Source organism: Psychrobacter sp. PAMC 21119 (genome assembly GCF_000247495.1).
GTDB lineage: Bacteria > Pseudomonadota > Gammaproteobacteria > Pseudomonadales > Moraxellaceae > Psychrobacter > Psychrobacter glaciei.
Genome location: NZ_AHVZ01000007.1, coordinates 1 through 115,343, shown reverse-complemented (window position 1 = coordinate 115,343; position 115,343 = coordinate 1). Strand labels below are relative to the sequence as shown.

Annotated in this window: 109 protein-coding genes, 2 tRNA genes and 1 pseudogene (1 of these 112 running past the window's edge); 26 read left to right on the top strand and 86 right to left on the bottom strand. The window is 42.8% G+C overall.

The genetic code is table 11. The annotated features are described in order from the left end of the window. Window positions 1–1,142, top strand: the 3' portion of a protein-coding gene (queG, locus tag RH96_RS02160) for a tRNA epoxyqueuosine(34) reductase QueG (protein ID WP_010196756.1). The gene continues 97 nt to the left of window position 1, outside the view; the window shows 1,142 of its 1,239 coding nt (coding positions 98–1,239); its start codon lies off the left edge, out of view; the stop codon is at window positions 1,140–1,142. A gap of 95 nt (window positions 1,143–1,237) precedes the next feature. Here queG and lysM read toward each other — a convergent pair whose 3' ends face one another. From lysM to RH96_RS02130, 6 genes are all read right to left on the bottom strand, one after another. Further along, window positions 1,238–1,747 (bottom strand): peptidoglycan-binding protein LysM, encoded by a 510-nt coding sequence (gene lysM / locus RH96_RS02155; RefSeq protein WP_010196747.1) that lies wholly within the window; start codon window positions 1,745–1,747, stop codon window positions 1,238–1,240. A 473-nt stretch (window positions 1,748–2,220) separates the two neighbouring features. Further along, a complete protein-coding gene (gene acpP / locus RH96_RS02150) occupies window positions 2,221–2,457 on the bottom strand; it encodes an acyl carrier protein (protein ID WP_010196746.1) in 237 nt (78 codons plus the stop codon). 269 nt (window positions 2,458–2,726) lie between these two features. After that, window positions 2,727–3,455 (bottom strand): 3-oxoacyl-ACP reductase FabG, encoded by a 729-nt coding sequence (gene fabG, locus RH96_RS02145; RefSeq protein ID WP_010196745.1) that lies wholly within the window; start codon window positions 3,453–3,455, stop codon window positions 2,727–2,729. Next, on the bottom strand, window positions 3,452–4,420 hold the full coding sequence (gene fabD, locus RH96_RS02140; RefSeq protein ID WP_010196744.1) for an ACP S-malonyltransferase: 969 nt from the start codon (window positions 4,418–4,420) through the stop codon (window positions 3,452–3,454). Before fabD ends, fabG begins: the two co-directional genes overlap by 4 nt. Window positions 4,421–4,848: 428 nt before the next feature. Continuing rightward, complete coding sequence (rpmF, locus tag RH96_RS02135) at window positions 4,849–5,031, bottom strand: 50S ribosomal protein L32 (RefSeq protein ID WP_010196743.1); 183 nt, start codon at window positions 5,029–5,031, stop codon at window positions 4,849–4,851. Between the two features lie 319 nt (window positions 5,032–5,350). Next, window positions 5,351–5,944 carry a YceD family protein gene (locus RH96_RS02130; protein ID WP_010196742.1) on the bottom strand — a complete coding sequence of 198 codons (594 nt, stop codon included), beginning with the start codon at window positions 5,942–5,944 and terminating at the stop codon, window positions 5,351–5,353. A 296-nt stretch (window positions 5,945–6,240) separates the two neighbouring features. Here RH96_RS02130 and RH96_RS02125 point away from each other — a divergent pair, with 296 nt between their 5' ends. Continuing rightward, a complete protein-coding gene (locus tag RH96_RS02125; protein ID WP_227500930.1) occupies window positions 6,241–6,864 on the top strand; it encodes an elongation factor P hydroxylase in 624 nt (207 codons plus the stop codon). 285 nt (window positions 6,865–7,149) lie between these two features. Then, window positions 7,150–7,770 (top strand): L-threonylcarbamoyladenylate synthase, encoded by a 621-nt coding sequence (locus RH96_RS02120; RefSeq protein WP_010196739.1) that lies wholly within the window; start codon window positions 7,150–7,152, stop codon window positions 7,768–7,770. A gap of 74 nt (window positions 7,771–7,844) precedes the next feature. Here the strand turns inward: RH96_RS02120 and rplQ are convergent, their stop codons facing one another. From rplQ to RH96_RS01955, 33 genes are all read right to left on the bottom strand, one after another. Then, the gene (gene rplQ, locus RH96_RS02115; RefSeq protein ID WP_010196736.1) at window positions 7,845–8,204 is read right to left on the bottom strand and encodes a 50S ribosomal protein L17; all 360 of its coding nucleotides are present in this window, start codon (window positions 8,202–8,204) and stop codon (window positions 7,845–7,847) included. Window positions 8,205–8,223: 19 nt separating this feature from the next. Next, window positions 8,224–9,231, bottom strand: coding sequence for a DNA-directed RNA polymerase subunit alpha (locus RH96_RS02110; RefSeq protein ID WP_021813386.1), 1,008 nt, complete (start codon window positions 9,229–9,231; stop codon window positions 8,224–8,226). Between the two features lie 81 nt (window positions 9,232–9,312). After that, window positions 9,313–9,954 carry a 30S ribosomal protein S4 gene (gene rpsD, locus RH96_RS02105; RefSeq protein WP_010196731.1) on the bottom strand — a complete coding sequence of 214 codons (642 nt, stop codon included), beginning with the start codon at window positions 9,952–9,954 and terminating at the stop codon, window positions 9,313–9,315. Between the two features lie 48 nt (window positions 9,955–10,002). Next, window positions 10,003–10,392 (bottom strand): 30S ribosomal protein S11, encoded by a 390-nt coding sequence (gene rpsK / locus RH96_RS02100; RefSeq protein ID WP_010196728.1) that lies wholly within the window; start codon window positions 10,390–10,392, stop codon window positions 10,003–10,005. A gap of 20 nt (window positions 10,393–10,412) precedes the next feature. Further along, window positions 10,413–10,769 (bottom strand): 30S ribosomal protein S13, encoded by a 357-nt coding sequence (gene rpsM, locus RH96_RS02095; protein ID WP_010196723.1) that lies wholly within the window; start codon window positions 10,767–10,769, stop codon window positions 10,413–10,415. A gap of 252 nt (window positions 10,770–11,021) precedes the next feature. Beyond that, complete coding sequence (gene rpmJ, locus RH96_RS02090) at window positions 11,022–11,138, bottom strand: 50S ribosomal protein L36 (RefSeq protein ID WP_010196721.1); 117 nt, start codon at window positions 11,136–11,138, stop codon at window positions 11,022–11,024. 31 nt (window positions 11,139–11,169) lie between these two features. Then, window positions 11,170–12,501 carry a preprotein translocase subunit SecY gene (secY, locus tag RH96_RS02085; protein WP_173240232.1) on the bottom strand — a complete coding sequence of 444 codons (1,332 nt, stop codon included), beginning with the start codon at window positions 12,499–12,501 and terminating at the stop codon, window positions 11,170–11,172. Window positions 12,502–12,520: 19 nt separating this feature from the next. Beyond that, the gene (rplO, locus tag RH96_RS02080) at window positions 12,521–12,961 is read right to left on the bottom strand and encodes a 50S ribosomal protein L15 (protein WP_010196716.1); all 441 of its coding nucleotides are present in this window, start codon (window positions 12,959–12,961) and stop codon (window positions 12,521–12,523) included. Beyond that, window positions 12,961–13,140: a 50S ribosomal protein L30 gene (gene rpmD / locus RH96_RS02075; protein ID WP_010196714.1), complete on the bottom strand. Its 180-nt coding sequence runs from the start codon at window positions 13,138–13,140 to the stop codon at window positions 12,961–12,963. The genes rplO and rpmD overlap by 1 nt, the downstream gene beginning before the upstream one ends. A 20-nt stretch (window positions 13,141–13,160) precedes the next feature. After that, window positions 13,161–13,676, bottom strand: coding sequence for a 30S ribosomal protein S5 (gene rpsE / locus RH96_RS02070; RefSeq protein WP_010196711.1), 516 nt, complete (start codon window positions 13,674–13,676; stop codon window positions 13,161–13,163). Between the two features lie 2 nt (window positions 13,677–13,678). Further along, window positions 13,679–14,029 carry a 50S ribosomal protein L18 gene (gene rplR / locus RH96_RS02065; RefSeq protein WP_010196708.1) on the bottom strand — a complete coding sequence of 117 codons (351 nt, stop codon included), beginning with the start codon at window positions 14,027–14,029 and terminating at the stop codon, window positions 13,679–13,681. A gap of 11 nt (window positions 14,030–14,040) precedes the next feature. Further along, window positions 14,041–14,574, bottom strand: coding sequence for a 50S ribosomal protein L6 (gene rplF, locus RH96_RS02060; protein ID WP_010196707.1), 534 nt, complete (start codon window positions 14,572–14,574; stop codon window positions 14,041–14,043). Window positions 14,575–14,797: 223 nt separating this feature from the next. Continuing rightward, entirely contained in the window at window positions 14,798–15,196 is a 399-nt protein-coding gene (rpsH, locus tag RH96_RS02055; RefSeq protein ID WP_010196706.1) for a 30S ribosomal protein S8, read from the bottom strand. A gap of 11 nt (window positions 15,197–15,207) precedes the next feature. Further along, complete coding sequence (rpsN, locus tag RH96_RS02050) at window positions 15,208–15,513, bottom strand: 30S ribosomal protein S14 (RefSeq protein ID WP_010196705.1); 306 nt, start codon at window positions 15,511–15,513, stop codon at window positions 15,208–15,210. 12 nt (window positions 15,514–15,525) lie between these two features. Further along, on the bottom strand, window positions 15,526–16,062 hold the full coding sequence (rplE, locus tag RH96_RS02045; RefSeq protein WP_010196704.1) for a 50S ribosomal protein L5: 537 nt from the start codon (window positions 16,060–16,062) through the stop codon (window positions 15,526–15,528). Window positions 16,063–16,083: 21 nt separating this feature from the next. Then, entirely contained in the window at window positions 16,084–16,401 is a 318-nt protein-coding gene (gene rplX / locus RH96_RS02040; RefSeq protein ID WP_010196703.1) for a 50S ribosomal protein L24, read from the bottom strand. An 8-nt stretch (window positions 16,402–16,409) separates the two neighbouring features. Then, window positions 16,410–16,778: a 50S ribosomal protein L14 gene (gene rplN, locus RH96_RS02035; RefSeq protein ID WP_010196702.1), complete on the bottom strand. Its 369-nt coding sequence runs from the start codon at window positions 16,776–16,778 to the stop codon at window positions 16,410–16,412. Window positions 16,779–16,959: 181 nt separating this feature from the next. Next, window positions 16,960–17,232 carry a 30S ribosomal protein S17 gene (gene rpsQ / locus RH96_RS02030; protein WP_010196699.1) on the bottom strand — a complete coding sequence of 91 codons (273 nt, stop codon included), beginning with the start codon at window positions 17,230–17,232 and terminating at the stop codon, window positions 16,960–16,962. Then, window positions 17,229–17,426, bottom strand: a complete 198-nt coding sequence (gene rpmC, locus RH96_RS02025; RefSeq protein WP_010196696.1) for a 50S ribosomal protein L29 — start codon at window positions 17,424–17,426, stop codon at window positions 17,229–17,231. The genes rpsQ and rpmC overlap by 4 nt, the downstream gene beginning before the upstream one ends. Then, window positions 17,426–17,839, bottom strand: a complete 414-nt coding sequence (rplP, locus tag RH96_RS02020) for a 50S ribosomal protein L16 (protein ID WP_010196693.1) — start codon at window positions 17,837–17,839, stop codon at window positions 17,426–17,428. The genes rpmC and rplP overlap by 1 nt, the downstream gene beginning before the upstream one ends. 3 nt (window positions 17,840–17,842) lie before the next feature. Next, window positions 17,843–18,571 carry a 30S ribosomal protein S3 gene (rpsC, locus tag RH96_RS02015; protein WP_010196691.1) on the bottom strand — a complete coding sequence of 243 codons (729 nt, stop codon included), beginning with the start codon at window positions 18,569–18,571 and terminating at the stop codon, window positions 17,843–17,845. Between the two features lie 3 nt (window positions 18,572–18,574). Then, entirely contained in the window at window positions 18,575–18,904 is a 330-nt protein-coding gene (gene rplV, locus RH96_RS02010; RefSeq protein ID WP_010196689.1) for a 50S ribosomal protein L22, read from the bottom strand. Between the two features lie 10 nt (window positions 18,905–18,914). Beyond that, the gene (gene rpsS, locus RH96_RS02005) at window positions 18,915–19,190 is read right to left on the bottom strand and encodes a 30S ribosomal protein S19 (protein WP_010196682.1); all 276 of its coding nucleotides are present in this window, start codon (window positions 19,188–19,190) and stop codon (window positions 18,915–18,917) included. A 12-nt stretch (window positions 19,191–19,202) separates the two neighbouring features. Next, complete coding sequence (rplB, locus tag RH96_RS02000; RefSeq protein ID WP_010196679.1) at window positions 19,203–20,030, bottom strand: 50S ribosomal protein L2; 828 nt, start codon at window positions 20,028–20,030, stop codon at window positions 19,203–19,205. 11 nt (window positions 20,031–20,041) lie between these two features. Next, window positions 20,042–20,392: a 50S ribosomal protein L23 gene (gene rplW / locus RH96_RS01995; RefSeq protein WP_010196677.1), complete on the bottom strand. Its 351-nt coding sequence runs from the start codon at window positions 20,390–20,392 to the stop codon at window positions 20,042–20,044. Then, window positions 20,389–20,991: a 50S ribosomal protein L4 gene (rplD, locus tag RH96_RS01990; protein WP_010196673.1), complete on the bottom strand. Its 603-nt coding sequence runs from the start codon at window positions 20,989–20,991 to the stop codon at window positions 20,389–20,391. Before rplD ends, rplW begins: the two co-directional genes overlap by 4 nt. Window positions 20,992–21,005: 14 nt before the next feature. Then, entirely contained in the window at window positions 21,006–21,644 is a 639-nt protein-coding gene (gene rplC, locus RH96_RS01985; protein ID WP_010196672.1) for a 50S ribosomal protein L3, read from the bottom strand. A gap of 48 nt (window positions 21,645–21,692) precedes the next feature. Then, window positions 21,693–22,004 carry a 30S ribosomal protein S10 gene (gene rpsJ / locus RH96_RS01980; protein ID WP_010196670.1) on the bottom strand — a complete coding sequence of 104 codons (312 nt, stop codon included), beginning with the start codon at window positions 22,002–22,004 and terminating at the stop codon, window positions 21,693–21,695. A gap of 407 nt (window positions 22,005–22,411) precedes the next feature. Next, window positions 22,412–24,022 carry an Rne/Rng family ribonuclease gene (locus RH96_RS01975; protein ID WP_010196666.1) on the bottom strand — a complete coding sequence of 537 codons (1,611 nt, stop codon included), beginning with the start codon at window positions 24,020–24,022 and terminating at the stop codon, window positions 22,412–22,414. A gap of 171 nt (window positions 24,023–24,193) precedes the next feature. Beyond that, a complete protein-coding gene (locus RH96_RS01970; RefSeq protein ID WP_010196663.1) occupies window positions 24,194–24,862 on the bottom strand; it encodes a Maf family protein in 669 nt (222 codons plus the stop codon). A gap of 161 nt (window positions 24,863–25,023) precedes the next feature. Continuing rightward, the gene (gene mreD / locus RH96_RS01965; protein WP_010196661.1) at window positions 25,024–25,509 is read right to left on the bottom strand and encodes a rod shape-determining protein MreD; all 486 of its coding nucleotides are present in this window, start codon (window positions 25,507–25,509) and stop codon (window positions 25,024–25,026) included. A gap of 136 nt (window positions 25,510–25,645) precedes the next feature. Beyond that, window positions 25,646–26,512, bottom strand: coding sequence for a rod shape-determining protein MreC (gene mreC / locus RH96_RS01960; protein ID WP_010196660.1), 867 nt, complete (start codon window positions 26,510–26,512; stop codon window positions 25,646–25,648). A 284-nt stretch (window positions 26,513–26,796) separates the two neighbouring features. Then, window positions 26,797–27,825 carry a rod shape-determining protein gene (locus RH96_RS01955; protein ID WP_010196659.1) on the bottom strand — a complete coding sequence of 343 codons (1,029 nt, stop codon included), beginning with the start codon at window positions 27,823–27,825 and terminating at the stop codon, window positions 26,797–26,799. Between the two features lie 671 nt (window positions 27,826–28,496). Here RH96_RS01955 and gatC point away from each other — a divergent pair. The 7 genes from gatC to RH96_RS01920 all read left to right on the top strand — a co-directional run bounded on the left by gatC (window position 28,497) and on the right by RH96_RS01920 (window position 34,459). Then, window positions 28,497–28,811, top strand: coding sequence for an Asp-tRNA(Asn)/Glu-tRNA(Gln) amidotransferase subunit GatC (gatC, locus tag RH96_RS01950; RefSeq protein WP_010196657.1), 315 nt, complete (start codon window positions 28,497–28,499; stop codon window positions 28,809–28,811). A gap of 70 nt (window positions 28,812–28,881) precedes the next feature. Next, window positions 28,882–30,378 carry an Asp-tRNA(Asn)/Glu-tRNA(Gln) amidotransferase subunit GatA gene (gene gatA, locus RH96_RS01945; protein WP_010196655.1) on the top strand — a complete coding sequence of 499 codons (1,497 nt, stop codon included), beginning with the start codon at window positions 28,882–28,884 and terminating at the stop codon, window positions 30,376–30,378. Beyond that, window positions 30,378–31,904, top strand: coding sequence for an Asp-tRNA(Asn)/Glu-tRNA(Gln) amidotransferase subunit GatB (gene gatB / locus RH96_RS01940; RefSeq protein ID WP_010196653.1), 1,527 nt, complete (start codon window positions 30,378–30,380; stop codon window positions 31,902–31,904). The genes gatA and gatB overlap by 1 nt, the downstream gene beginning before the upstream one ends. Window positions 31,905–32,018: 114 nt before the next feature. Next, a tRNA-Pro gene (locus RH96_RS01935) sits at window positions 32,019–32,095 on the top strand. 212 nt (window positions 32,096–32,307) lie between these two features. Continuing rightward, window positions 32,308–33,123 carry a hypothetical protein gene (locus tag RH96_RS01930; protein WP_010196651.1) on the top strand — a complete coding sequence of 272 codons (816 nt, stop codon included), beginning with the start codon at window positions 32,308–32,310 and terminating at the stop codon, window positions 33,121–33,123. 103 nt (window positions 33,124–33,226) lie between these two features. Then, a complete protein-coding gene (locus RH96_RS01925) occupies window positions 33,227–33,406 on the top strand; it encodes a hypothetical protein (protein ID WP_026037075.1) in 180 nt (59 codons plus the stop codon). Between the two features lie 102 nt (window positions 33,407–33,508). After that, complete coding sequence (locus RH96_RS01920; RefSeq protein WP_010196648.1) at window positions 33,509–34,459, top strand: DUF1853 family protein; 951 nt, start codon at window positions 33,509–33,511, stop codon at window positions 34,457–34,459. 75 nt (window positions 34,460–34,534) lie between these two features. Here the strand turns inward: RH96_RS01920 and RH96_RS01915 are convergent, their stop codons facing one another. The 10 genes from RH96_RS01915 to RH96_RS01870 form a co-directional block, all read right to left on the bottom strand. After that, the gene (locus RH96_RS01915; RefSeq protein ID WP_010196646.1) at window positions 34,535–35,788 is read right to left on the bottom strand and encodes a hypothetical protein; all 1,254 of its coding nucleotides are present in this window, start codon (window positions 35,786–35,788) and stop codon (window positions 34,535–34,537) included. A gap of 118 nt (window positions 35,789–35,906) precedes the next feature. Further along, a complete protein-coding gene (locus RH96_RS01910; RefSeq protein WP_010196643.1) occupies window positions 35,907–37,367 on the bottom strand; it encodes a hypothetical protein in 1,461 nt (486 codons plus the stop codon). 422 nt (window positions 37,368–37,789) lie between these two features. Further along, window positions 37,790–38,320, bottom strand: a complete 531-nt coding sequence (locus RH96_RS01905; protein ID WP_010196641.1) for a DUF2726 domain-containing protein — start codon at window positions 38,318–38,320, stop codon at window positions 37,790–37,792. Window positions 38,321–38,615: 295 nt separating this feature from the next. Then, on the bottom strand, window positions 38,616–39,818 hold the full coding sequence (locus RH96_RS01900; RefSeq protein WP_010196639.1) for an SPOR and LysM peptidoglycan-binding domain-containing protein: 1,203 nt from the start codon (window positions 39,816–39,818) through the stop codon (window positions 38,616–38,618). Between the two features lie 336 nt (window positions 39,819–40,154). Beyond that, window positions 40,155–41,510: a bifunctional tetrahydrofolate synthase/dihydrofolate synthase gene (folC, locus tag RH96_RS01895; RefSeq protein ID WP_010196638.1), complete on the bottom strand. Its 1,356-nt coding sequence runs from the start codon at window positions 41,508–41,510 to the stop codon at window positions 40,155–40,157. Window positions 41,511–41,692: 182 nt separating this feature from the next. Continuing rightward, complete coding sequence (gene accD, locus RH96_RS01890; protein ID WP_413540219.1) at window positions 41,693–42,610, bottom strand: acetyl-CoA carboxylase, carboxyltransferase subunit beta; 918 nt, start codon at window positions 42,608–42,610, stop codon at window positions 41,693–41,695. Between the two features lie 522 nt (window positions 42,611–43,132). After that, a complete protein-coding gene (gene trpA / locus RH96_RS01885) occupies window positions 43,133–43,957 on the bottom strand; it encodes a tryptophan synthase subunit alpha (RefSeq protein ID WP_010196631.1) in 825 nt (274 codons plus the stop codon). Then, window positions 43,954–45,303: a DUF4062 domain-containing protein gene (locus tag RH96_RS01880; RefSeq protein WP_010196629.1), complete on the bottom strand. Its 1,350-nt coding sequence runs from the start codon at window positions 45,301–45,303 to the stop codon at window positions 43,954–43,956. Before RH96_RS01880 ends, trpA begins: the two co-directional genes overlap by 4 nt. After that, window positions 45,304–46,578, bottom strand: coding sequence for a tryptophan synthase subunit beta (gene trpB / locus RH96_RS01875; RefSeq protein ID WP_010196626.1), 1,275 nt, complete (start codon window positions 46,576–46,578; stop codon window positions 45,304–45,306). 120 nt (window positions 46,579–46,698) lie between these two features. Then, window positions 46,699–47,370: a phosphoribosylanthranilate isomerase gene (locus tag RH96_RS01870; RefSeq protein WP_010196616.1), complete on the bottom strand. Its 672-nt coding sequence runs from the start codon at window positions 47,368–47,370 to the stop codon at window positions 46,699–46,701. A 171-nt stretch (window positions 47,371–47,541) separates the two neighbouring features. Here RH96_RS01870 and RH96_RS01865 point away from each other — a divergent pair, with 171 nt between their 5' ends. Beyond that, window positions 47,542–49,176, top strand: coding sequence for a cryptochrome/photolyase family protein (locus tag RH96_RS01865; protein ID WP_010196614.1), 1,635 nt, complete (start codon window positions 47,542–47,544; stop codon window positions 49,174–49,176). A gap of 82 nt (window positions 49,177–49,258) precedes the next feature. Here RH96_RS01865 and RH96_RS01860 read toward each other — a convergent pair whose 3' ends face one another. Both RH96_RS01860 and RH96_RS01855 read right to left on the bottom strand, forming a co-directional pair. Next, window positions 49,259–49,483, bottom strand: a complete 225-nt coding sequence (locus RH96_RS01860) for a hypothetical protein (protein WP_010196611.1) — start codon at window positions 49,481–49,483, stop codon at window positions 49,259–49,261. Window positions 49,484–49,778: 295 nt separating this feature from the next. Continuing rightward, a complete protein-coding gene (locus RH96_RS01855) occupies window positions 49,779–50,546 on the bottom strand; it encodes a DUF4230 domain-containing protein (protein ID WP_010196608.1) in 768 nt (255 codons plus the stop codon). 614 nt (window positions 50,547–51,160) lie between these two features. Between RH96_RS01855 and RH96_RS01850 the strand changes: the two genes are divergently transcribed. Further along, window positions 51,161–52,879, top strand: coding sequence for a proline--tRNA ligase (locus RH96_RS01850; RefSeq protein WP_010196605.1), 1,719 nt, complete (start codon window positions 51,161–51,163; stop codon window positions 52,877–52,879). An 87-nt stretch (window positions 52,880–52,966) separates the two neighbouring features. On the opposite strand, the gene RH96_RS01845 is transcribed toward RH96_RS01850, so the two are convergent. The 8 genes from RH96_RS01845 to RH96_RS01810 form a co-directional block, all read right to left on the bottom strand. Continuing rightward, on the bottom strand, window positions 52,967–53,368 hold the full coding sequence (locus RH96_RS01845; protein WP_010196602.1) for a lysozyme inhibitor LprI family protein: 402 nt from the start codon (window positions 53,366–53,368) through the stop codon (window positions 52,967–52,969). An 84-nt stretch (window positions 53,369–53,452) separates the two neighbouring features. Beyond that, a complete protein-coding gene (queF, locus tag RH96_RS01840; protein ID WP_010196600.1) occupies window positions 53,453–54,328 on the bottom strand; it encodes an NADPH-dependent 7-cyano-7-deazaguanine reductase QueF in 876 nt (291 codons plus the stop codon). A gap of 63 nt (window positions 54,329–54,391) precedes the next feature. Continuing rightward, complete coding sequence (locus RH96_RS01835; RefSeq protein ID WP_010196598.1) at window positions 54,392–55,231, bottom strand: hypothetical protein; 840 nt, start codon at window positions 55,229–55,231, stop codon at window positions 54,392–54,394. 27 nt (window positions 55,232–55,258) lie between these two features. Further along, the gene (locus tag RH96_RS01830) at window positions 55,259–56,203 is read right to left on the bottom strand and encodes a hypothetical protein (RefSeq protein WP_141629678.1); all 945 of its coding nucleotides are present in this window, start codon (window positions 56,201–56,203) and stop codon (window positions 55,259–55,261) included. Next, a complete protein-coding gene (locus RH96_RS01825) occupies window positions 56,203–57,081 on the bottom strand; it encodes a hypothetical protein (protein WP_141629677.1) in 879 nt (292 codons plus the stop codon). Before RH96_RS01825 ends, RH96_RS01830 begins: the two co-directional genes overlap by 1 nt. A gap of 119 nt (window positions 57,082–57,200) precedes the next feature. Beyond that, on the bottom strand, window positions 57,201–57,974 hold the full coding sequence (locus tag RH96_RS01820; RefSeq protein WP_010196589.1) for an ABC transporter permease: 774 nt from the start codon (window positions 57,972–57,974) through the stop codon (window positions 57,201–57,203). A 29-nt stretch (window positions 57,975–58,003) separates the two neighbouring features. After that, window positions 58,004–58,966 (bottom strand): ABC transporter ATP-binding protein, encoded by a 963-nt coding sequence (locus tag RH96_RS01815; protein ID WP_010196588.1) that lies wholly within the window; start codon window positions 58,964–58,966, stop codon window positions 58,004–58,006. 231 nt (window positions 58,967–59,197) lie between these two features. After that, window positions 59,198–59,878 carry a c-type cytochrome gene (locus RH96_RS01810; RefSeq protein WP_026037071.1) on the bottom strand — a complete coding sequence of 227 codons (681 nt, stop codon included), beginning with the start codon at window positions 59,876–59,878 and terminating at the stop codon, window positions 59,198–59,200. Window positions 59,879–60,241: 363 nt separating this feature from the next. Here RH96_RS01810 and RH96_RS01805 point away from each other — a divergent pair. Further along, window positions 60,242–60,318 (top strand) — tRNA-Arg (locus RH96_RS01805). Between the two features lie 243 nt (window positions 60,319–60,561). On the opposite strand, the gene RH96_RS01800 is transcribed toward RH96_RS01805, so the two are convergent. Continuing rightward, complete coding sequence (locus RH96_RS01800) at window positions 60,562–60,924, bottom strand: hypothetical protein (RefSeq protein ID WP_010196586.1); 363 nt, start codon at window positions 60,922–60,924, stop codon at window positions 60,562–60,564. A gap of 35 nt (window positions 60,925–60,959) precedes the next feature. On the opposite strand from RH96_RS01800, the gene RH96_RS01795 reads away from it, so the two are divergent. Further along, complete coding sequence (locus RH96_RS01795; RefSeq protein ID WP_010196585.1) at window positions 60,960–61,760, top strand: NAD-dependent deacylase; 801 nt, start codon at window positions 60,960–60,962, stop codon at window positions 61,758–61,760. Window positions 61,761–61,848: 88 nt separating this feature from the next. Here the strand turns inward: RH96_RS01795 and RH96_RS01790 are convergent, their stop codons facing one another. The 4 genes from RH96_RS01790 to RH96_RS01775 form a co-directional block, all read right to left on the bottom strand. Further along, complete coding sequence (locus tag RH96_RS01790) at window positions 61,849–62,847, bottom strand: adenosine deaminase (protein WP_010196583.1); 999 nt, start codon at window positions 62,845–62,847, stop codon at window positions 61,849–61,851. A gap of 214 nt (window positions 62,848–63,061) precedes the next feature. Beyond that, complete coding sequence (locus RH96_RS01785; protein ID WP_010196580.1) at window positions 63,062–63,586, bottom strand: TPM domain-containing protein; 525 nt, start codon at window positions 63,584–63,586, stop codon at window positions 63,062–63,064. A 119-nt stretch (window positions 63,587–63,705) separates the two neighbouring features. Further along, window positions 63,706–64,905, bottom strand: a complete 1,200-nt coding sequence (locus RH96_RS01780) for a TPM domain-containing protein (protein WP_010196578.1) — start codon at window positions 64,903–64,905, stop codon at window positions 63,706–63,708. Between the two features lie 142 nt (window positions 64,906–65,047). Beyond that, entirely contained in the window at window positions 65,048–65,680 is a 633-nt protein-coding gene (locus RH96_RS01775; RefSeq protein ID WP_010196576.1) for a LemA family protein, read from the bottom strand. A gap of 1,014 nt (window positions 65,681–66,694) precedes the next feature. Between RH96_RS01775 and RH96_RS01770 the strand changes: the two genes are divergently transcribed. Beyond that, on the top strand, window positions 66,695–68,242 hold the full coding sequence (locus RH96_RS01770; RefSeq protein WP_010196574.1) for an alanine/glycine:cation symporter family protein: 1,548 nt from the start codon (window positions 66,695–66,697) through the stop codon (window positions 68,240–68,242). Window positions 68,243–68,458: 216 nt separating this feature from the next. Here RH96_RS01770 and RH96_RS01765 read toward each other — a convergent pair whose 3' ends face one another. Further along, complete coding sequence (locus tag RH96_RS01765) at window positions 68,459–69,070, bottom strand: fasciclin domain-containing protein (RefSeq protein ID WP_010196572.1); 612 nt, start codon at window positions 69,068–69,070, stop codon at window positions 68,459–68,461. A gap of 425 nt (window positions 69,071–69,495) precedes the next feature. After that, entirely contained in the window at window positions 69,496–70,050 is a 555-nt protein-coding gene (locus tag RH96_RS01760; protein ID WP_010196569.1) for a fasciclin domain-containing protein, read from the bottom strand. A 581-nt stretch (window positions 70,051–70,631) separates the two neighbouring features. Here RH96_RS01760 and metH point away from each other — a divergent pair. Continuing rightward, the gene (gene metH, locus RH96_RS01755) at window positions 70,632–74,426 is read left to right on the top strand and encodes a methionine synthase (protein WP_010196566.1); all 3,795 of its coding nucleotides are present in this window, start codon (window positions 70,632–70,634) and stop codon (window positions 74,424–74,426) included. Window positions 74,427–74,542: 116 nt separating this feature from the next. Here metH and RH96_RS01750 read toward each other — a convergent pair whose 3' ends face one another. From RH96_RS01750 to RH96_RS01695, 16 genes and pseudogenes are all read right to left on the bottom strand, one after another. Next, entirely contained in the window at window positions 74,543–76,318 is a 1,776-nt protein-coding gene (locus RH96_RS01750; RefSeq protein WP_010196563.1) for a UvrD-helicase domain-containing protein, read from the bottom strand. Next, a complete protein-coding gene (locus RH96_RS01745) occupies window positions 76,308–78,473 on the bottom strand; it encodes an ATP-dependent nuclease (protein WP_010196556.1) in 2,166 nt (721 codons plus the stop codon). The genes RH96_RS01750 and RH96_RS01745 overlap by 11 nt, the downstream gene beginning before the upstream one ends. Window positions 78,474–78,553: 80 nt before the next feature. Next, window positions 78,554–78,655: pseudogene (locus tag RH96_RS14710) on the bottom strand (hypothetical protein); the annotation flags it as partial. Between the two features lie 19 nt (window positions 78,656–78,674). Beyond that, window positions 78,675–79,865, bottom strand: a complete 1,191-nt coding sequence (locus RH96_RS01740; protein ID WP_010196554.1) for a M48 family metallopeptidase — start codon at window positions 79,863–79,865, stop codon at window positions 78,675–78,677. A gap of 32 nt (window positions 79,866–79,897) precedes the next feature. Next, on the bottom strand, window positions 79,898–81,082 hold the full coding sequence (locus tag RH96_RS01735) for a YjgN family protein (protein ID WP_010196552.1): 1,185 nt from the start codon (window positions 81,080–81,082) through the stop codon (window positions 79,898–79,900). A gap of 355 nt (window positions 81,083–81,437) precedes the next feature. Continuing rightward, on the bottom strand, window positions 81,438–81,590 hold the full coding sequence (locus RH96_RS14705) for a DUF2256 domain-containing protein (protein WP_010196549.1): 153 nt from the start codon (window positions 81,588–81,590) through the stop codon (window positions 81,438–81,440). Window positions 81,591–81,635: 45 nt separating this feature from the next. Beyond that, window positions 81,636–81,806: a DUF2256 domain-containing protein gene (locus RH96_RS14700; protein WP_010196547.1), complete on the bottom strand. Its 171-nt coding sequence runs from the start codon at window positions 81,804–81,806 to the stop codon at window positions 81,636–81,638. A gap of 271 nt (window positions 81,807–82,077) precedes the next feature. Next, a complete protein-coding gene (locus RH96_RS15160; protein ID WP_010196545.1) occupies window positions 82,078–88,218 on the bottom strand; it encodes a DNA repair ATPase in 6,141 nt (2,046 codons plus the stop codon). A gap of 237 nt (window positions 88,219–88,455) precedes the next feature. Continuing rightward, window positions 88,456–88,947, bottom strand: a complete 492-nt coding sequence (locus RH96_RS01725) for a hypothetical protein (RefSeq protein WP_010196542.1) — start codon at window positions 88,945–88,947, stop codon at window positions 88,456–88,458. Between the two features lie 300 nt (window positions 88,948–89,247). After that, complete coding sequence (locus RH96_RS01720; protein ID WP_010196539.1) at window positions 89,248–91,326, bottom strand: flotillin family protein; 2,079 nt, start codon at window positions 91,324–91,326, stop codon at window positions 89,248–89,250. Window positions 91,327–91,662: 336 nt separating this feature from the next. Beyond that, window positions 91,663–92,313 carry a hypothetical protein gene (locus RH96_RS01715; RefSeq protein ID WP_010196537.1) on the bottom strand — a complete coding sequence of 217 codons (651 nt, stop codon included), beginning with the start codon at window positions 92,311–92,313 and terminating at the stop codon, window positions 91,663–91,665. Between the two features lie 197 nt (window positions 92,314–92,510). After that, window positions 92,511–93,512, bottom strand: coding sequence for a PD40 domain-containing protein (locus RH96_RS01710; RefSeq protein ID WP_010196535.1), 1,002 nt, complete (start codon window positions 93,510–93,512; stop codon window positions 92,511–92,513). 159 nt (window positions 93,513–93,671) lie between these two features. Continuing rightward, entirely contained in the window at window positions 93,672–94,160 is a 489-nt protein-coding gene (locus RH96_RS01705; RefSeq protein ID WP_010196533.1) for an META domain-containing protein, read from the bottom strand. A gap of 613 nt (window positions 94,161–94,773) precedes the next feature. Beyond that, window positions 94,774–94,905 (bottom strand): hypothetical protein, encoded by a 132-nt coding sequence (locus RH96_RS15290; protein WP_264623034.1) that lies wholly within the window; start codon window positions 94,903–94,905, stop codon window positions 94,774–94,776. A gap of 173 nt (window positions 94,906–95,078) precedes the next feature. Beyond that, window positions 95,079–96,182 (bottom strand): lipase secretion chaperone, encoded by a 1,104-nt coding sequence (locus RH96_RS01700; protein WP_010196530.1) that lies wholly within the window; start codon window positions 96,180–96,182, stop codon window positions 95,079–95,081. Window positions 96,183–96,211: 29 nt separating this feature from the next. Next, on the bottom strand, window positions 96,212–97,288 hold the full coding sequence (locus tag RH96_RS01695; RefSeq protein ID WP_010196527.1) for an esterase/lipase family protein: 1,077 nt from the start codon (window positions 97,286–97,288) through the stop codon (window positions 96,212–96,214). 296 nt (window positions 97,289–97,584) lie between these two features. On the opposite strand from RH96_RS01695, the gene map reads away from it, so the two are divergent. Next, the gene (gene map, locus RH96_RS01690; protein WP_026037070.1) at window positions 97,585–98,379 is read left to right on the top strand and encodes a type I methionyl aminopeptidase; all 795 of its coding nucleotides are present in this window, start codon (window positions 97,585–97,587) and stop codon (window positions 98,377–98,379) included. A gap of 228 nt (window positions 98,380–98,607) precedes the next feature. Further along, a complete protein-coding gene (glnD, locus tag RH96_RS01685) occupies window positions 98,608–101,355 on the top strand; it encodes a [protein-PII] uridylyltransferase (RefSeq protein WP_010196523.1) in 2,748 nt (915 codons plus the stop codon). A 168-nt stretch (window positions 101,356–101,523) separates the two neighbouring features. Here glnD and RH96_RS01680 read toward each other — a convergent pair whose 3' ends face one another. After that, window positions 101,524–102,195 (bottom strand): hypothetical protein, encoded by a 672-nt coding sequence (locus RH96_RS01680; protein ID WP_010196520.1) that lies wholly within the window; start codon window positions 102,193–102,195, stop codon window positions 101,524–101,526. A 256-nt stretch (window positions 102,196–102,451) separates the two neighbouring features. Here RH96_RS01680 and dapC point away from each other — a divergent pair, with 256 nt between their 5' ends. The 6 genes from dapC to RH96_RS01650 all read left to right on the top strand — a co-directional run bounded on the left by dapC (window position 102,452) and on the right by RH96_RS01650 (window position 110,135). Then, window positions 102,452–103,663, top strand: coding sequence for a succinyldiaminopimelate transaminase (gene dapC / locus RH96_RS01675; RefSeq protein WP_010196517.1), 1,212 nt, complete (start codon window positions 102,452–102,454; stop codon window positions 103,661–103,663). Between the two features lie 135 nt (window positions 103,664–103,798). Beyond that, window positions 103,799–105,739: a DUF294 nucleotidyltransferase-like domain-containing protein gene (locus RH96_RS01670; protein ID WP_010196514.1), complete on the top strand. Its 1,941-nt coding sequence runs from the start codon at window positions 103,799–103,801 to the stop codon at window positions 105,737–105,739. Window positions 105,740–105,824: 85 nt separating this feature from the next. Continuing rightward, a complete protein-coding gene (locus RH96_RS01665) occupies window positions 105,825–106,430 on the top strand; it encodes a 3'-5' exonuclease (protein WP_010196511.1) in 606 nt (201 codons plus the stop codon). Window positions 106,431–106,549: 119 nt separating this feature from the next. Beyond that, window positions 106,550–108,721: a D-alanyl-D-alanine carboxypeptidase/D-alanyl-D-alanine-endopeptidase gene (locus RH96_RS01660; protein ID WP_227500929.1), complete on the top strand. Its 2,172-nt coding sequence runs from the start codon at window positions 106,550–106,552 to the stop codon at window positions 108,719–108,721. Window positions 108,722–108,764: 43 nt separating this feature from the next. After that, window positions 108,765–109,280, top strand: coding sequence for an ABZJ_00895 family protein (locus tag RH96_RS01655; RefSeq protein ID WP_010196501.1), 516 nt, complete (start codon window positions 108,765–108,767; stop codon window positions 109,278–109,280). Window positions 109,281–109,595: 315 nt separating this feature from the next. After that, entirely contained in the window at window positions 109,596–110,135 is a 540-nt protein-coding gene (locus RH96_RS01650) for a DUF421 domain-containing protein (protein ID WP_010196498.1), read from the top strand. 211 nt (window positions 110,136–110,346) lie between these two features. Here RH96_RS01650 and RH96_RS01645 read toward each other — a convergent pair whose 3' ends face one another. Beyond that, window positions 110,347–110,793, bottom strand: coding sequence for a DUF2147 domain-containing protein (locus tag RH96_RS01645; RefSeq protein ID WP_010196496.1), 447 nt, complete (start codon window positions 110,791–110,793; stop codon window positions 110,347–110,349). A 249-nt stretch (window positions 110,794–111,042) separates the two neighbouring features. Between RH96_RS01645 and rlmH the strand changes: the two genes are divergently transcribed. Continuing rightward, entirely contained in the window at window positions 111,043–111,531 is a 489-nt protein-coding gene (gene rlmH, locus RH96_RS01640; protein WP_010196493.1) for a 23S rRNA (pseudouridine(1915)-N(3))-methyltransferase RlmH, read from the top strand. Window positions 111,532–111,823: 292 nt separating this feature from the next. Beyond that, window positions 111,824–112,726 carry a DODA-type extradiol aromatic ring-opening family dioxygenase gene (locus tag RH96_RS01635; RefSeq protein WP_010196490.1) on the top strand — a complete coding sequence of 301 codons (903 nt, stop codon included), beginning with the start codon at window positions 111,824–111,826 and terminating at the stop codon, window positions 112,724–112,726. 33 nt (window positions 112,727–112,759) lie between these two features. On the opposite strand, the gene RH96_RS01630 is transcribed toward RH96_RS01635, so the two are convergent. Continuing rightward, window positions 112,760–114,253, bottom strand: coding sequence for an amidase (locus RH96_RS01630; protein WP_010196488.1), 1,494 nt, complete (start codon window positions 114,251–114,253; stop codon window positions 112,760–112,762). Between the two features lie 155 nt (window positions 114,254–114,408). Then, the gene (locus RH96_RS01625) at window positions 114,409–114,918 is read right to left on the bottom strand and encodes a hypothetical protein (RefSeq protein ID WP_010196484.1); all 510 of its coding nucleotides are present in this window, start codon (window positions 114,916–114,918) and stop codon (window positions 114,409–114,411) included. Window positions 114,919–115,343 lie beyond the last annotated feature (425 nt).

The following is a 115,343-nucleotide window of genomic DNA, read 5'->3' as shown; positions in this document are numbered from 1 at the left end:
AGATTACTGTGAGTAATAGCCCAACGTTTGCTACCACCACAGAGGTAAAGCAATGGATTAAAGCCCAAGCACAGTCTTTAGGGTTTGCCGACTGTGGTTTCTTATCCGTACATCATCCTTTGTTTACCCAACAAATTGAACAATTGCAACGGTGGCTGGATAAAGGCTATGAAGGCCAATTGCAGTTTATGCATAACAATCATCACCTACGTGCGCATCCTGCCCAACTGGTAGAAGGAGCAAAAACCATCATCAGCGTGCGTATGGACTACCTCACTCAGACACCTACCCCGCGTGCGGTCACTGATGATAATCATCCCAATCAGGGTATCATTGCGCGTTATGCCAGAGGCCGTGATTATCATAAGACGATGCGCAGCCGCTTAAAACAATTAGCCTTAAAGATAGAAGCGATGCTTGCCGAATGGCAGCATCTGGATATTGGGGCTGAGGCAGAATTTATTTTTAGACCTTTTAGTGACTCTGCCCCTATCTTTGAGCGTCCTATTGCAGATGCAGCAGGACTTGGCTGGACGGGAAAGCATACGCTATTGCTAAACAAACAAGCGGGCTCATTCTTTGTGCTGGGTGAGTTGTTTATGAGTCTTGAGTTACCGGATGATGAACCAGTAAAAGAGCACTGCGGCAGTTGCAGCGCCTGTATTGATATCTGCCCAACCCAAGCGATTGTCGCACCCTATGAGCTCAATGCTTCTGCCTGTATTTCTTATTTAACGATTGAGCATGATGGCATCATTGATACCAAATATCGTCGCGCAATTGGCAATCGCGTCTTCGGTTGTGACGACTGTCAACTTATTTGTCCGTGGAATCGCTACGCCAACCTTACAACCGTAGAAGATTTCACGCCACGGCATCAGCTTGATAACAGCAGTTTGCTTGAGCTGTGGCAATGGCAAGAAGCAGAGTTTATGAAAAAAACTGAAGGCAGTCCGCTCAGGCGCACAGGCTATGTGAACTTTTTGCGCAATGTAGCCATTGGACTTGGCAACGCTAATCCCAGTATAGAAATCGTCACTCATCTACGATCTAAGTTAGGCTTGCATAACGACATGCTGGACGAACATATTAATTGGGCGCTTACCGAACAAACTGAGAAATTAAATATCAATAATCGGTAAACCTATGCCTTTCAGACACAAAAACGCCTCTTATTAAAGAGGCATTTTTTATTCTATTAGACATGCTAGTGCTGATTAAGCTCAGGAATTAGAAATTAAGGCTTAGGAATGCGCAATACTTGACCAGGATAAATTTTGTCTGGATCAGACAGCATAGGCTTGTTGGCTTCAAAGATTTTTGTATAATCGCCAGATGAACCATAAACATCTTTAGCAATCTTAGATAGGCTGTCACCAGATTTTACGGTATACATCGTAGATTCAGGCGCATCTTCTTCGATATCAATGTTATCAATGACTTTAGCGACGTTTTGGACATTACCAATAGCGATAATGGCTTTTTCACGGTCAGCCTGTGTTTTGGCGTTACCACTGATCTCAGCGGTATCCGTCGAACCATTATATTTGATTTTTAGGTTACTGATATTGAGGTTCTGCTGCTGAATGCGACGTAGCAAAATGTTAGCAACCGATTGTGCTGAAGGCTCACCGCTGGCGACAGGTGTACTAGCATCTGCTTTGGTTTCTGATTTAGCATCATGCTTTTCGTCGTCACGGTTGAAAATCTTATCACCGATGTCTTTTGCGAAACTAAACATACCCATATAACTGCTCCTTGAAATACTATTATTTATTATCAATCGTTATTCTTTTAATGGTAATTATATCTAGGGCGTGTCCTCATTTTAAAAATGGTGATAAAAGTGAGGTAAATTGTAGTCAAACAAGGAAAAGAGCGCAGATAATATCGAGATATTACCTAGCTATTTGACGATGATTGGCAAGATTTAACCATTTTTAGCCCATTTAGATCGCTATCACTTGAATTGAGGACACGCCCTAGTAATTACTATTATTTCTTGTTTACCATTATTAGTATAGGCAAAGACATATATGATGAATAGTAATAGTATGTTGAGTAATGTTGATTTGGCGTAGCTTATGTTAATGAAATGAATCACTAGGTGAGCATAAATGACTGGAATATACTCTTAGAATAAATAACGAACATAAAAAAACCGCTTATCTATTCTGTATAGATAAGCGGCATTGTAAGACTTGCTAAGCAAATAGCGAGTTATAGCTGGGCTTGTACGTAGTCAATTGCTTTTTGAACAGTCGTTAGTTCTGCTGAATCTTCATCAGGAATAGTGATGCCAAAATCGCTTTCGAATGACATAACTAACTCAACTAGATCCAATGAATCTGCACCTAGGTCTTCCATAAATGAAGCATCGTTACTGATTTCTTCAACGTTCATACCCAATTGCTCAGCTACTGCAGCTTTAACTCTTAGCTCGGTATCGTTACTCATGTAGATTTCTCCTTTTTGATCTATTATTTTGACAAACCACTATAGTTCTATTATTAGATTCTATAGCATTGTATATAAATGAGATTTTCAGATTAGTATAGCTATCTGAATGCTTTATAACGGATTATACGTTTTGACTAATGTCTGGTAAAGCTCTGCTATCATACAGTGCTTTGGCCTAAAAGTGTCCGTCATTATAGCACCCTTTATTATAGTTTACACTCGTTCACACAGTTTTTTATTATCACTATGTAACACTTGTGCGTCACCTACATATACATGCCGCCGTTGACAGGAATAACAGCGCCTGTGATATAGCTGGCCTCATCGCTGGCTAAGAAATGCACTGCTGCTGCGATGTCTTCTGGCTGACCTAAACGACTAATAGGCACGGCATCTAGCATCGAATTTAGTAGGCGCTCGTCAAGCTCATCCGTCATATCCGTCTCAATTAAACCGGGTGCCACACAGTTAATCGTAACTTGGCGTGAGCCGATTTCACGTGCGAGTGTACGGCTGAAACCTTCTACGCCCGCTTTAGTCGCTGCGTAATTAGACTGACCGGCATTACCCATTTGAGCAACGACAGAGGTAATATTAATGATACGACCACGACGCGCCTTCATCATACCACGTACCGCACGTTTGCTCATGCGATAAACCGATGTCAAATTGGTATCAACCACGTTCTCCCAATCTTCATCTTTCATGCGCATCAATAGACCGTCTTGGGTAATACCAGCATTATTGACCAGCACTTGCACCGCGCCATAGACGCTCTCAATTTCTTCAAATAACTTATCGATTTGTGCCGTATCGCGTACGTCTAATACACGGCCAATACCACCACTATCATGTAAATAACCATCAACAAGTTCAGCACCTTTTTCTGTGGTGGCTGTCCCGATCACGAAATGTCCTTCTTTTGCAAAACGTTTGGCGACTGCCTTGCCAATACCGCGACTGGCACCAGTCACTAGGGTAATCGTACGGCTCATGATAATACCTCCATTAATTTATCAAGACGGGTGGGCTTGTCAGTAGGATAACTGGCAATTGGTTGCGCTTGACGCTTGGCCAAATTACTCAATACATTGCCACTGCCACACTCGATTAAAATATTAATTTGCTTATCAGCCAGCTCTTGCATGGTCTTTGACCATAGTACTGGCTCACTTAGCTGCTCGGTTAATGCTTGCTTAATACCTGCCGCACTACTCTCAACACGCGCATGACGGTTTTGAATAACCGGAATGGTTGCTTGATCAAACTTAATAGCTGCTAAGGCTTCCGCTAAAGCACTACTTGCTGGCGCCATAAGCGCACAATGTGATGGCACGCTCACCTTTAGTGGGATGGCTTTTTTGCCAGTATTTTTTACTTTATCGATGACAGCTGTGACGCCTGCCGCATTTCCTGAGACCACAACTTGTCCTGGACTATTGAAATTTGCTGCTCCGACAATTGCGCCATCAACATGCTCGGTTGCCTGCTCGCACAAGTTTTCCACACGATGATCTTCGAGCCCTAGCACTGCTGCCATCGCTGTATCGATACCTACTACCGCTTCCTGCATCAACTGACCGCGCGTATGTACCAATCTCACCGCATCAGCAAGCGATATCACTCCAGCGGCACAAAGGGCGCTGTACTCACCTAGAGAATGACCCGCTAAATAGCACGGCGCTTTTTTGAATTTTGGTTGTAGAATACGCCAAATGGCGATACTAGCCGTCAATAAAGCTGGTTGAGTATATTGCGTTTGATTGAGCTTTTCTTCATCCTGACAAATTGCCCATAAGTCTTCACCCAGTGCTTCGCTTGCTTCAGAAAAAGTATCACGAATCTCTGGATAAACTTCAGCGAGCTCGCTGGTCATACCGACAATTTGTGAGCCTTGACCAGGGAAAAGTACCGCAATGCGGGTTGGCTGTTTTTTTATCATATCGGGTACAGAGGCCATAACCAATATTCCTTATGTAATTGAAAACATCCCTAAAGATAATCGGGAGTATTGTAAAATTAGGGGCGGTCTAGAGTTATATTTTTAACTGATCACTCAGACAGCTGATTATAAGTAAACTATACACTGACAGATACTATTATCATAGCTGATGAAAAAATGAGGCGTTAAGGTAAGATAATATTTAGCTTTTGACAGTTTTTTAGGCACAGCATTTGATAAAAAATTACGTGATAAAAACCAATGATAGGAAACTACGTCATAAAAAAATTATAGCAAAAAGCCAAGTTATCCCACCACATAATATATGGTAGCGAAATAACTTGGCTTTCTTTAGCTCAAAACTTATTGCCTAATAATAGCGGTACAAAAAGCCGTAAAGTGCCATCAGCACCATCGTATTGTTGCATCACTGATTAAATAGTCAATTAAGCGTCTTGACTGACCTTGAACAACTGACGACCACGATAAAAACCATCTTTAGTCATGTGATGACGACGATGTTTTTCACCAGTGGTAGCATCTACGCTTAGCTCAGCCACTTCCATACGATGGTGTGAACGGCGCATGTCACGACGAGAACGGCTTTTACGACTTTTTTGAACAGCCATGATATAGCTCCTATACTTAAAAGGGATAAGCTTAAAATTCAGCTTTAGTCGATACTGACAGAGGCTATATAATCACAACAACCTAAGTCTTACGCATCATTAGTTAAATAGATTGCCACGTGCATTAAAATGCTAACTACGTCTAAAATCTATAGTCAATTTGCCTAGTCAGTTTTTATCTGCAAGTAACCTGTTGCTAGAATGCAATAAACGGGACATTATACGCATGTTTCATCGATTAATAAAGCCCTGCGTACGACTCTTCTGCACAAAGCCGATAAAAGGCATTCTAAATCAATTGAATACAGCATTTTTTCTTTTATAACTTGCCTTTCAACGATGCTAAAGCGGCAAAAGGATTTTCATTTTCTTCTTCTTCAGGTATCTCACCAAATTGCTCAACCGTCATTTCACAGTCATCGTGCTTCGGTGCCATCGGTGTTTTAAGCAATATTTCATCTTCAACCAATTTTTTCAAAGGCAATAAGCGCTCTGGTGACTGCTCAGTAATGATTTCATCAAGCAATAAATAGTCCTGCTCTTCATTAACTAGGCGTGCTTGGCTCTCGTCATCGAGTAATGCAATATCATAATCATCAGTTAAGTCAGTGGCTACGGGTTGCAAGCAGCGCTGGCAAGTTAGCCATACATCACCCGCCAATTTAAATGACAGATGTAAGACATTATTACGACGATAAAGATTGGCAGTGAGCTGGATTTTTTCTTGTTCATGCTCTGTCGTCAGTATAGCGGAAAGACGCTCAAAAGAAGTAGGTTCTATCTCTCCTGCCCACTCAAAGCCAGTATCCTCCCATTTATTTAAGGAAAGGTGTTCGGGCATATTACTCGATATAGGATTCTGCATATTATCAGCTTGAGCCGCTGAAGGCTTGCTTACTGGAGTGCTTGACATACGCGGCCTCATTCATCAAAAACGGTGTATAATATTGCCTGCCATACTAGCGGAAAGCGCTGAGTAGCGCTAGCGCTAGTATGTTAAGATTTTCTGACCTTTGGGTTGCCTCACATTTTTATTTACTCATTTCATGTATAGAGTACTAACAGTCTCTTATTTTTCATTCGGTCAATCTTCTATCTATGATATCGCCTACCGCCAACCCTGATTTTTCTGCATTGTGGTCTTCTATTGATACGACTCTTTTGCTTCAACATCTCACTGACTTAGAAGATACAGCTTTAGAATGCCCTATGAGCACTCTAAAGACTTGCGCACTCAATTCTAAAATAAATACAAACCTAAAAGATTTAGCAGATCAATGGCAAAAACTGTCTAAGGAAAGTGCTTCTATAGAAGATACTGAAAAAGCAGCAACCAATTGGCTTATTTGTTTATTTAATACCGTGTTTGCCAAGCATCAAGTGATATTAGCATTTGGTGATGGTGAGCCAGAATATTTCCCTGCTCAGAACAATCAGCCAGCACGAATCGAGTTTGCTAACGGATTTTTTGCCAGTGCGCTGCATGAGCTAAGCCATTGGTGCGTCTCTGGCAAAGAACGTAGAGGCCTACCCGACTTTGGCTACTGGTATGCACCAGATGGGCGTTCAGCCTCTCAGCAGCAAGCATTTGAGCGCGTAGAGATTAAACCGCAGGCGCTTGAGTGTTTATTTACTCTTGCCTGTGGATATCACTTTCGAGTCTCACAGGACAATCTGTTTGCCGACTTCGATACCAGTGGTAGCACTTTTGCTCATGACGTTTATTTACAAGTTAAAGCTTATATTACCAAGCCAGTAACGCTGCCACGTGATGCCAAAACTTTGCTACGGGTATTATTAAGTGTTTGTAACGATAACTTAACCAACAGCTAGCCACTATAAATCTCTATAAGGTTAATGATAGCGATGCTTGTAAGATGTTAACGATTTCCTACCAACCGTAACGCCTTGCCAATAAACTTATATTTGCTTTAAGCTATACTGATAGATAAGTAGATTTTGTGGTGCAGCTAAGATAAAGCGAAGCTAGCAAAGGATTGACTCATTATTACTCTTGTTTCTTTCTTGCGTTATTTCTTTCTTGCGTTATTTATTTGATAACAACTCATCCACCATCTCAAAAGTATATAACCTATAATTATAAAACAAGGAACTATTATGCAAGTACTCTATATTCATCCCGAAAATCCGCAGCCACGTCTTATTGAGCAAGCCGCTGATTTATTACGCAAGGATCAATTAATCATTTATCCTACTGATACCAGCTATGCTTTTGGATGTCGTTTAGGCGCAAAAGACGCCCTCGAAAAATTAAAGCAAATCCGTGAGCTTGATGATAAGCATCAATTTACATTATTGTGCCGAGATTTAAGTGAAATTGCTAATTATGCAGCAGTAGATAATGTGCAGTTTAAGCAGCTTAAAGCTCATACGCCAGCTCCTATTACCTTTATTCTTAATGCCACAAAAGACGTACCAAAGAAACTGGCACATGCGAAGAAAAAAACCATTGGTATTCGTGTGCCAAGTAATCCTATCGCCCAAGCACTCTTAGCAGCCATGGACGAGCCTATCTTAACCAGCTCATTAATATTACCAAATCGCGATGATATACTTGATGATCCATTTGAAATAGAAGACCTGTTAAGCAACCAAATAGACGGTCTCATCAACGCAGGTATAAAAACCACTAAGCTAACCACTATTGTTGATATGACCAGTAGCCAGCCTGAAATCATCAGACAAGGTGCTGCTGACGTTAGTTCTTTGTTATTATAACTACTTATTTAAACGCATAAAAAAAAGCTCCAATCGATTGGAGCTTTTTTATGAATCATATATTCAGTATAAAATTAGTCACGATCAACTAATTCTACATATGCCATTGGCGCATTGTCACCATCACGATGACCGCATTTTACGATACGCAAATAACCACCTGGACGCGTCTGGTAACGAGGACCTAACGTGCCAAATAATTTGCCTACCATAGCTTTGCTACGCATACGGCTGAATGCTAAACGACGGTTAGCAACGCTGTCTTCTTTAGCCATGGTGATCAATGGCTCGGCAACGCGACGTAGTTCTTTAGCTTTTGGTAAAGTTGTTTTGATCAGTTCATGCTCAAATAATGAGTTAGTCATGTTCTGAAACATTGCCTTACGATGACTGCCGGTACGACCCAGCTTGACTCCACTCTTACGATGGCGCATAGTCAAAAATCCTTAAAGTTTAACGGCTACGATAAGAAAAGCGATCATCAACACGTAAATCAGCTGGTGGCCAGTTATCTAGGCGCATACCGAGCTCTAAATCTTTAGACGCTAACACGTCTTTGATTTCCGTTAATGATTTCTTACCAAGATTTGGGGTTTTTAGAAGTTCAGTCTCTGAACGTTGTACCAAATCACCGATATAGTAAATGTTTTCAGCTTTCAAGCAGTTGGCTGAGCGAACCGTTAGTTCAAGATCGTCCACAGGGCGTAATAGCACCGGATCAACCTCTTCTTTCTCTTTCACAGGCTCAGGCGCTTCTTCAGCTTCTAGGTCAACAAAGATAGAAATCTGTTGTTGTAAAATAGTGGCTGCTTTACGAATTGCTTCTTCTGGATCTATAGTGCCATTAGTTTCAAGCTCAATGATAAGACGATCAAGATCAGTACGCTGCTCTACACGAGCGTTCTCAACCTGATAGGCAACACGAAGCACAGGACTAAAACTTGCATCAAGCTTTAAGCGTCCAATTGCCTTAGTATCACCATCTTCACGGCGCTGGTTTGCTGGCTCATATCCACGACCCATTACTACGCGCAAACGCATCTTAAGATGACCACGATCACTCAATGTACCCAATACCAATTCTGGATTGATGATGTCAACATTGTGTGGTAACGCGATATCTGCAGCAGTAATAGTGCCTGGACCTTGTTTATCCAAGGTCAAAAATACTTCATTTTGGTCATGAAGTGTAATTGCCAAGCCTTTTAAGTTCAAAAGCAAGTCAAGTACATCTTCTTGTAGCCCTTCAAGCGTAGAGTATTCATGGTCAACGCCATCAATCTCAGCTTCAATGACTGCAGCACCAGGTAATGAAGATAACAAGATACGACGTAAGGCATTACCTAGGGTATGCCCAAAGCCGCGTTCTAACGGTTCGAGCGTGACTTTCGCAATCGTTTCATTAACCGTATCCACGTTAATGGCATTCGGCGTTAGAAACTCAGTTGCATTTAGCATCATGATGTCACCTCGATTTATTAAACTGGTTTAATTAACGTTAATTGCTCAATGCCATTTTCATGACATCGAGCAGTACGTCATTTACTTAGAGTATAGCTCAACGATCAAGCTTTCGTTGATTTCAGCAGGTAGATCAATACGATCAGGCGCTTGTTTAAACGTGCCTTGTAGTTTGCTGTGATCAACATCTAGCCATTCTGGAATACCACGTTGTGTCGCTAATTCGATAGCGTTTTTAATACGTAGTTGTTCGCGAGACTTCTCTTGGATAGCGATGACATCACCATCTTGAAGCTGAATTGATGGAATGTTCACACGAACAAACTCATCACGGCCAGCTTTTTTTACCATAACAGTACGATGACTGACTAGCTGACGTGCTTCTGCGCGAGTTGAGCCAAAGCCCATGCGATATACAACGTTATCTAGACGGCTCTCAAGCATGGCTAGTAGGTTTTCACCAGTAGCACCGCGCTTACGAGCAGCTTCTTTATAGTAGTTAGCGAATTGACGCTCTAGTACACCATAAATACGCTTAACTTTCTGCTTTTCACGCAGCTGTAGAGCATATTCTGAGGTCTTGTTACGGCTTACACCGTGTTGACCTGGTGGACGACCAGCTTTTTTCGTTTTAACATCGTATGGTTTAACACCAGACTTAAGGCCTAAGTCTGTACCTTCACGACGTGATAATTTGAGTTTTGGTCCAATATAGCGGGCCATTGTTATGTCTCCTATAAGCTTTTGGGATAAAAAGCTTCGTCTTTAATATTAGACGCGGCGCTTTTTCGGCGCACGGCAACCATTGTGTGGGATTGGGGTTACATCAGAGATGCTGTTAACTTTATAACCCAATGCACCTAGTGCTCTTACCGCAGACTCACGACCCGGTCCTGGTCCTTTGACCAAAACGTCGATATTCTTAACACCATATTCTTGAGCCGCTTTACCAGCGACTTCAGCTGCAACCTGAGCTGCAAATGGTGTAGATTTACGTGAACCACGGAAGCCTTGTCCACCTGAAGTGGCCCAAGCCAATGCATTACCCTGACGATCGGTAATCGTAACAATGGTGTTATTAAAAGACGCATGGATATGGGCTATGCCCTCCGATACTGAACGACGAGCCACCTTTTTGCGACTGCGAGTGTCTTTTGCCATCTTTTAGCTTCCTAAGTTAATTATCTTTTGAGAGGGCGTGTCGGACCCTTACGAGTACGAGCGTTGTTCTTGGTGTTCTGACCTCTAACTGGTAGGTTACGACGATGGCGTATGCCACGGTAACAACCAAGATCAACTAAACGCTTGATATTCATTGAAACTTCACGACGAAGATCACCTTCAGTCATGTAATTTGCAATTTGTGCACGGATAGCATCTAACTGTGTATCATCTAACTGACTAACTTTAGTAGTAGGGGCAATGCCAACTGCTTCTAATATTTTCTGAGCAGTGGTACGACCTACACCAAAGATGTAAGTTAGTGAAATAACAGCATGCTTATTATCCGGAATGTTTACGCCGGCAATACGAGCCATTGATTTCTCTCCATTAAAGAAAAATAAGCGTTATTTATCAATAAGGCATTATTCTTCAGAATTGTTGCTGTTAATACTAAATATATTATGGTCACTATCGCTGTTTTGGCTTAGTTAAAAGCCTAACCATTGACAGCATTACAAAATATTCTGCATAAACACGGCAAGTGGCGGATGATATCCCATCCGCCGTCATTTTTCAAGTATTAATTTAGATAGTAACAAAAGTTTAAAACTTTATGATACTAAATATTAACCTTGACGTTGCTTGTGGCGCGGTTCTGCTGTACAGATAATATGTACACGGCCTTTACGACGCACAACTTTACAGCTACCACAAATCTTCTTAACTGATGCTTGAACTTTCATAGCATACTCCTTGAAATATCGTACCGCTCATTTAAGGTTGAGTGGGCGATTGAATTAACGTCTGATCATGATATTGATGGGTCATCAAATGCGCTTGAATCTGCGAGATGAAGTCCATTACCACAACCACCATAATCAGTAAAGATGTACCACCGAGTTGAAAGGGCACACCAAACGATGACTGGACGACCATCGGCATTAAACAAATAACCGTCATATACATCGCGCCAATAAAGGTCAGTCGGTTTAATACATGATCGAGGTAACGCTGAGTTTGTTGTCCAGGGCGAATACCAGGGATATACGCACCACTACGCTTAAGGTTTTCTGCTACTTCACGCGGGCTAAATACCAATGCCGTATAAAAATAACAGAAGAAAATAATCATCGCGCCAAATAGTACTAAATATAGCGGTTGCCCTGGGGACAACACCAATGCCATATTTTGCAATATTTTTTGTACAAAAGTAGGATCAGTTGATTGACCAACCCACTGCCCTAAACTTGCAGGGAATAACAACAAAGAACTTGCAAAAATAGCTGGGATAACCCCTGCCATGTTCAGCTTCAACGGCAAATGTGATTGCTGTTGAGCGTATATCTTGCGACCTTGTTGCTGTTTTTGTGCATAGTTGACGGGGACGCGGCGCTGAGCACGTTCAATATAAACGATACCTGCAGTAACCGCGATGCCTAATAGTACAAAAATGAATAGTACAATCAGGTTCATCTGACCTTGATTGACCTGTTCGATAGACTGCGAAATCATACCTGGCGTACCAGCCACAATGCTCGCAAAAATAAGCATTGAGATACCATTACCAACGCCGCGCTCTGTAATCTGCTCACCAAGCCACATTAAGAACATCGCGCCCGCTACTAACGAAGTAACGGCTGGAATATAAAAAGTCAGACCAGAGGATAAGGTAAGATTTTGGCTGATTAAGCCAGCACACATTCCTAATGACTGTACTAGAGCTAAAGCAAGTGTCCCTTGACGGGTGTATTTGTTTAGCTTGCGTCGTCCCGCTTCACCTTCTTTTTTGAGGGCTTCAAGCGATGGCAGTACTGCAGACATCATCTGTACAATAATCGATGCTGAAATATATGGCATAATGCCAAGCGCCATAATAGACATACGCTCTAGCGCACCACCTGAGAACATATTAAACATGCTCAGAATGGTGTTTTCGTTGCGCGAAAACAGATCAGCCAAGTTAACTGGGTTGATACCCGGAACTGGAATATGTGACCCTAAACGATAAACAATCAATGCGCCGATTAAGAATAATAAACGCGTCCATAGCTCGTCATACTTGCGTATGAAGGCAAATGGATTAAGCGGTATACCAGCCGATGACATTGATTGTTTTGACACGTTACTACTCCTCGATGCTACCACCAGCAGCTTCGATTGCTTGCTTAGCGCCTTTAGTCACTTTAATACCTTTAAAGGTATAAGCTTTAGTCACTTCGCCTGACAACATTACACGAGCACGCTTCATATCATGACGGATAAGGTTAGCAGCTTTAAGTGTCTCAATGCTGACCACATCGCCTTCAATTTTATTCAATTCAGACAGACGGACTTCAGCAGTCGTCATTGCCATTCTACTGGTAAAACCAAATTTTGGTAGACGGCGATATAAAGGCATTTGACCACCTTCAAATCCTGAGCGTATGCTAGAACCTGAACGAGATTTCTGACCTTTTACACCACGACCACCAGTCTTACCAAGACCTGAACCGATACCACGACCACGACGTTGGGCAGTTTTCTTTGCGCCAACACCTGGTGATAATTCATTTAATCTAAGACCCATTACGCTTCCTCCACTTTTACCATGTAGTTGACGCGATTGACCATACCACGGGTTGAAGGAGTATCTTCTACTTCAACAGTATGATTAATACGGCGTAAACCCAATCCTTTCAAGCTCGCTTTGTGGCTCTTTAGGCGATGGGCACCCGATTTAAATTGAGTGACTTTCATTTTTTTCATCGTAACTCACCTAGTCTAAGTTAACCCAAGATTTCGTCTACAGATTTACCACGTTTTGCTGCCATCTTCTCTGGAGTTGACATATCACGTAAACCGTTAAACGTAGCGCGAACCACGTTAGCAGTATTGGTAGAACCATAACATTTAGTCAAAACATCTTTGACACCAGCAACTTCTAATACAGCACGCATTGCGCCACCAGCGATTACGCCAGTACCTTCAGATGCAGGCTGCATGTAGACTTTACTAGCACCATGACGTGCTTTGATCGGATGATACAAAGTTGCATCGTTTAGCTCAACAGTAATCATATTGCGCTTGGCAGCTTCTAGCGCTTTTTGAATAGCAGCTGGCACTTCACGTGCTTTACCGCGACCAAAACCAACACGACCATTGCCATCACCAACAACAGTTAATGCGGTGAAAGAGAAAATACGACCACCTTTAACTACTTTTGCGACGCGGTCAACGGTAACTAAGCGTTCTACTAAACCGTCTGTTTGCTCATTTTTATCATTTTTATCATTTCTAGCCATGATTAAAACTCCAATCCGTTTTCGCGAGCTGCTTCAGCTAAAGCTTTAACTCGACCATGATATTTAAAACCACTACGGTCAAAGGCAACTTTAGTAACCCCAGCTGCTTTTGCGCGTTCTGCGATCATTTGGCCTACAGACGTCGCTGCATCAGCGTTGCCAGTCGCGCCTGAGCGCAAGCTGCCGTCTAAGGTAGATGCCTGAGCAATCACTTCACCACCGTTCGGAGAGATAATCTGGGCATAGATGTGCTTTGGCGTGCGATTAACCGTTAAGCGATGTACGCCTAAATGACGGATATGCGCGCGGGTTTTCTTAGCTCGACGCAGACGAGCTGCTTTTTTATCAAACATTTCAACTCACCTTATTTTTTCTTAGCTTCTTTGCGAACCACATGTTCGTCGCTATAACGAATACCTTTACCTTTATAAGGCTCTGGTGGGCGGAAACCACGGATATTAGCCGCTGCTTGACCAAGCTGCTGCTTATTGTTTGATTTCAAAACAATTTCAGTTTGCGTTGGGGTTTCAGCTGACACACCTTCAGGTAGCGTATATTCTACTGGATGAGAGTAACCAACGTTTAGCGTTACTTTATTACCAGTAGCTTGCGCGCGATAACCAACACCAATTAATTGAAGACGTCTTTCAAAGCCTTCATTCACGCCAGTAACATAATTGTTAAGCAGGGCGCGCATAGTGCCAGTGTGCATCATGGCTTCTTTTGAATCGACTGTAGGTGAGAAAATGATCGCATCATCTTCCTGTTTCAGCTCGACCAATTCATGCAGGCGTAAAGACAAATTGCCGTTCTTGCCTTTCACTTCGACCTGCCGATCGTTCAAAGTAACGCTTACGCCGTTTGGCAGCGTCACTGGGGCTTTAGCCACACGAGACATAGGAATATTCCTTAAAAAATTAACTTCTTTATATTAGCGAAAAAACTAACAGGCTAAAAAGCCTGCTAGTTTAGCATAGTTGTTCCCATTAAGCACCATTCAATTTTATCAACTTCAAATGCTTAGCTTTCTTTAAGCTCATTGCAAATCATTATGGACTTACAACAACTCAAAGGGGTTCAAGTAGACTTTATCGTCTCATCACCAATAGCATAAATGCTAATTAGGCAACGAATGCAACGATTTCACCACCGATACCAGCAGCGCGTGCAGCACGATCGCTCATGATACCTTGGCTAGTCGATACGATAGCAACACCCATACCTTGCTTAACAGTAGGGATAGCGTCTTTACCGCGATGCTGGCGTAAACCAGGACGGCTAAAACGTTGGATAGTTTCGATGACAGCTTTGCCTTCGAAGTATTTCAGTTCAATAGTCAATGTGGCTTTATTGTTGTCTTGTTCAGTAACAACAGCGTTCGCTACATAACCTTCGCTAACCAGTAAATCAGCAATTGATTTACGTAATTTAGAGCTCGGCATTGCTACCGATACTTTGTTAGCCATTTGTGCGTTACGAATACGGGTTAGCATATCCCCAACGGTATCTTGCATACTCATATAGTTACTCCTTACCAGCTTGCTTTACGAACACCAGGCACATCGCCTTGCATGACACGCTCACGCAGCATATTGCGTGATAAGCCAAACTTGCGGAAGTAACCGTGAGGACGACCGGTGATAGCACAACGATTGCGCAGACGTACTGGTGATGAATTACGTGGAAGAGCTTGTAGCTCTAGCATCGCTTCCATACGAGTTTCGTCACTTGCAGTCATATCACTGATAGTTTCTTTTAGCTTGATACGCTTTTCAGCATATTTAGCAACCATTTTTTCGCGCTTTAATTCGCGGTTAATCATGCTCTTCTTTGCCATAACGTCTTTACCTTATTTAAATGGGAAGCCGAATGCTTTGAGTAACGCACGACCTTCTTCATCATTACCAGCTGACGTGGTGATTGTCACATCCATACCGCGAATACGATCAATTTTGTCAAAATCTACTTCTGGGAATACGATTTGTTCTTTGATACCCAATGAGTAGTTACCACGTCCGTCGAAGGCTTTAGGTGAAAAACCGCGGAAATCACGAATACGAGGAATTGCAATGGCAATGAGACGATCTAAAAATTCGTACATTTGCTCACCGCGTAGCGTTACTTTACAGCCAATTGGCCATTCTTCACGAATCTTAAAGCCAGCAACTGATTTACGCGCTTTAGTGACCACAGGTTTTTGACCAGCAATCGCGGTCATATCAGCTACAGCACCTTCAAGCAATTTCTTGTCTTGAGACGCGCCGCCTACACCCATGTTAAGTGTGATTTTAGTGATTTTAGGCACTTGCATCACATTCGCTAAACCAAGGTCTTCTTTGATTTGCTGCTTTAGTTCATCGTTATATAAAGATTTTAATCTTGCCATTACCATTACACCCTTAGTGTCTTACGCAGTCGCCACTACTTCACCGTTCGAACGATAGACGCGTTGTTTGTTGCCGTCTTCGCCGAACTGATAAGTAATACGATCAGCTTTTTGGGTTTGCGCATTTAATATTGCGACATTTGAGATATGCAGAAAAGCTTCTTGCTTAAGAATGCCACCCTCAACGCCAGTTGCCTGATTTGGCTTCTGATGTTTAGTAACAATATTAATGCCTTCAACTTTAATACGATCGTTTTTTACAGCTTGTACAGTACCTTGTTTGCCTTTATCTTTACCAGCAATCACGATAACTGTATCGCCTTTACGTAATTTTGACATGGATTACCTCACAATACTTCTGGTGCTAGGGATACAATTTTCATAAACTGATCACCACGTAGTTCACGAGTTACCGGTCCAAAAATACGAGTTGCAATCGGTGCTTTGTTTTGGTTCAACAATACCGCAGCATTGTCATCAAAACGCAGAACAGAACCATCAGGACGACGAACGCCTTTTTTGGTACGTACAACTACCGCATTCATCACGTCGCCTTTTTTAACACGACCGCGAGGAATGGCTTCTTTAACCGTTACTTTAATAATGTCGCCAACTGATGCATAACGACGATGAGAGCCACCCAGTACTTTAATGCACTGAACTCGCCTTGCACCGCTATTGTCTGCAACTTCCAGCATTGACTCAACCTGAATCATAGCGTTACTCCACACGTATGAGCAATAAAAACCAGTTGCTGCCGCTAGCACAGTATGAGTAGTCGGCATTTTAATATAAATAACCGCTGCTACTCTTAATGTGAGTGATATACGCTCGGCGCAATCAGCATCCTTAAAAAGGCGGCTATTTTAACAGCTTCTGGCTTTTAATGCAATTTACTTAGATTTTTTCTACTTTTTCAACCACATCAACCAAAGTCCAAGACTTGGTTTTTGAGATTGGACGCGTTTCTTTGATGCGGACAAGGTCGCCTTGTTGGCAAACGTTATTCTCATCATGAGCTTTGATTTTTGTAGAACGACGAAGCTGCTTGCCATACAAAGGATGACGTACAAGACGTTCAATCAAAACTGTGATGGACTTGTCCATCTTGTCGCTGACAACTCTTCCTGTCAATACGCTAGCATTAGCTGTTTGATTGTTATCGCTCATGAGTCGCCTCGTTGTTTCTCGTTAATCAAAGTCTGAATCTGAGCAATCGTGCGACGATTGCCTCTGACTTCATGGGTATTACCCAACTGACCAGTTGCTTTAGCCATACGAATACGGAAAGCATCAAGTTGCTTTTCATCAAGTAACTGGGTCAGTTCTTCTAATGATTTATCACGTAATTCACTGATCTTCATTACATTATCGTCCGCTTAACAATGGTAGTTTTAAAGGGCAGTTTTGCTGCAGCAAGCGTGAAAGCTTCACGTGCAAGCTCTTCTGGTACCCCTTCAATTTCATATAGCACTTTACCAGGTTTGATTTCGCATACCCAATATTCAACAGGACCTTTACCTTTACCCATACGTACTTCTAATGGCTTGTTGGTAATAGGCTTGTCTGGGAATACACGAATCCAAATCTTACCGCCACGCTTAATTTTACGAGTGATGGTACGACGTGCTGCTTCGATTTGACGGGCTGTCATACGACCGCGCGTCAATGATTTTAGACCAATTTGTCCGAATGCAACGGTGCTTCCACGATGAGCTAGCCCAGTGTTACGACCTTTATGCATTTTACGAAACTTGGTACGTTTTGGCTGTAACATAGTTTAACCTCTGTCTGAGTTTCGACGGTTTCCGTTTCCGCGACCACGGCGTTTTGGCGCACGAGTCTGCTCTTCTTTGACGGGATTGTAAACACTGTTCATACCGTCAAGGATCTCTCCGCGGAAGATCCAAACTTTTACACCGATGGTGCCGTAAGTTGTCTCTGCACGTACTGACGCGTAGTCAATATCAGCGCGAAGTGTATGTAATGGCACACGGCCTTCACGATACCACTCACTACGAGCAATCTCAGCACCGCCAAGACGACCAGACAGCTCAACTTTAATACCTTTAGCACCAGAACGCATGCTGTTCTGTACCGCGCGTTTCATCGCACGACGGAACATAACACGACGCTCAAGCTGGCTTCCGATACCGTCTGCTACCAAACGTGCATCAAGATCAGGTGACGTGATTTCTTCAATGTTGACCTGAGCAGGTACGCCCATGATTTTGGTCAATTCTTTTTGAAGTCTTTCGATATCTTCGCCTTTCTTACCGATAACAATACCAGGACGCGCAGTGGCGATGGTAATTTTAGCGGCACCAGTAGGACGCTCAATCATGATGTTGCTGATCATAGCGTTATCTAGCTTTTTGCGTAGATACTCACGAACTTGAATGTCGTTAATGAGGTATTCTGAGTATTGTTTAGGGTTAGCATACCAATTTGCATTATGCTTTTTTACAACACCAAGACGAATTCCGATTGGATGTACTTTTTGACCCATAACTTATTCTCCTACCTTTATAGTGATGTGACAGGTACGCTTACTGATACGATCAGCGCGACCTTTGGCACGTGGTAGGATACGTTTTAGCGTAATGCCTTCATCAACGTAGATGGTTGATACTTTAAGCGTATCAATATCTAAACCGTTGTTGTTTTCGGCATTGGCGATGGCTGAGTTAAGACATTTCTTAACAAACACAGCGCCTTTTTTATTACTATACGTTAGGATATCCAAAGCACGCTCGATAGATTTGCCACGAACTTCATCAGCAACGAGTCTAACTTTTTGTGCCGATATGGCGGCACCGCGTAATTTTGCAGTTACTTCCATGGTAAGCACCTTATCTCTTAGCTTTTTTGTCAATGCCGTGACCACGATACGTACGAGTCGGGGCAAATTCACCTAGTTTATGACCAACCATCTGCTCACTCACAATAACCGGTACGTGAGTACGGCCGTTGTGAACAGATAAAGTTAGGCCAACCATTTGTGGCAGAATCATCGAGCGGCGCGACCAAGTCTTAATTGGTTTGCGTGAGTTGGTGTCTAATGCATTTTCAACTTTAGCAAATAAGTGCGCGTCTATGAATGGACCTTTTTTCAATGAACGAGGCATGAAATTCTTCCTTTATTTCTTCTTGGCGCGGCGGCGGATGATCATGTTGTCAGTACGCTTATTGTGACGCGTTTTAAGTCCTTTAGACTTCTGACCCCAAGGGCTAGTTGGATGGCGACCTTTATTACGACCTTCACCACCACCGTGTGGGTGATCAACCGGGTTCATAGCGACACCACGAACAGAAGGACGAACACCACGCCAACGTGAAGCACCAGCTTTACCAAGTGATTTCAAGTTGTTTTCAGTGTTAGAAACTTCACCAATAACAGCACGGCAATTCACGTGTACACGGCGTGTTTCGCCAGAGCGCATACGTAGAATAGCATAAATACCGTCACGACCTAGCAACTGAACACTAGCACCCGCAGAACGAGCCATCTGTGCACCTTTACCGATTTTAAGTTCGATATTATGGATTACAGTACCTAGTGGTATGTTTTTTAGCGGTAAACAGTTACCTGGACGAATTGGTGATAATTCACCTGACATTACAGTATCGCCAACTACTTGCTTCTTAGCAGCGATAATATAACGACGTTCGCCGTCAGCGTACTTAAGTAAAGCAATATGCGCAGTACGGTTAGGATCGTATTCAATACGCTCTACTGTAGCTGGGATATTGTCTTTAGTACGTTTAAAATCAATAATACGATAATGTTGCTTATGACCACCGCCGATGTGACGAGTAGTGATACGGCCATTATTGTTACGACCACCGGTCTTGCTTTTTGATTCTAGAAGCGCTGCAAACGGACGACCTTTATAAAGGTGTGGATGCACTACTTTTTCAACAAAACGACGGCCTGGTGATGTTGGCTTTGCTCTTACGATAGGCATGAGTGTAATCCTTATTCGTTATTCGCTGTTTCACTAGTAGAAGCAGTCGTATTTGCGACCTCTTCACCAGCATCAGCCATTTGTACATCTTGACCAGCTTTTAAGGTAACATAGGCTTTTTTATAGTCATTACGACGGCCGATACTTTTACCAAAACGCTTTGTCTTACCTTTAACGTTCAATGTGTTTACTTTTAAAACTTCAACACCTTCAAACATCATCTCAACTGCTTTTTTAACTTCTAACTTAGTAGCGTTAGAGTCAATTTTAAATACCTGCACACCAAGTGAGTCGCCAAGCATTTGAGATTTCTCTGAGAATACAGGTCCTCTTAGGATCTGATAAAGTCTTGCGTTATTCATGCTAGTGCTTCCTCAAATTGTTTCGCAGCTTCGACTGTCATGATCACTTTATCAAAAGCGATCAAGCTCACTGGATCCACTTCACTTGTATCAAGTACATTGACATGTGGGATGTTTCGAGCAGCTAAGTATAAGTTTTCGTCAACTTCTTTGGTGACGATTAATGCACGTGATGCATTTAACTCACCTAACTTTGCGATAAGCTCTTTAGTCTTAGGTCCAGAAACGCTCAACTCTTCAACCAAGATCAAACGCTCTTGGCGAATCAATTCGGCTAGGATACACTGCATAGCACCGCGATACATTTTACGGTTGACTTTCTGTGACCAATCTTGTGGTTTGGCCGCAAATGTGCGTCCGCCCCCACGCCAGATAGGGCTACGAATAGAGCCTGCACGAGCGCGACCAGTACCTTTTTGGCGCCATGGCTTAATGCCACCGCCAGAAACTTCGGCACGGGTCTTTTGAGCGCGTGTACCTTGGCGAGCACCAGCAAGATATGCGGTGACGACTTGATGCACTAGTGCTTCGTTGAATTCACGACCGAAAGCCGTATCAGAAAGCTCAACTGCCGCCCCTGTAACTGTTTTTAAATCCACGTTAATCCCCTTGCTTAGGCTTTGACTGACGGACGTACGATGACATCGCCACCGGTGGCACCTGGGATAGCACCCTTGATGACAAGTAACCCATTTTCAACATCAACCGATATCACTTCTAGGCCTTGAACGGTAACGCGTTTGTTACCCATCTGACCTGGCATTTTTTTGCCTTTGAAGACTTTACCTGGTGACTGGTTTTGACCAGTTGAACCAATGGCACGGTGAGATACTGAGTTACCATGAGTGGCATCTTGCATGCTGAAGTTGTGACGCTTCACGCCGCCTTGAAAGCCTTTACCTTTACTGTTTCCTGTGACATCAACCATCTGACCTTGTTCAAACAAGTCAGCTAGGATCTCACCACCAATCTCACGACCTTCAAGATCGCTGTCATTGGCACGAAATTCCCAAACACCACGACCAGCGGCAACGCCGGCTTTAGCGAAGTGACCTTTTTGAGCTGCTGTTACGCGGCTGTCACGACGGGTGCCTGTGGTAATTTGGATGGCTTGATAGCCATCTACATCAGTATTTTTTACTTGAGTAATGCGGTTAGCACTGATCTCAACCACTGTTACAGGGATAGATGCGCCTGCCTCAGTGAAGACACGGGTCATGCCGCATTTTTTACCGACTAAACCGATCGCCATTTTAGACCTCTTTATATCTTATATTAATGGGTTGGGTGTTTATGTGCATTAACCCAAAGCAATTTGAACGTCAACACCCGCCGCTAAGTCAAGCTTCATTAGCGCATCCACAGTTTTATCGGTAGGTTGAACAATGTCAACCATACGCTTATGAGTACGGATTTCGTACTGATCACGAGCGTCTTTGTTAACGTGTGGTGAGGTTAGAACGTTGAAGCGCTCAATGCGAGTCGGCAACGGTACAGGACCACAAACTTGCGCACCGGTGCGCTTTGCAGTATCAACAATCTCTTGTGCAGATTGATCAATCAGACGATGATCAAAAGACTTAAGACGGATACGGATTCTCTGGTTAGCCATGCCAGCAAGCTCCTAATATGTGCTTTCGTCATTCTTGCTTTGCAAAGATATGACCAAAAGCCGTTTGGTTAAATATTTACTTAAAGCTGCCTTCTGTTCTTAACCAGAATGAGTTCTTTATCCGAACTTGTAGCGTGCCAAAAGCAAAATAGTTTAAAGCCCCGCCGACCCTTCCATAATAGGATGTCAGCAAAGGCATAATGAAATAGTGCTAGAAACGATGCTCTAGCTGTCATAGCGCCAGCTGTTTGATTGGCTGCGCATATATAATTCAGTGGTATATATTATACATAGTATTTCAGGCATTGCAAGAGCAATATCTATGGCATTTCAAGATATTAGGCTTTATAAACAACCTCACTTATAGCCAATAATTTGCGCCAAATATTTTAGTGATGGGCAAACCATTAGTCTAGAACGATATCGTACTGCTCTTGGGTATAGAGATTTTCGACATCAAAAGTAATCACTCTACCCAACAGATACTCTAAATCTGCTACCGTATCCGACTCTGAGGTGAGTAATAAATCAATGACTGCGGCATGGGCAACCACCGTAAACTTCTTAGGAGAATTATAGGTACGAGCACAGCGCATGATTTCACGGAATATCTCAAAGCAAACGGTTTCAGCGGTTTTGACAAAGCCACGGCCTTGACAAGTCGAGCACGGCTCACACAACTGCTGCCCTAGCGATTCACGAGTACGTTTACGGGTCATCTCTACCAAACCAAGTTCACTGACTTGGGTGATCTTCGTCTTGGCATAGTCTTGTGCCAGTTGCGACTGTAAACTCTCCAGCACGTCATCTTTATGCTGCTGCTCCAGCATATCAATAAAGTCTAGAATAATGATACCACCAAGATTGCGTAAACGTAGCTGTCTAGCGATGGCATGAGTGGCTTCTAAGTTGGTTTTGTAAACCGTATCTTCTAATGAACGTCCACCAACAAAAGAGCCTGTGTTGACATCAATCGTGGTCATCGCTTCGGTCTGGTCAATAATTAAGTAGCCACCTGACTTTAAGTCAACGCGACGTTTTAAAGCATCACGTAAATCGTCTTCAACCCGATGAACGTCAAATAAAGATTGCTCCGCGGTATAATGCACAATTCGATCATAGACGAAAGGCACGAACTCTTTAGCGAAATGCCTGACTTGCTCGTAGATTTGTGCATTATCAATGACGACTTTTGCGGTATCGGTATGTACTAGGTCACGAATCGAGCGTAGTGGTAGAGCCAACTCTTGGTAAATAAGCTCTGAGCTTTGATGATGATTGATTTCCTGACGACGCGCGCAGATAGTCCGCCAAAGCTGTAACAAATAATAAATGTCTTCTTCTAGTTTATCGACAGGCACGCGCTCGGCAGCTGTACGGGCAATCAATCCACCTTTTAGGTTGACGGTTTGCATCAAACTATTTAGCTCAGTCTTGAGACGGTTACGCTCTTCTTCGCCATCGATACGCTGTGATATGCCGATATGATCACTCGATGGCAAATATACCAGATAGCGCGACGGCAGAGAGACGTTGGTGGTCAGGCGAGCGCCTTTGCTGCCCAATTGGTCTTTTGTCACTTGGACAAGAATACGTTGGCTTTCGTGCAAGCGGTTCTGGATAAGGGTTTTAGAAACAGGAACGACATCGGTACTTTGCGCACTGACCACTGGCGGTCTGACGTCTAGACTATCAACACCGTTTTCCACCACAGTGTTGTCTGTATTCGTATCTGCCTCCTTCTTACCCTCCTCAGGTGCTTTATTTTTTCTTTCTACTACTGGGCGAGGCTCGCGCTGCATATCATTGACATGTAAAAACGCTGTCCGTGACTGACCGATATCAACAAAGGCCGCTTGCATACCCGGCAGGACACGCACAACAGTACCCAGATAGATATTACCGACCAAACCCAGTTTGTGATGTCGCTCAATATAGATCTCGCCCAAGATGCCGTTGTCTAGCACGGCGACACGCGACTCCATTGGACTAATATTAATCAGCAGCTCTTCGGACATAATGTTTTCTCTTATCTTTCAACTTTCTTGTTAGACAGTCATCGTCTATTAGATTTACAGTGTAACAAATGCAACTTGCTCTTGCCCATTACCCTAGCGTGTCGTTATGTGCAGACAATGAACGGCGGGCTTTTAGCGCATTGACAAGGGCTGCTCTACCATTGTGGCTTTTTAATGAGTGCCAGTATTTAGAATATCTTTAAGCAATGCCAGCGTTTGCGAAAGCGGCAAGCCGACGACATTGGTATAGCTACCATTGATACGGCTAACCCATGCAGCACCCAAACCTTGAATACCGTAGCCACCTGCTTTATCAGCAGGTTCGCCACTCTCCCAATAACAGCTCATCATCTCCGTCGTCAGAGGTATAAAGGTGACTGCCGTACGTTCGGTGAGTTGTTGTTGCTTGACGACTTGGAATACTGGCTCATGGCTTTCTGTATGAGTGTGCGTAGAAACTAAGGATACATGGGTAGCTTGTACTGCCGTCCATACTTCATGGGTATTATCTGACATTTGCTGCCACATGCGATAAGCGTGCTCGCGATCGGCTGGTTTTACCAGTACCGTCTGACCATCTGGTAGTATACCAATGGTATCAGAGGTCAAAATAATAAGCTGCTCAGCGAGGTTATCTTTGTTTGTTTCAACGGTGTTGTCATTTAGCTGTTGTACTGCGGCAGCCGCTTTGGCAGCGACCATGCGCTCAATATAGTTTTTTGGTAGCTCATTATCTTGTGGCGTTTCATCGATATCAACGCTCATGACCGTAAAATCCAGCTGCGCTCTAGCGAGCAACTCCCGACGACGCGGTGAACCAGAGGCTAAAATAATATCCATCGCTATTCTCTTATTTTATGATCATACCAATTATCAAAGGCACAGAGACTTTCAGGATTGGCAGCTCTCATGCTAAGCATAAATTCTACTGCCAATCATATTAACACTACTAATAACAGAGAGGCTCTCAAAAGCAATTATTGAGGTAGTAACTGAATTGATTAACGCGCAAATTTTCGTAACACTAAGAGCACTAGAGGCCAGCTGATTATACTCATCAATAAAGAAAAGGCAGACTGCGCGACAAAAATATTTTGGATAAACATCTGTAGCATCCACAAACTCAGTTGAAACAGCAGCAAGCCTAATGAGGCGATAAGCCAAGCATTGACAGTGTTTAACTTTCTGACATAAATGCTACTGATCTTGATAACAAGTGCCACCATCACAGCAGCAAAGGCTTGCTGACCTAAGTGGGTGTCCATCAAAAGGTCTGCCGCTAAACCAATGGTAAACGCGGTAAAGATACCAACGTAACGTGGCTGAAACAGCAGCCAAAAAATCAGCACCATGATCATAATCATGGGACGCAAGGTAGCCATACTAGGACTTAATGGATAGACATTGAGCGATGAGGCAACGACAAAGCTGGTAACAATCGCAATGAGCAAAATCCCGATTGGGTGCCTAGAGTCAGAATACGTCATGAATACCTACCTTAGCGAGTGTTTGGCGGCGGCCATTTGAACGTCTATTTAGCTGAAAAAACATCACTAAAAAGGTATGGGTGAAGACACTATAGAGCGAGCCCGGCAAAGTGGTTAGCGATGTATAAATTGAATATCAACCACCATTACTATCGAAACCCACATTACTTTTATCTATCAGCTTGTCTTGAAGCACTAATACGTAGGCATTATCGATAAAATTTGCCGCTGGCGTGACTTCAATACTTCTGAAGTTATCTGCTTGCGTGTCTTTGACATGAGCGATCCGACCGACTCGATAGCCTGCTGGAATGCGACCACCTAAACCTGAAGAAACCAGCTCGTCACCCACGCGCACGTCTGAGGTTTTGAAGACATAATTGAGGCTTAAAGAAGTGGGTATTCCCTGACCCGTCACAATCGCCCGCTGACCCGTACGTTTAACCGTTACTGCTACCGACTGCTGCTCATCAGTAATGAGTAGTAAGCGGCTAGTATTGGGATAAACATTGATAATCTGACCCAATATGCCGTCTTCGTCGATGACCGTTTGACCGACTTGCACCCCATCTTGAGCGCCTTTATTAAGCACGACGATTTGGCGAAGTAGATTGGTGTCTGTACCGATAACCTGTGCCAAATTTAGCTCAAACTGTTCAGGTTTGGTAGTCGACAAGATGCCTTGCAAGCGCGCATTTTGTGCCAAAATATAATCTTGCTGCTGGAGCTTGGCCTGCGCGTGAATCAACTGCGATTTTAATTGCATGTTTTCGCGGCGTAGCGCTTCTTTTGATTGTAAGCTGCCACTTGCCCAATGCTTAGCATAGCTTGGCAATAGTGACAATTCATAGATAGGCTGCATAGCGGCATGGCTGGTATTGCGTACAGGACTGAACCATTCCGGATTTTTGCTATCGAACCACATCATTATCAACGCTACTATCAATACAATAGCAGCCTTACGAAGTGCTAATGGCTGGCGTGCAAAAATACTTGGCGTCATAAGTCATCTAATTAAGGTTTTCTAATGTGAGCAATACCTAGCGCTAATTATAACAATGTTTAACGATCTCATCGTTATCAGCATTTAGTGGCGATGCTTGTAGCTGGCAATTAGTAATATGATTAAAGGCAGCGCAACTGGCTACCTTTATCGTTATTTACTTTTATCGTTAAATCGAATGTTTGACAATCGTGTTAACCGTCACTGAAGCATGCTTGTAAAAAATCACGGTTAACAACAACTGATGTTCATTTAAATAAAAAGCTACTTAAACAAATGGTCACTTAAACAAAAATCATGTTTAAGCTTTTATTATTGATGAAGTCGAGGGCGATACCGCCACCACGACTGACACAAGTCAATGGATCGTCAGCGACTGTCACTGGCAAACCCGTCTCTCTTGAAATCAGCTTGTCTAAATCACGCAACAATGCACCGCCACCGGTCAAGACAATACCACGCTCGGCAATATCTGATGACAGCTCAGGTGGAGTTTGCTCAAGTGCTGCTTTTACCGCACTGACAATACCGCTTAGTGGGTCGCTTAACGCTTTTTGCACTTCTTCTGAATTGACCGTAAAGGTTTTTGGCACGCCTTCTGCCATGCTACGACCACGAACTTCGACTTCTAATTGGCTGTCTTCATTCAGGGCCGAGCCTACTTCTTTTTTGATACGCTCAGCAGTGGTTTCACCAATCACACAACCGTGGGTACGGCGTACATGAGTGATGATGGCTTCATCAAATATGTCGCCACCGATACGAATCGACTCGGCATACACGCAACCTGATAGAGCAATAACCGCAATCTCAGTTGTACCACCACCGATATCAACCACCATTGAGCCACTCGCTTCATGCACTGGCATGCCAGCACCAATAGCAGCGGCCATCGGCTCTTCTAGCAATAGCACTTTGCTTGCGCCCGCTGATGATACGGCTTCACGGATGGCTTTGCGTTCAACGAGAGTTGATTTGCATGGCACACAAACAACCACGTTGGGCTGTGCCATAAAACGCTTCGCCTTTACCTTGCCGATAAAGTGCTTGAGCATTTTTTGGGTCACTTCAAAGTCAGCAATCACGCCGTCTTTTAGGGGACGAATCGCCGTGATATTGGCAGGCGTACGACCAAGCATCTGCTTGGCATCGATGCCAACCGCAGCAACGGTAGGGTTATGGGTACGATTGCTTCGTAGCGCGACCACCGTAGGCTCATCGAGCACCACGCCTTTATTAGGAATAAAAATTAAAGTGTTCGCAGTACCAAGGTCGATAGCGATATTATTTGATAAAAATCCAAACAGGTTCATGACTAATATATCCAGCGTCTTACGAATGAGGCGAATGAGAGTGACTGAGAGGGTTACTCGTCAGTGTTGAGCAGGTCGTCGTTAGACATCAACTGTGGCGAAATTGGTGCATCGCAACAAGTCAAACCTAAGCAATAATGATGAAATGACAAAACTGAGCTAAATTATACCGATTTAGCTCAAAAAAAACACAGGTATTTGCATCAGTAAGGCAGGATTTTGGTCTTAAACGCTAAAAGTTGTTACAAAGTTTGAAATGGCAGTGAATACCATTCAACCTAATGAAACATCATTTAATTCAATAACTAACAAGGCTCTACAGGCAAATGATAGTTTTGCCTAGCATCACAGGTGCATACTGTAACGTATTTCAGAACGTAATGGGTAAGCAATTGAGAATCATGCGGTCAATTTTGCAAATCTTTGTGAATCATGGTGGCTTAGTTGAGATTGTGCAGCAATCAAGCGTCAGGCTCTGTAAACTTGGGTCAGATGCTTTATAATAAGCCTATGCTATCTCACTTTTATTTTAGTAGCCAATTATAGTGGTTGCTTTTAACAGCGATTTAATTTTAATAACTGGTTTTAACAGCGGCTTTTTAAGTATTTGTTTTAAGCGCTATTTTTAAACCTACTTACTCTAACAAAAACTGTCCTTCACTGGAGAAACTATGTCACAGCAACCAGCAACGTCTGACAGCAACGTCAGCCGTGAAGAAATCCTAGAAGTTGCCAGCCTTGCGCGCTTGGGTGTCGATGAAACGACCGCCAACAGCTATGCCAACGAAATCAGCAAAGTATTAAAACTGATGCATACGCTTGGTAATGTGGACACGACTGATGTTAAACCACTATCAAATATCCATGAGGCTTGCCAAGACTTGCGTGCCGACGTCGCCAAACACGATATCAACCGCGCGCGCAACCAATCGGTCGCGCCAGCAGTTGAAGAAGGCTTGTACCTAGTGCCTCAAGTGATTGAATAATTGGTCGGCTCTATTTCTGCCTTTATCTCATTTTATTTTATGCTATTAACATTTTGACGGACGACACCCTATGTCTGAACTTCATTTATTAAGTACCCAGCAGCTTATTACGGGCTTACAAGACAAACAATTTAGTAGCCTTGAGCTGACAGAACACTATATCAAACGTATCGATGCGCTAGACAGCAAGATTAATAGCTTTATCACTCATACGTCTGAGACAGCACGCGCACAAGCGCAAGCAGCGGACGAGATGCGGGCGCAAGGCGATCAGCGCCCACTACTTGGCGTACCGATGGCGCACAAAGACATCTTTTGTACCCAAGGGGTGCTCACCACTTGTGGCTCTAAAATGCTGCATAACTTTGTCTCACCTTATAATGCCACTATCGTGTCAAACATCGACAAAGCAGGCATGATTAGCTTGGGCAAGCTCAATATGGATGAGTTTGCGATGGGCTCAGACAATAGCAGCTCATACTATGGTACGGTGCAAAACCCTTGGAATCTAGAGCGCGTCCCTGGTGGTTCATCAGGTGGTAGTGCTGCCGCGGTTGCCGCAGGTTTTGTCCCAGTCGCAACCGGTAGTGATACGGGCGGGTCTATTCGTCAGCCTGCCTCATTTTGTGGTCTAACTGGTATCAAGCCCACTTATGGTCGCGTCTCTCGCTTCGGTATGATTGCCTATGCCTCAAGTCTGGATCAAGCTGGTAGTATGGGTCGTAGTGCCAAAGATTGCGCTTATCTATTGCAACCAATGATCGGTCACGATGCGCGTGATGCAACGTCTATCAAGTATGACATGCCAGACTACGTACAAGACCTCAACGATGCAGAAGCCGCCGCTGGTGATAAACCTTTTGCTGGTCTACGTATCGGTGTCGCTAAAGAATACTTTAGTAAAGGGCTTGATGCTGAGGTAGAAACAGCCGTACGTGCTGCTTTGACAAAATATGAAGAGCTGGGCGCAACCATCGTAGAAGTGAATATCACCGATCCTGAGATCACGTTGGCGACTTACTACATGCTAGCCCCTGCAGAAGCATCATCTAACCTGTCGCGCTTCGATGGCGTGCGTTTCGGCTATCGCTGTGAGAACCCAAAAGATCTCATCGACCTATACACGCGCTCACGTTCTGAAGGTTTTGGTCCTGAAGTACAGCGCCGTATCTTGACGGGCACTTACGCATTATCTGCTGGTTATTTCGATGCTTATTATACTAAAGCACAAAAAATACGCCGCTTAATCGTTAAAGACTTCGAAGACGCTTTTGCCAACTGTGATGTCATCGCCAGCCCGACTGCACCAACGGCTGCTTACAAGCTTGCTGAAGACCTCGATCCTGCCACCATGTATTTGGGCGATGTTTATACTATCGGTGTTAACTTAGCCGGTCTGCCTGCGCTCAGCCAACCAGTTGGTTTAAACTCAGAAGGCCTACCTATTGGCTTACAGTTAATCGGTAAGCATTGGCAAGAGAGTCAACTGCTCACGACAGCACATCTATTCCAGCAGCATACGGATCATCATCTACAGCACTCTGCCATCGCAAAGGAGACGGTATAATGAACACAGCAACTACTGATAACAATGCCGTTCGCGAGCACGCTGTTCGTAAAGAGCTGTTCGTTGATGGTTACGAAGTCGTCATCGGTATCGAGATTCACTGCCAGCTCAATACTGAGAGTAAGATCTTCTCTAGCGCGCCCACTGACTTCGGTCACGAGCCAAACACACAAGCCAGTATTGTAGATTTAGGTCTGCCTGGTGTCTTGCCAGTGCTAAATGCGGGTGTAGTCGATCGTGCGCTAAAATTCGGTATCGGCGTCAATGCTGAGCTGGGTTTGTTCAATACCTTTGACCGTAAAAACTACTTTTATCCTGATCTGCCTAAAGGCTATCAAATTACTCAAATGGCCAACCCTATCGTTGGCGAAGGGTATATCGATGTCGTGGTTAATGAAGGCGAAAAGAACGAATATCCGAAACGTATGGGTATCACCCGCGCGCATTTAGAAGAAGATGCTGGTAAATCTGTCCATGATGCCGTCGATGGTATGACTGGTGTGGATTTGAACCGTGCTGGTACACCATTAATCGAAATCGTCTCTGAGCCAGACATGCGCTCTGCTCACGAAGCACTGGCTTATATCAAAGCCATTCATCAGCTGGTCACGTGGTTGGGTATCTCAGATGCGGTCATGGCAGAAGGCTCGTTCCGCTGCGACTGTAACGTTTCTGTGCGTAAGCCTGGTGCAGAATTGGGCACGCGTACTGAGCTAAAGAACTTAAACTCGTTCCGCTTTATCGAGCGCGCCATCAATCGTGAAATCGAGCGTCAAATCGACATCGTTGAAGACGGTGGTAAAGTCGTGCAAGCGACGATGCTATATGATCCAGAGCGCGATGAAACCCGCACCATGCGTACCAAAGAAGATGCCAACGACTATCGCTACTTCCCTGATCCTGACCTGTTGCCTGTTCGTATCGAGCAGCATACGGTTGATGCGATCAAAGCTGCGATGCCTGAGCTACCAGTGGCTCGTCGTGCTCGCTTTGAAGAAGCGCTTGGTCTGTCAGAGTATGACGCTCGCATCTTGACTGGTAGCCGTCAGCTAGCCGATTACTTCGAAGACGTGGTCGTTGAAGTAGGACAATCAGATGCCAAAATGGCTGGCAACTGGGTCATGGGCGATCTACTGGGCGCACTGAACAAAGATGACAAAGATATCATCGACTCCCCTATCAGCGCCCAGCAATTGGCTGGCATGCTAGCGCGTATCAAAGACGATACCCTATCTGGCAAGTTGGCTAAGAAAGTCTTTAGTGCCCTGTATGAACGCGTGGGCGGCGATGCTGATGATGCCGCTGACAAAATCATCGAAGAAAAAGGTCTCAAGCAAGAAACCGATACGGGCGCTATCAAAGCCATCGTTGAAGACGTCATTGCTAAAAACGAAGCGATGGTTGACGAGTATCGTGGCGGTAAAGAAAAAGCCTTTAACGGTCTGGTCGGACAAGTCATGAAAGCCAGTCGCGGTAGTGCCAACCCGCAGCAAGTCAATCAAATCCTAAAAGAGTTACTGGGTTAAGGTTAATTGCTGATTGGTTATGCTGACTGTGATACGTAAATTAAGGTTATAGATTTTGGCTAAAATAAATAGCCCTTGCAATATGCCTAATTTTGCGTAAAATAGTCAGTCATTCGGGGCGTAGCGCAGTCTGGTAGCGCACTACACTGGGGGTGTAGTGGTCGCAGGTTCAAATCCTGCCGTTCCGACCAAACATAGCAGTAATATAGAAAAGCCAATCATTGTTTTCAATGGTTGGCTTTTTTTTGTGCTAAATTTGGGTGGTAATTGTATGATGCTTGATTGAGCAAACAATAATAAAAAATCCTGTAAGGCTAGGGCTAATTACCCGAACGGCATTTTTACCACCTCAAACGATGCCAGCGCCTTACACCTTTTTTAGGTTTGGGGTATGAGGTGAAATGTGGCTTTATATGATATTAATGAATTTTTAACATTGAATGATGTTGCCGAATACTTAACAGATAAATGCAACTATGATTTTAATTTAGAATATTCAATAGACCAAGATAGACTCATTGAAACTATCATTCAGCTTGTGCGAAATCATAAACTGCATCCAGTATTTCATTATAGTGGTAGTGTGGATTTTTTAGAAAAAAAAGTAATAACAAGTAAATCAGGTCGTTTCATTAACCATGAAATAGTTTCATTAGACATCACTCATGATATGACTGTTAGAGATTATTATTTTGTTAGTGATAAGAATTTTGACAAGCTGATTGAAAACAACTGTTCAAACTATATTAATGTAATCAACTGTACTATTGAGCCTTATCACGTAGAAGGAAAGCAAAAAATTTTCGAAAATAACATTCTTTATTATCGTGAAATAAAAGAGGATTTTTCAATTATTTTTCACGATTTACTTTATCCCAAATCAGACCTAGCCAAACTTTTTAACCAAACCGAAGCCGATACCGAAGTTATCGAGAAACTAAGAGAAAAGATAGCAGGCCTTGAAAACCAACTAGCACAAGCCAAAACTGAAATAGAAGACAAGTCAGCTAATGACGAGCCAACACACCATAAAAGCGTAGGTTCTATGCAAGCATTAGTCACCACACTTATCAAAATGGCTGAATATGATAAAGCAGACCTAGCCGATCCTTATGGAGAATTTAATAAGCTTATTCAAGCGAAAGCCGAAGGATTAGGACTATCGGTTAAAAAAGACTTTATTGCAAAATGGTTAAAGAAAGCAGATGAAGTTCTATAGAACTTCGCCATCTTCTATATAGAACTATCGAATTGCTCTATTTCATAGAATACATCCATACCAACCGTAGCAATTAAGTTACGGTAAATATGGAGCTATAAATATGACCCAGCAAGATCCTACCCCACCTCATTTAGAGCAGCAGCCACCGCATAATATGCCTAGCAACTTATCAAAATGGCTACTGCCAATATTCAAAACGGTACTCAGTATCCTATTACCTTACTTGCTATCATCACCTGATATCAGCATTCATATCCATCACATTAATATCATGTTTTAAAGCCGAAAAACTGAGCACTACCCTAGCCGATACTCGTGTCCTATAGACTTTTATAGAGCGAGCCGTTAGGGTAAATGCTACAACGTTACGATGGTTTATCCTATGTCCGAGCCGATTGCTAAGCCCTCTGCTACGCTAGTTGACGCACCTTGGGAAGCGTACCGACGACCTTATGTGCGTGATTTGGCTTATGCGCTGGCTTGTCCTAACGTCTTAACGCAGTGGATAGACTTTGCACCGCATCAAACCACACATACAATTTCAGTGCATAATGCCAGCTTTTGGCGGACACAGTTTGAGGCGTATGAGCAGCGGTTAACAGAGCTGGATACCACTAATGACTATCAAGCGCTGACTCGCTATCTACTCAAGCGCCCAAGTCCCAATCGATTAGGATTTCATTTTGAAGGGTTGCTGTCATTTTGGTTAGAGGATGGCTTTGCGCGCAAACTACATCCGTATGAAACGCTCGCCAGTAACGTCCAGTTATTTAACGGCAAACAGACGACTGGTGAGCTGGATTTGATATTGTATAACCATGCGGAAAATCTGGTTGAGCATTGGGAGCTGGCGATTAAGTTTTTTATGGGATCAGCACCGTTTGAGCCGGAGAATTGGGTGGGCATCAACTCCAATGACAATTTGCAGCGCAAAATGACCCATATGCAAACCAAGCAGTTTCGCACCGTATGGGTAGATACCGAAAATCATGGGCAAGTCAAAATTGATAAGCGTTATGGTGTTATAAAAGGGCGGTTCTTTTTACCAAAGAACATCGCTAATCTCGTCCATCCGTCTTGGCTAGCACCAAGCTTTCCCATGCACGAATGGTGCGATAAGTACGACACAAGCACTCTCGCGATGCTTGATATCAGAGAGTTGCGCGCTGCTCATTATATTGAATGGTTTAGCAAGCGCGAGTTCTATGATGGCCGTCCGTCGGCACTTATCCATTCTGAAAACGGTATCTTAAAAACAGGATTATACTTTGAAGGTAATAGACCCATCGTCATTTACCCGAAGCAGCATGCTGAGACAGATGATAAACTTTAGTAACGTCCATCGGCATTACATAGACATGTATATGGACGCTTTAGCCATCTGTTTTATTAATGCAATGCAATGAAGCTACCAAGCATAGCGTCCATACAAGCTAATCTCACTGCGTTTGGCTTTGTCTGAGTCGAGGCTGTCAGTCAGCAATTTTATGCCAGCATAGCGACTGTCTACAGCGAGACCCAGTGCTTGCGTCTGCGGCTCTATTAAGCCCGTCACCTTAATGGGAAAAGCATCATTGGACGTTTGGTAGCCTGCGGATAATTGATATAAGTCTTGAATGTCATTCACTTGACCATGTAGACCGAGCTGCCATTGACTGTCTAGCTGATGCTGAAGGCTACCTTCAACTCGCCATGGCAATGTCTGTGTGACATCGTCAGTGCTAAGCTGCCCTTCAATCGTATAGAGAGGTCTGCCGTTGACGTCATAATCCAATGCATAGCGAGTGCTTGGCATGTCTTTCCAATGCATGCGTCCAAGGATATCGTAGCCGCGCAGAGACAACTGCGTGCTATCAGACAACTGACCTGTGAGCTGCAAATCGAGCGAATAACCATATCCTGAAGGTTTCGCGGGGTTCCAGTTTAGGTTTTCCTCCCCTAAGGCTGGTTCATCATAGTAATAATCTATATAAGCGTTGGTTTTATCCAAACTGTCTCGTATGTCTGTCACCTCATTATTTGGTAACACTCTGGTGCTCAAATCGCCAACTATCTTACCTTCTAGTGCATGCAGTCCTTGCCAGAGATTGGCACGAGTCGTCAATTGCCAGTTAGGCATGAGCTGCTGCGTCAAGCCAACATTAGCGCCGATCCTCTCGTTGTGCTTGGCTTCTAAAAATAACGGATAAGTTTGACTGGTACTTGAAGGCTGTTTATTTTCATACTGCCAATAAACTTCGGCAGTCTCTTTGCTAAACGTCATTAAATAATCATAACGCCAGCCTAGACCGTAGCTAATCGCACTACCCGCAGGACGAATCTCAAGCGATGTTCGACCTTGGGCATAAGCATGATCTCCTGAATCTAAAGGTGCATTCCAATCGTCCAAAAATGCTGAGATAGGCTGTGTTGGACTATGAGCCGTTGCCATCAAACTCCACTCTATCTGTGCGTTTGACTGAGTAATACGACTGTCCAACAACCCTGTTGCTTGGGGATGCAAATAAAGATTCGTATTAGTAGCTGGCATATCAGCAATAGCAGCGGTGGATATCATCATCGCGGCAATCGCTGGCATAGTGATTAACTTTGTACGGCTGGATAGATGCGATGCTAAGCTTTTAGGTAAAAAACCATAGAGACTTGAAACGTTATATGGCATAAATTTCTCACGTTTATTAGAGAGCATAAAAAAGAGACAGTAAGCTGTCTCTTTTTTGTGTTGCTATACCTCAATCGCTACTAACAACGCTTGAGAGTCGATGTGACACATGATTTGATTATAGAATAATTAAACTGTCATCAGTGAATTTGGCCGTAACTTTGCCATCATTATCCATTAAATCACCGTAGTCTTTACCATTAACCATGATATCGCCAAGCTTACCCATTTTATCTTTGATAAAATCACCATTGGCATCGACATTTAACTTGATCGACGCTTTATTTTGCTCAACGGTAAACTGGGTACTAACCACATCATAGTTATTGTCTAAGCTTGACTTACCTGTTACGAATAGCTTCTTACCCTCTACGCTAGCAGTCAGACCTTGTAGCTCAATAACATTACGAGCAGTACGTTTAAGATTGGCTTGGAAATCCAGCGGAATCGTCGTTGCGCCCTCTTTGGTTACCTTGCCTTTAATCGCCAACACAATTTCCATACCTATGTATTTGTTGGCGGTCTCTTCAATATTACCTGCGTCAGTCACTATCAAGAAATTCTTTATATCAGCATCGTTGGCAGTAGCATTTAAGGTAATCGTTACATCAGTCTCAGGTTTTTGCTTCGTCATCTTGCCAGTTATAGCAAGTTTATAAGGAATGGTTCTGACCACTAAGCTATTGTCTGCCAGCTTTTTGCTGACATCTAGTGCAGCAAATTCAAAATCCTTTGCTTCGATTACACTATCGTTAGCCGTCAACTTTAGACTGCTTAATTTGATGACAGCCTTTTCTAAAGTGATACCTTCTCTATTTGCATCATTGATATCAAACTCATCATTGACCATGACTTTATCACTGAATTGACCGCTGACTGTAGCCCCTTTAGTATTTGAGCTGAGGTTAATGGCGTCCGTACCAGTACCAATTTTAATACTCTTGAAACCCAAGTTACCATTGAAGTTAGTCGTACTGGTATTAGAAATCAGCGCATCTTCAAAACCATCAAACGCTACGGTGAAAACGTCCTTTTTATCAACAACAGGGTCATATAGACCTGTTTTCGGATTATATACGTAATCATATTCTTCGATATTGACTTTGGTGCTACCAGTTAATGTAAACTTCCCATCAGCATTTAATGTCGCTAAAAACCCTTTTTCTGGGGTTAAGGCTATATTGCCCAGTGCTGTTTCAAACTCTTCATCATTGGCCAGTGCAGTAATGTCAGCTGCTGTGAGCTGTGATACATCAGTCTCTTCCATATAGTATTTCAGATCACTTGGGATATCGAAGGTGTAGCCAAGTCGTGTATCTTGCTTTTCTGTGAGGATATCACTGACATCTTCATAAGCATCTGTAACCGCTTTATTATCACTGACAAACAGCTTGGCAGTACGAATCATCTCTTTTGCTTGCTCAAGCTCAGACAAACTATTATCAACAGGCGGTTTAATTGGAACCTCTGGAGTATTGTTACCATTACCAGAAGAGGTGTTGTTATCATTGTCATCGCCACAGCCTGCTAATGCTAACGTGCTGGCTAGTGCTAATGCAGTCAATTTAAAAAGTTTCATTACACAGTCCTTTATAGAGATGTTTTAAAGAGTCAAGACAGCAAGAACGTGATCCAACTAAGCAAAAGAAGCTCACATAGTTAAAGAACGCTCATATCAATTTAGAAAACTTAAGTTTGCTTTGAAATAAAATGATAATACTCTTATTTAAACAACTTATCTATAAAGTAATCTGATATAACAGCAATGTTACACAAAAAATAAATGCCGCTCTTTTAGGGCGTGTCTTCATTTCAAAAATGGTGATAAAAATGAGATAAATTGCCGTCAAACAAGAAAAATAGCGCAGATAATATCGGGATATTAACCAGCTATTTGACGATGTTTGGCAAGATTTAGCCATTTTTAGCCCATTTAGATGACTATCGAGTGAATTGAAGACAAGCCCTAGTATCTTTCAATTGTCTACCAAAGATACTTTATCAATAACTCTCAATCACTTGCATCAGCTCATATCTGAGCATATCGGCACTGGGCATGCGCTCAGCGTGAAAGCGAATCATGGCAATGCCTGCACTGGCTAGAGCTTTGTCTTTTTTATCGTCTGCTTTTTGACGTGCTTTGCTACTATGCGTCCAATCATCAAGCTCTATAGCGACTAATGTAGTCTGAGCATCGACATCCACGATCACATAATCCACGCTTTGACGGCAGATACGATTGAACCAAAAGCTACGCTCAGAGGTCTCATCACTATTGGCTTCGATGATGCGTGACAGCTGAACTTGGACAAATATGTGATATTCCGGCAATGCATTTTTTAACTTATTAAAAAATATTACCTCGGTATCGGTCATGATGGGCATCGGTGCAAATGGCCAAATAGCCAGCTCATCGCCGCGCACTGGCTTTGGATCAGGCTCAACGACTGGGGGTTTTTTCAATAGCTTTGGTAACGTAATTAGCCCTAAAAACCCAACAGCCAATATTAAAAATATAACGCCAAATGACATGGTTTTACCTTATACAATATGAAAGTGATTGGCTGAGTGTCATCATTCACAATGAATCCATGACGGGCCGATCACAGCAGGGCAGCCTTTATAGGCTGACAGGTTATACAAAAAGAGATAATAAAATGGCGCTCATCTTAACTAAGGATGTGCCAATCGGCAATCTATAAAGCAAAAAAACACGACAGTAACTGTCGTGTTTTGATAGGAAGTGAATAAAGACCCAACCAATATCTTGAAAAATGTCTCGTCTATTCAGATGTAATCATTTAATGATAGTAGACAAGCCTCTATTTTAACGCCAATAAAGCACCCAAGCGCTCGTCGTATTTACTTTGGGATCACTATTGATTTTGTCTTTTAGTGCCAAGGCAGCGACTTTGCCACGCTCAGGACCGACGACGACTCGGACGCCGCGACTGGTGGCGCTGGTCTTCACTTGGTAGCCTGCTGATTTGAATTTTTTGGCCAGCTCATCGGCTTTAGCTTGGTCATTCGCCAAGGCAACCTGCACCCCAAAGCTGCCTTTGGCATCGGTTTCTTTGACTTCTTTACGGGCTTCACTGAGTTTTTGCTGAGCATCGCGTTTGGCATCAGTCGATTTTTTTGCGAGCGCATCTTCTTTTTTGCGTTTTTCTTCACGAGCCTGTTCAGCTGCTACTGCTTCACGTGCCAAACGATCCACCTGCTTACGCGATGGAATGGTAATACTCTGACCCAATTGTAGCGATGTCGATGGCGAAAGGTTATTCGCTTGTGCCAAAACTTCTACGGGCATGTTGTATTGCCGCGCCAGTTTTATCAGCCCATCACCTCTTTTTACTTGATAGTCAGAAGGCGATTTTGGTGGCTCATTTTTGGCGGCTTCTGCTGCTTGTTCCACCGCTTGTTTCTTTTTCTCAGCCATGGTCTGAGCATCAGCTTGCTTTTTAGCTTCCGCTTGGCGTTTGGCTTCTGCTTCTTTTTTGGCGGCAGCTTGTTCTTTTAGTGCGGCCTGTTTTTTGGCTTCTTGTTGCTGGGCTTGAGCGGCCTTTTGCTTATCGCTATCGCTCGTGTTGGTCGCCGTGGCAGTTGCTTCATCATTAGTACTAGGCTGTGCGCTTGAGGGTTGAACCACATTTTGAGCAGCTTCTGAACTGTCGTCATCATCGGCAGTTGGTGCACTATTGGCCATATACTGCTGATTTTCCGCACGCGATTTTGCCAAGGCTTGCGCCTCCGCAGTCTCTTGCTCCGTCAAAAACTGCTGCGCCCGTTTTTCTTGCTCAGCTACCCGCGCAGCACGTTCTTTTTGCTTTTGCGCCAGGATACGCTTTTCAGTGTCGATGTCAGTGGTCAGTGGCTGCGGCGCCTCTTGCTCGGCACTTGGCTTATCAACCATTACCGTCGCTGACTCGGATGTATTACCATCACCAATTTGTTGCACCATGGCATATAGCATCACGCTACCGCCGATAATCATCCCAATGCCCAATAAGGCTTGTCTCGAAAAGTTCATCCGTTTACGTCTCTTAGTTGGTAATAAGGTTGATTGGTCAGCGCGGTTATTGTTAAAACCCTATCAGCTAATATCCTACCAGTCGTCTTGATAATATAGCCATTGCCGCCAGTTACTGCCATCATTTCTCAAAGATTATGTCATATTTATAACAGCACTTTTTTATGAAAGCTATTCTTTATGAAAGTACTTTTTATAAAGCACTTTATAAAATACCTTATAAAAAGTATCTTTGTTTGCAAAAGCTCTTTGATTATAAAGTATATTTTTTATGCTGTCTGCTCTCACGCTGCTGTTAAGATTAACATTAAACCCGTCATATTTTCACTTAATTTCTCATTTTTCAAGTGCCGCCAATGCCTCACCAATAGTATGGAAGGAGCCACAAACGACAATAAGATCTTGTGGTTGACTGCCATTTATAACGGCCTGCGTCGCTTCTGATAAACGTTTAAACTCATGTATTTGCGCACTATCCACATAGTTGCTTAAGATACTTTGCAACTGCTGAGTACTTGCCGCGCGTGGATAATCAATTTCAGCGATGAACCAATCACTAATCGGCAAGCCTGATTCGGTCAAACGCTGCACGACCTTGTCGATATCTTTATCCGCCAGCATGGAAAATAGCATTTTAATGGTTGCAGGTGCGCTATTGGTTTGTTCATCACTATTTTGCTTCGCCACATGCTGCTGCCAGAGCGGTGATAATTGCGCCAATAAAAACTCAACCCCTTGCTCGTTATGTGCCACATCAAATAGCCAGTGACGATTCTCTAACTTTCTATAATCAAAGCGACCTGCCAATTTAACTGTCTTTAGCGCTTGCTCAATAGCAGCAATATCGATCTCTAATGAACTGGCTAACACTGCTGATAAGGCATTGGCAGTATTGGTTAACGACAGTGCTGGTCGTGGCAATTGTAGAGTAACAGCGGCATTACTATATTGCCAAGTAATTGCATCGATCTCGCGATAATGAAAATCTTGCCCTACTTGATAACAAGTTGCTTGATTCTTATCGATAGCCTGTTGCACGCTGGTTGGCATGTCGGTAGCGCCGTAAATCAGGGGAATACCATTGCGTAAGATTCCTGCTTTCTCACGGCCAATATCTTCGACATTGTCACCGAGCCAATCGACATGATCGATACCAATATTGGTAATGACTGCCATATCAGGGTCGATAATATTGACGACATCTAAGCGCCCACCAAGTCCCACTTCTAATACCCATACATCACAATCGGCTTCGGCAAATATCAATAAAGCAGCCAATGTCGTCATCTCAAAAAAAGATAAGGTCAAAGCGCACTGTAACCGTGCCGCTTCTACTTTGTTAAAAGCGTTGATTAATGTCTCATCGCTGACCATTTCGCCATTGATGCGTACCCGCTCGTTAAAGGCACTCAAATGCGGTGATTGATAGAGAGCTGTCTTGTAGCCTGCTGCTTGGCACATCTGTGCAATCACTGCCGTCGTTGAGCCTTTACCATTGGTGCCTGCCACAGTAAATACATAAGCATCATCTTTCGCTGACTGTACCACACCCAGTGATTCAGCGACTGGCAACACGCGCGACAAGCCCATATCTATCGCTGAGACGTGTATCTGCTGCATATAATCAAGCCATTCCGTTAAGTCGGCTTTATCATTGGGGCTAGCGGGATTAGAAGCTTGAGAATCAGACATGGGGCAAACCTATATATAATTTTATGAAAATAAAAACCGTGTATCTGCTAACTAAAACCAAAAATAGCATTTACCGTTATATGACGATAAATGCTATTAAGGAGTTTTGCATATTTTAGAGATATTAACACGCTGCTAAGCAGTTATAAAACTTATAAACTCAATCCGCTGTTTATTTGGTGCTAAGCATTAACATTAGGAACGCCACATAACTTCGCCAGCAAGCGATAAATGGTATCGATAAGCTGATGACGATGTACCACTTCATCGACCACGCCATGCTCTAACAAGAATTCGGCACGCTGAAATGGTTCTTCTAATGTCTCACGGACGGTTTGCTCAATCACACGCTTGCCAGCAAAGCCAATCATGGCTTTTGGTTCTGCTAGATGGATATCACCGAGCATAGCGAGCGATGCGGTCACACCGCCATAAACGGGATTGGTCAGCACGACGATATACGGCACGCCAGCAATTCTTAAGCGTTCAATTGCTGCTGCGGTACGAGCCATCTGCATCAAAGACAACAGCCCCTCTTGCATACGTGCACCGCCTGAGGCTGCAAAGCAAACTAGAGGTACTTTATCTTCAAGCGCTTTTTCTGCCGCTTGGACAAATCGATCGCCGACGACTGACCCCATAGAGCCGCCCATAAAGCGGAAATCAAAAGCACAAGCGACGACGTCAAGATTGCGCAACTTACCATACATGACAATCAGCGCTTCAGATTCGCCCGTTTTTTCTTGTGCTTCACTCATACGCTTTGGATATGGCTTACTATCGACGAATCTCAGCGGATCTTTTGCCGTAAATTCTTGCCCAAGCTCACCATCTACTTGATCCAATATCCAATGCAGACGCTCGCGAGCACTCATCGGTAAATGATGATCGCAGTGCGGGCACACATAACAGTTAAAAATCAGCGCCGTGTTGGTAATCATCGAATGACAATTACTGCACTTGGTTGACGGTTCAGTCTCTACTGCTGTCAAAGGCGCTGTCAATTGCTGCTTGATACCTGGTACCGAGCGATTAAACCACGATTGCCCAGCGGTGTTGCCGTTCGGCTCGACGTTGTTTTTTTCAGTGTTATTAGTCATATCAGGTTTTGTTATTGTATCAGTCATATTATTTGCCATCATCAAAGGCTTATCGACAAGTTGGCTCATTCCCTTGTCCTTGAGAGTTTAATGGTTGTCTAAACAAAGTGTCAAATACCAGCATAACATGAGCAGTTATGGGACACGTTTACATATCCATATCGCAGTCTATCGTACTTATGGATAAAGATCAGCGATAGGAGTATCAACAAATGCTATTTTAAAAACCACTATCATAATTATATTAGTTTACACTCGTAAACTAAATTTAGCAAAGTCATTTGATCTTGTGTTTATAAATACTCAGCGCTCATAAATACTCAGCGCTCATAAATATTAAGTCTTTATAAACCGTAAATCAACGTGGCTACGCTATTGACTATTTCTCAGGTTCATACAGCGGAACTTATATAATGTCGATGATGAGTGCTAATGAGTCGCCTGCCATCAGCAAACGCGACCCATTCTGCTATATCGATGATTTCTATAGCGATCGCCATATAAGGCAATGACTATATAAATCTAAACGCTCAAGCTATCCAACGCGCCGCGTAGCTCGTCCATCTTAGCCATGATCTTTTGCTGAGCAGCCGCAACAGCCGTCGCATCGCTCGCATCTATATCAGCAAAATTCTGTACCAACGCACTGCCAACGATCACCCCATCCGCATGAGTACCAATCGCTTTTGCAGAAGCCCCATCACGGATACCAAACCCGACACATACTGGAAGGTCTGTCTCGGCTTTAATGGCTTGCACTTGGGTCGCCACAGCAGCTGTATCTAGCGTTGCTGAACCTGTCACGCCTTTCAATGATACATAATAGATATAACCGCCACAATGGGTTAATACTTGCTTACGGCGCTCAGGCAAAGTGGTTGGTGATAGTAAGAAAATCTCATTTATCGAGTTGTCAGTTAAGTGCTGGGTAAAGCTACCCGCCTCTGCTGGTGGTAAATCAACCATCAAGATACCATCGACGCCAGACTGCTCACACAGCGCAACAAAGTTATCATAACCAATGATTTCAACAGGATTGAGATAGCCCATCAAAATGATTGGCGTCTGTGTATCTGTTTGACGAAACTCAGCGACCATTTTTAGCGCATCACGGGTACTCGTACCGGCAGCCAATGCACGCTCTCCTGCCAAGGCAACGACTGGGCCATCGGCCATTGGATCAGAGAAGGGTAAGCCCAATTCGATCATATCTGCACCATGCTTGACTAAGTCATGAAGCAAGCCTACTGTCGTCTCTGGATTGGGATCGCCTGCCATTACATAAGGAATCAGGGCTTTTTTATTTTGTGCTTTTAAGGTTTCAAAGGTGCTTTCAATTCTAGTCATAGGGTTTCTCTTTTAAAATCTAAGGTTTTATCTGTACTTACAGTAATTGGTATAATCAAAGATTCGGATGATTCCATTTCTTCACATATGAAGTTAAGAGATATTTCTCCACGACCTGTACATAAAGGAATTATAACCAGTTCATCCAAAATTTCTTCATAACGCGTATGTAATAGATATGGGGTATTTATTATGACGCTGTTTTTTTGAATTTTGAGAGTGAAGTTCTTATTATCAAAACTTGGTAAGTTTTTCATTGAAGGAAAAGAAGTAATATAGTCATTACTACTGAACATACTGGGAAATAAATATCCCATTCTTCGCTTAGTCATTAATCTTTTTTGAGCAGCTTCAACTGGGTTCTCTGGGAATATATCTTTAGGATAAGACTTATTTTCTATATCTACACTTTCGACAACTTTAACAAAATCTGGGAATTTAATGTAAACATCAATATAATTGGCTTTACTATTACCGTCATTCTTTATAGAGAAATCAAAAGGTTTGGAAAAAGTAGATAAATAGTATTCTTTAATTTTCTGGTTATAATCATCAATAGCTAATGGTGAGGGAATATTTTTGTTGTATTCCCTAATAGAAGATAATGACAACTCTTCTTCCAAACCTTCTGGCACCTCTAATGGTAACGCTTCAAGAGAATCTATGAGAAATTCATTCCATTCAACTTGAGGAATAGCTAGATCTACTGAGATTACATCATGCAAATCTAATTCTATAACAGGGTTTCTCTCACCAATTAACTCCCGCAACTGAGATAACTCTTCTTTTAACTCTCTGTTTTCCTTTGATAACGCAACTAATTCTTTAGTAGCATCTTCCGATATTGAATCACCCCTAATCCAACCTACACGGTTTTTGCGAGGAATCTGTTTCATTAGTGCCATACTAACCCTATGAGCTAAATCATCAGAGTTCGTCCACACCTCTCTCATTTTATTTTCTTGAACTTTTAATCTAAAATCCTGCAATTTCTGAATCTTTGCAGGGTCATTTTCTCTTTCTTGAGGAGTAGTAGCCAAGGTCTCATCTTTAACAAATGTTAAAATTGGAACACCTATCTTCTTTGCATAATCGTACTCTTTTTCAGTAAAACTTATTCCCTCTTTCGTAAGACTACCATAGCGATTTCCAACTAATATTATATAAAAGTCACTAGAATCGATAGTTTCTTCAATGATTTGCCACTGCTCATCATCAGCTGCACTAAACATCTCCATACCAATAGGAAAGTGATAGAGCTTTAAGATTGCCTCTATCACTTTACTACGTGGTTCTACCAAATCCACGTACGTAGAACTGATGAAAATTTGATATTTCTTATTCATCTACATCTCAATCCCTTCTGCCTTCATCACTGAATGCAGATCCTTGTCACCGCGACCTGACATATTGACGATGATTGTCTGATCTGGTGTCATGGTTTTGGCCAGTTTCAATGCATAAGCGACGGCATGGGCAGTCTCAAGCGCAGGAATAATACCTTCTTTACGCGTGGCTTCATGGAAGCCTTCTAGCGCTTCTTTATCGGTACAGCCGACATACTCAACGCGCTTCATGTCTTTTAAGAAGCTGTGCTCTGGACCAACGCCAGGATAATCCAATCCAGCTGAGATAGAATGCGTCTCTTGGATTTGACCATCATCATCCGCCATCAGGTAAGTACGGTTACCGTGCAGTACGCCGATACGACCAGCAGCTAGTGGCGCTGAATGGCGACCTGTTTCGATACCATCACCTGTGGCTTCGACGCCATACATTTTCACGTCAGTATCATTTAGGAAGTCAAAGAACAAACCAATGGCATTTGAGCCACCACCGACACAAGCAACCAACGCATCTGGTAATTTGCCTGTTTTCTCTAGATGCTGAATGCGTGCTTCTTTACCGATAATCGCTTGGAAATCACGAACCAAGAGCGGATAAGGATGTGGGCCTGCAACCGTACCAATAATATAGTACGTGCTATCGACATTGGTAACCCAATCACGCATGGCTTCGTTCATCGCATCTTTGAGCGTGCGTGAGCCAGAAGTAACCGGCACGACAGTGGCACCAAGTAAACGCATACGATAGACGTTCATTTTTTGACGCTCAACATCGTCGGCACCCATATAGACGATACACTCTAGCCCTAAACGTGCGGCAATCGTCGCAGTCGCTACGCCATGCTGTCCTGCACCAGTCTCAGCGATGATACGTTGTTTGCCACACATTTTGGCAAGCAGTGCCTGACCAATAGTGTTATTTACTTTATGTGCGCCCGTGTGGTTCAGGTCTTCACGCTTAAAGTAAATTTGCGCACCACCAATCTCATCGCTCAAACGTTTAGCATGATAAAGCGGTGTTGGACGACCGACATAATTGACCAAATCATTATGATACTCTTCCCAAAACGCTGGATCGGCTTTGACTTTGGTATATAACGCTTCTAGCTCTTCCAGTGCTGCCATCAAGGTTTCAGAGACAAAACGACCGCCATGCACACCAAAGTGCCCACGGGCATCGGGATACTGATTGAAGTCTTGTACATCAGTTGGATTGGTAAAAGTATTGACGGCTTGTGCCGTGGCTGATAAATCTTTGTTAGCGACATGACTCATGATAATTCCTACTGTAATAAGTGGTATTTTTTAATATAAATAGTGGAGAACGAAAAAATAAGATTTAAGCAGAAAATCGGAATAACGACCAAATAAGGATAAAGGTGCTTTATCAATCGCTTAGATGGCGTCAGTGACCGTCACGCTTTGCCATCGATCGCGTTTGACCGCTTTCATAAAGGCGCGCATTTTGGCAGCATCTTTTTTACCTTTAACTGCCTCGATGCCACCGCTGACATCAACGGCATAAATGGGCAGCGCTGTCGTCGCAGCGACGTTTTGGGTATCAAGACCGCCTGCTAGGACAATCGGTAACGAGCTATGGTGAGGAATAAGGCTCCAATCAAAGCGCGCCCCTGTACCACCATATTTATGCTGATGATAGGCATCGAGCAAAATACTACTCGCCCCTGCCGCTGCAAAGCTATCAATACACGCGCTCACGCTAGCAAGGGTGTCTTGCTCCGCATTGATGCGTAAGGCTTTTATCCAGCGTTTATTGACCGCATTTGCCAGTTGTTGGCACTGCTCAGGGCTTTCATCACCGTGGAATTGAATGATATCAAATGCGACATTATCAGCCAGTTCAACCAGCGCTTCGTGTGACATATTAACCACCAAGGCGACGACGCTGACAAAGGCAGGAACGGCGGTGCTTAAGGTTTTGGCTTGTTCCATGGTCACAGCACGCGGACTAGGCGGATAGAATACCAAGCCGACCGCATCTACACCCAATTGGGTGGCGGTATGAATATCAGCTACGTCGGTAAACCCGCAAAACTTCACGTGCATGGTGTGACCTTAAAATACAGCAGCCATAGATTGGCTGTCATAGCGATTAAGCATAAAATGATGAGGATTTGTTACTCAATGAGTAAATCAATTGCATCCAAAAACTTATCCTAGCATACTTTTATTCATAGTTTTGTTTATGATTGCGATTGATTAATATGAGGATACTTAATGTCTAACACTGCGTCGGCAACTACCAATACCATTGATAACAACACTGACAATAACAATGATAATACCAACCTAAGTCCCGCCCATTATTTGATGTGGTTTCGTTGTGATCTACGCCTACATGACAACACCGCTTTAGCAGCGCTTTGTGAGCGTGCCCATGATAATGACGCATCAGTAAGCGCTGTATTTTTCCTCACGCCTGAGCAATGGCAAACGCACGATATGTCATTGGTTCAACTCGATCATATCGCCCGTACCTTGCCTATATTGGCAAATGACTTGCACAAACAATTAAATATCACCTTGCATGTACAAGTTTGCGACAGTTTCTCTGATTGTGCGGATTCATTAAATGCCTTATGTGCAGCCAATAATATTAGCGGCGTCATGGCCAATCATGAATACGAGGGCAATGAGATTGAACGCGATGAGCAAGCGAACAAGCTGCTAGCAAAAAACGACATCGAGTTTATGCGCTGGCATGATCAATGCATTTTACCACCGAAAAGCATCACCACCAATGACGATAGTATGTATCAGGTATTTACCCCATTTTATAAAAAGTGGCGGCATACCTTGGAAGTTAGCAACATACAAATGCATAAAGCTTTAGCAATCGATAACAACACCGATAGCAACAAGGCTGCTTTGAAAATCTCAAAAAAGGCAGCAAACACCGTTGACGCGATAGAAGCATTAGGCCAAAAAGTGGTTAAAAATTATCAACAGTCGTTAGCAGATAATACTCAGCTCAGTCATATTGATAGTGAGGCACAGCTTACTAACGCACGTGACGCCTATCCTGCTGGAGAAGTCGCCGCCTGTCACCGCTTAGATCAATTCGTTGCGGATGACATTCATAACTACGATGTGAGCCGCGATGTACCAAGCTTGCACGCCACCAGTCAGTTGTCAGCGTATCTGACGATTGGGGTCATCAGTCCCAGACTTTGCTACTTGCAAGCGGCTAAAGCACAAGAGCAACTGCATGGTAATGATGGCGACAATGAAGATATTAACCGCTGGATCAGTGAGCTGGCGTGGCGAGACTTTTATCGTCATGTATTAGCGGATAAACCAAAGCTTATTCAGCATCAGGCTTATAAACATGAGACCGATATTAAGATTAATTGGTCATACAATGAAGATGATTTTGATGCGTGGTGTACGGGCAGGACTGGTGTGCCCTTAGTCGATGCCGCGATGCGTTGCTTAAATGCCACAGGGTTTATGCACAATCGCTTGCGCATGGTAACCGCGATGTTTTTGACCAAAGACTTATTGATTGATTGGCGATGGGGCGAGCGCTATTTCATGCAGCAGCTGATAGACGGCGACTTTGCCTCAAATAATGGCGGGTGGCAATGGAGCGCCTCGACCGGTACGGACTCTGCACCCTACTTCCGTATTATGAATCCCTTTAGCCAAGCCAAAACGCATGACCCTGATGGGGAGTTTATAAAGGAATGGTTACCTGAATTAAAGGATATGCCTGCCAGCACCTTGCATAGCGAAGACAAGATACGTAAAGCTATCAACACCGACGATATGTTTGGGAAGGTAGATTACCCCGCACCAATGGTCGAACACAAAGCGGTACGGCAACTGGCGATTGCTGAATTTAAAAAATAATGAAGCATGGCATCATAGGGAGACGAATATTCATAGAATAAGGTCTATTGGCTAAAAGACACGTGACTGACTAACCGCTTCGCTACTTAACTTCCGTCATAGTGCTTTCGGGAACATCAACATTGTGAGTATTATTGGGCGTCTCTAATGTTTTTATTAGAATGCTATACAAAGCAAATGCTAATAAGGTGAAGCTGATAATTAACAATATCCATGTCGCAAACGGAAGTCTTTCTGTCAGCTTGAGGTTTTTATTCGATTTATCGCGCTTATCATTAGTAGCAGGTTGATTATTGAAAATTGTCATATGCATCACCTCTTATATTATATGAGTTTTCTTATCATCAATATTTATAAGACTGTTATAAATTTTTCTAGGGCGTGTCATCATTTAGACGTAGGCTTTGAAAAATTGGTTTCAGCAGTACTTTATTCTTCTTTTAGAATAAATTCATTATATACCACTATGGTAGCGTGGTTATCGATAATTTCAAACTAAAAATATTAGGGTGTGTCCTCAATCTGAATGGAAGCAAGTAAGTGGGCTAAAAATCAAGATACGCCCTGATTAGAGCCCTCGATAAGCATTTAGGTCTTAAAATCTACGACGTACTTGCTGGTAATTGACACGCGCCTGCACCTTGAGTGGTAACCGTCACAATTGCACCTGTCAAAGCAAACAGTTGCTGCAACTGCGTTTGGGCGTTCTGTAGTGCCATATTCATGACATCACCGCGACAAGCACGTTCAAGCACTTCTTTTTTGGCCATACTCTGTGCTTGGTCAAATATCTTAGGATCCACTTGCATCATGCCAAAAGCCCCTGTCTGCCAATCATAAATTTCGATATCATCCAAATAGACTGAAAATATCTCTGAAGGCGGCAAAGTAATATTAATCTGCGGCATTATAGAAGCCGGAGTAGCTGATGTATTGTTATCGCCTCCCTGCGCTTCCTCTAGTCTGGCATTAATTTGCGCTGTAGTAGGTGGTATCACTTGCACCATTCCAGGCGTCAATGCACTCAGATCAATCCCTGCCTCTACGCGACCACGGGCGATAAACAAGCCCTTTTGCTCATCTTGCCATAACTTCATCCAGCTCCCTGGACGCTGGCTTGTGATGACAGTATCTACGCTAAAGGCGACCGTTTGCAGGCGATTGAGCTGCTGAATCTTCGTGACCACACCCTCACGAGTGATGGTTTCTATCGGCGCTTCTTCAGTTATATTTTGAGCAGTATAGATAGCAAAAACGATAGCGACCAACCCAATAAGTAACACCAGCCACGACATCAAAGCAATGGGTTTTTTCGCTTGTGTGTTAGTCGAACGGTTATCAATAGGAGAGCGATTATCAGGACGGTTCATATAAGCACCTTTAAAGTTTCATCGTTTATTTTTATAACTACATACTTTTAGGACTACACAGTCAGGACTATACAAAAGATCACGTCCTAAATGATAAATGCTATTTTTGAGCAACGACTTCAAGTAATAACTACCAATCCTCTACATAATTTTTAATGAATACCTCTATGTAAAGCACGATATCTTTCCACACATTTCCACACAAATGCCTTTAAAATCAGCAAATCATCGGGTTACTGTCGTGATATTTACCTGTTTACGTCACGTTCGGCCTGAAAAAACAAAAAGTCATTGCGTCTTAGGCAAACTTTACCTAACATAGTCAGATTGCATGAACAAAAATGTCAGCATATATTTATTTTTCGGGCTTCTAGCCTGAAAATTGGTGTTTGAATAGCCCGATATATTGATGCATAAATTAAAAACTTCCCCTGCTGTATGCAGGAAGTAGTTACTGAAGTATTTTTTGTGAAATCATCCTTTAGCTAGGCGATGTCCTAGCCTATTACCAAGTAATAAAGGTAAGCTTGCGGCGGTTCTGAAACTCTCAGCCACACGCTCAACATCCTACTATTTCTTATTTTTTTTATCGTTGATAAGGTTACGCTTTATTTATGAAAGCCAGTCAATTTTTGTTTGCCACTCTAAAAGAAACCCCTAGTGATGCTGATATCGCCTCTAGCCAATTGATGGTGCGCGCGGGTCTTATTCGCAAAATCGCTTCTGGACTATATATTTGGTTGCCTATGGGGCTGCGCATCTTACAAAAAGTCGAACGTATTGTTCGTGAAGAGATGCAAAATGTCGGTGCACAAGAAGTGCTCATGCCAATGACTCAGCCAGCAGAACTCTGGCAAACGACCGGACGTTTTGACGATTACGGTCCTGAGCTGTTGCGCTTTAAAGACCGCCATGATCGCGACTTTGTGCTTGGTCCAACCCATGAAGAAGTCATCACCAATCTTGCTCAAGGCGAGCTACGTAGTTATAAACAGCTACCGATTACCTTCTTTCAGATTCAAGGTAAATTTCGTGATGAGATTCGTCCACGTTTTGGCGTAATGCGTGCGCGTGAGTTCACCATGAAAGATGCTTATTCATTTCATGTTGATCAGGCCTCATTGGCTAAAACTTATCATGATATGTATGACGCTTATACGCGTATCTTTACCCGCTTGGGTCTCGATTTTCGTGCAGTACAAGCGGACACAGGCTCTATAGGTGGTTTTGCCTCGCATGAATTTCATGTCTTGGCAGACAGTGGCGAAGACGATATCGCATTCTCAGACTCATCCGACTATGCAGCCAACGTTGAGCTAGCAGAATCTGTCAGCACTGCTGAGCGTCAGCCGCCTAAGATGGCGCGTGAAGACGTCTTAACCGAAGATATGACCAGTTGTAAAATGGTTGCAGAACACTTAGACATCCCATTATCAACCACAGTCAAAACCTTAATCGTTCATGGTCATACCGAAGACGATGAGCCACAGCTGATTGCGATTGTGCTGCGCGGTGATCATCAATTAAACACCATCAAAGCAGAAAAAATCGAAGAAGCAAACGTGCCGTTGACGCTAGCTTCTGATGAAGAACTGAAAGCAGCTGGTCTGCATAAAGGTTATATCGGTGTTGACTTAGATATGCCTGTGTTTGTCGATCGCTCGGCAGCAGCCTTATCAGACTTTGTCACTGGTGCGAATGAAGTTAACAAACATACTATTGGTATGAACTGGGCACGCGATACCCGTCTCACCCGCATCGTCGATGTTCGAAATGTGCAAGAGGGCGACCCTTCTCCTGACGGTAAAGGTAGCCTAAAAATCAAACGCGGTATCGAAGTGGGTCATATCTTCCAACTGGGTGATAAGTATTCACAAGCGATGAATTGCAAGGTTTCAGGTGAAGATGGCAAGCCAGTTACCCTAATGATGGGTTGCTACGGTATTGGTGTTAGTCGCATCATCGCCGCTGCAATCGAACAGAACAACGATGAAAACGGTATCATGTGGCCAAAAACGCCGACTGTTTCTGACTCGATTGCACCGTTCGAAGTGGCTATCATACCGATGAAGTCGAAAGAAGAGACCGTCATGCAAACCGCTACTGCGCTGTATGAAGAGCTAAAGTCTCAAGGTGTCAATGTGTTGCTCGACGATCGTAACGAGCGTCCAGGTGTTAAGTTTGCTGATCTTGAATTGATTGGTATTCCGCATCGTATCGTGGTCTCTGACCGCAATCTTGCTGAAGACAAATACGAGTACGTCAATCGCCGTGAAGCAGAAAAGCAAATGCTTAGCCGTGAAGAAGTCATAGCAAAAGTAAGCGGCAAATAGTCTGATTAGCACAGACTGTGCCATAAAAAGCGCCTATCTCAATTAATGAGATAGGCGCTTTTTTTACTTATAAAAAAATGAAAACTGTTATTTGATATTATATTTTTTAGCAATCGCCTTACTACGTTTCTGACTCTCATTAGCAGTACAGACATTAGCGTAAATCTGGGCGTACACCACAGAATTATTCATTGGACCTTCGTATTCAAAGTCACACTTATCATTAGGATCCTTTAACCATATACGCTGCTCTTTATCCAACTGCTGTTTTTGTGTCGTATTCAAAGTACGATAAGCACTCATATAAATTTTATTAAGACGATTTTTTTCGACTATAATCGCATCGTTACCACAATCATAAGCCACTTCCATATAAGCGTCTTCACAGTTATATTGATTTTCGATAAACTCCGCTTGTGCCGATTGCATGAGAGAAACAGACAAAGCAGCTGCCGCTAGCGCCGTCAAAAAACCAGTTGCATCTTTCATCTCGACCTCCCAAGCAAAGCAAAATAACATTTGTCTATATAAGTATATAAACGGATTTGATGAATATTAGCAAGCACTCTTAGTCTACTGACGAATTAAACGGCTTGGCTTCGGCAATAAGCTTATATCACTCACGCGACAAGGGTTGATATCGATACCGCCTCGGCGCGTATACCACGCACGAACCATCAGCTCGCTTGGCTCATAGTATTGACTCAAATCAGCGAATATTTGCTCCACGCACTGCTCATGAAAGCCATTGTGCTGGCGAAAGCTTAAGATATAGCGCAGCATTGCAGCTTCGTCGACTGTCTTATCACTGATAATCGAAACCGCCAATGTGCCCCAATCGGGCTGATTGGTCACCGGACAGTTACTGCGCAATAGATTTGAATAAAAATTGTAGGACTGAGAGCTTTCTATTTCTAAATTAACATTCGTTTCAGCGTTACTCAGTAGCGAGACATCGGGATGCTCGCATAATGCGACTTTATCATTACTACCTGCTAAGGCATCATCGATACAAACACCTTCAGGCTGAGCAATCAATAAGCCTGTTGCTTTATCATTCAGGTCATCATTTAGACCAAACAACTCAACGGTTACTTCTGCTTGCACACATGCTGACAAGTCTTTAGCAATTAGCGTTTGCACCTCTACCCAATTAGTAAATTCAGTAAAGTTTATACTGTTTAGATACAGCTTGAGTGATTTTGACTCGACGATAAATGGAGAACTAGCGGGTATACTAAAGCGCGCGATGGCCACTTGTGAAATACCTTGCTTATTTAACCAAGACATCTCGAATGCCTGCCACCAATCGACGCCAACCATTAACTTATCGTCTTGCCAGCCAATAGCAGCGCGCCCCATACTGCGGGCAATAGGATACAAGGTTTCTGGGCTATACTCAGTTGGATAGTCCGTGGTTTGCTCACCTAAAATACCGTGGATACTCATAAATCACTTACCTTTCATACTTAAATATAATGAAACAGAAACACGTTATTTTACAGCAATGGGCTATTTTATGGGAATCATTTGCCAGTCTGAGGTAGGCTCTGTCTTCACATAATTAAATCGTACTCGATAAGCAATAGTGTCATGCTCATTCATCTTAAAATAAAAATCTACTAATAAGCTATCATTGGTAACCCATTCAAGATTTGCATTATAAGGCATGGGACTATACTTACGACTGTCATAAAACTTGAAGTGTTGCCGAAATTTATCGTAATCTATATTGTTTTTATCATACTGATAGCTACCGTACTTGTCTTTTTTCCAAATGATAACCTCTTCTTCACCTGGAAACTCAACTTTAACCGTGGCTGCATAAGTCATATCTGGTGAAAATGTCAAATGCGATCCTTCAAACTCTTGTATAGAACCGGTGTTTAGATTAATCAATACTGTGTTATTAGTTTCATAGACTTGTCCAGATAGGTAAAGCCAGTTTTTATCCTTATCGTAGCGATTTATGAGATAAACATATCTAAGGCCGTCCCCGTCTTCGTCTTGTACAGGCTTATCGGTCAATATGATAGGCGCTTCATGATTAGGTATCGTAATAGTGGTCTGGTTTAGCTGACGAGAAACATATTTTGATAATTGTAGTTTTTCGATGAGATTTTGATTATAAATCATCGCACTCTGATCCAAGCAATCTCGATGTTTCAGCTCATTTTTACTATTACAAGTCTCACCCAAGTTAGGATAAATAGGGGCGTCTATGACCTCCCAAACATAATCATCCATTGTTGCTTTGGGTAATTTTGCTTGCGCTGACACCGATAGCATTAAAAATAATGTACTCACCATGCAGACACGGGTTAATTTAACGACTGTTTGAGCTACTTGCATATGAGAGTTAGACCTTTTTATCATTGCTTAATCATTAATATCGCTATTCGGTAAAACTCTCTGCCAGCTCCCCTCTTTATCATCGGTTGTATAAATATAACGCGCTCTAGACGCTACGGTATCTGTTGGATTCACCCTATAAAAGAAATCAACATTAATTTTATTGTCAGCTGTCCAATGGACATCTCGTGCTTCGTATACCTCATGCTTTTTATTATCATCATACTGTTGCTCATACAGTTTATTGCTACTAAATACCGTTGTATAGCGTCCATCATTGCTATCTTTTTGACGTTCCCATATTACGATGTCTTGAGTCATACCTTGTCTACCATTAAACCCCACAATATGAGTCATATCGTCTGAAAACATAAGGTCAGTAGCGTAGAGCTCTTGCCAATGTCCTGTATTTAAATCGATGATAATCGTTGACTGTGTCTCATACATCGTACGTAGTAACTGCAACAGATGATGTGATTTATCATAATCCTGCAATTGATAATGAGCCCTATACTCTTCTTCAAACGGTTCAAGATAATCCTTAAATACCAATGGCTGCTTATGATGAGGTGTACGGATAGAAGGTGTACGGATAGAAGGTGTGCTGATAGAAGGTGTGCTGATATAAGGTGTACGGATATAAATAGTATCTTTTTCTCGAATAACATGGTCACTCAAGCCCCATTTTTGGCTTTTTAAGTTATCACTGTGCTCCAACGAGTTAAAAATACAGTTTTTATAATCTGTAAACGTTTGATATTCAGTGTGATCGTATCGACAACTGCCTTCCTGCTGCCAGTCTATCGCCACAGGTGCTGGGACTTTTATCCATACCTCTTTATTTGTCGATGGTACTAATGCTGAAGACAACGCTGAAGACGCTGCTTGGGCATTTAAAGGTGCTATTGTGATTAAGACAAATAGCCCTGCGATAATCAACGTTATCCTTACATTAAAAGAGATATAAATCACTAGACGCTACCTTTGCGCATTTGCCACGCACCTGTTTTTTCGTCACGTTCAAAGGTATAGCGTACTCGAAAAGCCGCTGAATCTGCTTCATTTAACTTATAAAAAGAATCCACATAGAACTTGTCACCATTAAACTCAGTATCATCTACCCAAGTAAAGGTTTCGCTATCATAAACCTGCTGCGCTTTATCTGCTTGATAAAACTTTTTATGACTGTCGTAGTTTTTTGAATCTTCACTACTGCTATAGACTTGTTTATAGTAGCCCTCATAGTAACCACTATTTTGTCGCTCCAAAATATTGACATGTTCCGTCGCTCCCATTTCACTTTCAAAACCGACTATGTATCTCATATCAGGAGAGACACTTAGCTTTCTGAGACTAAAATATTGCCAAAACCCAGTAGCCAAATTAACTACCGTCAAGCTCTCTCCTTCATAAAAGCTTTGATGTATTGTTAGCAATTTCTGTGATTTATCGTAGTCTTGTAGCGAATAATAAGGATTAAAATCCTCCTCATAAGGACTGGAGTAATCAACAAATACTAGTGGGTTTTTACGATTAGCGACTTTAATATAAATTGCATTTCGCTCTCTAATTACTTTATCGCTGATACCCCATTGCTTACTAAATGCATTATCTGCATCTTCCCTCAAGTTATAAAGACAGTTTTGTAAAGCATCATAAGTTTCATAGTTGTAGTCATTATGGCAATTATACTTATACGATGCAGGGTCTAAAGGCGTCTTCATGACGACCCAATCATAATCATCCATTGTCGCAAATGGGGCTGCGATGGCAATGCTTGTAATTGTAATTGTACTCAATAACGTGGCTGTAAAAGCCTTACTCATACTTCTTACAGAAATTTTAAGCATAAAAAAGAGCCCAACAATATTAGGCTCTTATGATAAGGTTATCAGTCAATCAATTACAAGCTAACTATGACAAATGACGACTCATAAAAATAATAGCTATCATATTATAAACGCACAATTTACAAACGCACACGTGAGCCATTACTGAGTAAGCGATAGGCAATGGTATAAAACACTGCGCAGAATACAAAAATAGCAGCCATCGAGTACCAGACATTTACATCAGAGTAGCCCAAAATACCATAACGGAATGAGTTAACCATATAAACGATAGGATTTAATAGCGAGATATTTTGCCAAAATGGTGACAAGTTTTCCATCGAATAAAACACACCACCCAGATACGTCAATGGCGTCAATACAAAGCTTGGAATGATAGAGATATCATCAAATGAGCGGGCAAAGACGGCATTGATAAAGCCGCCCAGCGAAAACAGAATAGAGGTGCCAAGTACCGTAAATATGGTCACAAATAAATGTTCAATGCCCAAGTCAGTAAAAAATAGCGCGACTATCGAGACAATGACACCAATGGCCAATCCACGGAAGATACCACCGCTGATATACCCCATCAAAATCGCATGTTTGGATACGGGCGAGACCAACAGCTCCTCGATACTGGAGGTGAACTTGGCGCTAAAAAAGCTCGAGACCACGTTGGAATAGCTGTTGGTAATGATGGACATCATGATCAAACCGGGTACGATAAACTGCATGTATGGCACGCCGCCCATCTCGCCCACACGTGAGCCGATCATTTTACCAAAGATGACAAAGTACAAGCTCATCGTGATGACTGGTGGCAGCAGCGTCTGTGGCCAAATTCGTAAAATCCGGCGTATTTCTTTTAATAATATGGTGCGAAAAGCAATCCACTTTTTGCTCCATGACATGGTTTTATTAGGATCTATCATTTCCTGACTCATAATCCCGCCTCCTTCATGCTATCTGCACTTTGAATATTTTTATCTACCAAGCGCATAAACAACTCTTCTAACCGATTGGCTTTGTTACGCATACTTCCCACAGTGATACCTTGCTCTGATAACTGGGCAAAGACATTATTCATCGACTCGCCTTCCGTCAAAGTCACTTCGAGTGTCTGATCGTCCGGTTGAGTTATGCCTGTCACACCTGTCAAAACCAATTGACTAGTAACGGGCACTTCCAAATCAAAGACGAATGTTTCCACCGAGAGCTGCGCCAACAAATCTTTCATTTCCGTGTTAATACGAATCTCACCATGGTCTAAGATAGCAATGCGCTTACACAGCTGCTCTGCTTCTTCAAGGTAGTGAGTGGTCAGAATAATAGTGGTTTTTTCTTCGATATTAATCTGCTGCATGAACTCCCACATAGAGCGGCGTAGCTCGATATCGACCCCAGCAGTTGGCTCATCCAAAATCAATAATTTTGGCTTATGAATCAATGCGCGTGCAATCATCAAACGGCGTTTCATACCACCTGATAACTCACGTGATTTACTATCGCGTTTATCCCACAGACCAAGTGCCGTCAGTAATCGTTTCGCACGAGGCTTGGCTTCTTTGGCAGGAATACCAAAGTAACCTGCCTGTGTAATCAAAATATCTTCGACTTTTTCGAACATATTAAAATTGAACTCTTGTGGCACGATACCGAGATACTGTTTCGCGACAGAGGGGTTTTCCAACAAATCAGTGCCGAAAATATGTACGCTGCCTGTGGTCGGTTTAAACAGCGAACTGATGATACCAATCATGGTTGATTTACCAGCGCCATTGGGACCCAATAATGCAAAGAATCCACCTTGTGGCACAGTTAAATCAACTCCTTTTAGAGCTGAAAACCCATTATCATAAGTTTTGGATAAGTTTTTTATCGTAAGTGCTGGTACTTCTGACATGAAGACCTCTTTGTTTGTTATAAATGTAGGTAAAAATATTTTGAGACGACGAATAGCTAGAAGAGATACTGTAATGTCATAAAATGAGGCTACTGCTGACGAATTTCAACTGTAATGCAGCTGAAGTCTCATATTGATAATATTTATGATAAAAAAGCGCCTATCCCATTGAATGAGATAGGCGCTTTATAAATATCTATCGTAAAAGCTTAGCAAAAAACTTTGTGCAGATTAGCTTGCAGCTTCAACCATATAATCTACCGCATTCTGAACTTCTTCATCCGGAATGTCCGCACCACCTTTGGCAGGCATCGCGTTGAAACCGTTGATCGCATGGGTATATAGAGTATCTTTACCTTTTGCTATACGTGGTCCCCAAGCCCCTGCATCCCCTAACATAGGTGAACCAAGCAAACCTGAAGCATGACAAGTCTGACACACGGCATTGTATACTGCTTTGCCATCACGAGGGCCATCACCAGCAGATGGGCCTGATGAACGTGCCGTTACATCACAAACCTCATCGTCTTCGAAACATACTGTAGCAACAGGCTGAATACGAGCAATCAAATTAGGATACAAAGCAATGAGCTTTTGTACTTGCGGCGTATCTTGTGGAATGGGTTCTTCATCCGCCGCAGGCGCTGCTGCTGCCACTTCTTCCGTTGCCGCAGCGTCATCTGTAGTACCGTCTGCTTGCCCGCTCGCATCGACCGCAGCAGTGTCATCTGTAGTATCGGCGGCAGCTTGGGTATCATCACCTAACTGTTGTGGCGCGTTTTCGACCACATCTTGCGCTTCTGCTACATCAGAGACAGTTACAGGTGTGCCTGCAACATCTTCCGCTTGGCTCACCGCGATACTAGCAATTCCTAGAATGGCAGCTGCCGATAACATCACTACTTTTCTCATTCGTCACGTTCTCTTATTACAGATACAAAGGCTCGCATGATTTGGACATTCTGTTTATCCTCCTTCAACGACAAACATTTCGTCATCAATAGCAAACAGCCATCCCGTCAGCGCGCGCACTTGTAATCGGTGATTATAAATATGAATTTTCCCTGACATTATAAGGGAAAAGACGGGCAAATTGCCATGCTTGTTTACTGACTATCCTGTTTTTTCTTAAAAAACGTCAATAGCGGGCTTCGCTCATTGGCTTTCTGGCTTTTATTTGTTAGACTAAGCGGTCTTTATTTTTCGACAGACTGCCCTGCCAATAATACTCAATTAAACGCAGTATTAAGCAACCTAGCAGTCAACTCGTATTATGCGCTCGTAGCTCAGTTGGATAGAGTATCGGTCTCCGAAGCCGAGGGTCGTGGGTTCGATTCCCGCCGAGCGCACCAATTATGATGTTTGCAACCTCGCTCCACCACTTCCTTAGCACTGCCCTAAACTGCCCATACTCATCAGACCTACACTTCAAAATGTTTGCGGTTTTTCTGTGCCCGTATACTTCTGAGGCTCTCACCTATAGTCGGTTCGGTATAATTTGGATACAAGGAAGCCGAGTGAAAGTACTACAAATAGTAGACTGAGCGAGACTGACAACGTACCCAATTTATAGAGAATTGACTATATAGCAAAATTTACTCTGCCTCTTGTAGATTTGCAGTCAGTTGGTCACGGCTGGGGACTCTGTGGTAATTAATCACTGGTATCTCACCTAGACGGCGCTGACTTGCAGCAATCTTTTTATCAATCGTAATCATCGCGACTTTCTTGCCTTGTTTGCTAACGAGTAAATGATTTGCCTTACGTGTGACTCGATAATCAGGAAAGTACTGCTTTAATAGCACTGTTGTTTTTTGCAGAGCATCATTAGGTGTGGCATTTTTTGATTTTGCGCCACTATGCTTTTCGCCTACTTTTGCCCCGCGCGATTTTGCCGCGAACCATAAGGCTGCGATGACAGCGAACAATATGACAAGCCACCAAATTCCGTCTATCATAAGAAAAAATATCCATTATTAGCAAGGGTTGGCTCATGTTAGCAGAATTATCACCAGCGTTAATAGCAGAAGTAAAACTTGCGGCAAAACTGTTGGCAGCGAAACAGCATATTTGCATTTTGACTGGCGCTGGCATTTCAGCAGAAAGCGGCATTCCAACGTTTCGAGACAAGCAGACAGGACTGTGGGAGAACTACGGCGTTGAGGATTTGGCCACACCTGAAGCGTTCGTTCGTGATCCAAAGCTGGTGTGGTCATGGTATCAGTGGCGCAGACAGCTGGTAGCAGATAAAGCGCCAAATCCAGCCCACCATGCGTTGGCTCAGTGGCAATACCATGCGCAAAATTCCGATCAGCAAGTGACTCTCATCACTCAAAATGTCGATGATTTGCATGAGCAAGCTGGTAGCACAGTGACTCACCTGCATGGTCATCTGTGGCGCAACTGCTGTGGTCAATGTCAGACACCCTATCAAGATCAACCAAGAACTTCATACGATAACCGAAACACCATGAGCTTCGATGAGGCACTGCTGACCTGCCCGCATTGTGGTGGCTATATCCGACCGGATATTGTTTGGTTTGGAGAAGCCTTACCCATACAGGCATGGCAGATTGCAGAAGAAGCAGCGGCTAATTGCGAGGTATTTATCAGTATTGGCACATCAAGCCTTGTTTACCCTGCCGCAGGTCTCGCACAGCTAGCCAAGCAAAATGGTGCCAAGATTATAGAGATAAACCCCGACCCGACGCCAAACACCATCGTTGATATCACTCTAGCAGAAAAGGCTGGAGTCATTTTGCCGCTGCTTATAGAAGAAATTACTGCTTTATAAGTATGGGTATAAAATGAACAATAAAAAAGGCTTAACGATTGATATCAACCGTTAAGCCTTTACTACTAAAAAATAAACGCATTAAAGCTTATTTCAACGCAAGATCAACCTTCGCTAAGTAGGATTCTTTTAACTCATCACTGATAAATGAGGAGTTAAAGGAGTTCTTTACTAAAGTAACAACATCGTCTTCCGTTAGCGGTAAGTTTTCGCATATATTTATAAAGTTCTGATTCATATAGCCTTTGAAATATGCTGGATCGTCTGAATTGACACTAATATTTAAACCATAATCCAGCAGCGCTTTGATATTGTGTTCTTTATAATTTTCAAAGACCTTGAGTTCGATATTTGAGTTCGGACAAACTGTCAGCGGCATTTGCTCGTCTTTGAGCCTTTGCATCAATTCTGGGCTTTTTATAGACTGCACACCATGATCGATTCTATTAATCTCTAATAAATCCAAAGCTTCATAGATATACGAAAAATCTGCCTCTTCGCCTGCATGAGCGACCAGCTTAAAGCCTTCTTCTTTGGCTTTCTTGAATACGTCTTTAAATTTTGATGGCGGATTGCCCAATTCTGATGAATCAAGACCAACACCGATGATATCGTTTTTGAACGCCAATGCTTGCTCTAACGTTTCAAACGCCTCTTCTTGTGATAAATGTCTTAAGAAGCACATAATGATGCAAGACGTAATGCCATACTTTTCTTTAGCCTCTACGAGCGCTTCTTTGATACCTGTGATTACGGCTTCAAAAGGTACACCACGTTCGGTATGCGTCTGTGGGTCAAAAAATATCTCTGTGTGAATGACATTGTCTTCAACACATTTAAGAATATATTCCCACGTCAAATCATAAAAATCATCTTTTGTGAGCAGGACATTGGCGCCCGCATAGTAGATATCTAAAAAGGTCTGCAAGTTGGTGAAGTTATAAGCATTGCGTACATCTTCTATGTCTGTATAAGGAATCTCTACTTGGTTTTTTTTCGCCAATCTAAACATCAGCTCAGGTTCTAGCGAGCCTTCAATATGTAGATGAAGTTCCGCTTTTGGTAGTTTCTTTATTAACTCAATCATAGTGTTCCAGTAATGGTTTTTGATAAAGGCTTTTTTTTAAGGCTTTCTTTCTGAGGCTTGCTCTCTATAAATGCGTCTGGCTATAGATGCGTTTGGAAGCGCCCTCTTGTTTAAAAGTCTATTATATTTGGATTTCGCCTAAAACCCTATAGATTAAGATCAAAACGTCCTACCTTATTATAAGCATCACTTCATAAATGCTACTTCATAAACGCTATTTCAAGAATACCACCGTATCGGACAGCTCATTACCTGCTGGGTTATTCTCAAGATGATAGTACTGACGCAATACCTGTCCAACTTCGTCTAATAATTCAGCTAAGCTCTCTTCGGTGTTTTTATTGGCGATACCCGACACGGCTTTTTCACACATTGCCCGCCAGACTGTGGGACTCACATGAGCACTGATACCGCGATCCGCAACTATCTCTAATTGATGCTCACAGATATTGACATAAACCAAGACACCCGTGTTTTCTTCGGTGTCCCACACTCGATACTCGCTAAACAAATCCACCGCACGTTCGCGGCAGTCGATATGATAAGCATCCTGAGTCGGCAGGTGGTTTTCTATAATTAAAAACACTTCCCCACGATGGCCACGCTCTGCGCTAGTGACCTTATCTGTCAAACGGGCTTTGGCTTCCGCTGTCAGCCATTTGCTGTGCAGCAAAGGCACGAATAAGACCTGACGCCACCAGCGGGCAAAACTGGCTTTTGGAGCATTGTTTTCTGACATTTAATTGTTTCCTCACAGACATCATTTTTGCAGGTTGTTTGCGTTTTTTTACTGCGGCTTCATTTGCTTGGTTTTTACTAACAAATTTTTAATAGTTACTTACAATTTTTAATAGTTACTTACCATGAGCCACCAGCACCGCCACCGCCAAATCCACCACCGCCGCCACCAAAGCCGCCGCCTCCGAAACCCCCACCGCCAAAGCCGCCACCACTTCCGCCACCCATACCGGGTAAGAAAATCATACCGCTGCGTCGTCTGCCACCTTTACCGCCACCACCTTTACCACCACCGCCGCGTGAGATCAAAAACAGCCATATAAATATCGCCATAATCAATGTCATGAAGAACCCGCCGCCCAGTGCCAGCGAGCCAGCAAAAAAACCACCTGCGGTAATGATAGAACCAAATACTCGGCCTAAAATGTTGGTAATAAAACTACCAAATATCATTGCCATAATAAATAAGAAAATAGGTGATGGTAGCTCATCTGAGCCTTGTTGGACATTACGCTCCGCAGCTTGAGCATCGGCACGGGCCAATACGTCAGGATCAGCAGTCAGACGCGTTTTAAATGCCTCGACACCTGCTAGTATCCCTGCGCCATAGTTGTCTTGCTTAAACAATGGTGTGATGTCTTCACGAATGATACGGTTGACCGCAGCATCTGGTAACACACCCTCTAGCCCATAACCCGTTAGGACATACATATCACGGTCATTGACTGCGACGACAATCAGCAAACCATCATCGATATCTTTATCACCCAACTGCCATTTCTCTGCAACCTGCAAAGCATAGTCAAAGATAGGCAAACCATTGGTAGTCGGCACAATGACAACGGCTGCCTGCGCCAAACCTTGTTGATAGATACTTCTGAGCTGCGCCTCTAAGCGCTGCTTTTCTTGCGGGTTTAAAATATTGGCTTGGTCAATAACAGGGCTGTTTAATATGAGCTTGTCCGCATCGACACTTTCAGCATTTGATTGAACAGCTGGCTTAGCAGGCGCTCGTGTTGCTGGATTTTCACTATTAGCCGTGTCACTGTCAGCCGCATTAGGGTTGATCGCATCGTTGCCCAGTATGGCTTCATTAATTGCCTCGTTACCCAATACCGCATCATTTATGGCTTCGTTGGACTCGCCTGCTTTGGCAATCGCTACCAAATCTTCGACACTGCGGTTTTGCAGATTCGAGGGGCTGTTTGAGCCCCTATCGGTAGCCACTGCCGTATCATTAGGTGCCGCATACAGCACTGGCGCACTACTGATGCTCAGTGTAAATAGTAATACTGATAAGATTGCGTTTGAATGATTCATCTAATCTATACCACCTCAAATGACGTCTGTGCTGAAGGAATGGCGACTACTGCAATAACTATGAGCTTCGTTTATCTTTTAAGCATCAAGCCTTATTATGCATCGTACTTTTTGTGCACCGTATTTTTTTATGCACCATACTTTACTGAACAGCTGCTGCATCGTCGTCGCCAAAATCAACACTGGGTGCTGTTGAAATGGCTTCTTCGTTGGCTACTGTAAAGTTTGGCTTGGTATCTAGACCAAATACTTTGGCAGTGATATTGGTTGGAAATTGACGCACCGTCGTATTATAGCTTTGTACTTCTTGAATATAGCGGTTACGAGCAACGGCGATACGGTTTTCCGTGCCTTCTAGCTGTGCTTGCAAGTCTTGAAACAAGGCATCTGACTTTAGATCAGGATAGCGCTCAGAGACAGCCATTAGACGCGATAAAGCGCCAGTCATCTGCTCTTGCGCAGCCGCATAACGCTCCATCGCTTCAGGGTCGTTGAGCACCTCAGGGGTCACGGTGATACCACCGGCACGTGAGCGCGCTTCAGCAACTTGGGTAAACACCTCTTGCTCTTGCTCTGCGTATTGCTGTACGACTTTGACCAAGTTTGGCACTAGGTCTGAGCGGCGTTGGTATTGGTTGACTACTTCTGACCACGAAGCCGTTACCTGCTCATCTTGTGCTTGCAGATTGTTATAACCACAACCCGTCAAACCAACGGTAGAAGTCGCTAATACTGCTGATAGCAACATGGGTTTTACAATGGATTTACGCGTCATCGTTGTCTCTCCTAATAATGATAAATAACAAATACCTAGTAACACGTTTTTTTACAGCTGATATAACCACTTGTTCAACCATCCTGTACGTCTATTTATCCAGTCCATCAACTGCTACTTTATTCAATAGAATGATAGTCGTCAGTAACGGTTACATTTTATAGCCTACAAGACATTCTGCCAATAATGGCGATATAACCCACTTTTTACAATTCATCGTTACCAAAACACAACCGCCACGCCTAATCATATTGGCATTTATACTTGCTTACACTATGGTTATATTTATCTAAAAGCCTAATTATGTTGACTAATAAACCATTTCGCTCTGGACTGCGGGTAAAACAATAATGTAGCAGTTACAAAACTCCTTTGTTTCATCGCTATTTATTGTGGGGTCTGTCGTCTCAAACATCGAGATATCCTGCTACTCTTAAAGAAATTTCTAGTAATTGTGCCAAAAATATGGCAAATTGCAGTTACGTAGCCGTACGGTTTGAATACATTTGGTAGTGGACTTATCGTTTGTTTAGTATTAGAGGATTACGAACGTCTGGTTAACTCTGTTCAGGGATCGCCAAAGCCTCAACTTACAAATCGACAAGCTTTTACCAGTGTAGCCAATCGATACGACTCATAGCAAGTTGAATGCTATCACTTTACTGATAAGTATTTAATTATATAACCGCCTGTTTTATCCGCTGGTCCATTTATAACAGCTATTGCGTCGATGACGTAATGACTGGATGTACCGCATAATGAAGACAGCAAAGGATTGCAACTGCAGCTCATTTTGAAATTGACTCTGATGAGCGGTATACACATGGTCAGTGTTGCGAATAGGCCAAGCGGATAAATACAGACAACTACAGTCCATTCTGAGTGGCTAAGTACATATAAGACTTAACGAGATGTGTAAGTCTATGCAGGCAAACTAAGTGAGCCACTAGAGCAATTGGTTGACGCCGGTATTAGTATTAATAGCCACTTTGAGACAGTATTAGGAATATACATATGGAAGGTTTAGTCAATTTAGTAAACGGAATTATCTGGAGCCCTGCACTGATCTATCTGTGTCTGGGTGCGGGTCTGTTTTATTCCATTATGACGCGCTTCGTACAAGTACGTCTATTCGGTGAAATGATCAAATTACTATTCACCGGTAAATCTAGCGCACAAGGTATTTCATCATTTCAAGCACTTGCCGTCTCACTCGCAGGACGCGTGGGTATGGGTAACATCGCTGGGGTAGCTGCTGCTATCGGCTTCGGTGGTCCAGGTGCAGTATTTTGGATGTGGGTTGTGGCCTTCTTAGGGGCATCTACTGCCTACGTCGAGTCTACCCTTGCACAGATTTACAAAGAAAAAGATGTGATTACTGGCGAATATCGCGGTGGCCCTGCTTATTACTTTGAGCGTGCCCTTGGTCAAAAATGGTATGGTATTCTCTTCGCCATCGCCTCTATTTTAGCTTGCGGTATGTTCTTACCAGGCGTACAAGCAAACGGTGTTATCAGTGCATTCGCACAGGTGATGGGTGAAGGTACTATCATGAACGTCGGAGGCCTAGAAGTTGGCTCTATGCGTTTAGTGGCACTAGGTATCATTCTAGTCGTTCTAGGTATCATCATCTTTGGTGGTATTAAGCGTATTGCAACTTTTACCGAGTTTGCTGTACCTTTTATGGCACTAGGTTATATCGTTTTAGCCTTAATTATTATGTTCTCTAACGTCAGCTTGATCCCAGATGTATTTGGTATGATCATTGGTGATGCATTCACTGCACAAGCAGGTTTCGGTGCTGCTATTGGTTGGGGTGTAAAACGTGGTATTTACTCTAACGAAGCTGGACAAGGTACTGGCCCTCACGCTGCTGCTGCTGCTGAAGTTGAGCATCCATCACAGCAAGGTTTAGTACAGGCATTCTCAGTATATGTCGATACGTTGCTAGTTTGTTCTGCTACCGCCTTTATGATTTTATCTACAGGTATGTATAACATTCAAGGTACGCTTCCAGATGGTCAGTTCATCGTACAGAATGTTGCTGCTGGTGTTGAGATTAACTCACCTGCCTTTACGCAAATGGCAATGGAATCTGTCTATGGCACCTATGGTAATACCTTTATTGCCATCGCAGTATTCTTCTTTGCCTTTACTACGATTTTGGCTTACTACTACATCGCTGAAGTAAACGTGGCTTACTTGACTCGCTTCCTCGGTCGCGGTGCCAATAAAACTGGTCTATTCTTAGTCAAAATTCTAATCATGGTGATGGTTGCCTACGGTGGCTTGAATTCAGCTGGTTATATCTGGGCTATTGGTGATATTGGTGTTGGCCTCATGGCTTGGCTCAATATTGTTGGTATTTTGGTCATCTTCATTGTGGCTCGTCCAACACTGACTATGCTAAAAGATTATGAAGCTCAGCGTAAAGCTGGCGTGAAACGCTATAGTTTTGATCCTGCCAAATTTGGTATCAAAAACGCACCGTATTGGGAAGAGCGTCATCTAGCTGAACAAAAAAGAATGAACGCAGATCCACTACGTAAAGACAACGTATAATATTCTTTAGTTTGGTATTGCTACACCCTACTCATTGCGTATAAAAAGCCCGAGACTATTGTCTCGGGCTTTTTTGTGCCGATACCTTTATAAACCGTCGTAACAAACACCAAGATAAATATATTGGCACAAAAAAGCCCAGCTCAATGGCTAGGCTCTTTCAGTATTATCTGTACGTCAACTACTGATAAGTCATGACCAGTAGTTTGTAAAAAATTACTCAGGCATTAATACTGCATCGATAGTGTGTACCACACCATTGGTTGCCATGATGTCAGTACCAGTGATGTTAGCCGTTCCACCAGTAGCATCTGTAATGACGTTAGCATCGCTAATAGAAATCGTTGCGCCGTTAGCGGTTTTGATATCAGTAGCGTAAGGGATATCAGCGGCTTTAACTTCCATAGGTACTACATGGTAAGGAAGTACTTTCTTAAGTAAATCAGTGTTAGCCAATAACTCTTCTTTAGTCACGCCTAGCTTCTCTAGTACTGGAGCAAAAGCATCGTCAGTTGGGGCAAATACTGTGTATTTGGTATCTTCCATCAACATAGTATCAAGACCAGCGGCTTGAAGCGCTGCTGTAAGGATAGTTAGGTTCTCATTGCCTGCCGCTATTTCAGCGATAGTCTGTGTAGCTTCCATGTCCATTTCAGCCATAGGCTCTGCTTCAACCATTGGATCAGCTTCAGCAACCGGCTCAACTGCCATTTCCTCGGTGGTAACTTCAGGCTCAACTGGATCAGTAGCGGCTTCTTTGTCACTACAAGCGGCTAGTGACATGGCGGCTGTAACTACGGCGATAGATAACAAGTTTTTCTTTAACATGGGTACTTCCTTATGGATAATTGATTAAATTTTGTGATTAACGAATATCTTTCATTAATGTCTGTTGATAAAGATAACAGTGACTGATATCTCACAGATATTATCGACTACTGATTATCTAGTCCTGAGATCAAATTCGTCATGTCGATACATACAATACTAACGGTTTAATTTTTAATTGGTATTTACTTAGGTAGCAACACTGTATCAATCACGTATATGCTGCTGTTGACTTTTATTCTAGATAGGGCGTATTGGCAATATAACTGCTTTATAATTGCTAATACGCTATTTTGAAGTAGCAGTATTTGACATGCTATATATCTAAAAACGCCATTATCTGCTTATTGACTCATACAGATAACGGCTGTTATTGGTTCAATCTCTACCTCATAGAAAGTAGAGATATCAGGTTTTAGTTATTCTTATTTAGGTAACAATACTTTGTCGATCACGTGTACCACACCATTGTTGGCAGCGATGTCAGTTTTCAAGATATTAGCTGTGCGACCATTCTCGTCCATCAACTTACCTTGGTTGGTTACCATTAGGGTGTCTTTGCTGGCGGTCATGACATTACCAGGCTTCACATCCTTGGCATACATCGCCATATCACCAGCTACTACATGCGAGCCCAAAATTTTAGTCAGTAGCGGCTTATTAGCAAACAACTGCGCTTTGCTCATGCCTGTTTCTTGTAATACTTCCATAAATGCAGCATTGGTCGGTGCAAACACCGTATAGTGAGCATTAGGATCAGACAACATACCTGCTAGACCTGCAGCTTGTACAGCTTCTACCAAGACTGAAAAATCAGAGTTGCTTTGAGCAACTTGTACAATATTCATTTTTGCCATGGTTTGGCTATGCATTGGCGCTTTCATGTCTGCGCTTTTTGCTGGCATCATGTTGTTACATGCGCTTAAACCAGCGATCGAGATAGCTAGCGTACCAATAGTAGCAATTTTAGTCAGTTTCATAACATTATCCTTAATGATTGAGTTGTATTAGCTATAGTCTTACAGGCCGAATTGTCTTCTAATATGAGCTGCTCGTTTTGTCTAGTGACTTATTATTTTCTTAACAGATTAATCTATTTACTAACCGATCAGTACATTGATAAGTAACTCGGATGTAGATTTTTTACTTATAAGCAAAACTTACGAAGACCTAATCCTTCTGAAACTAAACTAACATGTATAAAACCTTTATCAACCTGCCTTTACGCAACGTTTTGTAGTACGGGTGTAAACTCTGTCGCACTTTTAGGCATAACCGTTGGCTTTCATTTGCAGAATCAACACTTTGTGTAATAGCCAACCCGAATGAGAGTCATTTAGCTTTGTTTGTAAGGGATTTGCATCGCCTACTCTTGTCTAAGAGCATTACCGTATTAAGTAAATCTTTTACTTGTCTACTGCCAAAGTAGAATATGCAGTATCCTAATACGACAGATTTTTCATGCTAGAATAATGCGACTTTTCCGACGACTTTTATAGACATTTGCACCCTATTTGTTATCCCCTCCTTTTATAATATTGACGATATAAGCAGCGCTCCTATGACCCAAACAATGACTTCAAACACTGATGCCACTTCGCACTCATCACAATCTGCTGATGACTTTATACTGACGCCACCTGCCGTGTTTCCGTACAAAGAGCAGCAGCTAACAGCACGTGCCCGTATCACTGAGCAAATGGCCTCAAGAATTTTGATGTTAGACGGGGCGATGGGTACACAGATTCAAACCTATAAATTAGAAGAAGCAGATTATCGTGGTGAGCGCTTTGCGAATATAGAGCAAGACGTGCGCGGTAATAATGATTTGCTCGTACTCTCGCAACCACAAATGATTATAGACATTCATAACGATCATTTGACTGCTGGTGCCGATATCATCGAGACCAATAGCTTCAACGGTACGCGTCTATCCATGGCCGACTACGACATGCAGTATTTGGTACCTGAGTTAAATAAGACGGCAGCTCAACTTGCCCGCAGTGCAGCAGATGCGTTCACTGCCAAGACTCCTGATAAGCCTCGTTTCGTCGCTGGTGTCGTAGGCCCTACTTCGCGTACTTGCTCGCTATCACCTGATGTCAATGATCCAGCCTTTCGTAATATTACTTTTGATGAGTTGGTATTAAACTACCGTGAAGCGACCTTGTGCTTGATTGAGGGTGGTGTAGATCTTATCCTAATCGAAACTATTTTTGATACGCTGAATGCCAAAGCAGCAATCTTTGCCATTACTGGCGTGTTTGATGATATTGGTTTTGAATTACCGATTATGATTTCGGGTACGATTACTGATGCCTCAGGTCGTACCTTATCAGGGCAAACCGCTGAAGCATTTTATAACTCAATTCGCCACGCCAAACCATTATCGGTAGGCTTCAACTGTGCGCTTGGTGCCGATGCGCTACGTCCCCATATCCAAACGCTATCTAATATCGCCAATACTTATGTGTCAGCGCATCCAAACGCAGGTCTACCCAATGAGTTTGGTGAATATGATGAAACCGCTGATGAAACCACCGCATTACTAGAAGGCTTTGCCAAAGCAGGCATCTTGAATATTGTGGGCGGCTGTTGTGGTACGACACCAGAACATATTCGCCAAATCGCTAACATGGTAAAAAACTATGCGCCGCGCGTGATTCCTGAAATCGCCCCTGCCTGCCGCTTGTCTGGACTTGAGCCATTTACCATCACAGCAGACAGCTTGTTCGTTAACGTGGGTGAACGTACCAACGTGACAGGCTCTAAAAAGTTTTTGCGCTTGATTAAAACGGAAGCCTACACCGAAGCACTCGATGTCGCCCGCGATCAGGTAGAAGGCGGTGCGCAAATCGTCGATATCAACATGGATGAGGGCATGCTCGACTCCAAGCAAGCGATGATTCATTTCATCAACTTGGTATCAGGCGAGCCAGATATCAGCCGCGTACCGCTCATGATTGACTCCTCTAAATGGGACATCATCGAAGAAGGCCTAAAACGCACGCAGGGCAAATCTGTCGTCAACTCTATATCACTAAAAGAAGGTCATGCTGAGTTCGTCGAGCGCGCCAAACTGTGTATGCGCTATGGTGCTGCCGTTATCGTCATGGCATTTGATGAAGATGGTCAGGCCGATACTTACGAGCGTAAAATTCAAATCTGTCAGCGTAGTTATGATGTGTTGGTTAATGAAGTCGGTTTCCCTTCTGAAGATATCATTTTTGATCCGAACATTTTTGCCGTTGCCACTGGTATCACTGAGCATAACAACTACGGTGCCGATTTCATTAATGCCACTAAGTGGATTACGGATAACTTGCCAAACGCCATGGTATCGGGCGGTGTGTCTAACGTGTCGTTTAGTTTCCGTGGTAACCCGATTCGTGAAGCCATTAACTCGGTATTCTTATATCATGCGATTACCAATGGCCTGACCATGGGTATCGTCAACCCAGCCATGCTTGAGTTATACGATGATATTCCAAAGGAAGCCCGTGACGCTATCGAAGATGTCATGCTCAACCGCAATCAAGGCGAAACAGGTCAAGACGCGACCGAACGCTTGATGACAGCTGCTGAAAACTATCAAGACGGTGGCAAGAAAAAAGAAAGCACAGTCGATATGAGCTGGCGTGAAGGCACCGTCGAAGCCCGTATTGCCCATGCGCTGGTCAAAGGTATTACCACCTTTATCGAAGCCGATACCAAAGAAGCGTGGGAGAAGTATCCCAAACCGCTAGAAGTCATCGAAGGCCCACTCATGGACGGTATGAATATCGTCGGTGATCTATTCGGTGCCGGTAAAATGTTCCTACCACAAGTGGTGAAATCAGCGCGCGTGATGAAGCAATCTGTTGCGTGGCTAAACCCGTACATCGAAGCCGAAAAAGTCGAAGGCGAAACCAAAGGTAAAATCCTGATGGCGACCGTCAAAGGCGATGTACATGATATTGGTAAAAATATCGTGGGCGTGGTACTCGGTTGTAACGGTTACGACATCATCGACTTGGGCGTGATGGTCTCTTGTGAAACCATCCTTGATACTGCCATTGCCGAAAAAGTCGATATCATCGGACTATCTGGCTTGATTACCCCAAGCCTTGATGAGATGGTCTATGTCGCCAAGCAAATGCAAGAGCGCGGCATGACGCTACCACTCATGATTGGCGGTGCAACGACTTCTAAAGCGCATACTGCGGTCAAGGTGGAGCCGCAATATCAAAATGATGGCGTGATCTACGTCACAGATGCCTCACGCTCGGTCGGTGTGGTCACCAAATTACTGTCAAAAGAGCATCGTCAAGCGCTGATCGATGAGACACGTGAAGATTATGCCAAGGTACGTGAGCGTCTGGCCAAGCGTCAGCCAAAAGCCGCCAAGATCTCTTATGCGAACTCGGTCAAGATTGGCTTTCAGTACGATTGGGAAAACTATATACCACCAGTGCCTAATAAGTTAGGCCAAGTGATATTGGATGACTACCCTATCACCAACCTACTGCCATATATTGATTGGACGCCGTTCTTCATCTCTTGGGGTCTGACAGGTAAATACCCGAAAATCTTGCAAGATGATGTGGTCGGCGAAGCGGCACGAGATTTATTTGATAATGCCAATGAGCTGATGCAAAAAATGATCGATGAGAAGTCACTCGTGGCCAAAGGTGTCTTTAAACTCATGCCCGCGCGCCGTACTGGTGCGGATACCGTGACTGTGTATGACAATGCGCCTGCTGATGGCGGCAAACCGACCTATCAGTTTGAGCACTTACGCCAGCAAAGCGACAAAACAAGCGGTAAGCCAAACTTTAGCTTGGCGGACTTCATCTCGCCATCGGACACTCACACCGATCACTTAGGCGGCTTTACCGTCTCCATCGTCGGTACAGAGACACTGGCTGAGCAATATAAAGCGGCAGGTGATGACTATAATGCCATTATGGTACAGGCGCTGTCTGATCGCTTAGCAGAAGCCTTTGCCGAGCATCTACATGAGCTAATTCGTAAAGAATATTGGGGCTATCAACCGACTGAGTCACTCACTAATGATGAGATGATTAAAGAGAAGTACGTGGGTATTCGCCCTGCACCTGGCTACCCTGCATGCCCTGAGCATACGGAAAAAGGCAAATTGTTTGACTGGCTGGGTACGGTAGATGCAATCGGTACAACGCTAACTGAAAGCTATGCGATGTGGCCTGCGTCATCTGTCAGCGGATTCTATTACTCGCATCCTGATAGTGAGTACTTCAACGTCGGTAAAATCAGCCGTGACCAGTTAGAGAGTTATGCTGAGCGTAAAGGTTGGGATATGAAAACGGCTGAGAAGTGGTTAAATCCAAATTTGTAGGGATAGTTTGGAGTAGGATTGGTTTTTATAGCTAATCCTACTTTTGCTCCTATTTTATTTCATTTAGCACTAAATATAAACATTCAAAATAATTTAGATCAACGACAAAATAATTGCTAATCATAATTATAGTTTTTATTAATTAGTAAAGGTGTATTTTCAAGCTCAACGCCTCTTCTAGTCGTTCTTCCACTTTCGCTAATAAGATGAAGGTTTTGTTTAGCTCTTGAACAAATTACATATAACAGTTTTCTTGAAACTTCTAGTTCATTTACATTTCTCGACATAATTTCATTCCAATGTGGTATATAACCCTTTAATAGTCCAAAAGCAATTACTGTCTCAAACTCTTCTCCTTTAATACCAACACATGTATTAATAACAACCCCTCCTCTCTCTTTATACAAGTTTTTAAACGATATAACATCACTTGGAACATCATAACTAGAGTCATTTAACCGACGATCAATGCTTTCGAAATAGGCTTCCCAACTATCTTTAAGCGTTTCAAAATTAACGATATTCAAACCCAGTTGCATCAAAAATTTATTAAAACACTCTTTAAGATAAGGTACTGCTTCAGTTTCATCTGAAGAAATAGAGTTAACTAGGCGTAAAATATTACGTTCAGAATTATGTGGTTCCACAAAAATATTACCAGTATGCTCATAGTATTTATCCATTAGTTCTCTAGCCCACTGATACCTTAAAGCATAAATATTAGGACTAGGCTCTGTCAGAAATAGGCGAGACAATTTATACCAAAAATTATCTTTGTTTTTTGACATAGGCACAATTCCAGACGCATCAAAACTTGTATTTGGTAGTATTGTTTGTAGTTGCCTAGCTATAGTTGTAATAAGCCACCATTGTGGAACTAATATGCATATCTCATTTTCAGAAACATTCTTATCAAGATTATCTTGTATTAATCTAGCTACTTCTGTTACTAGGCTATCTTTATGGATTGTATTGTTATAAGTAATCACCCCCTGTACATTTTCGTTAACGCCAGTAGCAATGATTGGAATACCAATACTTTGAAAACTATGATAAAAATCAATAATTCTTTGCGTTGATCGAAAGTTTCCAGTTAATGGTAAATGCTTTACTTCTTCCCCATTTAATTCGGTTTCAATCTCTTTCTTACTTTTAGCAATTCCTCCAAAGCTGTGATAAATTGCTTGATCCACATCTCCAGCCAGAAACAAAGAAGTAGTACCATCACTTGCATTAACAATAGAACAAAGTATTGCGTATGACAAATCCTGCGTATCCTGATATTCATCCACACATATTAAATGTAATAGGTTTGATAATACTTTAGAAATTTCTGGATAATTCCTCAGTAACTTAAATGAGTAATAAAGCAGAATATCAAAATCTATAAGTTTTTTTCTCTTTAACTCCATATGATAATCTGTTAACAATCGTATTTTTAGCGCGTCAGACTCTGTAAAACTTCCATCTCTTTCAAAGCGTGTATTAATGTTATCGAAAGGCTCTAACTTATAGCTGCCTTTTAAGTCGTTCAATAACGATGATGTCAAAGCTTCATCAGCAATTGTATAACCATTTTGAAGATCAGTTAAATAACAAGAATATGGTTTTATAATCCATTCTAAACAGAAGGAATGCAAAGTACCTGACCAAACTTTTTTACTATCTATACCCATACGTTCTAATCGTTTGAATATCTCTTCGGATGCTCGAACAGTAAATGTAACAGCAATAGCTTTTTTCTTACTTGTATCGTCTAATTGACTAACTTCATATGCTAACTTATGAATAATCGTTTTAGTTTTGCCACTGCCAGGGCAAGCAGATAGTAAAACGTGACCTTCTTCTCTAACAGCTCTGATTTGTTCGGGGGTGAGATTATTAAAAATCATATAAGCTTAACAACTTTGTCAATGGATCTTCTGGTAGTTCATTCTGGTAATTACTTACAAAAAATTCTTCATCATCTTTCAGCTCTTCGCACCAATCCCATTCTTCACTGTATTCCAACTCTCCTCCATCCATATAATCTTTATGCGTTAGTTCATAACGGGTATTTAATCTATACTCTGCTGCTTTGACTTTGGAAGATAAATTTAAATGAGGTGATGCCCAAGCAATTGCTTTCAGAATATAGTCAGGTATGTTCACATATTCAGTCACTTGATCTGCAACTGCGATAGCAAACCAACCTTTACCTGCTTTCTTAGCCAGTCTTAGCACCTCTGTACCTTGCATCTCTATATTAGAACTTTTGAGTTGGCTTTTTGAGGACGCAATATCAGACAAAGAAGTTGGCTTATACATTTCGCTTAAAACTGGTACAAATAAATTACTATTTTTTTCGTTAATTAAGTCAACTTCAAATGTGTGTTTAGCATAGAAAGGTTTAATACACTCATTGTCGCTACAAAATTCTTCAAGTTTTACTTTTCTTTCTTGACCACTTTTTTGTGAATTTCTAGCTTTAATTTGAGCTGGACTATGCTGAGAATCTGGGCTAGGTAGTTGAATGAATGCTTCATCTAAATCCGTTAGAATAGCGCATCTTCGATTAACTCTATCTTGATGATATATATTAGCAATGTTCTCAAAACTTGTACTTCCAACGTTAATAATACTTACACCAATTTCATCTAAAGACAAACCAAATACTTTTTGAAATATTACTGGAAGTAAAATTTGTTCTGCATCTCCTTCTACTAAAACTACACCTTTAGCAAATAGTAGGTCACTCCTAACAGCGTCTAGATAACGCTCAATCCTTCTTATTTTATCAACCTCTAATCCATTTGTAGGATTAAAGACTACTGAACTCTTTTCTCTACGACTAAGGATATTAACACTACTAATCTTACTTACAGAAGATATTTGCGTGGAGTGGGTAGAAATGAATATTTGTGGCTTATGTTCATGTCTACTCAAATTATCAAATAGCGTCTTTTGAATATGTGTATGTATATGTGCTTCAGGTTCTTCTATTAGCAGTAAATTAGCTACTTTATCTGTTTTTATCTTCTCATATTCATATAATTTTAAAGACAGAAAAATAAGGTTAGCACCACCTAAACTCAACTCTGACAACCTACCTACGTGTTCATCATCTGAATCACCTACCCATAATCTTAAAGACTGTAGCAGCTTATCCATTTCATTGGGTAGTTCAGCTCTTACTTCTATATTAGGAGCATAAGTTGTACCAACTGCTTGCTTTAAACTACTATCAATCCCCTTTTGCACATTAGATACTTCCTCAAGCGTAGAAATACTTTCATTAATTTCATTTATACTATTAACTAAATCGGATTGGATACTTATTTCTACTGTTTTCTCCTTGCCTCTCAATAAACTAACTAATGGGTTTTTTGAGTATGAGCGTAAATCACTATTTACATCACGTAATGCTTTAATAAAAGTACAAGATATTTCGTCATATAGGTTTAGTTCTCTAGGTAAATAAACACCATAAACTTGTGTTTCAGCTTGGCTAGGGTCTGGAAAGATAATTCCTTCAAAATTACCAACGTACTGATCATAAAAATCATCTTCACTACATTGTGCTGATCCCTTGCATAGATAAACTGTCTCATACTCATCAATGGTTATTTTATCTAATAATACTTGTAATTCATCTTTATTTTTATTCGTCTCTTTAGAGTAATCATAAAGCTCCTGCCTGATATGACGCTTAGGACGAAAGCAAAGCGTATAGCTTCCTTGAGTTTGATTTATTTCGTTACTACTGCTTACATCTCCACAAGCATGAATACTAAGTGCTTGAGTAGCGTCATCGAAACCCAGTGCTTCGAAATTTAAAGTTAATATTATCCAATGACCTCTCCAATCAGATAACTGTCTGCTAAAATCGTTTTCGGTAAGTTTAAGGTATCGAGGTAATGTATCGTCTAACATTAGTCTAAGTGCATAGAACAAATTAGTCTTGCCTGAACCATTTTCACCTATGATAGTGTTAACTCCTTCAGAGAAGTTTAGTTCAGCAGACTCAAAGTTACGAAAATTTCTAATGAAAAATTTTGATATATACACGTTTAATCTCTATTTCTAGTTAATGTTTGACCTATCTATAATGGTTAATATAACTACTTTGCTTATTTCATGGATTGTGCTTATTGTTTTTCTAATTTTTCCTTACCCCGCCGACATCGCTCAGAACAATAATTCACTTGCTCCAACTTCTCGTGCCAGCTAAACGAGCGCTGGCAGATGCGGCAGACTTTTTTACTTTACTCACTCACAAACCTTTAACCCCTGCTTAAAGCATTGACTATATCTCTGTGCCATTTTAATCCGCAACTGGGTATTAGGATGACTTGATAAGAAGTCGGACAGTTTGTCTTCTTCACCCTCTTCAGATTTTTCATTATTAGCTTCAGCTTCTGGTTGATCTTCGGCGTCATCAACGTCTTCTGCATTGGTTGCTGTAGTCGAGTAGTCTTCCATACGGCTCAGAATATCTGCAAAAGCCTTTGGATCAATGCCAATCTCAAGCATTTTGTTAAAGGCAAACTCATCTGCTTCGGTTTCATACTGACGTGAATAGTGATTTGACACCAGTGCCGTACCCAACCCCGTAGCAAGCTCACTGATACCGTCTGGGTTGCCCAATACCAATATCACAATCATCGTGGTTAATGAGTTTTGAGTGAGCATCTCTAAGCTATGACGCTCGACCACATGACCCATCTCATGTAACAGTACCGCATCTATCTCATCATCATTTTGGCTCAATTCTACAAACTTATCGGTCAAAATAATATCGCCAGACGGCAATGCAAAAGCATTTGGCAGACTTGAGCCGCCTATGCTCATATCCCGAAAGTGTAGCCGATACTCAATATTGTCATCACCACTGAATGGTTTAAGGCGCGCCTTAAACCGAGATATGATTTGCTGCTGTTCAGCATCACTTATTTGAGTGGGTTCTAAAAAATAACGATCCATAAAATCTAATGACTGATGGCCTATAAACTCGCCTGTCTGCTGAGGGAGCGCATGAGCGACCGTTTGGCTTGTCCAAGGGATGCCCCATTTAATAAAACTGAATACAAAAACGACAGTGATGACCAACATCGTCAAGACGCTGGTCATTTTGGTTTCATGACGATGTAAGCGTAAACGCCACTTTGAGGCTGTATCACTGTTTTGATTACTATTGATCAGACTATCGATAGCCTCATTATTGTGAGTCGTAAATAGTGAGCCATCAGTAAGTGTGAGCTTGCGTTCAGTATTTCCTAGTCGATCACTGATCGCAATTTGCGACCACTGACCCGTAATATTCTGACGGCTTTCGCTGCCGTTACTAGTCTCACTAGATACAATTTTTACCTCATATCTCGTTTTAGCTACCGTGAGTTGCGCGGCGTATTGAACTGAGCTGTCTTTGGGATACCATTTGCCTGATATTAAATTTACCATTAATTTTCTCACTGTACCCACTAGGGTCTGGCTTAGATTGCAATATCTATATCAATATCTAAAACATCGCCAATCTCTTCACCGATAGCAGACTGCTCTTTCTCTTTTTGGGTCAAATAACTATTGATATCTATATCTGAGGCTTCTATCCAAGAGTTATCAGCGATATAACGGGCCACACGGACTTTTGCCCAAGGTAATGCTAAGCCAGCAGTAAATAGAACCAATAGCATATTTGTCACTAAGATATAAAAATAGCGTTTAGCACCAACGGTTGACCTAAAAGTGATGGCTTTATCTAACGTGGTATTTTCAAATATATACTGGCGTTGACGGCTAAATGAATAAGCGGTAGCAAATAAGAACGTAGCAATAAAGCCAAAATATACGACCAAAAAACCGACAATGAATAATGGGCTTGCCTCTGCGCTTTCAATGTCATTGGAAATACTGCCAAGATCAAATCCACCTGATATAGTAGCTGCGAATATTAAGCCTGAGAGTATTGAGAGGATAATCAAACAGCCAATAATGATGAGTATTTTCTTAAGTTGAATTTTTATAAATTTTGAAGTATTAACATTTATGAAAAAATCACCTTGACCAAATTTTGTCTGACCAATCTGGTATTCAGCTGCTTTTTTAGTAAAGAGTCCTATGACAAAAACACCTATCGCTATCGCTGCGATTATACCTACTAAAAATAGCATGAACGCAAAGATTACGTTAAAACCTTCATCTAATCTTGACATCGGAAATAGGCTAACAAAGACAGGCAATGCAATTGCTAAATAACCCAATATGGGTATAAGCATATAAATAATATAGGCGGGTTTTAGATTACCCTTGAAACTGAAACGCACGTTGCTAAAGCTGGTCATGCGCATGTTAAACTTTAGGCTGCGCATGATAATCCAAGGGATAAAAGCAAATAAAACAATGGGTAAAATGAGGCCAATAGTAGGCAGCATAGAGCCTACAATCTGTAAGGCAAATAATATAAACACACCGATCAAATAGCCCAGAAATAATTGCTTTCCGGTTGCATGGTAATCAAAGTATCGATCTGCATATTCAGTGTTCGCATAAAAATATCGACGCGTACGTACTTTTGCCCAAGGGTAATAAATGCCTATGGTGACGATGCACAATAAAACATTCACAATCCATATCTTGAAATACTCTGATCCGTCACCTTTAAACTGTATTTGTTTCATCCTATCCTTAGAACCTTATAAATTTGATGTGAATGTTTATTTTAAATGAGTTAAATTAAATGCATTTTTGCAATTTTAATAAAAAACGGAAAATTTAAAAAAATCATTATAGATTATAAGCTTGGCTACTTCGAGGATTTTATAAAAATTTGTTGATTAAAATACTCAATGCGAGGTTACTTTTAAAGGAAGGATAATGAAGTAAATTTAATTCACTATTTCAAATCCATCAAATAAGATTGATTATGCTAGGTTGTGTCTTAAACTCACTCGATATTCACATGAATAGTCTAAGACGTTTTTATCAAAAACTGGCAGTTATTTCTTTTCTTTTGTCTGGCTTTAGAACCTTGAATCAATTGACTTTGTCTTTATCTTTCCCTCGCCGACACCGCTCAGAACAATAAATCACCTGCTCCCAATCTTTCTCCCACTTCTTACGCCACGTAAACGGGCGCTGACAGACGGGGCAGATTTTTTGCGGTAGGTTTACCTTTTTATGTGCCATCGTCTACTCCCTTATATCTATATAACCCTATTTCATTACTAACGACTACTTGTCTTCTTTTTGATGATCCAGCCCTTCATATTTTTTTACCCGTCGGCATTGGTCGGAGCAATAGACCATGCTCTCCCAGTTTTTATCCAGCTTCTTAGTCCAGCTAAACTCACGCTCGCAGACAGGGCAAAGTTTTTTGCGAACGTTCTTCTTTTTGTGCGCCATAATTCTCTCATTGGTTTGTTTAATCTATAGTCGATTCACTACCATCGGATACGGTATCAGGCTCGCTTAGTCTGCTGTTTATAGCAACTTTACTCGCCGTCATCATACCCAAAGCAGTGTTGCCGACTATATTACCACTGTCTCTTAATCATAAGCCCTATTTATAGTGCTATTCATAACTGCTAATCATCAGCATTGCTCATAAGCGTTAATAACTAACCATTAGTTGTTAATCGTTAGCTATTAATCGGTAGTGACTAATCGTCAGCTACTAATCATAGTCATCAAAGATTTTATTTAGTCTATTTAGACTATTAACGATTAACTTGCCAGATTGATCAGTACTGGTATCAATCGCCAGCTTCTCATCCATCCGCATTGTCAGCGGCTCTAACGCTTGCTTGAGGGCATTCGCCATTAGTGCGGTCTGCTGATGGATGTCAGGGATATCGCTATCTACTGTTTGATTCTCATCACTCTTAGCTAGGGTCTCAGTTAAACTATCAGACAAGCTATCCGCCATTTTTTGCGCCAGTTGTTCAACGGCATTGACCAGCTGTACCATCAGTGCTTTTTGCACGTCTTGGTTTTGCTTGAGATACTCGCCTTCTGCCTTTCCAGCATTGTGATCGTGCTTATATATTTGCAGCAATTGGCTCACGCTTTTTTCAAAGCCATTATCGATACTGTCGCTGACGACTTTGGCATTGTTAATGACGCTATCGGCAAGTATTTTTTGTGCTTCTAATTGGGCGTTTAGCTGGGCATTGAGTTGCGCTTGTTGTCCTGCTTTTCGTAAGCGAGCGATTTGCTCTGGGTCGTTTTTCGTTAAGTATGTCTCAAACTGGCTACTGATGGCATTGAAGCCACTGGCCAAATCGACCAACTGTGCGACGATACGCGCGCCCGTATCGCCATCTTCACCGCCCATGGCTTTGTTACGTAGGAAGTCGGCTTTGATTTGCGCCCAGCGCTGCATTTCTGCTTCAGTCAAGACACCGCGCATCTCGCCAAGCTTGAGCAAGTTGCTCTCTGCACCTTGGGTCAATAGCTGCGACTCACCCAGATAATGATCATCTATCAGCTGGTTCAGCTCGCTTTCATTCATGACCGCTGATAGCTTTTCGGTCATCTTATTCATATTACGATAACTACCTTGCAGCTTAAATATCGGCTCAACACGATACTTATCATCTTGCGAGGCGGAGGCAATATAGGCTTGGTTGACGTCCAAAATGACTTCTTGCACCCTAAACATATGGCGCAAGATAGCAATGATTTCGTTAACTTCTGAGGTGCTATACGGATACGTCAGATCGCTGCTTTGTGCTTGAGCAAGATTCGCATTGTCCGTTTTTGCCATTTTAATCAAACGATGCACATCGCTTAAGTCACGGTTGGCCATTGGTGCGAGGACGGTATTAGAGGTCAGCGAGTTTTCGATATAACTGAGTGCAAACACCTCTTCCATGCCGCTCATGATATCGCCTAAGTTGTAGATATCGGCACGGTTGGCGAGCATGTCAGGAACTTTAAATGCCTCGCCGCTTTCGGTGTAAGGGTTACCTGCCATGACCACGCAGAACTTTTTTCCACGCATGTCATAAGTCTTAGTCTTACCTTGCCAGACACCATCGATACGGCGTGTGCCATCACCCAACGAGATAAACTTCTGCAAAAATTCTGCATGGGTATGCTGAATATCATCGAGATACAGCATGACGTTATTGCCCATCTCAAAGGCTAAGTTGATTTTATTCAACTCTTCTCGTGCGGTGGCATTGGGCGCTTTTTCGGGGTCTAATGAGGTGACGTCATGACCGAGTGACGGACAGTTAATCTTCATAAAGATAAGGCCAAGACGATTTGCCACGTATTCCATCAAGGTGGTTTTACCATACCCTGGTGGCGATATCATCATGAGGATACCCATCAAATCGGTACGCTTATCCTCCCCGACCGTGCCCATCTGTTTGGCAAGATTGTCACCGATGAGAGGCAGATAGCTCTCGTTAATCAGACGGTTACGTACAAAGGAGGACAATGGACGCGGCATAAACTCGTCCAGTCGCAACGTCTCTTTTGAGTCATGCAATATCTCTGAGCGCATGGCCAGATAACGTCTGTAGGCAGGGATGACTTGGGTATCATGATGATGCAAACGATTTAAGAAGTCATCGACGGCAAAAGTTAAGGTCTGCTGATGAATACGTATATGTTCACCCAGCAAATTATTGACTTGTATCTCAAGCGATACCTTACCCGTGCTACGCTCAAAGCTTTGTACTTGATTGAGCGGATTATTAATACTGGTCAATGATGTAGTCGATGAAACTGGCGACGAGGTAATTGAGGAAAAGGATAAGGCCGATGGTGTGCCACTTGCGCCTGTACTGTTTAAACCTTGATTGCCCAATCCTTTAGCACTTAACCCTTTATTAAAAGTAGCACCTGAATCAATCAGTCGTTGTACCAAAGCTTCACGCTGAGCATCGTTTAACTGGGTAAGTAAGACAGCAATGGCTTCGGGCACATAATGACGGCCGCTTTCTAATTGCTGCTTGCGTAGCGCGTTTTGTATTTCAATCTCGGCAAGCTGATCTTCATTGAGTGTCTCGCCTGCCTCATCCGTGCCATCAGCCGATTCAGTACTACCGTAGGTTTTATCAAGTAAGGCATGGAACCATGTGGCTAGTAGCTCATAGGCTGATTTGGGTTGGAAGCCAAGCTTACTGATAGAAGACTGTAGTTGGTCAAAACTGGCCGTCGCTTGCGTGCTACCTGAGGCGCTATTCAATGTTTGGCTTAGCTGCTCACACAACTGCTGCGCTTGTTGACTGGTTTGCCATTTTATTGTGTTATGTGCGCCTGCATTCGATTCAGCCGACTGCCCCATGACGCTCACCAAGTATTCACAAGCAAGCTGAACGTAGCTTGGTTTGAAGATGTTAGCGCCTTTATCAACGCTACCATCTTTATCAGCGCTAAGACTGTCGTCATTATGAGCCATAACAAAATGACGCATCACTTGGCTCATGTCTTCAACCAGCAATGATTTCGCCGTATCGCTGCCCAATGCACGGCGCAGTTGCTCGGCAGTGGCGGCTCTATCCGTCCAGTTATTTGCGCGCGTCAGCACTGATTCATTCAGCCATTTGTCATAACCAAATTGACGCAGACTGCCTAAACCAAGCGCTTGCACGATACTTAGCTGCCAATAAAACAACTGCGCCAAGGCACGTACTTGCGGGGTATAAATCAGTAGCCCTGCCTCACGCAACGTCGGCAATATTTGCATCAATAACAGCTTGGCATCATGGTCATGAATGCCTTTGTCATAACCGAGCTGATAACGAGGGGTGGCGTAAGCTTTGACCAGTTTGGACAATGGACTGTCGTTATCAATATCGCCATTAACATCTAGGGTAATGATAGTCGCATCGTATGCTTGATATAGTCGCGTTTCGGTCAGTCCATCTTGGCTGTTCTTAGCACTTTCAATAATGCTATAGGCCAAGTACTCGGCACGGTACACCTTATCTGACTCGGAGGCGATATTCATATCCCAATACGGGCGCAAGGCATTTAGCTCAGTATTATTAAGCACTTCATAATAATCTGTACCCGTTAAATGTAGATTCAGCACACGCTTGCCATCTGACTGCTGACGGCTCAATAAGGTCAAATCTAATGGCTGAGTATTAACCGAAAAGCGGTGCTTGCCCAGTTTGATGATTTGACCACCATCTTCAAACAAGTCCGACTTGTCTTTTAGACTCTTATAGCTCTCGATTTGGATGGCTTTTAGGCGGGCATCGATGTCATCGGCTTTGACGCTAAAGCCCATCGCTTGCAGCTCTTTTGCGATATTACGAACTTTTTGTACCAGACCATCAGCCGCAAAATAGGTATTTAACGCTTCCTCTTCTGTAAAGCCTGTGACGCCAGTGCTTTGCGTGCGTTTTTTGATGCTTTCAAGCATCCGCAGCGCGCCATCACCCAAGTTTTGCGCTTTACGGTTGCGAGCATCGAGCAATTGCTGCTTATGATTTTCAAAGGTTTCGTAAATCTCTTCACGCTTGCTGATGATATCGGCTAAAAACTGGTCGCCACTGTTGGTCTCTGGATCAGCGAATTGGCTCTCTAACTCTTCTAGCTGTACCAGCAATTTTGCCAGTTGCTCGTCTGATTTCTCAGGGGTATTGGCAATGGATAAAGCATTAGCAATCGACTGCCCGAACAGCTTAAACTGCGCGCCAAACTGCGCGATGGCCTCAGCTGAGCCTAGATTTTTGCGTTTATGATTCAGCTTAGCTTTGCTTTGGTTCAGGCTAGCATAAATGGTCGATATGTCATCGATGATTTGCGTACGTACCGTGGCATCGGCTACATCTAATGTGCCTAGTAGCTCAGTGAGCAAATCCAACCCTTGCGCTGTCTCATCAATTTTTTCTAGTACGGGTTTTAGCTCAGCATTGGTTTCTGCGGTGTTTAAGCGCTCACTGACATCTACTAATATGCCTTCGTAGCTTGATAGTGCCTCTTCGCCACTTAAAAATAGCACGGTTTTTTCAGCCAGCTCGCTTTCTGCCTCTTCTAACTGTGTCTGTAATGCTTGTAGTTTATCACTATCTAAATAACGCAAATCCTCCAAGCTGACCAAGCGACCCTTTTGACGTCTTAACGCTGACAGCTGATCCACATAATCACTGGCCGACTCAAAGCTAGTAACGCGTATCTGCCGCAAAATCTCACTTTGCTGCGTATCGGCATCGGCTAGCGCGGTTTGGGTTTGCTTTTGGATACTTTGTACTTTGGCGAACTCATCAATGACCAGCTCAGCTGTCGCTGTCACTTCTTTAATACTACTGGCGACTTCGCTCAGCTCAGGTTCAGACAACCAGTAATAGCTGTCAAAGAGTCGGCTGGTATTATTGGTAAGCTCTTCATAGAGCTTCTGTGACACGCTTTGATTGTCAATGAGGCGAGTAATGCTATAAAGATCTGAGATACCACGTACCAGTTCTTTATTACCAATTTTGCCATAAAAACTCGTGCTTTCAGGTAATTCACTGACATACTCGTGTGAGGCATAAGGCGTGTGCCATATCTGCATCGGATGAATACGAGACGGCTCACTTTGGTCACTAAACAATACCAAACGGCCATTCTCAGCCAAAGCCATACCGTTACAATAAATAGGGTTTGCCAACTGCTTCTTAATCAGGTTATAAGGGAACAGCCCCGTGACGCCCAAGTCTCTGTCGTAAAATAAGAATAGAACATCTTCCCCATTTGGCGAGACAATTTTACGCTTAAACCGTAAGTCAGTAGCGCCAACGTTATTGGCCTCAAACAGCTTATACTCACCCGTCTGTAGATAATAACCACCCGGAAACATGATGCCGTGGTCTTCTGGGAGCTGAACACACGACTGTCCAATCGCATCCAATCGCAGTACCGATTCGGTCAAAGTGTTATAAACGAAATAACGGTAGTCCTCTTCACGATAAGGCAATATCTTAAGCAGTATTAGACTGCCCACTTTGGCATACGCAATCTCAGCATCGGTCAGCGACTGGGTACGGTCATTGACCGGTTCACTATAAATACCCTGACCGGACTGCGTATTGTCCTCAATCTTAATGGTCAAATCGCCACCGACCGTTTCCACAAATATCGTGTCTAAGATATTCATATGGGGATATTTGCCATTCACCATTTGATCGCGTGTGGTCTCAATCCAGTCGAAATCATAAGCAGGCGGCAGTTCAATGTCACGCTCGCCTCGATTGTCCACATAAGCGACTTGCGCCGACTCTGGCGTACCTTGGCTAAAATCTAATGCAAAACGGAACACTCGAATATCGGTGATACGCTCGCCAATCTGAAACGCCAACAGTAACTTGCTGTCTTTCACCGTTATTTGAATCAGGCGCGTTTGCTTGTAATAGCGATACAGCTCATTGAAATCTTGGACAAAGGCATCTTGAGCTAAAAAAGTGCCTTTTAGGTCTACCTCTTCAAGTTGATACTCTTCTTCATTACCAACTGGCTCGTTGAGACGATATAACGACAATACATCCTTAATATTGCTCGCACGTTTAAGCCCCATAAAAACGTTGTAGCCAAACAGCAAATAATCACCAACCTGCACCATGTCTTGTGCCACACAGTTGTACTCGGTACGAATACGCGTGCGGGCGATGACTTGCATTTGAGTGCTGCCGAACTCTTCGAGACGCGCATTATTTAGCGTTGCCGTCTGCTGCTCTAAGCGGCTGCCTTGTTCGGTCAGACGTTTTTTGATGAGCTCATAAGCGTTGCCTGACGCAACTGCCTGATCGGTTTGATTGGCTTGATTAGCATTATCGTTGCTGTCTGAATTTATTGAGTTTTGCGTATCCGCCATCGTTGCTCGTCCGTTTCTGTTTTTACATAATATAGTCAATCCTTTATAAAAGAGCTACAGCGTTAACCTCGCTTGAAGTATCACATATACATCTGCACTCGGTTGCCTTGTATCTCTTTTAAACTGAATCCACTATAAGAGAATTTTGGGCAATAAAGAATCATTGAAAGTAAAGAAGCACTTGGCTAATCTAAAAAAACGAGTCGTCACTGCTATTTTTTTAGATTAGCCAACTTATCATCTAGGCGCTTTTTGCAACAGTATATTTACCATGTCATCGAAGTCTGCTTTATTCACAAAATTGACATCTGGTATGACAATCTTTCCCTGAGAAGAATCGATGCGTAATTGACGAACTTTGGATATTTTTTGTATTTTAATCTTACTTAGTTCACTATACCTAACCGTTAGCATTTTATTACTAATTGAACTTTTAGGTGTTGTCATTTGAGAATCGTATAGCGTAATCAAGCTGGAATCTTGAAACGATTTTTTAATCGTTAATAAACCTTCAGCCGCTACCATCAAGCACAAAACAGATATTCCCCACCAAAAATAATTGGCCATATTGGGCGATAACTCAATCATGTTGAAAAAACTTAAACCTTTGTTGCTATACAAAGCGTTATAAATACCGAATAAAGCAATTAGTCCAGCGAAAATAAAAATTCGAATTCCGTGAGATTTAGAAACTTTATACTCGTACTGTCTTAACACTTGATCGCTCATAAGTTTTTCCACACCCTATACTTTTACTACTATAAAATATTAATATTTCATACAGACGCAGACGTCATAGCTTTGAAATGTATAAAAAAACATATTATCAAATTGCACTACAATTTTAACGTTGCAAGGTTCAAAAGCTGGGTTAAAAGCGCCAGCCTAGAACAACGAATTCAAATTAGCCAAAAAAATCTGCCGCCTAAACGACAGATTTTTTATTTCAGAGAATATTACTTATTCATACTAAATGATAAAAACTTGCTTACTAATACTTGCACATTAAGGCTAGGCATTTAGACCCTATTAATAAGTCGTTTTATCATCATTTTTCTGATTGGCTTTCATAGCTTGACTGGCCATCACACCATTGATGATACCGCTCAATGTGTCTGACTTACCTGCTAGGCCATCGATGGCTTTACCGATAGACAGTGACTTAGCAAAGTTATCAAAGAAATGCGCTTCGCCGCCAACAATATCAATTTTGGCTTTCTGTAACGCGACTGCCAATACTTCAGCATTTTCTTTCGCAATCTCTTTACCAGCGTCAATCGATGCAAGCGCTTCTTGCAAGGCTGTCTCAAGACTCATTCGGAACTCTTCGTGCTCACGTGCTTCTTTGCTCATGCTACCCATGGCATTGAATTTCTCGACCAGACCATCTGCTTCGGCTTGGAAATGTGCGCGAGTAACTTCGGCTTTTGCCAATCCAACTTCGCGTTCTGCTTTGGCATTTGACTCACCGCGAGCCGCGATAACTTGAGCATCTGCCATACCTTTTTCACGCTCAGCTCTGGCGGTAGATTCACCGCGAGCGGCGATGATTTCTGCATCGACCATACCGATATCACGCTCAGCTTTTGCCTTAGATTCGCCACGAGCCGCGATAACCTCAGCATCTGCCATACCTTTTTCACGATCTGATTGCGCTTCAGCTTGTCCAGTCGCTCTAATAATATTGGCTTTCGCAATACCTTCTTTTTCCAAAGAAGCGGCTTTGACTTCTTGGATAGCCGCTTCAGCGAAGCCATGTGCTGACTCTTCTGCTTTGGTACCTTCGGCCATCTTAATTTTGGCTTCTGAATCTTTGGCAGATGCTTCAAGATTCGCGGCAGCAAGTGTGGTGATTTCGACGGCTTTATGCTTGGCAGACAGCTCTTCTGCTTCGGCTTTTTTCACCTGACGTACTTTGATTTCTTCCGCATCGGCTTCTGCTGCTAGGACACGTGTTTGCTTAGAACGTTCCGCTTCGCTAATTTCGCGAACTTCTTTGATACGCTCTTCTTCTTGCGCGACCGTTTTGTCCACTGCGATACGTTCACGAATGACGTTGGCGATTTCTTTTTTCTCAAGCTCAATCGCACGTTCCGCTTCGATACGTTGCAAGTCAACTTCACGCTCACGAGAGACAATTTCTAAATCACGGGCACGCGTCACTTTTTCTTCTTCGATGACGACTGCACGCAAACGATTTTGACCTGCTACTTCGATTTCACGCTGCTGATTCTCACGCTGAATGGCCAAATCCTGCTCAACCGAGATAACGGCCGTTTCAGACTTTTTACGCTCTTCTTCTTCAATCTTGCGAGTTTCAGCCGTTTCACGCGCAATCACTGACGAGATTTCACGTTGCTGTTTGGCTTCGGCATCGGCTTGCTGACGCTCTAGCTCTAGCATCGCCTCTCTGGTTTCGACATTCTTTTTCTTAACGGCCAACTCTTCATCACGCTCAAGCTCGTTGGTGATGACGTTTTGGAAAGCCGTTAGCTGAGTAATTTTTTTGATACCTTCAGCATCTAAAATATTACTTGAATCTAATGACGCTTTTGGCGTTTGCTCTAAGTAATCAATCGCCACATCTTCTAAGACATAGCCATTCAGATCGTTACCAATTTCTTGAACGATACTGTCACGAAATTCGCTGCGGTTTTCAAACAGTTTGACGAAATCAATCTGCTTACCAACCGTTTTTAGCGCTTCAGAGAACTTAGCATTAAACAGCTCGTTGACAGCGACTTTATCTGATGCACGCTCTACCCCAACCGATTTGGCAACTTTTAATACATCCTCTTCGGTTTCATTGACGCGTAAATAAAATGCCACGGTGATATCAGCACGCATGTTGTCTGCGCAAATCAAACCTTCTTTACCGCGTCTGTCCACTTCTAAGGTGATAAGCGAGATTCTCATCAACTCTTTTTTGTTGATGACCGGCCAAACAAAACCACCATCAAAACGTACGGCAATTTTACTCACACCGTTAATAATGAGTGCTTTGCCCTGCTCAACCTTAAAGTAAAAGGCCTTGAGCATCAGTAGTGCGACCATCATAAAAACAAACGCCAGCACTACAACCACGCCGACGATAATGAGTGTGTCCATATCCATTCCTTTAATTAAAACATTCCATAATCAATTCTATATAAATCAGATACGCTATCAGGCCTGTTAAATTTACTGTTTGTAGCACCTTTTATAGCACGTGTGCTTTATAGCCCTATCACGCACGATTCTTATATCCGAATTATCTTGAATCAACTATAACCAAATTTAAAACCGTTTAAATCATTGCTAAAAATATTATTCCTAAACCAGAGATTCTTCCAAAACCTCTGGCTAAATCCTTGTTCATTCTGTGAACTTATTCTGTGCTAATAGCGATAGTGACGTGCTGAAAATAATGATAAAGAGCCATAATGGTCAAATCATTGATGAGAGTTACTTGTCTTTTACAGAGGCTACGCGATAGGTATTGGCTGCCTCTAAATACTCCACCAACATCACTCGATCACCTTGTTTCAGCGAGCCATCATTGATGTCTGAGCGAATTTTGAGTATCAATCCTGCACCACCATCATTCAATTCCACTTCGCCATGTTTGTCCGTGACACTAAGGGTACGCACAACCGCGATTTTGCCGATATTGCTAGCAGCATTACGTCTAGGTATTTTGGCTATTCTGTTGCGGATGGGAGAAATAATGATGCCTGTCAGCCACATGGAGATGACCAATACAAAGATTAGCGCTCCGGTGCCGAATAGATAATATAAGATGCCTGAGTCAAAATTTTGATGTAAAAAACTGGTATAGAAGTAACTTAATAACCAACCAATTAAACTGATTAAGCTAAGAATAACGATAAGCGGCACGCCATACAGACCGAACTTAAGCAGCAGCCCCGACACAAATCCTGATGAGGTCACATTACTACCCTCGCCACTTGCATCGCCAATATCTACTGTATCCATATCTGCCATACCAAGTAGAGAAACCATCCAATACAAGGTCACAAACATCACCAATCCTGTAAAGACTATCGTCGGGTACAAGCTGATTTTGGTAATGAATATCAAAAACGACTCTTGCATTACGTACTTTCTCCTTTTGCTCACCCAATCTAGTATCTCTATATAAAGCATGTTTATATAGCATTTTGATACGCAGAATCTTGATGAGCCATTTATAAAATTTATATGATGTTCATGAAAACTTAAGCTATAGAATCAACTTATGTTTCTTTATTAATTATATAGACATCTCACTCTATAATACATAGATTTCGCCATTAGCGTCCCCAAATCGGTGAACGCACCATCCCGCCAGCGTCACTATTAATACTGTAGCTTGTGTTGCCAGATAACGAGCGGATGACGAGGCTGCCTATATTTCTAGTACCTTGGCTGCTCACTTGCGAGCTACGCATTGGATAAACTGCATATTGTCCAGACGGTGATAATCGTGCAGGCTCATCGAGTCCTGTTTCTGCGAGATCGATGGTTTGACGGGTAGCCAATGTCATAACTGCAGCCTTGCGACCGTTGAGATACGCTAACTGCTGACCATCTGCACTAAGCTGAGGACTGGCTACATAGCCACTAGTCGGCATAGGTATTGCATTGCCAGTGGCAAAGTCATAGCGGTAGATGCTTGGGCGTCCAGCACGGACTTTATCACTGGTATAGACAAAGCTTTTGCCATCAGACGCATAGCTTGGCTGTACCTCAGTACTTAATAGTGTAGTCAACTGTTTGGTATTGCCATCACTGAGACGCATCTCATAAATATCTGCGTTGCCGCCGACGGTTGAGCTATAGAGGAGTTTTTGACCATCAGGTGAGAATGACGCTGACATGTTACTGCCTTCAGCATTAACGATTAGACTTTGGGTTTTACTTTTTCGGTCATAGATATAAATTTTTGGGTTTTGACGTGGTGCTTGTTTACTATAAGCAAGCCATTGACCATCCGCAGACCATGCAGGCGCATAGATATAACCCTTCAACTGATCAATCAATTGACGATCGCTACCATCAGGACGGATGCTATACAGTGTCGATATTTTTGCGACACCTGTGCCCTGCTCATCCACGTAGGCTATGCGCCCTTGACGATCGATCGCAGGCATACGCGCAGTTAGTGGATTACTCTCGACGGTACTGGTAGACGTATTGGCTGATTTGCTAGGCAGCGTCTGACAGCCAGTGAGCACCGTAGCTATCGCTATCGTCATAGCGCCTGTTGCTGTGAGCCTATTCATGGCTAGTTTTGACATAACTGGTTTAAGCATAAAGTGATATCCAATAGAACCTGATGATAAAATTATCACAGAAACATTACTCTAGTGTATCCTAAACCGGACTAAATTTTGGATAAAAAAATGCCCCACTGATTAGTGAGGCATTATTAAATTCAGCCGAAATATCTAATTTTTTACTCAATCATCAAATTATTTAGAAATAGCTTTGAAATACGCAACTTGATCGTCATTGCGGATAGTCAAGATAGGCACATTATTCGCATTGTTATTGATACTATATTTACCTTGTACAGTTGCCATGGTTGCCGTATCAAAACTTGCTTGTGGCTCAGGACACGCCATCATAGTACTGATGCCGTTTTTGATCTCTACATTGCCATTGACAACGCTATATCCAGCACTCATGTTGTTGCAGGTGTTCATAAATGCCACGTAATCTCTACCGTTATCATTCATGAAATTCAAAGTTAAAGGTTTTGCCGGATCAAAAAATAGCTGAGTTACCTTATCACCATTGCTGCGTTTGGCATCAACAAGCTGCCAGTGATGAGCTTGTAAAATATCTGAAGTGATTGGCTGACTAACTGGAGCAGGTAGATTTGCGGTAGTCTGGCAACCCGCGGCAAGCGTACCAACGGCCAAGGTAGCTACCATCATTACTTTAGTCATGCTTTTCATATAAGTTCCTCGTCTTATTGAACCTGAAATTTTCACTACCTATAAATCTTGCAGTGAATGCACCCTTTACAGACCTAGTGAAAATTTTGGTTTTATTATGATTCGTTTATTGTCTTATTCATTGTTTTAAACAATGACGATATTTTGTATGACTCACAATGAGCTGTCATTATGAATTGAGTGGTTACTTGAAGGAGGTTTTGTTGCAATGCGAAGTTGACCGGATGTTTGCTATTGACCTTATTCACTAACGATGCTAACACCTTACTGATGTCTTGTCTAAAGCAGCTAGGGCGTGTCCTCAATTAGCACATTGATATATTTAGTGTTCTTAAAATGATGATACATCCTATAGTCAAGGAATTTTAGAATCACTACAAGGCGACCGACCGCAGATAGTACACTGAGTACATCTAGGACGGGTAACACCGTAGCGGTTTAAAAGTGCTCTGACTATGGTGTCAGGTGAGCGCTGACATCAAAAAACCCCACTAAATAGTGAGGTTTTTTGATGTCGTATAACTATAATATGGCACTGCATATGACTGCTAGTGCCGCTTACTGATACCTTAAATAGTCAATCTGGGTTTCAGTAAAATTATCAGCCACCACTTTAGATAACGTCTGTACCAGTTATATTTGGCTGATCAGTAGCAGGTGCCGTCATACTTGACATAGATTGGCAACCTACCAATACTGTCACCATTAAAATACCTGTCATCAATGCTTTGGTCATGTTTTTCATATAAGCTCCTAGAATAGTTTTAAAACACTTTTGGTTCAAATGAAGTACAAATATCATTGTACTAAAGCTATAAATAGTGGGCTGTCCTTCTCCCAATGACCATAACTTATTTGCACTTTTAGCATACTTGTCTCTTACATCACTGTAAGTTAATTAATGTTAATGAAATACGCTTATTGAGTCTTCGTCTCTTGTAGAGCCGCATAACCTGACAAGCGTTTACGCTCAGCATCGTCAAATAGCTGCTGCTCAAGTTGGTTTACCTGAATTTGCGCTTGAGCTTGATCTGCACTTTGGCTTAACAAGCGCTGTTTTTGTGTTTGATATTGAGTAAAGCGCTGGTCAAAACTGGCATCCTCTTGGTCTACTTGCGCCAGTCTCTTTGCTGCTGGCGCACCTACTAGCTCTCGGCGCATATTGTATAGTGCTTCAGGCGTCGCGCCACGAGCTTTCATTTGTTCAGTACGAGCCATAAGCTCACCAAGGTTGGCTTGCTGCACGATATTGGCTTTGGTGACACTATCTGGCAAGCGGCTGATATAGTCTTGTCTGGCGGCTTCTTTTTGTGCCTCAGAGGTTTGCTTGTTTTGGTTGATTCTGACCATCTCTACACTATAGTCATCATAGTCATCCTCTGTACCAAAAAACGCACTAATGGTGTCCTTTGCAAAATATTGCTGACGTAGCTTGGTCACATCTTGTTGTTGCTGTGCCACAGCGTTTAAATCCAGTTCACCACTTTTTGTCGCTTGTAGTTGTAGATTGCCATAACGCTTTTCTATCTCTGGAAGTGCTTTGAGATACGCAACATACTTGCCAAATATAGCGACCGCTTGACTGGCCGCAGGCTCTGGGGTGTGATGACGAATGTAACTCTCAACACGCGCAAATATAACGGCTTCGTCCTCCTCTCCTAGTGCGGATAAAAAATAATCAAATAAGCGCCGTAACCCTTGAGTGACGACCAACTGTTTGTTTTCATCAATGATGATTTCGCCATCAATTTGAGTACCCTTTAAGGAACGCGGCAAACGTTCCAATCCTGTGACAAATAAAGACTGATTTTGGGTCGCAGTCGTTGGTAGCATTTGACCCGCCGCCAGCGCAGTTGATAGAGTACCCTCAGCCTCCTCGCCCAGAGCATTGGATGCTGGTTGCGCTAGAGCCGTACTCGTATGATCAGGTTTGAACCACATAATAACCGCCGCCGTCACGACTATGGTGACCACGGCAATTATAACGATTGATAAATAGGCTGGACGGCGATTATTCGACATAAATGAGAGTTCTTATCTTATAAGTCAGCTTAAAGGTTGGCATTTTTAAGACGATTAACCTGAGTACGATAAATAGATTTTGGCTCAGACTCTCCCCATGCTGTCAAACTTAGCACTTGATCGGCTGAATCTAAGTGATTCATTCTATAATTATCACGAATCACATAACCAAGACGGCTTGAGCAGGCAGATACCAAACCATCATTAGACTCGCCTGCAAACGGTACACCCGTTACTGCCAATATATAATCACTAGGATCAAGTACGCTCGTTATTTGTCCAACACCACTAAATGAATAGTATTTGATGCCATTGGCAGCAGTGCTGGTCGGCTGACCACAATAACTGGTTGGCATGGCAGCAGGGAATTTAGCGTTAAATTGGGCAGCACCATCGGTCGATAGCGCCATCAATGTTTGCCAGCCATCTTGTTCTTGAATCTCTGAGAAGCTGATACCAGAGCCGATATCTGTAAAGCCACCAATCAAATTAAACAGCCCTGATACTAACTCTGTAGTGATGTTTGACGGGCTTCCAGTATTGTTATTTGGCTCAAGCGTATTTTTGACAAAATCTGCCGTTTTTGACCCTTGCTCTGGACTTGATACTGCTGTCACTGACGCCACATATTTTGGCGCAACACCAGCGACATAACGGATGTCTATACCGCCTTGACTGTGCCCAAATAGATTGACTTTAGATTTGCCTGAAATGGCAGTGATGGTCTTGACCTGTTGTAGCAGCTGCTCTCCACGAATCTCACTGTTATTGACGGCTGATGTTTTGGTGGTATATACCTCTGAGCCACCTTTCATCAACTCTCCAGGTATTCCATTAAAGTAATCAACGAGCCCAAACATCGTAGTGAAGCCACCAAGTCCATGAGCCATGACGACCGGATACTGAGTTTTAGTGTAACTCGAGGTGAAGTATTTACTATCAACCAGCTTGCAACCGTTGGCATTAGCACAGTTATAATACTGTCCAGCTGCTTGAGCAGATGTGGTTTGCAAGGTCATCAGGAGGATGCCGGCAGCGATAGCACCGAGTGAAGGTAAAAATGCGCTGGGCGTGACAGCTGCAGCAAAAGAGGTCTTTAGAGTCATAACAACATCCTTGTCATCAATAATTTTGGTTATCTTTACCTCCCAAAAGGAGTAAAGATTGCTGCTAATCCCTTTAGCAGACAGAATTACATTACTTATATATTCTGTAACATTCAACTAATTTGTCAAAATATGAATATATTACCGTGACTGAACAGTCATAACCGCCCTGATTTGGCTGTAAAGCAATTATTATCAATCACAATGATAGGTTAGCTATCACTTAACGTAAAACTGTCATCAACCCATTTATGGTATAATCTACTCACATTAAACCCATAATTATAAGATAGATGATGATGATTAAAAAATCTCTTATCCAGTCCCCAGAAGCCATAGAAAAAATGCGTGTGGCAGGTAAACTCGCTAGTGATGTCCTTGTGATGCTTGATGAGCATGTCAAAGTGGGCATCAGTACCGAAGCACTTAACCAAATCGCTCATGACTATATCGTTAATGTACAGCAGGCCATTCCCGCGCCGCTTAACTATAATGGCTTTCCAAAATCCATTTGTACGTCAATTAACCATGTGGTCTGTCACGGTATCCCAACTGAAAACAAGCTGTTAAAAGATGGCGACATCATCAATATTGATGTGACGGTCATCAAAGATGGCTACTATGGCGATACCTCAAAAATGTGGATCATTGGCAATGGTTCTATCATGGCGCAGCGTATCTGCAAAGTAGCACAAGATGCCCTATATGCTGGCATGAGTGTTGTCAAAAACGGTGTGCGTTTAGGCGATGTTGGTGCTGCGATTCAAGCAGTGGTCGAGCCTGAGCGCTTTAGTATCGTGCGCGAGTTCTGTGGTCATGGTATCAGTAATGAGTTCCACCATGAACCACAGGTAATGCACTACGGTAAAAAAGGTACTGGTTTTGAATTAAAGACTGGTATGACTTTTACCATTGAGCCGATGATTAATCAGGGCACGTGGCAGACTAAGATTTTGCCTGATGAATGGACGGCAATCACCAAAGACCGTAAGCTATCAGCACAATGGGAGCATACGATGGTCGTGACCGATAACGGCTGTGAAGTGTTTACCACTCGTCCCGAAGAAGACTTAAGCTTTTTAACTCAGTAGTATCAAAAAAGATCGCCTAGGCGGTCTTTTTTTTGGCCAACAATTAGGTCATATTGAGTATTGTGCTTACTAGCTTTTTATCTTTATACTCTGATGACTTAATAATTTATATTGGTACATTTATATTAGTACGTTCTATTTGTGATTTTCATCAGCTATCAGAACGCTGGTTATCTGAAGCTTTTAGCTCAAACGTTTTATTTTTAAACTCTTAATTGGATAACACTCATGTTTAATTGTGATGTCGCCTCTATTGATCTGACGCCCCTACCGCTACTATCAAATGATACAGCGACAGATAAATCGCTGTTGCCAGCTGGAAATGCTACAGAAAAATCTTTGCTTGGAATTCCTGGATGGCTGGCACAAATCAATGAGGATATCAGCCGGTTACTAGAGCGCGGTACCAATATTCGTCAACTGGTTGAAGTACGTGCATGCGCTATCGATAGCCTGCTGATCGCTTTGTTTAAGTGGTTTGAGCTGGATAAAACTGATTTGGCATTGTTCGCGACCGGTGGGTATGGACGTGGTGAGCTGTCGCTATATTCAGATATTGATATTCTGCTGTTATCTCCAGATGAGATAGGTGCTGATGCCAGTAGCAAGATAGATAAATTGGTCGCCTTACTATGGGATATAGGGCTGGAGCCTGCCCTATCTGTACGCAGCATCAATGATGCGTTAGAAGCGGCGCTTGACCATACGATAGCCAGTGCTCAGCTAGAAGCTCGATTGTTAATCGGCAATGAAACACTGCGAGATATGCCCATTCAAATAGTTAATAAGCAGTGGTCTCCTCGCGCCTTTTTTGATGTAAAAATGGAAGAGTCCAAAACTCGTTACCTACAGCACAATGCCACAGAGTATAACCTTGAGCCAAATATCAAAACGGCACCTGGTGGTCTACGTGACATTCATATCATCGGCTGGGTCACCAAACGCTACTTTCGAGTGGGTAAGCTCTATGACTTGGTACAACAAAACTTTTTGACTGAAAAAGAGTTTGATGAGCTAAATTTTGCAGAAGGCTATTTATGGCAGATACGTCATTACCTACATGTATTGACCGGCCGTAACGAAAACAGGCTATTGTTTGACTATCAGCGTGAGATTGCTCAGTTGATGGGGTATGAGAGCCAACCAGATGATCAGCCAAATGCTGCCGTTGAACGTTTCATGCGTGATTACTATCGCTGCGCCATGCAGATATCAACGCTGTCTGAAATGCTGACCAACCACTATTATGAGACAATCATAGAGCCCAATCTACCTGATGATGAGCGCCCAAAAAAGCAGCCGATTAATGCGAGATTTAACCGTGTCGGTGATCATATTGCTATAGCACACCATCGGGTTTTCGCTCAGCATCCTGATTCTATTTTAGAGATGTTCTTATTAATGGGTCAGCACGGCATCGACAAGGTACGCACCCATACACTACGCGCGCTGAAAATCGCGGCAAGAGGCATCGATCAAGTATATAGAGACAATCCTGCTCACAAAGCTTTGTTTTTATCTAATTTAAAAGAGCAAAACTATCTGTTTCATCGTTTGCGTACCATGAATCGCTATGGCGTATTAGGCAATTATATTCCTTCTTTTGCTCAAGTCACTGGTCTGATGCAATATGATTTGTTCCATCGCTATACGGTGGACGCGCATACTTTATTTTTGATTCGAATTTTGCACCGCTTTACTGATCCCATGTTTTCTGAAGAGTTTCCGCTGGTTAGCGCTATCTTTCAGCGCATCGAACGCAAAGAAATTTTAGTGCTGGCAGCGATGTTCCATGATATTGCGAAAGGGCGCGGCGGCGATCATAGTGAGCTTGGTCAGACTGAATCGACTGAGTTTTGCCTATCGCACGGCATGAGCTTGGCGGATGCTAACTTGGTCGGCTGGCTGACCCGCTATCACCTCTTGATGTCGATTACCGCGCAGAAAAAAGACATTTCAGATCCAGAAGTGGTGACACTTTTCGCAGATCTTATTGGTAACGTGACTCATCTGAATCACCTGTATGTACTGACGGTTGCTGATATGAACGCAACCAACCCACAGCTTTGGAATAGCTGGCGGGCGACGCTTATGAAACAGTTATACTCTCAGACGCGGCGCATTTTGCGCGCTGATATCGATGCGCCTACCAATCGCCAAGATATGATCAGTGCAACACGTGCGCTAGCGCTAGCGATGCTAGACAATGTCAATAATCAGCATATGAATCGCGATGAAGTATTGCGTCTATGGGATGATTTGGGTGATGAGTATTTTTTGCGTGAGATTGCAGAGGATATTTTATGGCATACCGAAGCCATTTTGAACCATCCACCGATTGGGCTTGCTTCTAATGCTGATAGTCCGCCGCTGGTGGTACTGCGAGAGCATCGTGAGCTGGCACTGGATGCTATACAGGTCTTCGTTTATACCCAAGATCAGACAAACTTATTTGCCGTCACTATGGCAGTATTTGATCAAATGAATCTAGATGTTTTAGACGCACGCATCATCACTGCCACTCGTGATTTTGCGTTGGATTCTTATGTACTGCTAGATCCTAGTGGCACATTATTGGTCGATGAAGACAGTCAGCAAGAGCTTAAGCAGCGCTTAATCAATGCCTTTAAAGACCCCACCGTACTGAAACTTACGAATAAACGAATGCCGCGTCAGCTCAGACATTTCAAGGTGACAACGGTGATTAATTTTGAGTTTAATGAAGCATCAGGTCAGCACATTATGAGCTTAGAAACCCTCGATCAGCCAGGGCTACTGGCACGGGTGGGACAAGTATTCTTGCAGGAGAAAATTGAGGTACATGCGGCTCGCATTACCACACTGGGCGAGCGTGCAGAGGATATGTTTTATATTAGCGATCAAAATGACGAGCCTTTGTCTGCCGCCAAGTTAGAAACGTTAAAAACGGCATTGACAACGAGTCTGAGCTTACATAGCAATAGTGCTGCAACTTAAGCAGTGTGGTCTATTAAGAAGTTTAACGAGTAACGAATATCGTGGATTGGGATTGGCGCTTTAACGTAAAAAGTAGATTGGTGCTAGATAAGCAAGTCATGCCATTTAGCATCAATCTATTTTTTATACAGTAAAGATCTCACTTTCATAATAAAAAGTTATCAGAGTTTATAGGATACTTCTATAGATCATCTCGCTGGCATGAGCGTTGAGCTCGTCATCAGCCAAATCTGGTGGCAGGATATTTGCCTCTACCTGTTGTTCACCTAACAGTAATCGTCCAGCATCGACCTCTTTTTTTAGCAAGCACTGCAAGCTTGAAAGATGGAACTTGGCATCATAATGCTCATAAAGCGCTTGCAAGGAAATAGGCGCTTTGGCATGAACATCGAGATAGAGACTGTCATCTGCCAAGATAATCATCTCGTTTAGCGCCTCTTCCCGCAGTACTTCCTGTTCATTAATTCGGCGTTGCAAGTTGTTGGCCAATCGACCTTTGAAAGCCAGCATAATGATGAAAATCAGCGTTTGTAGCACAAATAAAGCGACATACTGCCACAAAGGTAGCGATATGCTAAATAGCCTACTAAGTAACATAAGTACCGTAGCCACGACCACATAGCTGACCAACTGCCACAGTAGCCACATCATAAAGCTGTTGTCACCGAACCAAAACATCTGCCGCTCTTGCAGGCGAATCAAATGATGGCGCGCCTGCCACCAATGATTCTCACGCTGTTTCAATTGTTTGTATAACTCTGCGCGCGGCGTACTGTTACCCAAATTTTTATTCTGGATATTTTTGGCATTGAGATCATCAGTTTTTGAGACACTAGCCATGTCAAATTATCCTTACCATAATCTGTCGTTACCGCTGACAGTCACTTTTATATTATTATCAGTTATAAAGTACCAAACTTATGCCAATGCCTTAGATTTACTTATCACGTCACAATTTTGCTGTGAGCCTCTATTCGAGAGGAGATAAATTAGCCAAGATAAGCAAAAGACAAAAAATAAGAGAAGTGCTACACTGCTTGAATGTAAATTTTCTTTATAACTTTATTATTAATTGTCTATTATAGTTACCCTACTTATGAATCACAACTTAACCTCTCTGCATCCTTACCCTTTCGCTAAAATGGCAACGTTACTTGCTGATAGCACGCCAGCCCATAACCACAGTGCAATCAAGCTCGGCATTGGTGAACCAAAACATGAACCACCTGAATTTGTACTGGACGTATTACGTGAAAACTTGGACAAAATAAGCCGTTATCCCACCACTAATGGTACTTTTGAGCTACGTCAAACCATCGCCCATTGGCTAGAAAAGCGATTTTTCTTAAATCATGTCGATGCCAACACGGAAGTATTGCCAGTCATGGGCACGCGCGAGGCGATTTTTAGTTTTGTACAAGCGGTTGTTGATCATGATGTAGCGAATCCGGAGAGCAGTCTATCTCCTACCGTGGTCATGCCCAATCCGTTTTATCAAATATACGAAGGTGCGGCGATACTGGCACAAGCAACGCCCTACTTTGTGCCTTGTACACTAGACGATGATTTTAAAGGCGACTATCGCGCGGTACCAAAAGAAGTATGGATGCGCACGCAGTTACTATTCGTTTGTAGTCCGAATAATCCAACAGGTTCGGTCATGACAATGGATGATTGGGAATATCTCATTCGCCTATCAGATCAATACGACTTTATTATTGCTAGTGACGAATGCTATAGCGAGCTATATTTTGATACGGTGCCGATTGGTCTATTGCAAGCCTGCGCTGCTTTTGGACGCCATGACTTTAAAAACTGCGTGGTATTCCACTCGTTATCCAAGCGTTCAAACTTACCGGGTTTACGCTCTGGATTTGTGGCAGGCGATGCCAAAATCTTGCAGGCTTATTTGCAATATCGTACTTATCAAGGCTGCGCAATGCCAATACCCCATCAGCTTGCCTCTATCGCGGCTTGGCAGGATGAAAAGCATGTTGAGCACAATCGTGCGCTGTATCAAGAAAAGTTTGCCTTATGGATGTCTGAGCTTGGTGAGCTACTAGAGTTGCGGATGCCAGAAGCTGGATTTTACTTTTGGATCAAAGCGCCTAAACAATTCGATGGTGATGAATTATTTGTCAAAGCCTTATACGAGCAGGCCAATATCCATGCACTGGCTGGGCGTTACCTGTCACGTGAAGTCAATGGCAAAAATCCTGGGCAAGGTTATGTGCGCATTGCGCTTGTCGCTAGTGTCGATGAGAGCCGTGAAGCGATCAGCCGTATTCGTAAACTACTGGGTGCGTAGGCAGTATATTTAAAAGTATTAAGCGAGACATTAACCTCTAATAACCACAATTTAACTGTGGTTATTAGAGGTTTTTTACTTTAATAATGCTATAGTAAAGTGGCTTTTATCAAATATGCCATCAAGGATGATGCCATGCCCCATCTTGATTTTACCCAGCCGCCCTTTGATGTACTGAGTCTGGCTGAACGCCAAAGCATTAGAAAAAACACTCAAATTCGCTATCTTGCCAAAAATGAGCATCTAACTGCCGAAGAATTGCAGTATCTGTATGTCGTCATCAAAGGACAGATTGAGCAATTGCTTGACGGTGAGTTTGTGGCCTCTTATTTGGGTAGTGATCATTCCGACCAGCTCAATAATAACGACTGGTTCGATAGCCGTCGTCTGCCTGAACCATTGACTGAGAACAGCCCTAATACTGGAGCATCACAGACCTATCAGTTTCGAGCAGTCGAGGATACATTGTTGCTCCAAGTCGCTGGTAGCGCCGTCGATAAAATCAGCGCCCAAAACCACCTAGTCCGTCAAATGCTATCAGATAAGCTGCCTGAACGGCTAAAAGCGTTACAGCAACGCCGTCACAATAAAACCATAGACCCTGCCAGCTACAATGACCAACAAGAAGTGCAACAGATCATGTTGCAGCCTGTCATTGACGTCAATCTATTGCCAGTCCATATCGTCGATGCCAATAACAGCTTATACGAAGCCGCTTCTATCATGACGAAAGCGGGGCTAAAACATGTACTAGTACGTCCATTGAACCATCTAGAGCATAGGAAAGAAACGCGACATGGTACAGGTAATCTGTTAGGTATTTTAACCGACACCGATATTTGCCGCGCCGTGAGCAACCAGCAAAACCCTGCCACGACTACATGCCAGCGCTATGCTAACTTTAACCTGCGTACCATCAAAGCCAGTGATGAGATTGGTGATGCCCTATTGACCATGACCCGCTATCGCATCCATCGGCTACCAGTGATTGATCGAAATGGGGATGTCGTCGGTATACTCGGACAAAGCGATATGCTTGCGCATATTGGTCATCATTCACAGCTCATTAGTATCCAAATCGAGCAAGCAAAAGACTTAACGAGCTTAGATACCGCCGTCGAGCTTATCGGTCGTTACATTCGCGCACAACATCAAAACGGCGTCAAAATCGGTAATATCAGCCGTATGGTACAGACCTTGAATGCACAAGTATTTACCAAGCTTTGGCAACTCATCGTGCCTGCTGAAGTCATGAAAAATACCTGCTTAATCGTGATGGGGTCAGAAGGTCGCGGTGAGCAAATCATGCGTACCGACCAAGACAATGCGCTCATCTTACGTGACGGCTATACTCATCCTGATCTGGCGCAATTTGCGGATACTTTTAATCACCATTTAGCAGACCTCGGTTATCCGCTGTGCGATGGCAATATCATGATGACCAACCCGATGTGGCGACAGCCGCTAAAACAGTTTAATGCCCAGATTGGTTTATGGTTTAAAAACACTGATCCTATGCATGGTATTTATTTGTCCGCCATACTGGATGGCGAATACGTCTGCGGAGATGAGTCATTATTGACTCAGGTGCGTCAACATTTAAAGGTCGCCCACAGGCAGTCAGACCCTATGTTTGTACGTCAGTTCGCACGAGCCGCGCTACAATTCGGTGATGTCAATCAGTGGTGGCAAAAGTTCGTGCCTTTGCTCGGTGGCAAATCCGTGTCCGAAGACATTGATCTAAAAAAAGCCGGTATCTTTCCACTGGTTCATGGCATTCGTACCTTGGCATTAGAAAACGATATCTTAGAGCTGCCCAGTAGTAAAAACCGTCTGAAAGCTTTGGTACAAACGCGCGCCTTGACCCAAGAGCGAGCGGATACTTTACTAGAAGCCTTGGAATTTTTTATGGCACAGCGACTATCCGTTGCGCTTTCCACTGAAGATAAGCATGCACGGCAAGTAAAACCAATGACCTTGACCGCGCTTGAGCGTGACTTATTAAAAGAGTGTTTGGCTGTCGTCAAAAGCTTTAAAAACCAGCTATGTCAGCATTATCAATTAGAAATTGCATAAGCATGACAATCGTATAAGCATGACAATCGTATAAGCATGAAAATCGTATAAGTATAGAACTCGCATCAATGGATGAGCGACAAATATGAGTTGGCTAACACAGTTATCCTGCGCTTGGCAAAAAAAACAGCTACAGCGTCCAGAATTGGCATCGATGTTTACCAGACCTTTGGCTAAGCAGTGGGTAGCGATTGACTGCGAAATGACAGGACTCAATCCAAAAAAGCACCATTTATTGTCTGTCGCCGCGATTCATATCAATGGCAATACGATTGACACCGGTAATGGCATGCATATCATATGCAAGCCTCCAGTGATGCCAGACCGTGACACCATTGTGATTCACGGTCTACGTACTGCCGACGTTGAGCATGGCATGAGCTACGATGAGATGCTGGCGCGATTGCTGCCATTTATAGGCAATCGACCGATTGTGGGATTTTGTACGAGTTTAGACACAGCGTTTTTAAACCCTTTAGTCAAACGCTATATGGGCACGGCACTACCCAACGAAGTCATCGATTTGCGCCATTTGTACAGTCGGCGCATGGGTGATCGCACTCAGGGTGTCCCCAACCAATCACAACAGCTGCGCAATATCTTAGCGCACTATAATATCCCTGATCTGGGCGCTCACGATGCTTATAACGATGCGATCATGACCGCCATGGCATTTTTACATGTACGCTAGCGTGCGTTCGTATTTTGAAAATTCAGATAAAAACAGGTTTTCATCTACGCCTGCCATCTACGCGAAAACAGTAACTCATGTTAGTATAGGCGGCTTTTGCTACCGAATAAAAGATGCTCATGCGACCTACTTCTAGACTCTATCATTCCTCCGTGCTTACCGCCAAATTATCGCCTATTTTTAGTCATTTGCGATCGTTTAATCAGACTCATAAATGGTTGGTTGCGCTGACATTAGTGGCAGCACCGCTGTATGCGCAAGCAGCATTGCCCAAAGCTATTCAAGCGGCATTATCACGAGCTGACTTAACAGAAGCTGATATTAGTATCATCATCACACCAGTTGGTGATAAAAACGCCAGTCACCTGCCCGCTCCGATTCAGGTAATCGATAGCAGCTCGGACAGCTCCTCTAAAAGGGTTTCTCAACCAAAACAAACCGCTAACGTAAATGCTGATATAAAGGGTAACGCTCAGACAGCAACGCAAAATAATAATGACAAACTCAATGAGAAAAGCCACCTGCTCCAACAGAGTACATTGGTTACCATTGAGCGGCGAACCATTGAAAGACATGAGCAAAAATTGCATGCTTACACCGATGATCCTTACACTTATCAAAGCTTAGAAAGTATCCCAACGATATTGGGCGATAAGGCAAAAACAACCATCATTAACAACGATGGTAGTAATGCCAATATTACAGAAAATAGCGATAAAACCAGTAATGTTAATACTGATGCTGCATCCATAAAGATTTCATTTTCACCAATACTGAATCACCAATCCGATATCGCTCGCACGCCTGCCAGCACCATGAAGCTCGTTCCCAGCTTTATTGCTTTAGACACCCTAGGCGCTGATTTTGTCTGGCATACCCGTGTCTATCATACAGGCCTCGTCATCGGTGACCGCTTACATGGTGATCTGATTATTCAAGGCAGTGGTGACCCAAAAATGACCCACGAGCGTTTAAAACAGCTTCTCTATAAAGTAAAATCGTCGGGTATTCATCATATCGAGGGTGATATTATTGTCGACAGTGCCGTCTTCAAAAATGTCACTAAAGATCCTGCCGCCTTTGATAACTCACCTCTGCGTCCTTACAACGCCAGTCCCGATGGTTTTTTGGTAAATTTCAGTACCATTGGCATCAAAAGCTATCCGTTAAACGATGACCAAGCAAGCCTGACTTATACACCGCAATTAGCAAATTATGATTTGCCCAGCATAATAGATACGCGCTCAGCTGCTTGTGGACAAGCGCGTTATAGTCTCGCACCGCAGTGGCAAACGAAAAAGCTTGTGTTAAATACTGGTTTGCCCAATAGCTGCCAAGAGCACGCTTTTTATGTCGCTTATCCTGATGCCAAAGATTTTGCGGCACGTGTTGTCGCCGCAAAATGGCAAGAGCTAGGCAATACCTTAAGTGGCGATGTCATCACCCAAGAAACGCCTTACACTACAGCAAAAAGTACTAAACCCACGCATGGTTTGTCAGGACTGTCTATGTCCCCGCTGCCCATTGCCAGCTATCCGTCCTTGAATTTGACTAAGCAGATTTATGATATCAATCACTTCTCAAACAATGTCATGACTGAGCAAGTGGCGCTATCGATTGGCGCTTATAGCCAATCCACTATGGTGAAAAATAAAACCAAAGCAAATAGCATTGAAGCAAATAGCGCTGAAGCAATTGACGTTGAAGCCATTGATATTAAAAGCAACGCAGAAGACGATATAACTAGTACAAATAGCGATACACCAAGCAATGTCAATGCTGCAAATAATAAAGCCACAAATAATAAACCCATAAATAAGCAGACAACCAGCTTATATCAGTTTGGCAAACCTGCTGTTACGGACTATCCTGCGGCCTTACAAACGATAAATCAGTGGTGGCAGAGCCATCTGAACACCCCAGCACCGTATCTAACCAATGGCTCAGGACTCTGCCGTGATTGTACGATAACGGCTGCCAACTTAAGCGAGCTATTAACTTACGCTTATAGCCATCCAAGCTTCGATGCTTATGTCAATTCGTTAGGCATCGCTGGAGTCAGTGGTACCATTGCTGCTCATGGCGCACGCTTACCCGATTCAGCCGCCACAGGGCGCGCATGGATAAAAACGGGCACTCTAAATAATGTCACCTCAATGGCAGGCTATGTCAAAGGGTTGTCGGGACAAGATTATGTCGTTGTTGGACTCATTAATAGTGAGCAAGCATTAAACGCTTATACGGCTAGACCCGTGTTAGATGCGATGCTTGATTGGACAGCGCAGCATTAAGTGTTTTTAACATCCTATTTTTCACCTTTATAAAGGGTCGCTCATGTCACGCAAGACAACCAATCTCAATAAACCCAAGACTCATTCAGACCGCAGTGTGCTACCGAAAAACCATGAATCAGCTCAATTTCAACTGGCACAATATGTGGGATTTTTTGCGGTGGGCTATATTCTTGCCAGCGCAATATTTATGATGATTCAAACCAAACTTGCTCTGAATTCGCAACTGGTGACTGTGCTCTCTATCATTATTGGTGCTTATATTGCGGTCAGTAAATTTATTAAGCATCAACAGCGTGCCCTTAGTAAAAGTGAAATCAATCGCTTAATGTTTGGCGGCGTCGCAGTAGTTTGGTTACTCACTGCTATTTACTTCTTAGGCATATGGTTCTTTTTGTTTGATGCAGTAAATCGTGAAGTATTGATTGAGATGGCTATGCAACAACCTCTCCCGCTCATTTCTGCCTTAGTCATGATATTGGTACTGACTTTTATCAGTGCCCGCATCAGTATTTTGGCGCTGAATCATCTCCTTAACCCCAAACGTAAAACAGGGTGAACACGCGCTGCTGTCTACAACGTACTACAAAGTTTATTCACCATTAGGGCGTGAATTCCGTTACGCTGGTTTTAGCTGGTGTGATATTTAGCAGCTTGGGCGTGTCCTCATTTTGAAAATGGTGATAAAAATGAGATAAATTGTAGCCAAACAAGGAAAATAGCGCAGATAATATCGTCATATTGACCAGCTGTTTGACACAGTTTGGCAAGATTTAGCCATTTCTAACTCATTTAGTCGCTTTTGCTCAGATTGAGAACGCGCCCTGACCTTTAAACATTGAATTACTTTGTGCTATTGATAGGAGTCAATATTATGGACATGCTATTTTTTGACAGTATAGACAAGCTTGGACGCATCGTCTTAACGACCGTCATGGTTTACGTCTTAGTCGTGCTGACCACCAAAATCTCGGGTAAGCGCTCCACATCACAGCTCAATAACTTTGATTGGATCGTCACCGTAATGATCGGCTCATTGGGTGCTAGCACTATTTTGCTCAAAGACATCCCTTTTATCGAAGGCGTGGCGTCTATCTTGGTGCTATACCTACTACAATTTTTGGTCACCAAATACGCTTCCATCTCACCGCAATTTAGCAATTTTATTTTATCTGAGCCGCGTATTGTCTTTTATCAAGGGCAGTTTTTGCCAGATGCCATGAATGCTGAGCGCTTGACTCGTCAAGAAATCGAGTGTGCCATGCGCTCTGAAGGCATGAACAGTTTCGATGATATTGAAGCCATTGTCTTTGAATCTGATGCTAAGCTGACCATTATTCCAAAACCAAGCAATAATGCTGATAGCCAAAATACAGAAGACAAAGTCTCGCAAACCATTGCTTCACTTATGTAATGTCACTTATGTAATGTCACTTGTATAATGTCATTAGAGAGTAATAGCAATTGGTTAGGGTCTGTTGAACAAACAGACATAAAAAAGGATAGCCAATCTAATCGGCTATCCTTTCTGGTTAATTTATATCTCAATGATACGCTTGCTTCAATGGCAAGCTTGCTGAAATGACAGCATTGGTCAATAGTCTATCCAACAGGCATTACACACGTTATTTGATGCGTTGCCACGTTTGCGAACGACCAAAGAGTGGCGAACCGACATAACCTCGTAGATCTAGGCTTTGACCATTGTCACTTAACGTGAGTTTGCCAGAGTACGTCTTGCCGGACTCAGGGTCTACTAACTTACCATCGCTCCATTTATTATTACCGTCAGCCTTTAAGCCCGATAAAATCTGTAGACCTTCGATTGGCTTGTTTTTAAGGCTGCCAGGACATTTGGTACAAACAGCTTTAGCCTCTTCCTTATTGAGTACTTTGATGATTTTTCCTGAGACTTTACCGTTGCTTTCATTCAGCTGAATGATGGCCTTTTTTTCACCAGTTTTATCATCAATGGTTTGCCATTGTGTGCCGTTTAAAGAGGCAGCAAATACAGAGGTAGACAGCAGAGCACCAGCAGTAAGGGTAAGTGCACTAGATATAGTACGATTCATGAACGACTCCTTTCGTTAAAAAAACTTTCAATTGAACTTATGGTAGATCAAAAAATAACCTGAAAGTATTGCATAAAGACATTGTACAATTGCTCATCACTTCTCAAGATGATTGCGAACTAAAGAACAACTGTTTGTCGAATGCTAGTAAAGCATAAAAAAAAGCTTTGTAAAAGAGGTCTTTGTTACGGCAACTTAACCTTAAAAATTTTTTGTTACATTTTCTCACGTATTGACAGGGTAAGTATTATGAAAGTAAGAATTTTGACCGTTGGTAACAAGATGCCGAGCTGGGTACAGACTGGCTTTGATGAATATTTCAAACGTATCCAACCGATGCTCAGTACAGAAATTGTTGAACTTGCTGCCGCCAAACGTGCCAAAAACCCTTCGGATGCCAATCTTGCTCAGTATCGCGAGCAAGAAGGTCAGGCGATATTGGCCGCTCACAATGCAGCGGGACGTGAGCAATTATGGGTATTGGATGTCAAAGGAAAAATGCTCTCGACAGAAGGGTTGGCAGATAAATTGGCCGATGCCATGCAGCAAGGCGATGATATCGCCCTAGTGATTGGTGGCGCTGACGGCGTATCACCAGAAGTATTGGCAAAAGCCGATGTGAAATGGTCGTTATCCGCGCTGACGTTGCCGCACCCATTAGTACGTGTGGTCTTGATGGAGCAACTATATCGGGCGATGAGTGTCAATCACAACCACCCCTACCATCGTGGCAACTAAAAATCGTAGTTACTCGAAATTATAGTAACTGAAAATAGCATGAGCAGATGTGTTAACGAATGACTGTTTGCTTAAAACAGATATAGTCGATTCAATTTAAAAAGAATACAGCTTAAAAATAATACAGTGCTGCTGCGATGAGTTTTTCGAAACCTCTGGAGGGCAAAGCGCACAGCAAGCGAGGAAAACTCATGCCAGCAGAACGCTATTTTTAGCATACCATTTTTATTTTGAACTGGTTATACCTCATCAAAACGATTGAAAAACGAGCACATGCCCTAATAAACGGAACATGAAATATCCAAAACGAGCGACACCGAACGCCCCTTATGCGCATCAGCGACGTGAGCAACCTCACCAAGAGACGCATACGCCCATTACGACCACAGCAGCTTTGGCAAATGCCCAAGCTGGGCAGTCAACTGCGACCAACTTAGCCAAGCTACCAGCGGTATTTATCTCGCATGGTGCTCCAACGCTGGCGATTGAGCAATCGGCTACGACCAGTGCACTGGCTCGTATCGGGCAAAACCTACCCAAGCCACGTGCCGTCGTTATTATGTCGGCGCATTGGCAGTCGGCGAAGCTAGAAATCAGCAGCAACCCACAACCAAAGACATGGCATGACTTTTCAGGTTTTGCACCTGAACTGTATGAGCTACAATATCCTGCTGCCGGTCATCCGGCACTCGCTGAATCGCTAGCGCAGCAGTTAACGGCACGCGGTATTACCTGTAGCGTCAATCCGATGCGGGTCAGCGACCATGGTGTCTGGGCACCGCTCAGACATCTCTATCCGCAGGCCGATGTGCCTATCGTACAAATATCGTTGCCACGGCACTATGACAGTGCTGCCTGCTATCAGCTGGGCGCGCAACTGACGCAACTGCGCGAGGAACAAATACTCGTCGTTGGCTCAGGCAATATCACTCATAATCTACAAGCCCTACGCTGGGAAGCCGAGAGTATAGATGAGACCGCACAAGACTTTAAGCTCTGGTTGCTACAGCAGCTCAAAACAGACATCCCAGCGGCATTAGACTGGCAGCAGTATCCTAACTTTCGCGACATACACCCAAGCGACGAGCATTTACTACCGCTGTTTTTTGCCCTAGGAGCCGGTCAACGCGTCTCCGTCGTGCATCAGAGCATGGCACATCATAGCTTGGGAATGGATATCTTTCGCTTTGATTAAGCAACCATCAATCAAGCGATAGCAAAAATAAAACTACTTCTCAAAAGCTGCCTTGGTAAACAACCCAGCGCGCTCCATTTCGCCCGCAATACTAAATAGCGTCGCCTCGTCATTCATACGTCCAATCAGCTGCATGCCAATCGGCAAACCCTTTTTGCTCATGCCTAAGGGCAATGACATGGCAGGCAGCCCAGTGACATTGCCCAGCAAGGTAAAGGCCATTTTACCCAGCACCGGCTGACTAAGCTTTTCGATCATGCCTGAGCTAAAGGCATATTTCCCCATATCAATGCCTTTATTTAGTAGACCTGCGCTACGCATAAGCATTTCATCCATACGACTTGGTGGTAGCACGCCATGCTTAACCGCAGGCGTCGGTATGGTCGGGCACAGAATCATATCGTAGGTCTCTAATAATAGACCCGTTTGATATTGGCTATCATGCCAGCCATGCTTAGCGTGTGCCAAGTCAACGGCAGAAAGCGAGCGTCCTAGCATCGCCATATTATACGTCTGTGGCTCTAGGTTCTTTATATGTTCTGCACCAAATTTGCGTTCGATATTATCAATGGTAAAGGCTGTATGCGTACAAACCACCACTAAAAAATCATGCCAAAATTGTTCGATATTAATATTCGGCTCAGCAGGCACCACACGATGACCCATACTTTCTAATTGCTTTGCCGTCTGCTCTAGTACAGCCAGTACTTCTTTGTCCACTATTGTATTGGCGACTAATGGCTGCTGGTGCAAAGCTATCGTTAATTGCCGAGGGGCGCGCATCGCTGCTTGCAAAAATGTCCCATCGGGTGGCGCAATCACATAAGGCGCGCCAATCTCAGCGCCACTCGTGGCATCGAGCATCGCAGCACTATCACGCACACTACGGGTAATCACGTGATCAGCGACCGCGCCTTCCCAACCTTCACCAAATAACGGGCCCATTGGGTTACGTCCACGACTGGGTTTGAGTCCAAACGCCCCACACCATGCTGCCGGAAAACGTATCGAACCGCCACCATCGCCAGCACCTGCCATCGGTACGATACCGCTCGCCACCGCCGCCGCGCTACCACCCGATGAGCCACCAGAGCTATAGCCCTTTTTGAATGGATTATGGGTGGCACCGTGCGCTTTGGGTTCAGTGGTGATGATTAAACCAAACTCTGGCGTATTGGTCTTACCAAAGGTATTGACACCCGTTGCTTTCATACGTTTAACGATTTCGCTATCGTTTTCTGGCACGACATTCACGCTACGACTGCCCATGGTGATGGGTTCGTCAGCAAAGTAAAATGATAGGTCTTTGAGTAAGTACGGCACACCATTAAATGCGCCTGCTGGCAATCCTGCTTGCGCGGCATCATAAGCACGCTCATCAAAGCGATGAATGATGGCGTTTAACTTAGGATTCAGTGTGTTGGCCTGATGAGTCGCAGCGTCTAATAGCTCTTTGGCACTGACCTCACCTAAATTGACGAGCTTGGCTAAACCTAGGGCATCGTATTGGGTGTATTCTTTAAACATAGTAGCGTCCTTGCTGGATGGATTACTTGATTGTATCGCGTAAACAATACAGGTAGCCAGTGCAAACCTACTACTTCTTGGTAATTAAAGAAAATATTGTGATTTTCTCTGAATGCATACTGTAGCTATATAATTTAATAATTCGCTGACCTTTCCTAATCAATAAATACACTAATACCTATATTATGAAATGCTGTAATCAAAATAATAATAGTAAAAATAAAATTCAAAATGAGGACTAACCAATACCCTAGGGTAGCCTCTGCAAGGGAATCTACTTTCATTACTTTAGCCACACTTATGGCGATTACTATAAATACAGCTGTAGATAAGTAAGTGACTTCTAACCAACTCGCTCTGCCATCGATAATATCTATGATCACTCTTATGGTAAATATAGTTATTAGTAGAAATATCAACAATTTTTCAATAAATACTTGATTGTGAGTCGGTATTTTATGAGAGTCGCCATGGCCGCTGAAACTGTCTTCTACCAGCAATACTTTTCCAACGACACCATACCAAATTAAAATAATGCCAATAGCCAAAGAACCTATAGAGTACATCAGCTCAAAACCCTCTGGGTCAAACAGTGAGACAGCTCCTAGTAACATCATTGGCAAGCCAATCAAAACAGCCAACCCTCTAAAAATTATATTTCTCATGATTTCTCATTTAGGCATCAGATATAAAATTATTGTGATTTCAACTTAAAATAGATATGTAAATTAGCATAAAATATACAATAAGAAGTCACATCATTAAGCTTATAATCAATAATGTACATATTTAGATAACCAAAGGTGACTACCAAAAAACCAGTCATCAGCAGACCAAGAAATAACACGGCTTCGGTACTCTTTGTTTTTTCACTTATTTGTTTATCTTTACTTTTGAAGTAAAACCAGCAGCCATAGAAGAATACAACTGACAGTATTAAAAAAATAATCTTTATCTTTTCTAATGAAAGCGCAAAGTAGTCAATGATACTCCACAGTAGATTTAATATACTAGACCTCTTGCAAAAGTCAGATATTAAGCTCAAGATTTACCAGTCCTGCGAACAGCTTCATTCTTAAATCATAACGTT

Excerpts from the sequence above, each read along its gene's own strand:
- lysM (WP_010196747.1), bottom strand. The coding sequence starts at position 1,747 with ATGGGTATGTTTAGTTTCGCAAAAGACATCGGTGATAAGATTTTCAAC.
- acpP (WP_010196746.1), bottom strand. The coding sequence starts at position 2,457 with ATGAGTAACGATACCGAGCTAAGAGTTAAAGCTGCAGTAGCTGAGCAA.
- fabG (WP_010196745.1), bottom strand. The coding sequence starts at position 3,455 with ATGAGCCGTACGATTACCCTAGTGACTGGTGCCAGTCGCGGTATTGGC.
- fabD (WP_010196744.1), bottom strand. The coding sequence starts at position 4,420 with ATGGCCTCTGTACCCGATATGATAAAAAAACAGCCAACCCGCATTGCG.
- rpmF (WP_010196743.1), bottom strand. The coding sequence starts at position 5,031 with ATGGCTGTTCAAAAAAGTCGTAAAAGCCGTTCTCGTCGTGACATGCGC.
- RH96_RS02130 (WP_010196742.1), bottom strand. The coding sequence starts at position 5,944 with ATGTCAAGCACTCCAGTAAGCAAGCCTTCAGCGGCTCAAGCTGATAAT.
- RH96_RS02125 (WP_227500930.1), top strand. The coding sequence starts at position 6,241 with ATGAGCACTCTAAAGACTTGCGCACTCAATTCTAAAATAAATACAAAC.
- RH96_RS02120 (WP_010196739.1), top strand. The coding sequence starts at position 7,150 with ATGCAAGTACTCTATATTCATCCCGAAAATCCGCAGCCACGTCTTATT.
- rplQ (WP_010196736.1), bottom strand. The coding sequence starts at position 8,204 with ATGCGCCATCGTAAGAGTGGAGTCAAGCTGGGTCGTACCGGCAGTCAT.
- RH96_RS02110 (WP_021813386.1), bottom strand. The coding sequence starts at position 9,231 with ATGATGCTAAATGCAACTGAGTTTCTAACGCCGAATGCCATTAACGTG.
- rpsD (WP_010196731.1), bottom strand. The coding sequence starts at position 9,954 with ATGGCCCGCTATATTGGACCAAAACTCAAATTATCACGTCGTGAAGGT.
- rpsK (WP_010196728.1), bottom strand. The coding sequence starts at position 10,392 with ATGGCAAAAGACACTCGCAGTCGCAAAAAGGTGGCTCGTCGTTCAGTA.
- rpsM (WP_010196723.1), bottom strand. The coding sequence starts at position 10,769 with ATGGCTCGTATTGCCGGCGTAAACATTCCGGATAATAAGCATGCTGTT.
- rpmJ (WP_010196721.1), bottom strand. The coding sequence starts at position 11,138 with ATGAAAGTTCAAGCATCAGTTAAGAAGATTTGTGGTAGCTGTAAAGTT.
- secY (WP_173240232.1), bottom strand. The coding sequence starts at position 12,501 with ATGTCATCGGCTGGTATACCGCTTAATCCATTTGCCTTCATACGCAAG.
- rplO (WP_010196716.1), bottom strand. The coding sequence starts at position 12,961 with ATGGGTCTTAGATTAAATGAATTATCACCAGGTGTTGGCGCAAAGAAA.
- rpmD (WP_010196714.1), bottom strand. The coding sequence starts at position 13,140 with ATGAAAAAAATGAAAGTCACTCAATTTAAATCGGGTGCCCATCGCCTA.
- rpsE (WP_010196711.1), bottom strand. The coding sequence starts at position 13,676 with ATGGCTAGAAATGATAAAAATGATAAAAATGAGCAAACAGACGGTTTA.
- rplR (WP_010196708.1), bottom strand. The coding sequence starts at position 14,029 with ATGTTTGATAAAAAAGCAGCTCGTCTGCGTCGAGCTAAGAAAACCCGC.
- rplF (WP_010196707.1), bottom strand. The coding sequence starts at position 14,574 with ATGTCTCGTGTGGCTAAAGCCCCAGTGACGCTGCCAAACGGCGTAAGC.
- rpsH (WP_010196706.1), bottom strand. The coding sequence starts at position 15,196 with ATGAGTATGCAAGATACCGTTGGGGATATGCTAACCCGTATTCGTAAC.
- rpsN (WP_010196705.1), bottom strand. The coding sequence starts at position 15,513 with ATGGCAAAGAAGAGCATGATTAACCGCGAATTAAAGCGCGAAAAAATG.
- rplE (WP_010196704.1), bottom strand. The coding sequence starts at position 16,062 with ATGGCAAGATTAAAATCTTTATATAACGATGAACTAAAGCAGCAAATC.
- rplX (WP_010196703.1), bottom strand. The coding sequence starts at position 16,401 with ATGTCAAAATTACGTAAAGGCGATACAGTTATCGTGATTGCTGGTAAA.
- rplN (WP_010196702.1), bottom strand. The coding sequence starts at position 16,778 with ATGATTCAGGTTGAGTCAATGCTGGAAGTTGCAGACAATAGCGGTGCA.
- rpsQ (WP_010196699.1), bottom strand. The coding sequence starts at position 17,232 with ATGAGCGATAACAATCAAACAGCTAATGCTAGCGTATTGACAGGAAGA.
- rpmC (WP_010196696.1), bottom strand. The coding sequence starts at position 17,426 with ATGAAGATCAGTGAATTACGTGATAAATCATTAGAAGAACTGACCCAG.
- rplP (WP_010196693.1), bottom strand. The coding sequence starts at position 17,839 with ATGTTACAGCCAAAACGTACCAAGTTTCGTAAAATGCATAAAGGTCGT.
- rpsC (WP_010196691.1), bottom strand. The coding sequence starts at position 18,571 with ATGGGTCAAAAAGTACATCCAATCGGAATTCGTCTTGGTGTTGTAAAA.
- rplV (WP_010196689.1), bottom strand. The coding sequence starts at position 18,904 with ATGGAAGTAACTGCAAAATTACGCGGTGCCGCCATATCGGCACAAAAA.
- rpsS (WP_010196682.1), bottom strand. The coding sequence starts at position 19,190 with ATGCCTCGTTCATTGAAAAAAGGTCCATTCATAGACGCGCACTTATTT.
- rplB (WP_010196679.1), bottom strand. The coding sequence starts at position 20,030 with ATGCCTATCGTAAGAGCAAAGCCAACATCACCAGGCCGTCGTTTTGTT.
- rplW (WP_010196677.1), bottom strand. The coding sequence starts at position 20,392 with ATGAATAACGCAAGACTTTATCAGATCCTAAGAGGACCTGTATTCTCA.
- rplC (WP_010196672.1), bottom strand. The coding sequence starts at position 21,644 with ATGGCGATCGGTTTAGTCGGTAAAAAATGCGGCATGACCCGTGTCTTC.
- rpsJ (WP_010196670.1), bottom strand. The coding sequence starts at position 22,004 with ATGGCTAACCAGAGAATCCGTATCCGTCTTAAGTCTTTTGATCATCGT.
- RH96_RS01975 (WP_010196666.1), bottom strand. The coding sequence starts at position 24,022 with ATGTCCGAAGAGCTGCTGATTAATATTAGTCCAATGGAGTCGCGTGTC.
- RH96_RS01970 (WP_010196663.1), bottom strand. The coding sequence starts at position 24,862 with ATGGATATTATTTTAGCCTCTGGTTCACCGCGTCGTCGGGAGTTGCTC.
- mreD (WP_010196661.1), bottom strand. The coding sequence starts at position 25,509 with ATGACGTATTCTGACTCTAGGCACCCAATCGGGATTTTGCTCATTGCG.
- mreC (WP_010196660.1), bottom strand. The coding sequence starts at position 26,512 with ATGACGCCAAGTATTTTTGCACGCCAGCCATTAGCACTTCGTAAGGCT.
- RH96_RS01955 (WP_010196659.1), bottom strand. The coding sequence starts at position 27,825 with ATGAACCTGTTTGGATTTTTATCAAATAATATCGCTATCGACCTTGGT.
- gatC (WP_010196657.1), top strand. The coding sequence starts at position 28,497 with ATGTCACAGCAACCAGCAACGTCTGACAGCAACGTCAGCCGTGAAGAA.
- gatA (WP_010196655.1), top strand. The coding sequence starts at position 28,882 with ATGTCTGAACTTCATTTATTAAGTACCCAGCAGCTTATTACGGGCTTA.
- gatB (WP_010196653.1), top strand. The coding sequence starts at position 30,378 with ATGAACACAGCAACTACTGATAACAATGCCGTTCGCGAGCACGCTGTT.
- RH96_RS01925 (WP_026037075.1), top strand. The coding sequence starts at position 33,227 with ATGACCCAGCAAGATCCTACCCCACCTCATTTAGAGCAGCAGCCACCG.
- RH96_RS01920 (WP_010196648.1), top strand. The coding sequence starts at position 33,509 with ATGTCCGAGCCGATTGCTAAGCCCTCTGCTACGCTAGTTGACGCACCT.
- RH96_RS01915 (WP_010196646.1), bottom strand. The coding sequence starts at position 35,788 with ATGCCATATAACGTTTCAAGTCTCTATGGTTTTTTACCTAAAAGCTTA.
- RH96_RS01910 (WP_010196643.1), bottom strand. The coding sequence starts at position 37,367 with ATGAAACTTTTTAAATTGACTGCATTAGCACTAGCCAGCACGTTAGCA.
- RH96_RS01905 (WP_010196641.1), bottom strand. The coding sequence starts at position 38,320 with ATGTCATTTGGCGTTATATTTTTAATATTGGCTGTTGGGTTTTTAGGG.
- RH96_RS01900 (WP_010196639.1), bottom strand. The coding sequence starts at position 39,818 with ATGAACTTTTCGAGACAAGCCTTATTGGGCATTGGGATGATTATCGGC.
- folC (WP_010196638.1), bottom strand. The coding sequence starts at position 41,510 with ATGTCTGATTCTCAAGCTTCTAATCCCGCTAGCCCCAATGATAAAGCC.
- accD (WP_413540219.1), bottom strand. The coding sequence starts at position 42,610 with ATGACTAATAACACTGAAAAAAACAACGTCGAGCCGAACGGCAACACC.
- trpA (WP_010196631.1), bottom strand. The coding sequence starts at position 43,957 with ATGACTAGAATTGAAAGCACCTTTGAAACCTTAAAAGCACAAAATAAA.
- RH96_RS01880 (WP_010196629.1), bottom strand. The coding sequence starts at position 45,303 with ATGAATAAGAAATATCAAATTTTCATCAGTTCTACGTACGTGGATTTG.
- trpB (WP_010196626.1), bottom strand. The coding sequence starts at position 46,578 with ATGAGTCATGTCGCTAACAAAGATTTATCAGCCACGGCACAAGCCGTC.
- RH96_RS01870 (WP_010196616.1), bottom strand. The coding sequence starts at position 47,370 with ATGCACGTGAAGTTTTGCGGGTTTACCGACGTAGCTGATATTCATACC.
- RH96_RS01865 (WP_010196614.1), top strand. The coding sequence starts at position 47,542 with ATGTCTAACACTGCGTCGGCAACTACCAATACCATTGATAACAACACT.
- RH96_RS01860 (WP_010196611.1), bottom strand. The coding sequence starts at position 49,483 with ATGACAATTTTCAATAATCAACCTGCTACTAATGATAAGCGCGATAAA.
- RH96_RS01855 (WP_010196608.1), bottom strand. The coding sequence starts at position 50,546 with ATGAACCGTCCTGATAATCGCTCTCCTATTGATAACCGTTCGACTAAC.
- RH96_RS01850 (WP_010196605.1), top strand. The coding sequence starts at position 51,161 with ATGAAAGCCAGTCAATTTTTGTTTGCCACTCTAAAAGAAACCCCTAGT.
- RH96_RS01845 (WP_010196602.1), bottom strand. The coding sequence starts at position 53,368 with ATGAAAGATGCAACTGGTTTTTTGACGGCGCTAGCGGCAGCTGCTTTG.
- queF (WP_010196600.1), bottom strand. The coding sequence starts at position 54,328 with ATGAGTATCCACGGTATTTTAGGTGAGCAAACCACGGACTATCCAACT.
- RH96_RS01835 (WP_010196598.1), bottom strand. The coding sequence starts at position 55,231 with ATGCAAGTAGCTCAAACAGTCGTTAAATTAACCCGTGTCTGCATGGTG.
- RH96_RS01825 (WP_141629677.1), bottom strand. The coding sequence starts at position 57,081 with ATGCTTAAAATTTCTGTAAGAAGTATGAGTAAGGCTTTTACAGCCACG.
- RH96_RS01820 (WP_010196589.1), bottom strand. The coding sequence starts at position 57,974 with ATGTCATGGAGCAAAAAGTGGATTGCTTTTCGCACCATATTATTAAAA.
- RH96_RS01815 (WP_010196588.1), bottom strand. The coding sequence starts at position 58,966 with ATGTCAGAAGTACCAGCACTTACGATAAAAAACTTATCCAAAACTTAT.
- RH96_RS01810 (WP_026037071.1), bottom strand. The coding sequence starts at position 59,878 with ATGAGAAAAGTAGTGATGTTATCGGCAGCTGCCATTCTAGGAATTGCT.
- RH96_RS01800 (WP_010196586.1), bottom strand. The coding sequence starts at position 60,924 with ATGATAGACGGAATTTGGTGGCTTGTCATATTGTTCGCTGTCATCGCA.
- RH96_RS01795 (WP_010196585.1), top strand. The coding sequence starts at position 60,960 with ATGTTAGCAGAATTATCACCAGCGTTAATAGCAGAAGTAAAACTTGCG.
- RH96_RS01790 (WP_010196583.1), bottom strand. The coding sequence starts at position 62,847 with ATGATTGAGTTAATAAAGAAACTACCAAAAGCGGAACTTCATCTACAT.
- RH96_RS01785 (WP_010196580.1), bottom strand. The coding sequence starts at position 63,586 with ATGTCAGAAAACAATGCTCCAAAAGCCAGTTTTGCCCGCTGGTGGCGT.
- RH96_RS01780 (WP_010196578.1), bottom strand. The coding sequence starts at position 64,905 with ATGAATCATTCAAACGCAATCTTATCAGTATTACTATTTACACTGAGC.
- RH96_RS01775 (WP_010196576.1), bottom strand. The coding sequence starts at position 65,680 with ATGACGCGTAAATCCATTGTAAAACCCATGTTGCTATCAGCAGTATTA.
- RH96_RS01770 (WP_010196574.1), top strand. The coding sequence starts at position 66,695 with ATGGAAGGTTTAGTCAATTTAGTAAACGGAATTATCTGGAGCCCTGCA.
- RH96_RS01765 (WP_010196572.1), bottom strand. The coding sequence starts at position 69,070 with ATGTTAAAGAAAAACTTGTTATCTATCGCCGTAGTTACAGCCGCCATG.
- RH96_RS01760 (WP_010196569.1), bottom strand. The coding sequence starts at position 70,050 with ATGAAACTGACTAAAATTGCTACTATTGGTACGCTAGCTATCTCGATC.
- metH (WP_010196566.1), top strand. The coding sequence starts at position 70,632 with ATGACCCAAACAATGACTTCAAACACTGATGCCACTTCGCACTCATCA.
- RH96_RS01750 (WP_010196563.1), bottom strand. The coding sequence starts at position 76,318 with ATGATTTTTAATAATCTCACCCCCGAACAAATCAGAGCTGTTAGAGAA.
- RH96_RS01740 (WP_010196554.1), bottom strand. The coding sequence starts at position 79,865 with ATGGTAAATTTAATATCAGGCAAATGGTATCCCAAAGACAGCTCAGTT.
- RH96_RS01735 (WP_010196552.1), bottom strand. The coding sequence starts at position 81,082 with ATGAAACAAATACAGTTTAAAGGTGACGGATCAGAGTATTTCAAGATA.
- RH96_RS14705 (WP_010196549.1), bottom strand. The coding sequence starts at position 81,590 with ATGGCACATAAAAAGGTAAACCTACCGCAAAAAATCTGCCCCGTCTGT.
- RH96_RS14700 (WP_010196547.1), bottom strand. The coding sequence starts at position 81,806 with ATGGCGCACAAAAAGAAGAACGTTCGCAAAAAACTTTGCCCTGTCTGC.
- RH96_RS15160 (WP_010196545.1), bottom strand. The coding sequence starts at position 88,218 with ATGGCGGATACGCAAAACTCAATAAATTCAGACAGCAACGATAATGCT.
- RH96_RS01725 (WP_010196542.1), bottom strand. The coding sequence starts at position 88,947 with ATGAGCGATCAAGTGTTAAGACAGTACGAGTATAAAGTTTCTAAATCT.
- RH96_RS01720 (WP_010196539.1), bottom strand. The coding sequence starts at position 91,326 with ATGGACACACTCATTATCGTCGGCGTGGTTGTAGTGCTGGCGTTTGTT.
- RH96_RS01715 (WP_010196537.1), bottom strand. The coding sequence starts at position 92,313 with ATGCAAGAGTCGTTTTTGATATTCATTACCAAAATCAGCTTGTACCCG.
- RH96_RS01710 (WP_010196535.1), bottom strand. The coding sequence starts at position 93,512 with ATGCTTAAACCAGTTATGTCAAAACTAGCCATGAATAGGCTCACAGCA.
- RH96_RS01705 (WP_010196533.1), bottom strand. The coding sequence starts at position 94,160 with ATGAAAAGCATGACTAAAGTAATGATGGTAGCTACCTTGGCCGTTGGT.
- RH96_RS15290 (WP_264623034.1), bottom strand. The coding sequence starts at position 94,905 with ATGAAAAACATGACCAAAGCATTGATGACAGGTATTTTAATGGTGACA.
- RH96_RS01700 (WP_010196530.1), bottom strand. The coding sequence starts at position 96,182 with ATGTCGAATAATCGCCGTCCAGCCTATTTATCAATCGTTATAATTGCC.
- RH96_RS01695 (WP_010196527.1), bottom strand. The coding sequence starts at position 97,288 with ATGACTCTAAAGACCTCTTTTGCTGCAGCTGTCACGCCCAGCGCATTT.
- map (WP_026037070.1), top strand. The coding sequence starts at position 97,585 with ATGATGATTAAAAAATCTCTTATCCAGTCCCCAGAAGCCATAGAAAAA.
- glnD (WP_010196523.1), top strand. The coding sequence starts at position 98,608 with ATGTTTAATTGTGATGTCGCCTCTATTGATCTGACGCCCCTACCGCTA.
- RH96_RS01680 (WP_010196520.1), bottom strand. The coding sequence starts at position 102,195 with ATGGCTAGTGTCTCAAAAACTGATGATCTCAATGCCAAAAATATCCAG.
- dapC (WP_010196517.1), top strand. The coding sequence starts at position 102,452 with ATGAATCACAACTTAACCTCTCTGCATCCTTACCCTTTCGCTAAAATG.
- RH96_RS01670 (WP_010196514.1), top strand. The coding sequence starts at position 103,799 with ATGCCCCATCTTGATTTTACCCAGCCGCCCTTTGATGTACTGAGTCTG.
- RH96_RS01665 (WP_010196511.1), top strand. The coding sequence starts at position 105,825 with ATGAGTTGGCTAACACAGTTATCCTGCGCTTGGCAAAAAAAACAGCTA.
- RH96_RS01660 (WP_227500929.1), top strand. The coding sequence starts at position 106,550 with ATGCGACCTACTTCTAGACTCTATCATTCCTCCGTGCTTACCGCCAAA.
- RH96_RS01655 (WP_010196501.1), top strand. The coding sequence starts at position 108,765 with ATGTCACGCAAGACAACCAATCTCAATAAACCCAAGACTCATTCAGAC.
- RH96_RS01650 (WP_010196498.1), top strand. The coding sequence starts at position 109,596 with ATGGACATGCTATTTTTTGACAGTATAGACAAGCTTGGACGCATCGTC.
- RH96_RS01645 (WP_010196496.1), bottom strand. The coding sequence starts at position 110,793 with ATGAATCGTACTATATCTAGTGCACTTACCCTTACTGCTGGTGCTCTG.
- rlmH (WP_010196493.1), top strand. The coding sequence starts at position 111,043 with ATGAAAGTAAGAATTTTGACCGTTGGTAACAAGATGCCGAGCTGGGTA.
- RH96_RS01635 (WP_010196490.1), top strand. The coding sequence starts at position 111,824 with ATGAAATATCCAAAACGAGCGACACCGAACGCCCCTTATGCGCATCAG.
- RH96_RS01630 (WP_010196488.1), bottom strand. The coding sequence starts at position 114,253 with ATGTTTAAAGAATACACCCAATACGATGCCCTAGGTTTAGCCAAGCTC.
- RH96_RS01625 (WP_010196484.1), bottom strand. The coding sequence starts at position 114,918 with ATGAGAAATATAATTTTTAGAGGGTTGGCTGTTTTGATTGGCTTGCCA.